The sequence below is a fragment of the Paenibacillus sp. BSR1-1 genome (assembly GCF_030403775.1).
Lineage (GTDB): Bacteria > Bacillota > Bacilli > Bacillales > Cytobacillaceae > Neobacillus.
In genome coordinates this window covers 1-99,082 of sequence record NZ_JAQMWQ010000022.1, presented here as the reverse complement: position 1 = coordinate 99,082, position 99,082 = coordinate 1, and the positions used below count along the sequence as shown (strand labels likewise).

85 protein-coding genes, 2 pseudogenes and 1 riboswitch are annotated in these 99,082 nt (G+C 39.3%); of the genes and pseudogenes, 18 read left to right on the top strand and 69 right to left on the bottom strand.

What is annotated here, in order from left to right; genetic code table 11:
* Window positions 1–363: 363 nt before the first annotated feature.
* The 16 genes and pseudogenes from PH210_RS23475 to PH210_RS23400 form a co-directional block, all read right to left on the bottom strand.
* Window positions 364–1,434, bottom strand: a complete 1,071-nt coding sequence (locus PH210_RS23475) for a tartrate dehydrogenase (RefSeq protein ID WP_289988805.1) — start codon at window positions 1,432–1,434, stop codon at window positions 364–366.
* Window positions 1,435–1,608: 174 nt separating this feature from the next.
* Entirely contained in the window at window positions 1,609–2,268 is a 660-nt protein-coding gene (locus PH210_RS23470; RefSeq protein WP_289988804.1) for a GntR family transcriptional regulator, read from the bottom strand.
* Window positions 2,269–2,793: 525 nt separating this feature from the next.
* Entirely contained in the window at window positions 2,794–3,486 is a 693-nt protein-coding gene (locus PH210_RS23465) for a hypothetical protein (protein WP_289988803.1), read from the bottom strand.
* Window positions 3,487–3,681: 195 nt separating this feature from the next.
* On the bottom strand, window positions 3,682–3,906 hold the full coding sequence (locus PH210_RS23460; protein WP_289988802.1) for a hypothetical protein: 225 nt from the start codon (window positions 3,904–3,906) through the stop codon (window positions 3,682–3,684).
* A 68-nt stretch (window positions 3,907–3,974) separates the two neighbouring features.
* A complete protein-coding gene (locus tag PH210_RS23455) occupies window positions 3,975–6,167 on the bottom strand; it encodes a transglycosylase domain-containing protein (protein ID WP_289988801.1) in 2,193 nt (730 codons plus the stop codon).
* 294 nt (window positions 6,168–6,461) lie between these two features.
* Complete coding sequence (locus PH210_RS23450) at window positions 6,462–6,836, bottom strand: FixH family protein (RefSeq protein ID WP_289988800.1); 375 nt, start codon at window positions 6,834–6,836, stop codon at window positions 6,462–6,464.
* 260 nt (window positions 6,837–7,096) lie between these two features.
* Complete coding sequence (locus PH210_RS23445; RefSeq protein WP_289988799.1) at window positions 7,097–7,255, bottom strand: hypothetical protein; 159 nt, start codon at window positions 7,253–7,255, stop codon at window positions 7,097–7,099.
* Between the two features lie 129 nt (window positions 7,256–7,384).
* Window positions 7,385–7,852, bottom strand: a complete 468-nt coding sequence (locus PH210_RS23440) for a hypothetical protein (protein WP_289988798.1) — start codon at window positions 7,850–7,852, stop codon at window positions 7,385–7,387.
* Between the two features lie 231 nt (window positions 7,853–8,083).
* Entirely contained in the window at window positions 8,084–9,061 is a 978-nt protein-coding gene (locus tag PH210_RS23435; protein ID WP_289988797.1) for a 2-hydroxyacid dehydrogenase, read from the bottom strand.
* Between the two features lie 107 nt (window positions 9,062–9,168).
* Window positions 9,169–10,269, bottom strand: coding sequence for a Ger(x)C family spore germination protein (locus tag PH210_RS23430; protein WP_289988796.1), 1,101 nt, complete (start codon window positions 10,267–10,269; stop codon window positions 9,169–9,171).
* Window positions 10,266–11,366, bottom strand: coding sequence for a GerAB/ArcD/ProY family transporter (locus PH210_RS23425; RefSeq protein ID WP_289988795.1), 1,101 nt, complete (start codon window positions 11,364–11,366; stop codon window positions 10,266–10,268). Before PH210_RS23425 ends, PH210_RS23430 begins: the two co-directional genes overlap by 4 nt.
* 4 nt (window positions 11,367–11,370) lie before the next feature.
* Window positions 11,371–11,787: pseudogene (locus tag PH210_RS23420) on the bottom strand (spore germination protein); the annotation flags it as partial.
* Window positions 11,788–11,822: 35 nt separating this feature from the next.
* Window positions 11,823–12,923, bottom strand: coding sequence for a Ger(x)C family spore germination protein (locus PH210_RS23415; protein WP_289988794.1), 1,101 nt, complete (start codon window positions 12,921–12,923; stop codon window positions 11,823–11,825).
* Entirely contained in the window at window positions 12,920–14,020 is a 1,101-nt protein-coding gene (locus PH210_RS23410; protein WP_289988793.1) for a GerAB/ArcD/ProY family transporter, read from the bottom strand. The genes PH210_RS23415 and PH210_RS23410 overlap by 4 nt, the downstream gene beginning before the upstream one ends.
* A 4-nt stretch (window positions 14,021–14,024) precedes the next feature.
* Window positions 14,025–15,572, bottom strand: coding sequence for a spore germination protein (locus PH210_RS23405; RefSeq protein ID WP_289988792.1), 1,548 nt, complete (start codon window positions 15,570–15,572; stop codon window positions 14,025–14,027).
* Between the two features lie 143 nt (window positions 15,573–15,715).
* Entirely contained in the window at window positions 15,716–16,810 is a 1,095-nt protein-coding gene (locus tag PH210_RS23400; RefSeq protein WP_289988791.1) for a mechanosensitive ion channel family protein, read from the bottom strand.
* A 264-nt stretch (window positions 16,811–17,074) separates the two neighbouring features.
* Between PH210_RS23400 and PH210_RS23395 the strand changes: the two genes are divergently transcribed.
* A complete protein-coding gene (locus PH210_RS23395) occupies window positions 17,075–18,037 on the top strand; it encodes a bile acid:sodium symporter family protein (protein ID WP_289988790.1) in 963 nt (320 codons plus the stop codon).
* 456 nt (window positions 18,038–18,493) lie between these two features.
* On the opposite strand, the gene PH210_RS23390 is transcribed toward PH210_RS23395, so the two are convergent.
* From PH210_RS23390 to PH210_RS23375, 4 genes are all read right to left on the bottom strand, one after another.
* The gene (locus PH210_RS23390) at window positions 18,494–19,231 is read right to left on the bottom strand and encodes a GNAT family N-acetyltransferase (RefSeq protein WP_289988789.1); all 738 of its coding nucleotides are present in this window, start codon (window positions 19,229–19,231) and stop codon (window positions 18,494–18,496) included.
* Window positions 19,232–19,281: 50 nt separating this feature from the next.
* Entirely contained in the window at window positions 19,282–20,067 is a 786-nt protein-coding gene (locus PH210_RS23385) for a cytochrome c oxidase assembly protein (protein WP_289988788.1), read from the bottom strand.
* Window positions 20,060–20,542 (bottom strand): DUF2243 domain-containing protein, encoded by a 483-nt coding sequence (locus tag PH210_RS23380; protein ID WP_289988807.1) that lies wholly within the window; start codon window positions 20,540–20,542, stop codon window positions 20,060–20,062. Before PH210_RS23380 ends, PH210_RS23385 begins: the two co-directional genes overlap by 8 nt.
* A 687-nt stretch (window positions 20,543–21,229) precedes the next feature.
* The gene (locus PH210_RS23375; protein ID WP_289988786.1) at window positions 21,230–21,625 is read right to left on the bottom strand and encodes a hypothetical protein; all 396 of its coding nucleotides are present in this window, start codon (window positions 21,623–21,625) and stop codon (window positions 21,230–21,232) included.
* A gap of 88 nt (window positions 21,626–21,713) precedes the next feature.
* Between PH210_RS23375 and PH210_RS23370 the strand changes: the two genes are divergently transcribed.
* Window positions 21,714–22,463: an SDR family NAD(P)-dependent oxidoreductase gene (locus PH210_RS23370; RefSeq protein WP_289988785.1), complete on the top strand. Its 750-nt coding sequence runs from the start codon at window positions 21,714–21,716 to the stop codon at window positions 22,461–22,463.
* A gap of 106 nt (window positions 22,464–22,569) precedes the next feature.
* Here PH210_RS23370 and PH210_RS23365 read toward each other — a convergent pair whose 3' ends face one another.
* From PH210_RS23365 to PH210_RS23345, 5 genes are all read right to left on the bottom strand, one after another.
* Window positions 22,570–23,991: an alpha/beta hydrolase family protein gene (locus tag PH210_RS23365; protein WP_289988784.1), complete on the bottom strand. Its 1,422-nt coding sequence runs from the start codon at window positions 23,989–23,991 to the stop codon at window positions 22,570–22,572.
* An 806-nt stretch (window positions 23,992–24,797) separates the two neighbouring features.
* Complete coding sequence (locus tag PH210_RS23360) at window positions 24,798–25,238, bottom strand: SRPBCC family protein (RefSeq protein ID WP_289988783.1); 441 nt, start codon at window positions 25,236–25,238, stop codon at window positions 24,798–24,800.
* 338 nt (window positions 25,239–25,576) lie between these two features.
* A complete protein-coding gene (locus PH210_RS23355) occupies window positions 25,577–26,581 on the bottom strand; it encodes a DUF3231 family protein (protein ID WP_289988782.1) in 1,005 nt (334 codons plus the stop codon).
* Window positions 26,582–26,833: 252 nt separating this feature from the next.
* On the bottom strand, window positions 26,834–27,790 hold the full coding sequence (locus tag PH210_RS23350; RefSeq protein WP_289988781.1) for a response regulator: 957 nt from the start codon (window positions 27,788–27,790) through the stop codon (window positions 26,834–26,836).
* Window positions 27,791–27,795: 5 nt separating this feature from the next.
* Window positions 27,796–29,025 (bottom strand): sensor histidine kinase, encoded by a 1,230-nt coding sequence (locus PH210_RS23345; protein ID WP_289988780.1) that lies wholly within the window; start codon window positions 29,023–29,025, stop codon window positions 27,796–27,798.
* 205 nt (window positions 29,026–29,230) lie between these two features.
* Between PH210_RS23345 and PH210_RS23340 the strand changes: the two genes are divergently transcribed.
* Window positions 29,231–30,490, top strand: coding sequence for a cation:dicarboxylate symporter family transporter (locus PH210_RS23340; RefSeq protein WP_289988779.1), 1,260 nt, complete (start codon window positions 29,231–29,233; stop codon window positions 30,488–30,490).
* A gap of 70 nt (window positions 30,491–30,560) precedes the next feature.
* Here PH210_RS23340 and PH210_RS23335 read toward each other — a convergent pair whose 3' ends face one another.
* From PH210_RS23335 to PH210_RS23255, 17 genes are all read right to left on the bottom strand, one after another.
* Window positions 30,561–32,273 (bottom strand): glycerol-3-phosphate dehydrogenase/oxidase, encoded by a 1,713-nt coding sequence (locus tag PH210_RS23335; RefSeq protein WP_289988777.1) that lies wholly within the window; start codon window positions 32,271–32,273, stop codon window positions 30,561–30,563.
* 170 nt (window positions 32,274–32,443) lie between these two features.
* Window positions 32,444–33,934 carry a glycerol kinase GlpK gene (gene glpK / locus PH210_RS23330; protein ID WP_289988776.1) on the bottom strand — a complete coding sequence of 497 codons (1,491 nt, stop codon included), beginning with the start codon at window positions 33,932–33,934 and terminating at the stop codon, window positions 32,444–32,446.
* Between the two features lie 15 nt (window positions 33,935–33,949).
* Window positions 33,950–34,510 carry a glycerol-3-phosphate responsive antiterminator gene (locus tag PH210_RS23325; protein WP_289988775.1) on the bottom strand — a complete coding sequence of 187 codons (561 nt, stop codon included), beginning with the start codon at window positions 34,508–34,510 and terminating at the stop codon, window positions 33,950–33,952.
* Between the two features lie 68 nt (window positions 34,511–34,578).
* Window positions 34,579–35,415, bottom strand: coding sequence for a sugar phosphate isomerase/epimerase family protein (locus PH210_RS23320; RefSeq protein ID WP_289988774.1), 837 nt, complete (start codon window positions 35,413–35,415; stop codon window positions 34,579–34,581).
* Window positions 35,416–35,486: 71 nt separating this feature from the next.
* Window positions 35,487–36,269: a 2-dehydro-3-deoxy-D-gluconate 5-dehydrogenase KduD gene (gene kduD, locus PH210_RS23315; RefSeq protein WP_289988773.1), complete on the bottom strand. Its 783-nt coding sequence runs from the start codon at window positions 36,267–36,269 to the stop codon at window positions 35,487–35,489.
* Window positions 36,270–36,302: 33 nt separating this feature from the next.
* Entirely contained in the window at window positions 36,303–37,133 is an 831-nt protein-coding gene (gene kduI / locus PH210_RS23310; protein ID WP_289988806.1) for a 5-dehydro-4-deoxy-D-glucuronate isomerase, read from the bottom strand.
* Between the two features lie 36 nt (window positions 37,134–37,169).
* Entirely contained in the window at window positions 37,170–38,183 is a 1,014-nt protein-coding gene (locus PH210_RS23305; protein WP_289988772.1) for a sugar kinase, read from the bottom strand.
* Window positions 38,180–38,830 carry a bifunctional 4-hydroxy-2-oxoglutarate aldolase/2-dehydro-3-deoxy-phosphogluconate aldolase gene (locus PH210_RS23300; RefSeq protein WP_289988771.1) on the bottom strand — a complete coding sequence of 217 codons (651 nt, stop codon included), beginning with the start codon at window positions 38,828–38,830 and terminating at the stop codon, window positions 38,180–38,182. Before PH210_RS23300 ends, PH210_RS23305 begins: the two co-directional genes overlap by 4 nt.
* Window positions 38,827–41,253 (bottom strand): glycoside hydrolase family 31 protein, encoded by a 2,427-nt coding sequence (locus PH210_RS23295; RefSeq protein WP_289988770.1) that lies wholly within the window; start codon window positions 41,251–41,253, stop codon window positions 38,827–38,829. The genes PH210_RS23300 and PH210_RS23295 overlap by 4 nt, the downstream gene beginning before the upstream one ends.
* A 253-nt stretch (window positions 41,254–41,506) precedes the next feature.
* On the bottom strand, window positions 41,507–42,325 hold the full coding sequence (locus PH210_RS23290) for a carbohydrate ABC transporter permease (protein WP_483312141.1): 819 nt from the start codon (window positions 42,323–42,325) through the stop codon (window positions 41,507–41,509).
* On the bottom strand, window positions 42,322–43,254 hold the full coding sequence (locus tag PH210_RS23285) for a carbohydrate ABC transporter permease (RefSeq protein WP_289988768.1): 933 nt from the start codon (window positions 43,252–43,254) through the stop codon (window positions 42,322–42,324). Before PH210_RS23285 ends, PH210_RS23290 begins: the two co-directional genes overlap by 4 nt.
* A gap of 78 nt (window positions 43,255–43,332) precedes the next feature.
* On the bottom strand, window positions 43,333–44,619 hold the full coding sequence (locus tag PH210_RS23280) for an ABC transporter substrate-binding protein (RefSeq protein WP_289988766.1): 1,287 nt from the start codon (window positions 44,617–44,619) through the stop codon (window positions 43,333–43,335).
* A 27-nt stretch (window positions 44,620–44,646) separates the two neighbouring features.
* Window positions 44,647–45,735, bottom strand: a complete 1,089-nt coding sequence (gene bglB, locus PH210_RS23275) for a beta-galactosidase BglB (protein WP_289988765.1) — start codon at window positions 45,733–45,735, stop codon at window positions 44,647–44,649.
* Window positions 45,714–48,224 (bottom strand): hypothetical protein, encoded by a 2,511-nt coding sequence (locus tag PH210_RS23270; protein WP_289988764.1) that lies wholly within the window; start codon window positions 48,222–48,224, stop codon window positions 45,714–45,716. Before PH210_RS23270 ends, bglB begins: the two co-directional genes overlap by 22 nt.
* 180 nt (window positions 48,225–48,404) lie before the next feature.
* On the bottom strand, window positions 48,405–49,967 hold the full coding sequence (locus PH210_RS23265; protein WP_289988763.1) for a response regulator: 1,563 nt from the start codon (window positions 49,965–49,967) through the stop codon (window positions 48,405–48,407).
* A complete protein-coding gene (locus PH210_RS23260; RefSeq protein ID WP_289988761.1) occupies window positions 49,960–51,726 on the bottom strand; it encodes a cache domain-containing sensor histidine kinase in 1,767 nt (588 codons plus the stop codon). Before PH210_RS23260 ends, PH210_RS23265 begins: the two co-directional genes overlap by 8 nt.
* Window positions 51,727–51,731: 5 nt before the next feature.
* On the bottom strand, window positions 51,732–52,361 hold the full coding sequence (locus PH210_RS23255) for a YesL family protein (RefSeq protein WP_289988760.1): 630 nt from the start codon (window positions 52,359–52,361) through the stop codon (window positions 51,732–51,734).
* 520 nt (window positions 52,362–52,881) lie between these two features.
* Here PH210_RS23255 and PH210_RS23250 point away from each other — a divergent pair.
* Window positions 52,882–53,574, top strand: coding sequence for an aspartate/glutamate racemase family protein (locus PH210_RS23250; RefSeq protein WP_289988759.1), 693 nt, complete (start codon window positions 52,882–52,884; stop codon window positions 53,572–53,574).
* Between the two features lie 201 nt (window positions 53,575–53,775).
* Here PH210_RS23250 and dgoD read toward each other — a convergent pair whose 3' ends face one another.
* The 7 genes from dgoD to PH210_RS23215 form a co-directional block, all read right to left on the bottom strand.
* Window positions 53,776–54,924, bottom strand: coding sequence for a galactonate dehydratase (dgoD, locus tag PH210_RS23245; protein ID WP_289988758.1), 1,149 nt, complete (start codon window positions 54,922–54,924; stop codon window positions 53,776–53,778).
* A gap of 36 nt (window positions 54,925–54,960) precedes the next feature.
* Complete coding sequence (locus PH210_RS23240; RefSeq protein ID WP_289988756.1) at window positions 54,961–55,983, bottom strand: 2-dehydro-3-deoxygalactonokinase; 1,023 nt, start codon at window positions 55,981–55,983, stop codon at window positions 54,961–54,963.
* 25 nt (window positions 55,984–56,008) lie between these two features.
* On the bottom strand, window positions 56,009–56,653 hold the full coding sequence (locus PH210_RS23235; protein ID WP_289988755.1) for a bifunctional 4-hydroxy-2-oxoglutarate aldolase/2-dehydro-3-deoxy-phosphogluconate aldolase: 645 nt from the start codon (window positions 56,651–56,653) through the stop codon (window positions 56,009–56,011).
* Between the two features lie 62 nt (window positions 56,654–56,715).
* Window positions 56,716–57,540: a carbohydrate ABC transporter permease gene (locus PH210_RS23230; protein ID WP_289988754.1), complete on the bottom strand. Its 825-nt coding sequence runs from the start codon at window positions 57,538–57,540 to the stop codon at window positions 56,716–56,718.
* Window positions 57,537–58,415 (bottom strand): carbohydrate ABC transporter permease, encoded by an 879-nt coding sequence (locus tag PH210_RS23225; RefSeq protein ID WP_289988753.1) that lies wholly within the window; start codon window positions 58,413–58,415, stop codon window positions 57,537–57,539. Before PH210_RS23225 ends, PH210_RS23230 begins: the two co-directional genes overlap by 4 nt.
* Before the next feature lie 122 nt (window positions 58,416–58,537).
* Window positions 58,538–59,860 (bottom strand): ABC transporter substrate-binding protein, encoded by a 1,323-nt coding sequence (locus tag PH210_RS23220; RefSeq protein ID WP_289988752.1) that lies wholly within the window; start codon window positions 59,858–59,860, stop codon window positions 58,538–58,540.
* A gap of 244 nt (window positions 59,861–60,104) precedes the next feature.
* Complete coding sequence (locus PH210_RS23215; protein ID WP_289988751.1) at window positions 60,105–60,857, bottom strand: IclR family transcriptional regulator; 753 nt, start codon at window positions 60,855–60,857, stop codon at window positions 60,105–60,107.
* A gap of 543 nt (window positions 60,858–61,400) precedes the next feature.
* On the opposite strand from PH210_RS23215, the gene PH210_RS23210 reads away from it, so the two are divergent.
* Window positions 61,401–61,892 (top strand): CBO0543 family protein, encoded by a 492-nt coding sequence (locus tag PH210_RS23210; RefSeq protein WP_289988749.1) that lies wholly within the window; start codon window positions 61,401–61,403, stop codon window positions 61,890–61,892.
* Window positions 61,893–62,041: 149 nt separating this feature from the next.
* A complete protein-coding gene (locus tag PH210_RS23205) occupies window positions 62,042–62,554 on the top strand; it encodes a GNAT family N-acetyltransferase (RefSeq protein WP_289988748.1) in 513 nt (170 codons plus the stop codon).
* Window positions 62,555–62,753: 199 nt separating this feature from the next.
* On the opposite strand, the gene PH210_RS23200 is transcribed toward PH210_RS23205, so the two are convergent.
* The 3 genes from PH210_RS23200 to PH210_RS23190 all read right to left on the bottom strand — a co-directional run bounded on the left by PH210_RS23200 (window position 62,754) and on the right by PH210_RS23190 (window position 65,625).
* Entirely contained in the window at window positions 62,754–64,040 is a 1,287-nt protein-coding gene (locus PH210_RS23200) for an MFS transporter (protein WP_289988747.1), read from the bottom strand.
* A gap of 122 nt (window positions 64,041–64,162) precedes the next feature.
* Window positions 64,163–64,819 (bottom strand): bifunctional 2-keto-4-hydroxyglutarate aldolase/2-keto-3-deoxy-6-phosphogluconate aldolase, encoded by a 657-nt coding sequence (locus PH210_RS23195; protein ID WP_289988746.1) that lies wholly within the window; start codon window positions 64,817–64,819, stop codon window positions 64,163–64,165.
* Window positions 64,820–64,833: 14 nt separating this feature from the next.
* Window positions 64,834–65,625 carry an IclR family transcriptional regulator gene (locus PH210_RS23190; RefSeq protein WP_289988744.1) on the bottom strand — a complete coding sequence of 264 codons (792 nt, stop codon included), beginning with the start codon at window positions 65,623–65,625 and terminating at the stop codon, window positions 64,834–64,836.
* A 253-nt stretch (window positions 65,626–65,878) separates the two neighbouring features.
* On the opposite strand from PH210_RS23190, the gene PH210_RS23185 reads away from it, so the two are divergent.
* Together PH210_RS23185 and PH210_RS23180 are read left to right on the top strand one after the other, a co-directional pair.
* Window positions 65,879–66,466 carry a P-loop nucleotide/nucleoside kinase family protein gene (locus PH210_RS23185; protein WP_289988743.1) on the top strand — a complete coding sequence of 196 codons (588 nt, stop codon included), beginning with the start codon at window positions 65,879–65,881 and terminating at the stop codon, window positions 66,464–66,466.
* 523 nt (window positions 66,467–66,989) lie between these two features.
* Window positions 66,990–67,757, top strand: coding sequence for a TSUP family transporter (locus tag PH210_RS23180; protein ID WP_289988742.1), 768 nt, complete (start codon window positions 66,990–66,992; stop codon window positions 67,755–67,757).
* A gap of 43 nt (window positions 67,758–67,800) precedes the next feature.
* Here the strand turns inward: PH210_RS23180 and PH210_RS23175 are convergent, their stop codons facing one another.
* The 4 genes from PH210_RS23175 to PH210_RS23160 form a co-directional block, all read right to left on the bottom strand.
* On the bottom strand, window positions 67,801–68,127 hold the full coding sequence (locus PH210_RS23175; RefSeq protein ID WP_289988741.1) for a hypothetical protein: 327 nt from the start codon (window positions 68,125–68,127) through the stop codon (window positions 67,801–67,803).
* A 181-nt stretch (window positions 68,128–68,308) separates the two neighbouring features.
* A complete protein-coding gene (locus tag PH210_RS23170) occupies window positions 68,309–70,414 on the bottom strand; it encodes a sensor histidine kinase (RefSeq protein ID WP_289988740.1) in 2,106 nt (701 codons plus the stop codon).
* The gene (locus PH210_RS23165) at window positions 70,389–71,075 is read right to left on the bottom strand and encodes a response regulator transcription factor (protein WP_289988739.1); all 687 of its coding nucleotides are present in this window, start codon (window positions 71,073–71,075) and stop codon (window positions 70,389–70,391) included. Before PH210_RS23165 ends, PH210_RS23170 begins: the two co-directional genes overlap by 26 nt.
* Before the next feature lie 199 nt (window positions 71,076–71,274).
* Complete coding sequence (locus PH210_RS23160) at window positions 71,275–72,051, bottom strand: class I SAM-dependent methyltransferase (RefSeq protein WP_289988738.1); 777 nt, start codon at window positions 72,049–72,051, stop codon at window positions 71,275–71,277.
* 302 nt (window positions 72,052–72,353) lie between these two features.
* Between PH210_RS23160 and PH210_RS23155 the strand changes: the two genes are divergently transcribed.
* A complete protein-coding gene (locus PH210_RS23155; protein WP_289988736.1) occupies window positions 72,354–73,823 on the top strand; it encodes a DNA/RNA non-specific endonuclease in 1,470 nt (489 codons plus the stop codon).
* A gap of 188 nt (window positions 73,824–74,011) precedes the next feature.
* Window positions 74,012–74,809 (top strand): HAD family hydrolase, encoded by a 798-nt coding sequence (locus PH210_RS23150; protein ID WP_289988735.1) that lies wholly within the window; start codon window positions 74,012–74,014, stop codon window positions 74,807–74,809.
* A gap of 180 nt (window positions 74,810–74,989) precedes the next feature.
* On the opposite strand, the pseudogene PH210_RS23145 reads toward PH210_RS23150, so the two are convergent.
* Window positions 74,990–75,935 (bottom strand): annotated as a pseudogene (locus tag PH210_RS23145) (aldo/keto reductase family protein).
* Between the two features lie 559 nt (window positions 75,936–76,494).
* Between PH210_RS23145 and PH210_RS23140 the strand changes: the two are divergent.
* The gene (locus tag PH210_RS23140; RefSeq protein ID WP_289988734.1) at window positions 76,495–79,083 is read left to right on the top strand and encodes a penicillin-binding protein 1A; all 2,589 of its coding nucleotides are present in this window, start codon (window positions 76,495–76,497) and stop codon (window positions 79,081–79,083) included.
* Here the strand turns inward: PH210_RS23140 and PH210_RS23135 are convergent.
* From PH210_RS23135 to PH210_RS23125, 3 genes are all read right to left on the bottom strand, one after another.
* Window positions 79,070–79,339, bottom strand: a complete 270-nt coding sequence (locus PH210_RS23135) for a hypothetical protein (protein ID WP_289988733.1) — start codon at window positions 79,337–79,339, stop codon at window positions 79,070–79,072. The two genes, PH210_RS23140 and PH210_RS23135, sit on opposite strands and share 14 nt — an antisense overlap.
* A gap of 348 nt (window positions 79,340–79,687) precedes the next feature.
* On the bottom strand, window positions 79,688–80,254 hold the full coding sequence (locus tag PH210_RS23130; protein WP_289988732.1) for an LOG family protein: 567 nt from the start codon (window positions 80,252–80,254) through the stop codon (window positions 79,688–79,690).
* Between the two features lie 106 nt (window positions 80,255–80,360).
* A complete protein-coding gene (locus PH210_RS23125; protein WP_289988730.1) occupies window positions 80,361–81,260 on the bottom strand; it encodes a DUF6843 domain-containing protein in 900 nt (299 codons plus the stop codon).
* A 149-nt stretch (window positions 81,261–81,409) separates the two neighbouring features.
* On the opposite strand from PH210_RS23125, the gene PH210_RS23120 reads away from it, so the two are divergent.
* The 3 genes from PH210_RS23120 to PH210_RS23110 all read left to right on the top strand — a co-directional run bounded on the left by PH210_RS23120 (window position 81,410) and on the right by PH210_RS23110 (window position 84,236).
* Window positions 81,410–82,189 (top strand): PhzF family phenazine biosynthesis protein, encoded by a 780-nt coding sequence (locus tag PH210_RS23120; protein ID WP_289988729.1) that lies wholly within the window; start codon window positions 81,410–81,412, stop codon window positions 82,187–82,189.
* Window positions 82,190–82,911: 722 nt separating this feature from the next.
* Window positions 82,912–83,172: an aspartyl-phosphate phosphatase Spo0E family protein gene (locus PH210_RS23115; protein WP_289988728.1), complete on the top strand. Its 261-nt coding sequence runs from the start codon at window positions 82,912–82,914 to the stop codon at window positions 83,170–83,172.
* Between the two features lie 66 nt (window positions 83,173–83,238).
* A riboswitch (ZMP/ZTP riboswitch) is annotated at window positions 83,239–83,322 on the top strand.
* 74 nt (window positions 83,323–83,396) lie between these two features.
* Entirely contained in the window at window positions 83,397–84,236 is an 840-nt protein-coding gene (locus PH210_RS23110; protein WP_289988727.1) for a bifunctional 5,10-methylenetetrahydrofolate dehydrogenase/5,10-methenyltetrahydrofolate cyclohydrolase, read from the top strand.
* Between the two features lie 74 nt (window positions 84,237–84,310).
* On the opposite strand, the gene PH210_RS23105 is transcribed toward PH210_RS23110, so the two are convergent.
* Together PH210_RS23105 and PH210_RS23100 are read right to left on the bottom strand one after the other, a co-directional pair.
* Window positions 84,311–84,976: an AraC family transcriptional regulator gene (locus PH210_RS23105; protein ID WP_289988726.1), complete on the bottom strand. Its 666-nt coding sequence runs from the start codon at window positions 84,974–84,976 to the stop codon at window positions 84,311–84,313.
* A 101-nt stretch (window positions 84,977–85,077) separates the two neighbouring features.
* Window positions 85,078–85,920 (bottom strand): helix-turn-helix transcriptional regulator, encoded by an 843-nt coding sequence (locus PH210_RS23100; RefSeq protein WP_289988725.1) that lies wholly within the window; start codon window positions 85,918–85,920, stop codon window positions 85,078–85,080.
* A gap of 120 nt (window positions 85,921–86,040) precedes the next feature.
* Between PH210_RS23100 and fabF the strand changes: the two genes are divergently transcribed.
* Window positions 86,041–87,276 carry a beta-ketoacyl-ACP synthase II gene (fabF, locus tag PH210_RS23095; RefSeq protein ID WP_289988724.1) on the top strand — a complete coding sequence of 412 codons (1,236 nt, stop codon included), beginning with the start codon at window positions 86,041–86,043 and terminating at the stop codon, window positions 87,274–87,276.
* Between the two features lie 81 nt (window positions 87,277–87,357).
* Here the strand turns inward: fabF and lsrF are convergent, their stop codons facing one another.
* The 4 genes from lsrF to PH210_RS23075 all read right to left on the bottom strand — a co-directional run bounded on the left by lsrF (window position 87,358) and on the right by PH210_RS23075 (window position 92,489).
* Window positions 87,358–88,137, bottom strand: a complete 780-nt coding sequence (lsrF, locus tag PH210_RS23090; RefSeq protein ID WP_289988723.1) for a 3-hydroxy-5-phosphonooxypentane-2,4-dione thiolase — start codon at window positions 88,135–88,137, stop codon at window positions 87,358–87,360.
* Between the two features lie 3 nt (window positions 88,138–88,140).
* Window positions 88,141–88,509 carry a cupin domain-containing protein gene (locus PH210_RS23085; RefSeq protein ID WP_289988722.1) on the bottom strand — a complete coding sequence of 123 codons (369 nt, stop codon included), beginning with the start codon at window positions 88,507–88,509 and terminating at the stop codon, window positions 88,141–88,143.
* A gap of 20 nt (window positions 88,510–88,529) precedes the next feature.
* Window positions 88,530–90,092 carry an autoinducer-2 kinase gene (gene lsrK, locus PH210_RS23080; RefSeq protein ID WP_289988721.1) on the bottom strand — a complete coding sequence of 521 codons (1,563 nt, stop codon included), beginning with the start codon at window positions 90,090–90,092 and terminating at the stop codon, window positions 88,530–88,532.
* Window positions 90,093–91,181: 1,089 nt separating this feature from the next.
* Window positions 91,182–92,489: a serine hydrolase domain-containing protein gene (locus tag PH210_RS23075; RefSeq protein WP_289988720.1), complete on the bottom strand. Its 1,308-nt coding sequence runs from the start codon at window positions 92,487–92,489 to the stop codon at window positions 91,182–91,184.
* Window positions 92,490–92,625: 136 nt separating this feature from the next.
* On the opposite strand from PH210_RS23075, the gene PH210_RS23070 reads away from it, so the two are divergent.
* Together PH210_RS23070 and PH210_RS23065 are read left to right on the top strand one after the other, a co-directional pair.
* Entirely contained in the window at window positions 92,626–94,437 is a 1,812-nt protein-coding gene (locus PH210_RS23070) for an AAA family ATPase (RefSeq protein ID WP_289988719.1), read from the top strand.
* Window positions 94,424–95,458 carry an HNH endonuclease gene (locus PH210_RS23065; protein WP_289988718.1) on the top strand — a complete coding sequence of 345 codons (1,035 nt, stop codon included), beginning with the start codon at window positions 94,424–94,426 and terminating at the stop codon, window positions 95,456–95,458. Before PH210_RS23070 ends, PH210_RS23065 begins: the two co-directional genes overlap by 14 nt.
* Before the next feature lie 283 nt (window positions 95,459–95,741).
* On the opposite strand, the gene PH210_RS23060 is transcribed toward PH210_RS23065, so the two are convergent.
* Window positions 95,742–96,665, bottom strand: a complete 924-nt coding sequence (locus PH210_RS23060; protein WP_289988717.1) for a LysR family transcriptional regulator — start codon at window positions 96,663–96,665, stop codon at window positions 95,742–95,744.
* Between the two features lie 149 nt (window positions 96,666–96,814).
* Here PH210_RS23060 and PH210_RS23055 point away from each other — a divergent pair, with 149 nt between their 5' ends.
* The gene (locus PH210_RS23055; RefSeq protein WP_289988716.1) at window positions 96,815–97,327 is read left to right on the top strand and encodes a GNAT family N-acetyltransferase; all 513 of its coding nucleotides are present in this window, start codon (window positions 96,815–96,817) and stop codon (window positions 97,325–97,327) included.
* Between the two features lie 588 nt (window positions 97,328–97,915).
* Here PH210_RS23055 and PH210_RS23050 read toward each other — a convergent pair.
* Both PH210_RS23050 and PH210_RS23045 read right to left on the bottom strand, forming a co-directional pair.
* A complete protein-coding gene (locus tag PH210_RS23050; RefSeq protein WP_289988715.1) occupies window positions 97,916–98,149 on the bottom strand; it encodes a hypothetical protein in 234 nt (77 codons plus the stop codon).
* A gap of 152 nt (window positions 98,150–98,301) precedes the next feature.
* Complete coding sequence (locus tag PH210_RS23045; RefSeq protein ID WP_289988714.1) at window positions 98,302–98,832, bottom strand: hypothetical protein; 531 nt, start codon at window positions 98,830–98,832, stop codon at window positions 98,302–98,304.
* Between the last annotated feature and the right edge of the window lie 250 nt (window positions 98,833–99,082).

The window sequence follows — 99,082 nt, the reverse complement described above, 5'->3', positions numbered from 1 at the left end:
TTGTTTGTTTAGTTTTCAAAGAACAATTTCATCATCGCTCAAAAGCGACTTTATTATCATAACAAGTTATCAACTCGAAGTCAACAACTTTTTATTTTTCTTTCATCGCCTCGCTGACGACTTTTCATATATTACAGGAGATTTTTATATTGGTCAATACTTTTTCTAAAAAAAATTAAAAAATGATATTTTTCCCCTTAATCATCAATAAAGCAAACAATCCTCAGCAGTTGGTGCCATGATCTCCACTAAAAAAACTACCCACTGCCATATAAAACGCAGTGGGTTCAATTAGTGCTTTCTATTATATACTTAAATTTACCCGTTTCTATTTTTTTATCATCCTTTTAACAGGAACATCACTTAAGACACCGAGCATACCTTCTTCAACCGGCTGCAAATGGCTTCGCCAACCTCAACCGTTGAGGACGTGCCGCCGATATCTGGAGTCTTGATTCCCTCATTCGTTACCTCTTCTACTACATCCAAAAGCTTTTGACCCAGCTCACGCTCCCCCAAATGGTCAAGCATCATTTTAGCGGTCCACACCTGCCCGATTGGATTGGCAATGCCCTTGCCATAAATGTCCGGCGCAGAACCATGCACAGGCTCGAACATAGACGGATACTTTCCATTTAAATTAATATTCGCAGCAGGCGCAATTCCGATACTTCCCATGATCGCCCCGCCAATATCAGTTAAAATATCACCGAATAGATTACTGGCCACAATCACATCAAAAATCTGCGGACGGCTCACGAAAAAGGCAGCTAACGCATCAATATGATAGGTTGCTGTTTGAATATCTGTATAATCCGCCTTTACATCATTAAAGACCTCATCCCAAAACGGCATCGAGTGGACAATACCGTTCGACTTCGTCGCGGATGTAACATGGCCCCTTCTTTGTTTAGCCAGCTCAAACGCATAGCGCATCGCACGCTCTGTACCTTTTCTAGTGAAAACAGCATTTTGGATGGCAACCTCATCATACCCGCGGTGAATCCTGCCGCCCACTTCACTATATTCACCCTCACTATTTTCCCTGACGACAATTAAATCAAAGTCATTAGGATTAACGAGCGGCGATTTCAAACCTTTAAAAAATTTAGCCGGACGAATATTGATTGATTGTTCAAATTCTCGGCGAATCTTAATCAAAAGCCCCCATAACGAAACATGATCCGGAACCAGCTGAGGGTTTCCAATCGCCCCTAGAAAAATCGCATTAAAGTTTTTTAAGATATCCAAACCGTCTTCCGGCATCATTTTTCCATGTTCCAGGTAGTAGTCACAGCTCCAAGGAAACTCTTTGTACTCAAATTTTAAACCGCCATGAATGTCAGCCACTGTATCTAAAACCTTTGTGGCAACAGGAACAACTTCCTTGCCAATCCCATCTCCCGGAATGACAGCAATCTCTAGTTTCTTCATAATATACCTACTTCCTTATTGGCATTTTTATAAAAATTTTCTTACTTGGCAATCTCTTGTGTATACAAATCTTGACCGTGTGTTCAGCCAACGACTAGCAGGCCTCTCAGCAAAGTCTGGCAACGGTTTCAATAATTTAATCGGCATGGACGATTCGCAATACTCATTTCTCTTCTATTGTTCAATGATTTGAATCAAATTGGATAGATCCTCTTGAGTATGCTCTTTTAATCTATCAGATGCTTTTTTAGGGTCTCTTTCTTTTATAGCAAGGTAAATGTCCGTATGTCCTTTTAAAATCGTCTTCAACCGGCCATCCCCTTGGATATTCAAGACACGATAATAATAAATGAGGCTGTTCAAATCCTCCACAAGCTTCATTAGTCTTGCATTCCCGCTGTATAGGATAATGAGTTCATGAAAACGGGCATTACACGCTACAATAGTCTCAGTATTACCTTCTTGGATAGCTTCCGCTGTTTGCTCTAATATTTTTCCGAGCTCCTGCAGCTGTTCGTCAGTTCCTCGCTCCGCTGTCAGTTCCACAGCTTTAGACTCCAGAGAAATCCGGCATTCATAAATATCGCGCACATCCTGCAAATTGGGTTTGTAGACGGATATTTGGGACTTTTCGTCCATTACCAGCAATCCTTCAATTATCAACCCCCGAATCGCTTCTCGAACGGGACTCCGGCTGATTTGATATTGTTTAGCAATCTGGGCCTCATAAAGCCGATCCCCAGGTTTGTAAACACCACTAAAGATGCTTTGCTTTATGGACTGCTGAATTTGTTGATAATATGGCAATGGCTTTTGCAATGGACTGTCAAACATTTGTATACCTCTTCTCCATTTTTAGTTACTTTATGGTCAATTCTTAGTCGTTATATTTGTCATTGTGTCGGCTGTCGACAGGATACACCTTTATTATATGTTAAGTTTTTAGACACTTCAAATTATAAATTCATTTCCAAATGACATTTTTAATCTGTGGGCATGCCCAGAAGTTTCGGACTGGGTTTTGTCTATTTTTTTTGTGGTTTTGTCTATTTTTTGGGGTGGTTTGTCTATTTTTTCGAGTCGTTTGTCTATTTTTTTGGGGGGGTTGTCTATTTTTTTCGATGGTTTGTCCATTTAGCCAAAAAGTGGAAAATTCAGATCGCCAGTTTGGATTGCCGAACATATGCTTTGGACAAATTTTATGGTGCATTGGACATTTTTAAGGGCACATTGGACATTTTTTTCAGTGCGTTGGACAATTTCTGGACCACATTGGACAATTTTTCGAACAGTTTGGACATTTAACCAAAAAATGAAAAAAACAAGCGCTCCCATAAAGGAAGCACTTGTCCACAATTTTTAGGATTTACTCAATTCAATTACCGCATATAGCTTCAATGCTTCGTATTCTTCAGGCGTTAACCTGCTCATAACCGTTGATTGAATTTCCGACTTTACTTCAGGAGTTAATCCTCCCTTAGCTTTATCTGCAAAGCCCATTAGTTCGCTCATCGTGAATTTCGTTAATAAAAACTTCATGACTTCATCTCTTGAAGAGAACTTTAATTTCGAACTCGCGGTTGGTTTTTCGGTCTCAGTGGATTTCTTGCTAGTCTTACTTCCTCCCTCGTTACCAGCAGCAGCAGAGCTAGAGGCAGAAGCAACTAGCGGAGTATTCGCCATCGACACCACTGAATACTTATCAAGGATTCGTTGCTTTTTTTCAGAGCCCACTTCATCCTCAATGAATTGCTGAACGGATGGATCTGTTAATAGTGCTTGGATCTCTTGTTTCGGTACTTGATGAGAAATTTCTTTGACCACTTTTTCGGAGGCAAGGTCCATCCCAATTTGATAGCCAAAAAAGCCAATTACAGCAAGTAGAACGACAGGCAGCCCAAGCTTGACTCGTTTCTTCTTCCAAAAAGGCGTGACAGGGAAACGGTGATTGGATCCAACCTTTTTATAATATTGTCCGTCCTCATCCTTATAATAGCGAATTCCAAAAAGCTTCATAGGTGTTCTAGTTTCTTTCATTTTCATCTTCTGCATGACGAGTACCCCTTAAAAAAATTAAATCTGAACCCATTAATTTTCTTGTTATTTACAAAAAAAGTCAACAATAAAATGATGAACTTTTAAAACCGAATTGAATTGTATATAATAAACGTATAATAAAAAAAGAGAAGTGCGCTAACACTTCTCTTTTGCAACCTCTACCGTCAGGGTGGTGGTTGTCATGTTAAGTTATTTACTTTGAGAACCACCCTTTTGCTTGCGACGGCGCGGGGTGGTTTTCTTGTACTCTAAAACGGTTTTCCGAAAGAAATAGGCACAAACTTCACGCAAAATTCCCTTCAGAGCTTCTCGTAAGATTTCAAGAAATATATCCAGTATTATCACCTCCTTCCCTAATGCCGGAAAAGAAGAGGACAACCTGGCCACCCTCACAATATTCAGTTGCAACTCCATTCTAACACTTTCTTTTAAAATAAAACTCTATCAATCTTCGACAAAATCCGAGGAGGACAGCACGGGAATCAATCGCCGTGTTTATGTTTCCCGTTGCCCTTCCCTTTCTCTTTCTCTTTCTCTTGCTGTTTCCATTCCTTCTGTTGATTTTTCATTTCCTCTTTTTGCTTTTTCTCTTCATCCTTCTCTGGCTTTTCCTCTTTCTTAGGAATGATTGGAACTTCCGCAGAACTTACACCATTGATATACAATTCATTATTCGCTCGGTAAACACTGCTCGGCTGTTTAAAATTGGATGCGTCCGTACCGAAAGCTTGCATCATCGCTTTAAACATGAGCTGCGAGATTTTCGTCGTAGTGCCGCTCATATAGTTCCCCTCGCCGTTTTGCGCATAACCCGTCCAGACAGCCATGGTGTATTGCGGGGTGTATCCAGCGAACCAGCTGTCATTTGTCGCAGAACTTGGGTATCCATACTTAGCCCTCGTTTTTGCATCAAAATTGGTGGTACCTGTTTTACCGGCAACATCCAGTCCGGGAACATTGGCTGATTTCCCTGTTCCTTCATTAACGACTGAGCGCATCATATCCGTCACCATATAGGCCGTATAGTCATGCATCACTCGTTTTTCTTTTCCCGCAAAACTAACAACTGTCTCATCCGGAAAAACAACTTTTTGGACAAAATGCGGTTTATTGTAAACACCATTATTGCCAAAAGCACTGTAGGCACCTGCCATCTCTAATGGACTTACAGTATTACCACCAATCGAATAGGATTCATAAACTTGGTTATTTTTAAAAGTAATGCCGAGATTTTCTGCAAAGCTCTTTGACTTATCCATCCCAACCGCTCTCATGGTCAGCAGCGCTGGGATATTGTAAGAGTTTGCTAATGCCGAACGTATGGTCAGCACACCATGATACCCGTGATCCCAGTTGGAAATAGACTGGCCGGTTTCATAGGTCGTCGGCTGGTCATCAATCAAATGGGCAGTCGACCACTTTAAGTTTTCAATCGCCGGGCCGTAATCAAAAATTGGCTTAAAGGAAGACCCAGGCTGACGGTTGATATCAACAGCAAAGTTGTTGCCAAGGAATGACGCTTTATAATCATTCCGCCCGCTGCCAATCGCCCTGATTTCCCCGGTTTTCGTATCTAAAAAAACAAAAGCTCCCTGAAATTTCGCATCCGGATAGGCGATGACTTCATTGGTATTCATCATTTTGTCAGCATAATTCTGTGCTTTTGGATCGAGGGTTGTATAAATCGACAAGCCATCCTCGCTGATGTTGACATCCTTCAGTTTACCCTTTACCTCTTTCACCGCCGCATCCAAAAAGGCTTCATACGGCATGCTTTGCTGCTCGCTTTTAGGTACCAGTCCCTCTGTTACAGGAACTTTTTCTGCATCCTTCATTTGCGCTTCCGTAATATATCCATCTCGAAGCATCGAACTTAGGACAATGTGACGGCGCTTCGTGGCCGATTCTTTGTTTTCTGGTTTAGTCGGATCATAATTATTCGGACTTTGCGGCAGACCAGCTAACATCGCTGCCTGTGCCAGTGTCATTTTTTTCAAATCATTAGCTTCTAGTCCATAATAATTCTTCGCGGCCGCCGCTACTCCATAAGAACGGTTTCCAAGATAAATTTTGTTCAAATACATCATTAAAATGTCGTGCTTGGAGTATTCTTTTTCCAACTGATACGCCAGGTCCCATTCCTGCACTTTTCGCTTCAAAGTTTTCTCTGGAGACAAAAAGGAGTTTTTAATGACCTGCTGGGTAATCGTACTCCCCCCCTGGGATCCGAAATCCCCGGTTACGTTTACGAAAATGGCCTTGGCCGTCCGTTTGAGGTCAATTCCATGATGTTCGTAAAAATGGGAATCCTCCGTAGCAATAAACGCTTGTTCCAGCATTTTGGGCACTTGTTCATATGAAATTTTCGTCCGCTTTTCCTTCCCGTATTCATAAAGGAAGTTTCCGTCCTTATCATAAAACTTCGTGGAAAGCGGATCGACCAGCTTCGAGGCATCTAATTTTGGTGTCCCCTTAACCATTGAAGCGAATGTGATCGCTCCTGCTCCTGTTGAAACAAGGCCCAGCACCAAACAGACAATAATTACTTTTTTCCATAAAGATCCCTTTTTCAACAAGGATCCTCTTTTCGGTGTTTCGTTACTTCTTTGATTATTTTGTTTTGCTTTTTCCGCTTGTTTTCGCTCTTCACGAGATTGATAGTTTTCTTCTGACATTCTTCTTCTCTCCCATGTTTAGTTACTCAAAGTTGATTCATCCAGTATTTGGATGTCATTTTACGTGGAGCTATTTATATACATTCGAAGGGTAGATGATTTTTATGGGTGAGGTTTTAAAAAAATTGGATTGGACATTTTTGAGGAGGGTTTGGACAATTTCGGGGTGGGTTTGGACATTTTTTCGTGGGTATTGGACAATTTCAGGGTGCCTTTGGACATTTTTTTATCCACTTTGGACTTTCAGACAAAAAATGGAAGATAAAAACCATAAATCCCGGCACCCGAATCGGCCTACTGTGCATTCTTATAAACAATGGAAAATCGTTTCTCCCCCGCCCATTTTTCTCCTTTATAATCGATCTTAATGGCTGCCGTATAATCGCCTTCCATCTCAATATTGGCTTTCCCGGCGTAGACTCCATCCCCGATTTCCTGCAGCTTCATGGAAAGATCGCCATGACTCATCCCTTGCATTTTCAATACGGCGCTAACCTTTGCACCTTCAACAGGTTTCCCTTCAAGGTCCAGGATTTTCAATTCAATGGGAGAAGCCTGCCCAGGTGTAAACGATTTTGGCGTAGAGAGCTTTATCTGAAAGTTATTTGAACTGCATCCTGAGATCAAAACCAATACAATACTAAAAACAACGACAATAAATTTGTTCATTACATCACAACCTTTCAGGTCATTATAACACAACACCAGAACGTCCCCTTGGCTTATATTTATCTTAATTTGATTGATTTGGCTTATACAGATAATGTGCTTGTTATGGACAGAAAGGTAAAACTTTTCATTGATGTGTCTGGTATGACAGTCAGAGATCCTCGATATGATGAATCTTTCAAAGGATGAATTTCCATATTTTAATGAAGGCCTATATAAGTTTTTCTAAAAATAGAAAAACGCCATAAAAGGCGCTCAAGTTAATCTTTTTTATCATTATTATCGTCAATCCCATCATTACCCTTGTCCAACCCGGTCATATTATTTACGACTTTGAATATTAAGTCTAGTCCCTGGTCCATTGCATGGATGGATTCCTCTTTTTCTTCTTGCTCCCTATCTTTCTCTTTCCCTTCCATCTTTTGTCACCTCCTAAAAGTAGGATTCGTAGTAGACCAAAAAATATTCAGGTTCCTAATGAATAGCGGAGGTCGAAGGCTTTTTCTAAACAAAAAGAGAAGTGCTCCACCACTTCTCTGTGCAAATATTTAAAAGTTTAACCTTATTGCAGGAATGATTTCAGTGAAAATCTCATAGATGATGCCGCCTAATAGGACAATCGCGGGTATGACGAGAAGGCCGAAAAAAACATAAGCGTATATCCGCCTGATAGGTATGCGATCGACCCAATTTGTTACCAAATGGACCGACATCGCTAAAAGAAGACCCCCCAATAGGAAAAGAAGCGAGAACAAAGTGATTCCTAATGAAGCTTGTGGTCCAAACAATTCATTACCTGGATTGGATAAAAAGAAGGGAATTCCGAAAATACATAGAGTCATCGCTCCATAAATCAACCCTTTACGTGCCCAGCCGTTGGGCAGGTAATGGTGAATAAACGTATAGATGATACTGTTAGCCAAAGTAAAACCGAGACCTAATATGACTAAGAAAAAAGTTCCTTGGAAGGTAAATCCACTGGCCAAGTGAGGGAATACAACCGCGATCATTTTCATTACAAGGCGTAATAATAGACCAGCAAGAATTCCGGTAATAACCGCAGAAAAAAAGCCAATCCCTAGATTCCTTGCGATTCGGGCAAACCGTGTTGAAGGTGAAGCGAATACCGATGTTTTTGCATTGGTCTCACGTTCGATAGGATATTCCCCCTTTTCCTGTTTAACATCATATAAATTATATTAAACGTTAAACAGGAAAATTCCTCCAGTACTTCAAAGGGGCCGTTTTCAGCGCTGGCATACAAAGGGATTGATTAGGTTCGGAGGTATCTCCCCCTGCACTCCCTTGACCAGGTTCTCAGCAGCCAGCTGCGCCATTTTCAATCGAGTTTCATGGGTGGCCGATCCAATATGCGGTAAAGTCACCACATTATCCATCGACAGCAGCGGATGATCCGCTTGAACAGGCTCCTGCTCAAAAACATCGAGTCCTGCCGCCAGGATATCCCGATTTTGCAGTGCCCGAACCATGGCCTCTTCATCTACCGTCGCACCCCGCGAGCCATTCACAAAAATAGCCGATTTCTTCATTAACTTAAATTCCTCTTCACCAATCAGCTTCACGGTCTCCGGAGTCAGCGGGGTCATAAGGCAAACAAAATCCGATTCCCGCAACAATTCCTCGAGGGTGCAATACGTTGCCTGAAAGGTTTGCTCCGCTTCAAGATTACGGGAGCGATTATGATACAAAATTGGCATATCAAATCCAAAATGAGCTCTTTTGGCAATGGCCATTCCGACTCCGCCCATTCCAATGATGCCTAGCTTTTTATGGTGCACATCGACTCCAAACAGATTCTCACCATCTGTTGGTGACCATTTACCTTCCTTCACATACTGATTCAATTCCGGCATTCGTCTGGCGGTGGCCAGCATCAGCCCAAAAATCGTATCTGCAACGGTATCATTTAAAACGCCTGGAGTATTGGTAGCCATGACGCCTCGACTGGTTATGGCAGGAATATCAAAGTTGTCATAGCCAACAGAAACATTACTCACAATTTTTAACTGAGGAGCATGTTCCAAAAACTCTTGATCTACCTTTAAACGGGACCCCAGAATTCCCTTGGCATCCTTTAACTCTTGGTAAAAACTATCATATGTATCTTCATTCAACTCTTCAAAATAAACGACCTCACACGCTTCCCGGATATATTCCAAAACTGTGGAATAGAGTTTCTTATAAACAATAACCTTTGGTTTCATAGGCAGCCTCACTTTCCTCTCTTTCATGATATATCTATTGTAATAGTGTCGACCCCTAATTCACCAATAAAATACCTATCGAAACCAAAAGGATACATTGCCATGTACTACTTGATCGTCCCCATTCCGCTAATTGTTACATGTACCTTGACGTTCACATCAGCTTTCGCAAACGCTTTTCCCCATTGATTCTGGACTTTTATCCACTCTGGGTACTTATAAGCTCTTGCATAGATCCCAAATCCGTAAGGGTCAATCCCCTTAGTTTGCGTTTTTTTTATTAAGCGCTCAAAATCCGTTTGCATTTTCTTTTCCATGCTCTTTTGCAATTTCGCTGCATCGCTCCGTACATTGAATGGAAAAAGCCGTTCTGTAATGGCAACTCTCATTTTTACGTCTGTGTCAAAAATAAAATGATTGTCATACCTTACCCTTGTTTTTACCTTGATTCTTGGTGTACTAAAGCTGATCCAATGATCATGTCCATTCGAATCCAAAGGCACGGAAATGGTAAATGGGAAATCCCCTTTTGTTTTATGCTGCAGGATACGTAATAATTTGTTTTCATTTGGTGTTATGCTTAACTTATATTTGCTCTGTTCATCAAGCAGTGCAGTTCCAGTCAACATGATTTTGTGGTCTTTTTTCAATTCGGTAATGCTTGCTGTTATCCCTTTTTCCGTCGTTTGCTCATGAAATTCTTGAAGAGTCGTTTTTATGGTCACATTTCTTCTGTAGGCTGTATCCACTAAATTGGCTAAATACAAAGGGAGACGCGGCTTGTCTTTGGGTCTAAAAAAAATGACGTCCGAAACAGGACCATCTACAGCGACAACTCTTGTTGTAACCGTATTTTTGGGGTCCCGATAAAAAGGATCGATGTAATCAATCCAATTTTTTTGTTTCAACAGTTTTTTCCCGACTAAGAGTAATTGCGTTTTGCTTCCAGATGTTAAAGCCATTACGGTCGTATCAAATAGCTCCCTGGAATCTCGAATTGAAACAGCCTTCACTTCGACTTTCTCCTCTTTTACCTTTGCTTCTTTGTTAAACACCGGACTTGACATAAACACCAATAAATTGCCATCCTCATCCAAGTCTAATCCTAGTATAAGTGACAATGTGACATCTTCAATATACATTTGATCCGCGCATCCGGTCATCATCATAGCCACAAGCGATAGGCAAAGCAGTGTCTTCCTTTTCAATGGCTTACCCTCCGACGGAACTTTTCATATATCCAGCTATAAACCCATAAAAAGGGCGGGGCAACGAATGCCAATAATAGCCCGCCTTTGACCACCTTCTTCTGCCACCCTTCCGAATCAATCCAAGTTGGATCGAGCCAAAATACCACTCCAATAATGATCAATAATAAAATAATCACGTAATTGCTGTGATCCTGTTTTCCAAGTAATTGACTAGAACAAAACGCAGCAAAGAATACGCAAGGAATCCAGGCTGTGGAAACAACAATCAGATAAACAGCCAGTAAAACCATGTCAAAACGCTCCAAAAAACGAAATTCAATGAGTTTAAGTAAATTCAGGACAGGCTGATTGAATTCAATAATCCCATCAGGGCTAAAATAGGCAAAGCAGACAACCGTTACAAATAAATAAAACAACATCGTTAGGGTATTCGCAATCGTAATTCCGAGTACCGCATGCTGCTTTTTTTGTAAAAAGGGGTACAAGAAGAACGCTACTTCAAATCCTAAAAAGGAAAAAACTGTGGTCGGGACAGCAGATAAAACCGGTCGCCACCCTTCTTTAAGCAAAGGAAGAAAGTGAAGCCAATTTCCATCCTTTAGCGGTATCAAAAAAAACAAAGGAATCCAAATGACCATATAAAAAGATAGTTCCGAGTACCTACCTAAAACACGTAACCCATTGCGGGCTACAAAAAAAGTCGGAATCGAAAATAATAGCAAAATGATATAATCAGGGGTTTTAGGCAGAAACCATGCCTTGATATAGAGACAGGCATTTACAAGAATGGTCCACGCGTAAAATGCAAAGTACACTATGTAAACCGAGATGAGCGCTTTCCCCAGTATTTTTCCGAAAAAACGTATTAGAATTTCGTAAAGGGTGTCCTCAGGGTATTTTGCACCTGTTTTCACTAAAAAAATGCTGGCAGCGACCGAGGATAACCAGCCAATTATGATAGCGATCCAACCGTCGCTTCCAGCTTTTTCAGCAAGTATGCGCGGTAGGGATAGAACCCCGGTACCTACCTGCGTTCCATTAATCAAAAAAATATACTGCATGAGAGTGATTTCATTATAGGCATATTTCTTCATCGTTTCACCTTTTTGTGCGATTTCGCCCTTGTCGAATAGTCGGAATTGCCCCGGTTCCTTTTGGGCGGCTTTTCATTGTCCATAAAGGAAAGCGCAGAAATGCATCCTTCATATCGGCAAATCGGAATGGAGCCAGCGGAGTTCCATAGGGTGTGCCTAATGATTCAAGACTAACCAGGTGGGCAACTATGGTCATCCAGCCTACCACAAGCCCTACAACTCCAAACATGGCGGCGGATAGCATCATTGGAAATCTTAACAGTCTAATGGACGAACTCCTATCATAATTAGGGATGTTATAAGAAGCGATGGCTGTAACGGCAACGACAATGATCATAATGTTGCTGACAATTCCCACAGCAACAGCCGCCTGCCCAATAATAATGCCTCCCACAATACCAATGGTTTCGAAACCAAAGGGACGGTTCTCATTTTATGAAACCGCATTGCCATGTACTACTTAATCGTCCCCATCCCGCCAATAGTTACATGTACCTTGACGTTCACATCAGCCTTCGAAAAGGCTTTTCCCCATTGATTTTGGACTTTTTTCCACTCTGGGTACGTATAAGCTCTTGCATAGATTCCAAATCCGAAAGGGTCAATCCCCGTGGTTTGCGTTTTCTTTATTAAGCGCTCAAAATCCGCTTGCATTTTCTTTTCAATACTCTTTTGCAGTTTCGCTGCATCTCTCCGTACATTGAATGGAAAAAGCCGTTCTGTAATGATAACTCTCATTTTTACGTCTGTGTTAAAAATAAAATGATTGTCATACCTTACCCTTGTTTTCGTCTTGATGCTCGGAGTACTAAAGCTGATCCAATGATCATGTCCATTCGATTCCATAGGGACTGAAATGGTAAATGGGAAATCCCCTTTTGTTTTATGCTGCAGGATACGTAATAATTTGTTTTCATTTGGTGTTATGCTTAACTTATATTTGCTCTGTTCATCAAGCAGTGCAGTTCCAGTCAACATGATTTTGTGGTCTTTTTTCATTTCGGTAATGCTTGCTGTTATCCCTTTTTCCGTCGTTTGCTCATGAAATTCTTGAAGAGTCGTTTTTATGGTCACATTTCTTCTGTAGGCTGTATCGACTAAATTGGCTAAATACAAAGGGAGACGCGGCTTGTCTTTGGGCCTAAAAAAAATGACATCCGAAACAGGACCATCTACGGCGACAACTCTTGTTGTAACCGTATTTTTGGGGTCCCGATAAAAAGGATCGATGTAATCAATCCAATTTTTTCGTTTTAACAGCTTTTTCCCGACTAAGAGTAATTGCGTTTTGCTACCTGATGTTAAAGCCATTACGGTCTGATCAAACAGTTCCCTGGAATCTCGAATTGAAACAGCCTTCACTTCGACTTTCTCCTCTTTTACCTTTGCTTCTTTGTTAAATACCGGACTTGACATATACACCAATAAATGGTCATCCTGATCTAAGTCTAAACCGAGTATAAGTGACAGACTGACATCTTCAACAAACATTTGGTCCGCGCATCCGGTCATCATCATGGCCACAAGCGATAGGCAAAGCAGTGTCTTCCTTTTCAATGGCTTACCCTCCGACGGAACTTTTCATATATCCAGCTATAAACCCATAAGAATGGCGGGGCAACGAATGCCAATCCCAGCCCGCCTTTGACCACCATCTTCTGCCACCCTTCTGAATCATTCCAAGTAGGATCGAGCCAAAATACCATTCCAATTATGATCAATAATAAAATAATCACGTAATTACTGTGATCCTGTTTTCCAAGCAATTGACTAAAGCAAAACGGAGCAAGGTATACGTAAGGAATCCAGGCTGTGGAAACAACAATCAGATATACAGCCAATAAAACCATGTCAAAACGCTCCAAAAAACGAAATTCAATGAGTTTCAGTAAATTCAGTACAGGTTGATTAAATTCAATAATCCCATCGGGGCTAAAGTAAGCATAGCAGACAAACGTCACAAATACATAAAACAATATTGTTAACGTGTTTGCAATCGTAATTCCGAGCACTGCATGCTGCTTTTTTTGTAAAAAGGGGTAAAAGAAGAACGCTACTTCAAACCCCAAAAAGGAAGTAACAGTGGTCGGTACAGCAGATAAAACCGGCCGCCACCCTTCTTTAAGCAAAGGAAGAAAATGGAGCCAATTTCCATCCTTTAGCGGTATCAATAAAAACAAAGGAATCCAAATTACCATATAAAAAGATAGTTCCGAGTACCTGCCTAAAACGCGTAATCCGTTGCGGGCAATAACAAAAGTCGGAATCGAAAATAATAGTAAAACGATATACTCAGGGGTTTTAGGCAGAAACCATGCCTTAATATAGAGACAGGCATTTACAAGAATGGTCCAAGCGGAAAATGCAAAGTACACCATATAAACCGAGATGAGCACTTTCCCCAGTATTTTTCCGAAAAAACGTATTAGAATTTCGTAAAGGGTGTCCTCAGGGTATTTTGCAGCCGCTTTAACTAAAAAAATGCTGGCAGAGACTGAGCACAACCAGCCAATTATGATAGCGATCCAACCATCGGTTCCAGCTTTTTCAGCAAGTATGCGCGGGAGGGATAGAACACCGGTCCCTACCTGCGCTCCATTAATTAAAAAAATATACTGCATGACCGTGATTTCATTAAAGGCATATTTCTTCATCGTTTCACCTTTTAGTGCGATTTCGCCCTTGTCGAATAGTAGGAATAGCTCCAGTGCCTTTGGGGCGGCTTTTCATTGTCCATAAAGGAAAGCGCAAAAACGCATCCTTCATATCAGCAAATCGGAAAGGAGCCAGCGGGGTTCCATAAGGTGTGCCTAATGATTCAAGACTTACAAGGTGGCCAACTATGGTCATCCAGCCTATCACAATCCCTACAACACCAAACATAGCGGCTGCTAACATCATTGGAAATCTTAACAGTCTAATGGCTGAACTCATATCATAATTAGGGATGTTATAAGAAGCGATGGCTGTAACGGCAACGACGATGATCATAATGTTGCTGACAATTCCTACCGCAACAGCAGCCTGGCCAATGATAATGCCCCCCACAATGCCGATGGTCTGACCAATTGGAGTCGGCAGCCTTAAGGCAGCTTCCCTCATCAATTCCAAAATCGTCTCCATAATCACCGCTTCCAGCACAGGCGCGAATGGAACTTGTATCCTTGATTCAGCAATCGAAAGTAAAAGCTCCATCGGGATGACTTCAAAATTATAGGAAATAAACGCCACATAGCTGGCGGGAAAAAATAAGGTAATGATAAAGGCTAAAAAACGGCTTACTCGGATAAAGGTAGAAAGTAACCAACGAGTTCCGTAATCATCCACAGCCTGAAAAAAAGACATAAAATTTGTCGGGGCAATCAATACGCTCGGAGAACGGTCCAAAACTATCACGAATCTTCCCTGCAGAATGTGGGATACTGCTGTATCAGGTCTTTCGGTCAACATAATTTGCGGGAAGGGTGAATAAGGATTATCTTCAATAAATTCGATCAGTTCACCCGTATTAATGATCGCGTCCACGGTAATATTTTGGATCCGTGTTTCCAATTCTCTCAGCACGTCATCAGAAGCGACATCTCTCAAATATAAAAGGGATACCTTTGTTTTTCCTCGTAAACCGATTGTCATTTCTTTCAACATTAATTCGTGGTGGGGAATATACCTGCGAATTAATGCGATATTTTGTGTCCCTGTTTCCACAAACCCTTGATGAGCACCTTTAAGCGATATTTCGTTTTGAGGGTCACTAACTTCTCTTTGCGGCCATCCTTTTGTATCTAATCGATACCCGGTGTTTTGTCCATTTATCAATAAAACGCTATCTCCACCTAGAATGGCACTTTCGACCTGGCCCCACGTTTCGACGACCTCGACATCCCCTATTGTAATGGGCAGTTCCTTATCAAGTTCGAAAGAGCTGCTCATCAATGGCTTCAGAACATGATTTTGAATGGCATCTTTGTTCGTCAATCCAGGCAAATAAACCAATGCGGCATCAGTTTTACTAGCGTTAATTGAAAAGCAACGTATCACTAAATCAGGTGCCTGAGAAAATACCTGTTGGAGTATCTCTGTATTCTGGGATAAATCAGAGTCCAGGACATCATCTGCGCTCATTTTTTTCTGAAGATTAGAATGGGTGCTTACTTGTTTGTGCAGAAATGAGCGCTTGCCTTTTGAGGGCTTCAGAAAATCAAACATCCACTCCGTCCCTTTCTCAATCGTTGTAAGATTTTGTTTTTAGTATGCATTCATATAGGAAAAATATTCTAATCCCATTCAAACAGCTGACAAAAAAGACCTCCGCGTCACCGCAAAAGGTCTGTTTTTCTTTATATTTAATTTCAATCAAAGGAACCCATAGTTTGCAGCAATTCATTGGATTGCGGAGATACATAAATCGTCCGGCTTGGGAAGGCAACTTCTACTCCTTCTTCCTCTAAAATCCCCATGATTTCTAAGTTAATTTCATGCTTGATTTTAACGTGCTCTGCCCATACAGTCGTATTCGTGAAAAAGTAAACCAGAACATCGAGACTGCTTTCATTATAATGATCGAAGGCTGCCATAATCGTATCCGGATGGATCTCATCATGCGTCCGCAGCATTTGATCAATCCGGTAAACCACGCGCTTAATTTGGTCTTTAGTAGTTTGATAGTTAAGTCCCAAGTGGAACGTGATCCGCCTTTTCCCCATCCGGCTCCAATTGGTAATAGCCTCATTCGCAAGTGTTGCGTTTGGAACGGTCACCAATGCCTGACTAAAGGTTCGAATTTTCGTACTTCGGAAATTAATATCTTCGACGATCCCCTCAACGCTGGGAGTCAGAATCCAATCGCCAATGGAAAAAGGCTTTTCTGTAACAATGACAATCCCGCCAATGAGATTCCCTACCGCCTCTTTTGCTGCTAAAGCAAAGGCCAGACCCCCTAGTCCGAGACCAGCGACCAACCCATTAACATCATAATCAAACTCTTGACCGATAATGCTGATACTGATGGCAATCAGGATGACCCGGATGGTCCTTGAAAAAAACGGAATCAGAATGGAATCAATCTTATTGGTTAATTTTTCATTTAAACTGATTAAAATCCCTGAAGTAGGAGAGGTCAAATTAAACAATCCCCAAGTAATTAAAACAATGACCATGGAACGCAAAAGTTTTAAAAATAAGGCATTCTGTTGTTCGATAAACGGAAAATAGTCCATGGCCAGGTACAAACCAAAAATAATGAAAAACCAGCCTAAAGGACGTTCAAAAGCCAAACATATTTGGGTAAAAAAATCCGTTGGCGTCTTCCTCGTCAATTTTAAAATCAACTGAAACACATACTTGGTAAAAATGTTTCGAAAAAGAATAAATAAAAGCACAATCCCTATAGAAATCCCTAAATTTTTTAACACGTCATAGTCGATATGAAATGAACCTAAAGACATTCCTTAAATACCTTCCCTCTTCTCACCGATGTTTTGTTAAAACACCGGCTTTTTAAACCTCTAAATAATAACTTGTTTAAAACGATATTTGAATGCAACAAAAGACTCAAAACGGTGAAGATTTTAAAGAAAGGGCTTCCATCTATCTATTCACACTTCACCGCTTTAAACATTTAACTAAATAGACTAAATTTATTGATTTTTAGAAATATTTAATCTAACATATTAAAATATTAAAAAATTTTTTTTTGTGGAGGGTTTACTTTGGGAGTCATCGAGAAAATCAGCAGCTTTGCCGGGAAAACATTTACGTTATGGGTTTTGATTTTTGCCGTCATTGCTTATTCTTTTCCTGAACACTTTGTGGGACTGGGAGGTTATATTGTTCCTTTACTAGGGATCGTTATGTTCGGAATGGGCCTAACACTTGAATTATCGGATTTTAAAGAAGTATTTAGAAGGCCAAAAGAAGTAGCCCTTGGAGTCATCGGTCACTTTATCATTATGCCGCTGCTTGCCTTTTTACTGGCAGTCGGACTTGATTTACCGAAGGAAGTCGCGGTCGGAGTCATTTTAGTAGGATGCTGCCCAAGCGGTACAGCTTCGAATGTAATGGTGTTCCTGGCAAGAGGAAATGTGGCGCTCGCCGTTGCCATTGCCTCTGTTTCTACGATTCTTGCACCAATCGTTACACCATTGCTCATTCTTCTGTTCGCAAGCAAATGGGTGGATGTCAGCGTGTCATCATTATTCCTTTCGATTGTACAAGTGGTCATTGTGCCATTGGCACTTGGCTTTATCATTAAAAAGTTTTTTGGAAAACAGGCACAGGCTGGAGCAAAAGCAATGCCGCTAGTTTCCGTTATCGCGATTGTGTTAATTGTATCTGCTGTTGTTGCCGGCAGTGCGGCTAAAATTGCCGAAACGGGCCTGCTAATTTTTGGAGTGGTAATCCTTCATAATCTGCTTGGATTCTTAATCGGCTTCTTCTTTGCCCGTATATGCGGAATGGACTTGGCCAAACAAAAGGCTGTTGCCATGGAAGTCGGCATGCAGAATTCCGGATTGGGAGTGGCCATCGCCACTGCACATTTCTCGCCATTAGCGGCAGTACCAAGCGCCATTTTCAGCGTTTGGCATAATATTTCTGGTTCCCTTCTCGCTAATATTTTTAGCCGGATGAAGGACAAACGTCAACCAGATCAAAAGCATGACATGGCAGTGTAGATAAAGAGAATCTTTTAAAACCATTCTGTTAAAACAGGGTGGTTTTTTCTTTGCCGGGCATTAGTAGGGCCACTCCCCTAGTTACCGTTGAAGCGAAATTTTCCTCCACTCGGGCATTAGGAGCCTTTCCTAATTACTGTTGTAGCGAATTTTTCTTCCTCATGGGAATTAAGAGCCCTCCCTATTTACCGTTGGACCGCATTTTTCCTCCGCTCGGGCATTAGGAGCCTTTCCTAATTACTGTTGTAGCGAATTTTCCTTCCTCATGGGAATTAGGAGCGCTCCATAATTACCGTTGGATCGAATTTTTCTCCCGCTCGGGCATTAGGAGCCCTCCATATTTACTTGGAGAATTCGAAACTTCTCTTTATAACCTGTAAAAATATATAAATGGGTAATAGGACGGTTCAGGAGCTGTGAAAAAGTCTCTTTAAAACAAAAATAAAACACAGGATTTCATTCCACCCAGTAACACCCGCGTACCATTTCCTTCATCTCTACATATCCTGCTTTTTTATACATGTTGATGGCGATCGGATTGTTGGCGTATAAATAGCTTACGGTATGAAGGGTTTTATCATTAAACTCCGTGATAAAGTTGATTAATTGGGCTCCGTAGCCTTTCCCTCTTTTATCACTTTTTGTGAAAACATCATTGATTCTTGAAATATCGCCCTGTTTGTACAAAGACGCTATACATACCAAAGCATCAGCCTCATATCCGCCAAAAAGGTAAAAGTCTTTGTTTCCTATAGCCTTCATTAACGATTTATACCCCCACTCGCTCAGCTCCTGACCAAAGTGGCTTAATTCCTGTTCATCTGATAAGTGGAGTCTTCTAATATCTATCGTTCTAGCCCGATCGATTAATTTTTTGTTTTTTTGAACATAGAAACTTAGCTCTTCAATCTGTTTTAAAAACCCGTTCTCTTCTAAAAACAGCCCCACATTATTTTTACTTCTAGTAAACGTATAGACACGCGGAATAATCGCCATCTCCCGATAAAAATCGATTATTTCATTGATGGCCAAATTCCAATCACCATCAAAATCTTCCTTAATATATGCATGATTACTATCATAAGATAATGGATTATCTTGGTCATAAAAGATTCGGCCATAAGGCTTTTCTACAACCTTTGCCTGCAATTCCGCAAAATGATTCTCAAATTGGATGATTTTATCGATTAACAATTTTTTATCCTCCCACACTTCAATGACAGCAACTCCATGATAACCGCCTTTCAGGTTGAAAGCCAAGGGCCAACTGGCCTTTTAAACCTATACCACTGCAAGCAGAGAATGTAGATTAAAACGATATCAATCACGTCTCCGCCATAATACATGAGCATACTTCCCATTTCTGCTTGTGCTTTTGCTACTCCCAATGGAGGGTGGGCATATATGTATTTTGATAAGATTCCATGATTTGCGAATGAAAAGAACAAAACAATCGTACGGTAAATAAAATTTGTCCTATGTGGGGTTGGGTCAATCGAAATGAAAGCTGCTGTAAACAGATAGCCTGCAAGGAATACATGTACATGTATGAAAAAATAAAGAACAATATTGTGGTGCATCGCAGAATATAAGTCTGTGGTATAAAGGATCCATAATCCTCCCACATTGAATAGAGAAGCGAATATGGGGTCACTAAGGATCCGTATAGGGTAACTCTTTAGAAATTTTGAAAGCTGCCGTGCTCTTTTTACATGGAGATTTCGCATAACAAGCGTCATTGGTGCAGATAGAACAATGAGAAGCGGAGCAGCCATTCCGAGAAGTAAATGTCCTAACATATGTGCTGAAAAATCTATATGAGCCTGTTCGGCTAAGGAGCCAACAACTGTTACAGCTAGACAAAGAATCCCTACTACCCAAAAGATTGTACGGGACAGCGGCCAGCGTTTGTAATGACGATTAGATATAAAACTAGCAAGAATATACACAACAAATACCAGTAAAAACGCTATTAACAGTATAAGCTCGTAAGCAATTCCATTACCATGATAAACATGTTCATTATGCATGACTGTCTTTACCCCTTAGAGGCTTTGAATCCTTTTGTGTCCTTACAATTAAAATGATGCTAATTATGAGCATCACTACGGCAAGTATGTTCCATATTAAGTCGTAGATCATGACATTTTCGACATAGCGAATCTGGTGAATCCTCATCAGCTTGTGCTGGATGGTTCCATCGTATAACTGGAATCCTCCTCCCCCAAGGAGCATGCCGCCTATCCACCTTTTCAACCAAAAGGCATTTCTACGCCGTAAGTCTGCAAGAAGGAATAGACCTCCGATTGTTGCAAACCAACTTAAAGCATGAAATAAACCATCTGAGACCAAACCAATACCCAATGTGCTTTTGTCATAAAAATGATGCCAATGTAAAATTTGATGAAAAACAGTTTCATCAAAAAAAGCAACTAAACCGATTCCGAAAAAAATACCCGACCATAAATTTCGGGCTAAAAATGAAGGATTTGAATTTGCTTTCATAACCAAGATTGTTCCTCCAACCTTTTATCTAATTTATTACAAATATAACCAATACCACTTATCTTTAAGCAATATTGTTTTTTTAGAAACTCTCTGAAGAAAATGAAAAAAATCCCAAAAATAAGTGGAACCGTTCCCATGGTTTTCCTTATCAAAATAGTAAAAAAGTAGTAGACGATAATAACACCATGTTATATGGACTAATCTTGATTGCATTGGGGTTTATTGTTCTGTTATCTAGAATTAGAAGAAAGAGGCAACATTAAACCTCAAACTTAACAAAAACAAAAAAACACCTTCGACATGTACGATAAACGAGTACATAAATCGGAGGTGTTTTTGATTTGATTTCGTTTTTACATGGATTTGACTACAAAAACCGTTCCGCTGCATTAAGGGCTCTTGCTAATTACAATAGAAGCGAATATTTCCTTTATACGAGTATTAGGAGCTCTTCCTAATTACCATTGAACCGAGAATTTCTTTCTCACGGGCGTTAGGAGCTCCTCTTAATTACCATAGAACCGAATATTTCCTTCACACTGGCATTAGGAGCTCTTCCTAATTACCATAGAAGCGAGAATTTCCTTCTCACGGGCGTTAGGAGCTCCTCCTAATTACCATAGAACCGAATATTTCCTTCACACTGGCATTAGGAGAAACCAGAAGAACATTCCCTATAGTTACTTAGTTCAATATAAGGACAAGCAAACATGATAAGAATGTGATTCCTGCTAATGGAGTCATGACTATTCTCTCTTTTTTGCTTTTTGAAGCCAAATTTCCCAGTGTATTTAATCCCATGAAGATCGTAATCAAGATGACAAAAAGATTGGTTGGCAAATTGAATTCCACTGATAGAACTTTTGTATGCACTAGAAAAATAAATCCAAAAAAGAGTAATAATAATGCAGATGGAAGACCCATGATTCTCATTTTCTTCGGCAGCACCCCCTGGTATTTACCACCCCAGCTATACTCTGCTAACGGCAGCCCTAAAAAGAGCAAGACTTGAAAGATTGCGATGCCGCTCGAAAACACTGCTACAATAATCGCGGCTATTTGAATAGACCTTTCCTCCAAACATGATCCCTTCTTCCCTACGGCCCAACTATGGCCCACCCTCTTTTTTGTGTTATCTTAAACTTATGTAAAGAAAGGTGGAAAAATAATGGATTTCTCTAATAAAACGATAGTCATCACAGGTGCAGGGAATGGAATCGGTAAAGGAATTTGCCTACAATATGCCGAAAAAGGCGCCAATGTCATCTTGGCTGATGTTGATGATATAGCTGGGGCTAATACAGTAGCGGTGATCAAGGAAAGCGGCGGCGAAGCGATATTCGTCCATACAGATGTAAGAATAGAAGCAGATATTATTCGGTTAATGGAAACAGCAACTCAAACCTATGGCCAGATTGATATTTTAATCAATAATGCAGGTAAAGCATTATTCAAGTCCCCTTATGAAACTTCGATTGAAGAATGGGATGATGTCATCCATACCAATTTGAGAAGTGTTTTCTTGGCATCACGGGAAGCAGCCAAATATATGCGGCATAACCAGGATGGCGGATCGATTGTCAATATTGCCTCCACAAGAGCGATCATGTCAGAACCCAACTCAGAATCTTACGCTGCCACTAAAGGTGGAATCCTTGCCATTACCCATGCCCTCGCTGCCTCCTTCAGTGATGACAGGATTACAGTAAATGCGATTTCCCCTGGCTGGATAGAAACAGGCGATTATTCAAAGTTAAGTAAACTGGATCACGAACAGCATTTTTCAAAGCGTGTAGGCAAACCAGAGGATATTGCACGAGCCTGTCTATATTTAACCGCAAAAGAGAATGACTTTGTAACAGGGATTAACCTTGTAATTGATGGTGGAATGACGCGGAAAATGATTTATGAGGAATAGTTGGAGAGATCAAAAAAAAGAGACACTCAGGTCATTCTATGAGTTGTTCTTATTTAACTTAACCCCAAAAGGACGGCTCAAAAGAACCGTCCCCAAGGATCTCTTTCTATTTTCCAACATGGAAAAGCGGATCATAAGGACGAAGATCGGAAGTAAATTGCATTCCGAAGCGTGGATCAGCTACGACGGCAGGATCTAGGACATTATCGCCATCAGGTTTTTTGCCATTTTCCGCCCAATCTACGAGAGCATCAAAGGCACTAATTTGTTCTTTATTGGTAAATTCACAGTGGCCGATACCTCGAATTGCACGGCTAACGAGTAAGTCGGATTTTCCCTTCTCGGCAACATTTTTTGCATAAATTTGTTCCATTGAGAACGGAACATAAAGATCCCCGAGTGTATGAAGGGAAACGGTAGGAACTTTCAAATCTCCTGTTACTTTAGGAATGGCGGCTAAGCCATTATTGTGGCGGCCATTCGGATCATTGGTGATGCGACGAACACTGTCGTTCAGTGCTTTTTCCTCATCGGACAAAGCTGGATCATTGTCTAACTGATATACAGAGTCGGTATTGTTAATTACATTACCCGTTGCTTCCCCGTATGCTGGGTTTGTTGGGATACGCTGGAGGAGGAAATCATCAAACATCTTTTCGAATGAGTATTCGAATAATGGACGATCTCCACCCGAGAGATTCTCCGTTACCTTTTCCAATTTTTCTCCCAATGGGGTCAAAGAATCAAACACAACTGATTTTGTATCAGGATCTTTGACTAAACCATTTCCTAATTGTTGCCGGAGCTCAGAAAGTGTTTTAGTAAAGTATTGATCATCCGCAGGAAACTGTTGATTTTCCTTACTAATTCCAATTAGCGATTGAGCTACAAGGCTGTAATCTGTAAAAAAGTCAAACAGTTCTGAGTCCCCCATAACACCACACATCGGCAGTGCTCCATCCACATCACCATATTGTTCTGCATACACCCCTGTGACGTGTCCACCCATAGAGTGACCCATAATATAGGTCCGAGTAGGATTACCTACTAAATTCCTAAACAATCCATTCAAAGCATGGGTATCTTTTACACCCGATTCAACATCATAGCCATTCGTACTATAGCTGGAAGCGGCCCATGCATATCCGCGCTCAAGAAGTTCTTTTCGGATGGAAGGTTCAGTAACCGTCAACTCTTGGCCTGTGCCACGATATCCGTGCGCATACAATACAAGCTTCCCGTTCCAGTTCTTTGGAACTTCAATCCAATAGCCCGCACCGTTATGTATGCCTTTCAGTATTTTTGTATTCTCAAAACCTGTTAAATGCTTAATTGAATTCAATTGTGTCTCATTAACAAAGAAGTTCTTTTTGTTTTGACCATTACCAATGAAAAATTCAGGCGGTTTTATATCCAATACAGTAGACTGATCTGTTGGTGTAACCTGGTTTGCGAAAACAGAGGAACTGACGGCAGTAAGAGAAAGAGTCGTTGCTAATAAAGCGGTGATAACATTTTTTCTTTTCATTACGGATCCCCCCTTGGATTTGGATTATTTCGAAAATTGAAATAATATTCAATCCAATTATAGGACAAGCTTTTTTTTGTGTATAATTAAAGCTTTCTACATAATTCTTCATAAAAAAGGGATAACGACCTAAAAATTGGGAATTTTCAAACAGGTTTCATTACAACCATGGGGAAGATTGGAGGAAGATTAAAGCAAATTGCCTAGAAGACACTGCCAGAAAACAGGACTGTAGCCATAGCTTTTTGCAACTATTTTTCGAAAAAAATAGATAGCCCCCAAAAGGCTATCCAGCACTGTCATTATTTCCTTAAACTGAGCATTTCCGAGGAAATTCGATATGTAATTTCCCTAATCAAACGTTTGATTAAATCTTCAAAACGCCTTGATAAATAAACATTTCATTGCCTTTTATCAAAAAAACTTGTCGAAAAAACCAATGGTATTTCCCCAAAGAATGATCACCTTTAGCTAAAGTGTCATATTTCCCATTACTCTGCATTGTTTAATCATGATTTTTAACTTTCAAAGGGAAATGCATTTTAAAAGCGAAAAAGAAAATACAGTCGTGGAAATCAAACTGCCTACTGAAAGGATTTTTCTGCATTGATAGGGAACCATGGGGACGGTTCTTGCGGTTTTTTTGAGCCTCAAGAACCGTCCCCATTGCCTTTCCCTGCAACAAAAAAGGCTGCCGCAGCAACCTACCCCTTATTGAACTTAAGCACCCAGTTTGTTTAATGTTTAAGTACATTAATTAGATTGTTAAAATCTTTGCTTATGAAGCGATTTTCAATCTTTGTCAACTATGAGAATACTGCAATTTTACGTGCGATAGATTCTGTTAAACGAGATGCCACTTTGGGAACAGCCCATTTAATAATTGGTGTTAACACCGCACCCGATAGTCCGCCTGCATGGACTTCCACCCTACAAGTCATTGTTGTTTTACCATTAACATCTTCTGAAGTAAAGTGACCGCTTCCTGTAAAATTATCTGATAAACCTTTTAGCACAAACTTAATATTTGAAGGTTCATTCCATTCGGTAATATCTACCTTCGCTTGTATTGTTTTTTTAATACCTTTCACACTACCTTCAAATGTCCAAATAGATTGCTTGTCATTAATAATTTCATGTTCTTTATAGGCTGGTACTGTCGTTGCCCATTTTTCAAGATCACTAACATAATCCCAAACTGCTTGTACATCTACTGGAATTTCTACTGTATGTGTTCCTGTTGCCATTATGATTCCCACTTTCACTACGTATGAATTGTAAATTTATATTTCTACAAAATATAATTATTACATAAAAGACATAAATTTACATCACTAATTACACAGCTTTCCTTCTTCTAATAATCTTATTATTTGAAGAACTGAAATTTACCCCGATTGTCCGAAAAAAGCTAATGATGATTGTTCAACTAAATTGCCCCTTTAGCGGAACAATAAAAGCAATTGCTCTTATTGAACAATCGCAACCCTACTTCACAATCTTTTTTTACACCTCAATCCCTTAAATGTGTTGTCCATGCAAAAAGACGCCTTCTTATTAAAGAAAAGCGCCCGATTGTTAAAATTCATTGCTGTATCAATTGATCATGATCAACTGCTTGTGGAGGTTCCTCCATCCAGCCGTGTTTAATCATAATATTGGCTCCATCTTCGACATACAGTGCGACTTCTGGAATTATTGATATATATTTAAGTCCTAAATCTTTTCTTGGACTTGCTGCTAATGCCATTCCATAATATCCAATTCCTGTTGCAACCATAGTTGTAACATGAAACATCATTAGTTTATCTGAAAAAACACTTGCGGTTGTATCTAAAACAGTCGAACCTGAACTTATAGGTGCAGGCAGATCCTCTTTGGTTAAAAAATGGCTAAATGTATCTACATATTTTTGGGCAAGTTCTTTCCCTCTTAAAAAATACTGTTTTACATCTTCGTTTTGAGCAGTCTGGCCAAAGCCCGTTACTATTTCTTTACCGATAGCATTTATTAGAGTGTTTAAGTATAAATGAGTGATTTCCAGTGAATTAATAGACCTCTTTTTCCCAAAAAAACCAGTTAAATAAGTTTGTTTTTCTATAAAATCGACCTTATCAGGAATAGGTATATAAGGAGGTTTTACATAAACCCCTTGTTTTAGCATTAAATCACGTGTTCTGTCCCGCAATTCAACCCCTTTATTCAATATACGTTTATGAAAAGTAACAACATCTGGACGTGTCGCAACTGTTAGTCCTGCACTGCCGGCTGTCATTGCAGATACAGCCATTTGACTTAAATAATTTAAGAAAAAAGTATCTGTAAAAAGTCTTGGGGCTTTTGTATTGACATCTTCTTCCGTAAATCCAATAGGTATCGGGAAATTCTCTTTTTGAAACAGTTCCTGCATGATGGAAACATTCTCTTTTGCTGTATCGAGTGTCCATTTAATAATAGGACGTATTTCTTCATCTTCTACTTTTTCTAAGAAATAGCTATTCACACAAACAGCTAATGTATCGCCTATGTATTGAGTCCATAAACCAGACATTTCCGCAGAAGTTAAATTGATATTTGTTTTCTCTTCCACTAAAGCAACCTCCTATTATATACGTCATAGAATAATATCCCCAGAATAGGAAAAAGTATGAATGAACTACCTATACAATACGTCGAATAAAAAAGAGTCTTAGCTAATTACTAGCTAAGACTCTTTTTGTTTATCACTCTTACACCGCTTCATGTAATACATAAGGAACAAGATGTTCAACATTACTTAACATCGTGTATTTTAAATGATGTGGATCTATGATGAGAAAACCAAATGGACGGTTCTCTTGCTTCAAAAAAAGCCGCGAGAACTGTCCCCGTGGTCTCCCCGTCTCATCCTAACCTTCGTCTCCATCAGTAAAGCATGGAAGAATTTTTTGATGTCAATTCGGGTGGATGCGGTTTGGTTTTTCCCTTCGAGTTCGAGCATTTTCATTCGTACTTGGGTATAGTCAAACAATTTGGATGAATAGTACTCAAAGGTAGGGTTGGCAAAATCGGTTAAACCCAGTGAGGCAAGATGCTCGAGAACCTGTTGGAGGGTTCGGCGAATCCTTTGTTCCACAGCTTTACCTTCTTTTCTTACTGCCTCAGGTGTAATGGATGAACCGAGCCGCTTTTTGGCCGCCTGCTCATATAGCTCTTTTAAAGGCGGAATGTCCCGATTTCCTTCCGTGTCCCATTCGTGCAAGATTGGTAAAAGTTCTAAAAGATCCTTTTCCCCGCTCTTACCTACGATTCCAAGTTCAAGAAGGATACTTTTAGCAGCGGAAATAAACGAAGGTTGTTTTTCCTGACGAGTGTTATCAAAAGAAAGATTGTTTCTATTGGGTTTCGTTAAAAAGCTTAATGATTCTTGAATGTTATGAAGTGATTTTTCCAACACCAAGTATTCACTTACTTTCTTAATGACACTTACCACCTCAAGCCGGTTAATCGGCTTTGTAATATAATGGTCGACACCCAAGGAATACGCTTCGCTAATCATATCCTTTGTTTCGACTTGAGAGATCATAATGATTTTTCCATGAAAGGAGGGCGCGATTTCTCTCACCGTCTCAATCCCGTCCCTGACGGGCATGAGCAGATCAATCATGAGGATATCGACATCCAGCATGGCGAGGTGATCAGCATCCACGTCATCCCCGTCCGCTGCCTCCCCGACCACAGAGCCCAATCCTTCTTCTTCAATAATATTAGAGAGCATCCCTCTGATAGTGGCAGTATCATCGATTATAAAAAAATTCACGGTAATCACTCCTTTTTTATTAAATTTTCAACTGGAATTAGAATTTCAAAGGTTGTACCCTTTTCTTTTGAAGACTCAATCAGGTGAATTTTACCGTCGAGATTTTCGATGACATTTTTTGTGTAGGATAAACCGATTCCATTTGAAGCAATTCCGGCTTGATCATATTTCGTTGTAAAGCCTGGTTCAAAAATATACACTTTGTTTTTTTCAGAAATCCCTCTTCCATTATCCTTTATCGTTATTTTGACGAGGTCTTGAATCCTTTCAACTGTTACCACAATCTCCCCCGCCTGATGGATGGCTTCTACAGCATTGGCGAGAAGATTATTGATTAGGGAAAGGAGGATAAAGGTATGGTACTTGGGATGTTCATTGTGAATTATCACCTGAAAATCAATCGTTTTCTCTAGCAACTCACTATAATTATTATTTGAGATGGTTGCAACAGAAATGATTTCCCGAATGTTCATAAAGTCATCTAGCTTTTCTTTGGCCATTAATTTGGACAAACCGGCATATATGCGTTGATTATCTTTTTTAATTTCATGTAATTCCCCTGCGATTTTCAGCATCTCCTGCGCTTGATTTGGAATGTTTAGAGCTTTTAAATCACGATAAATGGAGTAGCAGGCGCTGGTTAACTTCTCCGCATTTTTCGCTGATTTTTCCAATTGAAACATTTCTACATATAAATTTGAGACTAATAGTAAAACCTCTTCGGTCCGCTTCCGTTGCTGCTCTTCAGCCAGCCTTGTTTCACGTACTAAGATCGTATTGAAAAAACCGAGCACAAAGAAACTGCGGATGATCGCAACCCCCACAATAATGAAGAAGCTCGAGTTTGTCATTTTCATATCGGTTGTAAAATGACGAATGGTCATTTCAGTAAAATTACCCATGATTTCAAGCACCATTCCAAGCAGACCAATGAGCAGCGGCCGGTGATACAATTTTTTCACTTTAAAAATATGAAAAAACAGGCCGTACACCATGTAATAAAAAAACACGGGAAAATGGTTAGGGAAATGGAATGAGCCAACTTCAACCTTGTCCAGAATGATCCGAAAACAAACAACGGCACTTCCTGTTAAAAAGCCGGCCAAAACAGGATGGATCTTACGTGACCATAACAATATAAAGAAGAAAACAGTTGTACTCATGCTGAATCTTAAATCAGCACCGCTTATTGGGTAATACTTTAATTCGCCGGTAATGGGCACAGCAATGATCATAAATAAATACGCTAATAATTTATCGCGAATACCATTATCCCCCATCTATAGTTGAAAAATTTTGTTAATTATAAAAATTATTTATTCAACTTTGTAGTTTTTTGTAGTTTATCGTAGGTTGTACGTTAATGTTAATAGTGAAATCGTTTGCATAATACTTTCTACTATAATAGTATCAAAAAACTTATCGATGGGAGAGAAGCGAATGAAAAAAATTAGTTTAGCATGGCAAATTTTTATTGGTTTAGTCCTTGGTATTACAGTGGGAGCCATTTTTTATGGCAATCCACATATAGAGCAATTTTTACAGCCGATTGGAACCATCTTTTTACGATTAATTAAAATGATCGTGGTTCCGATTGTCATTTCCTGCCTTGTTGTGGGTGTAGCCGGTACTGGCGATATGAAATCGTTAGGAAAGCTCGGCGGTAAAACACTTCTTTATTTTGAAATCATTACAACAATTGCGATTGTTGTTGGTTTGTTAGTAGCGAATGTTTTCCACCCAGGTTCAGGTGTGGATCGTTCACAACTTGTTAAATCAGATATCAGTTCCTATGTTACAACGGAAAAAGCAACGGAGTCCCACTCTCATATTGATACTTTTGTAAATATCGTACCGACCAATGTGGTTCAGGCTTTTGCAAATGGAGATATGCTGGCGATTATTTTCTTCTCCGTTATGTTTGGTATTGGTGTTGCAGCAATTGGTGAAAAAGGCAAACCGATTATTGAGTTTTTTAGAGGCACCGCAGATGCCATGTTCTATGTAACCAATCAGATTATGAAGCTTGCTCCATTAGGGGTGTTTGCTTTAATCGGTGTTACGGTTTCAAAATTCGGTTTAGAATCACTTATTCCGCTTGGCAAACTAGTCTTTACCGTTTATGGTGCGATGGCCTTCTTTACGATCGTGGTTCTAGGTATTGTGGCGAAAATCGCAGGCTATAACATTTTCAAATTATTAGCTTATTTGAAAGACGAATTAATTCTCGGCTATTCGACCGCGAGTTCGGAAACCGTTCTTCCTAAAATTATGGAAAAAATGGAGCGGATCGGCTGTCCAAAAGGGATTACATCTTTTGTCATCCCGACTGGTTATTCCTTTAATCTTGATGGCTCTACATTGTATCAAGCGATTGCCGCGTTGTTTATTGCTCAAATGTATGGCATTCATATGAGCATAGGCGCCCAGATCACATTAGTTCTTATTTTAATGATTACCTCTAAAGGGATTGCAGGTGTTCCAGGTGTTTCGATTGTCGTTCTGCTTTCAACGTTAGGAAGTGTTGGTGTTCCTGTAGAGGGCTTGGCGTTTATTCTAGGCGTAGACAGGCTGCTAGACATGGCACGTACATGTGTAAACATTGTTGGTAACTCACTTGCTGCCATTGTTATTTCTAGGTGGGAAGGTTATAAACTCAAAGACCACGACAAAGTACAACACGAAAAACAAGTCGCATAAGACTATTCAAAAAGGCACAACCAGCTGGTTGTGCCTTTTTGTGTTTAAGGCCAAAGAATCGTCCCCCTGATTACGCTGATTCCTCTTTCCAAAACTCCGCGCCACTAGAACCATCCCCCTGGTCTTCGTCAACGGCGGTCGTGGCTTGATGGATAAACATCTCTATTTCAATTTGGTAATTTTCTAATTGATCATTGCTCCAATTTAGTTCATTCGCCATTAATTCTGAAACTTTCTGCTTCCATTGGTTGACCCAATCCATATTAAACAGCAACGCACCGGTTCTTCGAATAAAAAAGTCACTAGGTGTTACGGTCATTTCTTCATGGATGGCATACATGACTTGAGCGTAAACATCCAATGGCAGACCGAAGGTTAAGGCAGACTCATTATATTTATCTACTAACGCGAATAATCTATCAACATTGGAACCGTAAAGCTTAGCAAGTTTTTGAGATTGTTTATTTGTAAGTCCAAATTTTACTCCTTCTTTTGTCTTATCTTCAATGAAAGCAGACAAATTCTTCGAACCACCAACATCTCCACCAGAAATAGGCAAATATTTGGTTTGGCATTTTCCAAAATCGCCAACACCCTCTCGAATGAACTGTTGGTTTAATAAATCAACGACCATCTCAGCCATTTTTCGATAGCCCGTTAATTTCCCTCCGGCGATCGTGATTAAGCCAGACTCGGATTCCCATATTTCATCCTTACGAGAAATTTCTGATGCGGATTTCCCGGATTCATGGATAAGTGGTCTTAACCCCGACCAGCTGGATTCAATATCTTTTTCTGTTATCCTTACTCCTGGAAACATAAAGTTAATCGCCTTGATTACATACTCTTTATCCGCTTTCGTTAAGCGCGGATTGGCCATATCCTCCTTGTAAACCGTATCTGTCGTGCCAACATAGGTTTTGCCATCTCTAGGAATGGCAAATACCATTCGCTTGTCGGGTGTATCAAAGTAAATTGCTTGTTTAAGCGGGAAAACACTTTGGTCAAAGACAAGGTGAATTCCTTTTGTTAATTGAAGATGCTTTCCTTTTTTCGACTGATCCATCTCCCGAACAGAATCAACCCAAGGGCCCGCTGCATTGACTACCTTTTTCGCGAATATTTTATAGGCTTTGTTGGTCAACTGATCCACCACTTCTGCCCCCACCACTTTTCCATTATCGTACAGTAACTTTCCCACTTTTGCGTAGTTTACGGCTAGCGCCCCTTTATCGACGGCTTGTTTAATGACTTCGATTGTCAACCTTGCGTCATCCGTACGGTATTCCACATAATAGCCGCCGCCTTTTAGTCCCTCTTTTCTTAACAGCGGTTCACGTTTCTGTGTTTCAGATGCACTAAGCATACTGCGGCGTTCACTTTTTTTAACATCTGCTAAAAAATCGTACACCTTCAAGCCAATGGAAGTGGAGAACTTGCCGAACGTCCCACCCTCTTGAATGGGTAACAGCATCCACTCAGGCGTCGTGACGTGAGGGCCATTTTCATAGACAACCGCACGCTCTTTCCCCACTTCCGCTACCATTTTCACTTCGAATTGTTTTAAATAGCGCAGGCCGCCATGAACCAGTTTCGTGGACCGGCTTGAGGTACCTGCTGCGAAATCCTGCATTTCAACAAGACCCACTTTCATCCCTCGTGTGGTGGCATCAAGGGCAATGCCACTGCCAGTAATTCCTCCACCTATCACTAAAATATCAAGATTTTCTTTTGACATTGTTGATAGTTGTTCCGATCTTTTTTTACTAGAAAAAGTCCCCATTTCAATCGCTCCTATTTTGAAATTTTTCCCATATAAATAAAAACAAAAAGAGACCAAAACAAACCTATACAAGTGTATTCTTGTATACGCTGTTTGGTCTCTCCTAATCTCCAACCAATATATTAACTTAATTAAAATATACCATATTCTTACTGATGATGCAAAAATTTTTATTTGAATGCCATGGCCGCTTTTACTGCCTTTTGCCAGCCTTCATATAGGGCATTTCGTTGGTTTTCATTCATTTCAGCTTCAAAGGTTCGATCAATTTGCCATTGCGTTGCAATTTCCTCTTTGCTGCTCCAGTAGCCGACTGCTAAACCAGCCAAATACGCTGCACCCAAGGCTGTCGTCTCGTTCACAACCGGCCTTTCCACAGGCACATTTAAGAGATCACTTTGGAATTGCGTTAAGAAATTATTCTTCACCGCTCCCCCATCTACCCTTAGTGCTTTAAGGGAAATGCCGGAATCCTTTTCCATCGCTGCTAACACATCTTTTGTCTGGTATGCCAGTGACTCCAATGTGGCCCGAATGAAATGTTCTTTGGACGTCCCTCTCGTTAAACCAAAGACTGCTCCCCTTACGTCGCTGTCCCAATACGGCGTGCCTAGTCCAACAAAGGCTGGAACAACATAAACCCCTTCTGTTGATTGAACCTTGCTCGCATAACTTTCTGTATCTGCTGCCTCTTTAATCATCCGCATTCCGTCTCGCAGCCATTGAATCGCAGAGCCTGCGACAAAAATACTTCCCTCTAAAGCATAAGTGACTTTACCATCCAACCCCCAGGCGATGGTTGTCAGCAGGGATTGATCAGACTTAATGCCGCTTTCACCCGTATTCATCAGCATAAAACAGCCGGTCCCGTACGTATTTTTAGCCATTCCTTCTTCGAAACACGCCTGGCCGAATAGCGCCGCTTGCTGATCACCAGCTGCTCCGGCAATTGGTACTTCTTTTCCAAAAAAGTGATAATCAATAGTGTTAGCATATATTTCTGAGGAGGGCTTTACTTCTGGAAGCATCGATTCAGGAATGCCCAAAGCTTCCAGCATCTCCTTATCCCATTTTAATTCATGTATATTGTAAAGCAGTGTACGTGACGCATTCGAATAGTCTGTCACATGCGCTTTCCCGCCAGATAATTTCCAAATTAGCCAAGTGTCAATCGTTCCGAATAAAAGTTCTCCTCGTTCCGCCTTTTCCCGAGCACCTTCAACATGATCGAGGATCCATTTTATTTTCGTTCCTGAAAAATAAGCATCGATAAGCAAGCCTGTTTTTTGACGAATTTTCTCTTCAAGGCCAGCTTGTTTTAGCTCCTCACAAATGGAAGCTGTTTGTCTTGATTGCCAAACAATGGCATGGTAAACGGGATTTCCTGTCTGTTTATCCCAAACAACCGTTGTTTCGCGTTGGTTGGCAATCCCAATCCCCGCAATTTGTCCCGCGCTAATGCCGGATTCCGATAAACAAGAAGCAATAACGGATAAGATACTTCCCCAAATCTCATTCGCATCGTGCTCGACCCAGCCAGGTTTTGGAAAATACTGAGTGAATTCCTTTTGGGCTGAATACACGACTTCTCCTTTTTTATTAAAAATAATCGCCCGTGAACTAGTGGTTCCTTGATCAAGTGATAAAATATATTTTTCCATTCGAAATCCCCCGGATTATTTTTCTGAATAGTAATCCCAAAGGTCCACTTTAGAAGTCGTCACAGCAATGGCCCCCGCTTCAATCGCCTCGTTGACATCATGGACCGTCCGGATTAATCCGCCAGCGAACACAGGGATACCTGTCATCTCTTTGATTTCTCGAATCATTCTTGGAATAACCCCTGGCAATACCTCGATAAAGTCTGGCTGTACTTTCTTGATGACTTCACACGTTTTTTCGACTGCATTGGAATCAAGCAAGAATAATCGTTGAATCGCATAGATCCCTTTTTGTTTCGCTTTAGTGATAACGGCCGCTCGAGTAGAAATTAATCCAGCCGGTTTTACTAACTGACATAAAAAATCAGCTGCATGTTCGTCATTCTTTAATCCTTGGATTAAGTCAACGTGAATAAACAGCTTTTTGTTTACCCGATTTGCGGCTTTAACAAAACTTGGGATTTGGGCAATCTGAGAATCTAACACAACCCCATATTCGTACGTACTCTCCAAAAACCGCTCAAGCCCTTTTCCATTTTTTATCGATGGTAATATTGTTTGATGTTGGAAGGTCATAAAATACCTCTTTTCTTATTATCATATCGCTTTGTATGACTAATTAAGGAAAAATATATAATGAGACATTATGCCCGATTATATTTTTCTCTGAGAAAAGAGATACTTCTATCAATATATGGTTCCTTGGTTTCTTCTAGTAATATATTGATAAACGGTTTTTTCTCTTTTATAAATTTGAACACTGGATCGTAATTCAGCATTCCTTCTCCAACGGTTGTTGTCTTTATACTATTATCTTCTATTATAAAATCCTTGGCGTGTAGGATCACGATTCGGTCTCCAAATAGTTCAAATGCTTCTGCGATCACAGCTTCTTGGTTTTGATAGTTCTCGATCGTTAAATAATTTACTGGATCAAAGATAACTTGAAGATTGTTAGAATTGATACTCTCGAGGAGTCTTTTCATCACTCCAGGAGAATATACAGGGTGATTAATTCCACCCTCTATCCCAACTATTACTCCGAATTTCTCTGCCTCTTCCACAAGCTCCCGAACACTTTTTACCACTTCAAGAAACGGTTCTTCTTTAAAATTCTCTTTTGTATAGACAATTTCTGCGTTAACATTTCCCGTTTCGGTTCCAACAATACTACATCCAATATCTCTGGAATAGCGAAGATGCTCCTTGAATCGGTCCAAAGCTTTTCTTCTTTCATTCAAATCTGGATGGATCATATTGATGTAACATCCTAAAACGGCAATTTGAATATCTTCCTGGCGGAACGCTTTTCCGATATGATAGGCCATTCCAGGGCTAAGGCTCCCTAAGCCGGTGTTTATATCGGGAAAAGATTTGTTTAACGCTAACTGAACGGAAGTAAGCCCTTTAGAAGAGATCTCTCTAACTAATTCCTCTAATGGCAAGTTTTCAATATCATGTGCCCTTATACCAATATTCATGATTCAACCACCTCGAATTTGCTAATGATAAAAAAAGTAAGCCGTATCGTGTAGGGCTTACTTTTTCAAATTTATCTTGCCAGCCACCCGCCATCTACAACAAGCGTATGTCCATTCATATAATCAGACGCTTTGCTTGCTAAGAAAACGACGGCACCCATTAAATCGGCAGGTGAAGCCCACCTTGCTGCCGGAATACGTGATAGAATTTCTGCATTTCGTTTTTCATCTTCACGGATAGGAGCCGTATTTTTCGTTGCAACATATCCTGGCGCAATCGCATTTGTTTGAATTCCATATTCAGCTAATTCATTGGCAAATGACTTGGTCAGACCTGCAACGGCATGTTTACTTGCCGTATAGGGAGGGACAAATTTTCCGCCTTGGAAAGACAGCATCGATGCGATATTAATAATTTTCCCACTCTTTTGTTCCATCATCACTTTTGCAGCTTCTTGGCTTAGAAAATAAACAGCATTTAGATTAAGGTCCATCACCGCATCCCAATCCTCTTGTTGATACTCTAGAAGCGGTGCACGGCGAATGGTGCCTGCATTGTTTACAAGAATATCAATTCTACCGAATGCCTTTAGACACCCAGATACGACTTCCTTAATGATTTCTCTATTCGCTAAATCGGCCTGGAAAAATTCTACCCGGCTACCCTCTTTTTCAATAAGTTCCTTCGTTTCATCCCAATTAGTTCCATGGGTGACAACAAATAGATCGGCACCTGCCTTAGCAAGCGCTACCGCATAGGCTTGACCAAGTCCGGTGTTACCACCTGTTACAATCGCAACCTGACCAGCTAATGAGAAAAAATCCAATGTGAATTCGTTCAATTGAATTGTCATATTTAAACCCCCTTCATGTTAAAACTAAATCTACTACCTTAGTTGTTCCATTTTGACATGGTCCATGTCATCATAGGTAATGTTTTCTCCGCACATACCCCAAATAAAGGTATAGTTACTAGTAGCGGTCCCTGTATGTATCGACCAGCTGGGTGAAATTGCAGCTTGTTCGTTTTTCATGACTAAGTGTCTTGTCTCATCCGGTTTCCCCATGAAATGAAAGACGCGAGTATCTGGCTCCATATCAAAGTATAAATAGACTTCCATCCGCCGCTCATGAGTATGACAAGGCATGGTATTCCAAACACTTCCTGGAGATAGCATAGTAAGTCCCATTTGAAGCTGACAGCTTTCACATACATTTGGGTGGACATATTGATAGATTTTCCGTTCATTTAAGGTTCCCGGAGCTCCAGCCTCTAAGGGTTTAATTTCATTAATATCGATCTTTACTGTTGGATAGGTATGATGGGCTGGTGTTGAATTAATATAGAATTTCGCAGGATTCTTTGGATCCTTTGATCGGAATAATACTTCCTTCGTTCCCCTGCCGACATACAGACCATCACGAAGTTGCATGTTATATTCCTCGCCATCCAAAATGACAAGACCGTCTCCGCCAATATTAATAATTCCCAGCTCACGGCGTTCAAGGAAGTAACTGACTCCTAATTCTTTATCAAGCTTAATGGTCAATTCTTCTTCTGCCGGTGTTACTCCACCAAAAATCATGCGATCGGCATGGGTGTATGTTAAATGTACTTTTCCTGGTTCAAAAATGGTTTCAACTAAAAAATTTCCTCTCAATTCATCCGTATTAAATCTTTTAATTTCTTCTGGGTGGTTTGCATAACGCGTTTCCATTTCCATGATCCATGTCCTCCTATAAAGCTTCTATTTTTAACGAACAATTTTACCAGGTTCAGTTTCAGCAAATGCTATAATTTCGTCCTTAGAAAAGGTATTGCAATCCCCATACACTGTATGCTTCAAGACAGACGCTGCCGTAGCAAATGAAATTGCCTGTTGCGGCGGCATTTCTTCGATAATCCCGTATAAAATCCCAGACGCAAAAGCATCCCCGCCGCCCACGCGATCAACAATATCATCAATAGGATAGTATTTTGACTGATACAACGTCCCATTTAAAAATAAATTCCCTTGCAAGGTATTGTACGAGGCAGAAAGAACGTTTCGGAAAGTCGAATATAAGTATTTGATATTCGGATACATTTCTACTATTTTTTCATAGTAATACGTAAGCTGCTGCTCTTTATTTAATGTAGTATCTGCTTTTTGTATGTTTAAGAGATAAAGAGCATCTAATTCCCCGCATGAACAGATATCAACATAGGGCAGAAGCGGGGTAATCGCTTCCGCTGCCTCTTTTTGGCTCCATAGCTTTGAACGATAATTAAAGTCAAAACTTGTTGTGACACCTAGCTCTTTCGCTTTTTTCAATGCCAGCAAAGTCACTTCTTTTAACGAATTAGATAACGCAGGTGTTATTCCTGAAACGTGAAAGAGGTCTGCTCCTTGAAAAATTTCAGTAAAGCTAACCTCATCGACGCTAAGCTGAGAAAAGCTTGAATGCTTCCGGTCGTAAGTGACTTGCGCACCTCTGGCACCCGCCCCTACTTCCAAGTAATAGGTGCCTAAGCGCTCTCCGCCCTTCAACAAGTAGTCAGTATGAACACCAAATGACCGTAAATGTCTTTCCGCCGCCAACCCAAGCGGATTATTCGGCACTTTACTAACAAAGGAAGCTTCATATCCAAAATTGGCCAGTCCAATGGCAACATTGGCTTCTGCACCGCCATAATGCATTGAAAGCTGATTAGATTGAAAAAGTCGTTCTCCATGATTGGTAGATAACCGAAGCAGGATTTCTCCTAAGGTGACTATCTTTTTCATAGGTTATTCCTTCTCGCTTCTTTGACTTTTTCTACATACTGAACGGCAAAATCAGTGATTTTTTCATAGTCTCCCGTTTTAGCAGGTGCAATTAAATTACCGCCAACGCCAACGGCTGCACAACCATTTTGAATCCACTGATGGACATTTTCGAGGCTGACTCCCCCTGTCGGCATCAAATTAACTTGTGGAAGCGGCGCTTTAACCGCTTTTACAAACTCCGGTCCAAAGGCGTTTCCAGGAAACAGCTTGATAATATCTGCACCAGCTTCTAGGGCACACTTCATTTCTGTAATGGTCATACATCCAGGCATATAGGGAATTTGATATAAATTACACAATTTGGCTGTTTCTCCGTCAAAGCAAGGACTTACAACGAACTGAGCGCCTGCCAAAATAGCAATCCTTGCCGTAGTTGCATCAAGAACTGTTCCTGCTCCAATAACAACATCACTATTTCGATACAAGTCAGCCAATTCTTTAATAACCTCTTCAGCACCTTCGACCGTAAAGGTTACCTCAATCCCAAAAATTCCACCCTTTACACAGGCTTCTGATATCTTAATCGCTTCCTCCTTAGAGTCAGCTCTTACAACCGCTACCACTCCACAATCAGTTATCCTGGAAAGAACATTTAATTTGTTCATCGCTGCCTCCAGTTGTCATTATTCGAACCGTCTTGTTGTATTTTCACACGAACCGGAAGTACTGAATTTATTGCTTCCCCATTAACATAAAGGTTCCGTTTTTCCGTTTTTGGCAAATAGATACTAACAGAATCATAAGGAAGTTGATAATTCCCTTCCATAGTTATCTGGATTTCTACACTTTCTTTAGTAGTCTTCATATCTACTAATAGGAATGAAGACTCACCTTTTGTATAGTTTAATGAAATCCCGTCATCTTCATAGAAACGTTCGCTTATATGCTCTTCCCTTAAGGAAGGATATAGACGTATTCCTCTTGCATCCTCCGATTTATTTTTAAACGTGATTTCCCCATCACGAATCGGGAAAGCGGAACCCGCCTGTGCAAAAAGCGGAATGACGTTCAGTGGTGCATTTACGATAATAGTTTGACCACCTTGATACCATTGATCAGAATTCATATCATACCAGCCCTTATCATTTTCTGGCAGATACACACTTCGTTGAGTGGCTCCTTTTTCTACTACACTACAAACCAATAAATTCTCACCGACCATAAAGTCATCATTCTCTTCAAAGGTTTTTGAATCATGTTCAAAATAATAAAAAGTAGGAGTAAGGATTGGTTTATATTCTTGACTGGCTTTATGAAGCAAATGGTAAAAATAAGGGATCCACTTCACACGTTCCTTCATAAAGCTACGTATGATCTCGATCTGTTCCGGATACATCCAGGGAACATTGACGGATTGATCCTCATTCCACGAATGAATGGTGAATCTCGGATGGAAAATGCCATTTTGAATCCACCTGATAAATAATTCTGGTTCTGGTGCTAAACCGCTAAATCCGCCAACATCATGTCCAAAATTATATACACCTGACAAACTCATGCTTAACCCCATCTTGATATTAAATCGCAGTGTTTTCCATTCCGTTAAATTATCTCCTGACCATGTTTGCACATAACGCTGCATGCCAGGCATGCCTGATCTTGAGATTAAATATGGTCTACTATTAGGAGCAAATTCTTTTTGAGCTTCATAAGACGACTTGAGCATTAACAAAGTTTGAATCGGTTTAATATCCTCGACAGGAATGCTCTTGCCAAAACCATTAGCACATGCCTGTTTATTCCAGATTTCAAATTCATTATTATCATTCCAGGTGGAGTCAATTCCAAAGGATAAGAGCTGCTCCTTGACATTTCCCTTCCACCATTGGATAGTCTCCGGATTCGTAAAATCAAGATAGGATCCATCATCATCCCAAAATTGGACTAATTCAGGATCTTGATTATTATCCGCTTTTATAAACATTCCCTTTTCAGCCAGTTCAGGGTATTGCGGATGGTCCTGAAGTAAGCATGGTTTAATATTGGCACAAACATGTAACCCATTCTCATGGAAATGATGGTTCATGGCATGCGGGTCAGGTATTTTATCGTAATTCCAATTAAATACATACCTCTTTCCGCCAATAGTGGTATATCCAGAGGACAACTGAAAGGAATCACAAGGAATATCATATTCCACACAAGAATCAACAAATTTCTTTAATTGTTCTTGTGCATCTGGCGCATCCGTATAAGTCATCGTTGACCCTGAATAACCAAGACTCCATTTTGGAGGGAAAATCGTCTTGCCCGTAAGTTTTGAATATTTTTCAACAACGTTATGAATATGAGGGCCCAAAATGAAATAATAGTCCAAGTCGCCTTTTTCTGCGTAATAATACCTGTAAAAGCCATGATAATTGTCAAGCTCCGCACCTAAATCAAAAATAGAGTCGGAGTAATTATCATAAAACAGTCCATAAGATAGCTTCGTTTTTTGATTATGGGTCAAATAAAAAGGTATATGCTTATAAAGCGGATCGGTAAACTCGGCATCATAACCCATGGCGTCAATGGTCTTCATGATATAACGCTTTCTAGTCTTATTTAGTGTTCCGCTTTTCTCACCTAAACCATAAAAATTATCATCCTTGTATCGCTCAAGATAATGATAGACCCCGTCTCCAAGCTTGTTGTTATAGTTATAACTCTGTGTTTTTCGGTCATTCGCTATTAAAATTTCTTCGCCGTTTATTTTTGCATACCAAGAGATCTTAAAGCCGTCTAATTGAATGACCGCTTTTAAAAGATGTGTTTCAATGATTACTTGCTCACTGCCAACTTGTTTTTGGAACGCTGGTAATGAGAATGGAGTTAAATCAAAACGGTCTCTTCCTTCAAAAGGAATATCTTCCGCATCCGGGGCTATTGCCCAAGTCGTCGATAGAGCTGGTTCAAAATCAGACGACATAAATACTCTGCATAAATCTTCTTCTAAAACCATAAAAATGATTTTCTTATCATTGCATTCAAAGAAAAGTTGATTATTTTCTTCCTTTATAAAGTCAAACTTCCAAGCCAAGCTCATGATTTTCACCTTTTCGCTATTTTTTTAAGGCTCTTTTCGTAAACTTTGTTGCTCTTGGAACTAATTAAGAGTCATTTACAAAGTTTCAAAGTTTCCAGGCAATATTCGCAAATGTTCTTACGAAAAGATGCCACGAAGAATCTTGTTATACAGGTTGATGAACTTATACGTAAAACAACAATCTTTGCGAAAATAACCTTTTTAAAACAGAGATAAACCGCTTGGATTATCTCTGTTAAACTTGATCAATCTATTAATCTTTCATACCAGAAGTAGCCATTCCCTGAATAAACTGCTTTTGGAATATTAAAAACACAATTAAAACTGGGATCATGGTTACGACGGACATCGCCAATAGGCTTCCCCAGTCGACATTAAATTCACCGATGAAATTGGATAAGGCTAATTGGACGGTATATTTCGTTGGATCACTAATAACAATCAACGGCCAAATAAAGTCGTCCCATCTCCACATGAAGGAAAAGATGGCGAGGACAGAAATAATCGGTTTGGCAATCGGAACAATCAGTTTCCAAAAAATCTTCCACTCGCCAGCGCCATCTATTCTAGCCGCTTCAATCAACTCATCAGGTACGGTCAATAAATACTGTCTTATTAGGAATACCCCAGTCGGTGTTGCTGCTGGAGGAATAATAATTCCCCAAAGAGAATTGTACAGACCTAGTTTGCTTATGACCGAAAAAATAGGGGTCATAATAACTTCGAGAGGGATCATTAAGGTTGAGATAAATCCGATTAACAACCAGGTATCCCCTTTAAAACGATACTTGGCAAGCGCATAGCCTGCCATCGTATTAATGATTAACGTTAGGACTGTAGCGGTTACCGTCACAAACGTACTATTGAGAAAATAGGTGCCGAAGTTCCCTTTCTCAAAGGCTGCAATAAAGTTTTCAAAGGTTGGATTGTCCGGAATAAATTTTGGAGGCCAACTATATAATTCGGTAGAATCTTTTATGGAAGAAAGGACTACCCATATGACTGGAAAAATGAAGATACAAACAAGAACAGACAATGCTAAATAGATGAGGATATTAGATTTCTTTTTCAATCGATTGTACCTCCTTTTGTCCATTTAAATTGAATAACCGTAAAGATGGCAATCACCACAAACAGAACAACGGACATCGCACTTGCGTAACCCAATTCCCCTTTTTTGAAACCAAATTCATAAATATATTGAACAAGGTAGGTGGTTTGCTTTGCCGGTCCTCCACCAGTCAAGGCCAAGACGAGCGGATATTGCTTAAAGGATTCAATCAAGAGCAAGATTAACACTAAAAAACTAGTTGGTTTTAATAATGGTAAGGTGATGCTCCTAAACATTCTAAACTTTGAAGCTCCATCCATTTGGGCGGCTTCATAATAGGAGGTAGGGATACTTTGTAACCCAGCCATAAAAATCACCATAAAGAACCCTATTCTTGCCCAAATCGTTCCAACAACAACCGTCATGTTGGCAAATACCGGGTCGGATAACCACTTTATTGGTTTGAAGCCTAATGACTCGATCAAATAATTCAAGACACCGAAGCTATCCCCAAAAATCCATTTCCAGGTCACACCAACAATAATCGCTGAAATCATCGTTGGCCAATAAAATATGGCACGAAAGAAGCCTTTTGCTTTAATTTCCTTGATCAACAACATAGCAATTCCAAGGGAACATATAAATATGAGCGGCACTACCGCAAAAGCATATTTAAATGTATTAGCGAATATTTTCCAATACTCAGAGCTCTGAAACACTTCTTTGTAGTTTTCAATTCCAACGAAGTTCATTTCCGATAATCCATCATAGTCTGTGAAAGAATAATAGAGTCCCACGATGGCAGGAACGACAATGAATGTAAAAAAGATGACGAAATTTGGAAGTACAAAAAAATAGGGAACAATTTGCCGCTTCAGTTTATCTGATCGAAAGGAGGATTTTTTGGCAGTTTTTATCGCCGCATGTTCTTTGATTATTGGTTCCACCATATTCACCTGCCTAAATTATTTATTTAGCTTTTTAATAGTAGTGACCACCCCAAATCTGGGGCAGTCACCAGTGGACTATTATTTAGAATCTGCAATAGCTTCCTTAAGTTTCTCGGCAACTTTGTCCATGGCTTCTTTTGAAGATACCCCGCCGCTAAGAACTTCTACTACTGCATCTCTTATATCAGTAGTAACCTTAGAGATGACCACTTGATTGCCCCAGTCATTTGCTGCAACCTCTGGTGTATTTTCTAATTCATTAGAGAACACTTTAAACATATCTTTACCAAACGCATAATCCAATTCGTTATTATCTTTTCTAGCACTTAGGAATAGTGAGTTTTGGTTGAATTTGGCATTAACCTCTTTTGATGCTAAGTATTTAATAAATGCTGCTGTCTCTTTTTCTACTCCTGTTTTTTGGAAGCCCATGATGTATTTACCGCCTGGTACAGAAGAACGAATTTCTCCTTTTGGAAGGTATGTTACACCCCACTCAAAGTTGTTAATATCTTTGTAGTTACTTAACATCCAGTTTCCAGCTAAGTGAGCAGCTGCTGTTCCAGAACGGAATAAGTTATTAGGATTTTCCCCACCCAACCAAACAGACTCAGGAATGATTCCATCTTTATGAAGCTTTTTAAAATAGTCTAATGCGGCAACACCATTTTTATTATTAATCGCTGGTGCAGAACCATCCTTTGTAAAAATACTTCCGCCAAATTCATAAAGTAAAGTAGAATATCGATGTGGAGTGAAATCTACTAATAATCCGTATTTTGCTCCGCCTTTTTCCTTTACTTGCTTAATTGCGTTTTCAAATTCATCCCATGTCCAAACATCATCTGGTGATTGTGGAACTTCTACTCCTGCTTTTTTAAACAATGTTTTGTTATAAATGATGCCGTTTGCCGTAACATCCATCGGTGTCGCAATAATTTTATCTTTCTTCACATAGTAAGGTTTAATAGAAGGAAGGAATTGAGAGGTGAATTTATCGACTCCTCCAACATATGGTTTAAGGTCCATCGCCTGTTCGGCAAAGATTCCGGTATCAGTGACACGTGCTAACGCAGGTGGTTTTCCTCCAGCGATCATCGTTTTTAATTTTGTTGTGTAATCTTGGTAGGCCACTTCGATTAACTTAACTTCTACGTTTTTATTTTTTGCTTGATAATCTTTAATGATGTCTCTCATGACATCGCCTTCTACCCCATCAGTAAACCAGAGAAAGTCCAATGTAACCTTTTTACCGTCTGATTTGCTGGTACCACTTGATTTTGAGCTATCAGAACAGGCTGCAACACCAATTAATAAAACAGCTGCAAGCAATGACATCGTAAGCATTCTTAGCATTTTTTTCATATAATACATCTCCCCTTTTTCGAATTTTTAATTTTTCACCGTCTCATTAGTAACAAACTCTATTGATTCGACCAATAATAGGATGGCTAAGGCTTGACCATAGGTCATCGGACTAATCGGGATGTTTTTATAAAATTCGTCATCTAGTCCAACCGGCGTCCCATATGATACTTTTTGAACCACACCATGTTCATCGATTACATCCATCACTGCTTCTAAAGCCTTTAACCCAATTGGTAAATACTCCTTATCAAGGTACCCTTTTCTAACACCTTTGATGATTCCATAACCAAAAGCAGCAGTAGCAGAGGTTTCTTCATAGGAACTTGGATCGTCTAAAACGGTATGCCATAAACCACTATCAGCTTGTAGTTTTGACAATGCCTTCACTTGACTGTGCCATGTAGCTAATAAATAATCTTTCATACTTTTTTCTAATTCAACTATTTCAAAAAACTCTAACAACCCGCATGTATACCAGCCATTTCCTCTTCCCCAGCGGACAGCACCGTAGTTGTGATTCTCATTAAAATCCCAACCGTGATAAAATAACCCTGTTTCTTTGTCATATAAATATTTAATATGAATGAGGAACTGGTTTTTCGCTTCCTCGATATATTCTGGCCGTTTAAAATAAGTACCAGCTTTAGCAAGGAATAACACGGTCATAAATAAGGTATCAATTAATATCTGACCATCATTCGGGTCACCTGTAATCATATGCTGCAAGGCTCCGTCACCGGTACGAATCATCTCTTCTATGATCCAAGTACTCCATTCATCACATACAGCAATATACTTGGAATCATTGGTTTCCTCTGCCAGATGGATGAGAGTAAGCAGCGGTGCCATCGTATTGACATTTTTTTCAGGGAGGCCTTCCGCAATTCTTTGATCAAACCAATCTAATAAAAACTGAAGGGTCTCTTGGTCATTGGTTAATTTATAGTATTTATACAGGCCATAAATCCCGACACCTTGCGGCCATTCCCACAGATTAATGTCTATCAAACCAATCGGAAATTCTTCGACAAACCCATCATCATTTTTCAATGATTTCAGTGCATTCTTTACAAGATGAACCTTTGATTCGATTAATTTTGAATGAACGACCATTTTTCTAAAACTCCTTCTGTTTGCTGATCTGAATTTAATTGAATAACACCATTCACTGTAAATGGCCCCTTCCAAGAGCTTTGAGCTTTACCGTGAATAGGATCATGAAAAATGAATTCTTCTCCAATGTGTTTCAGTTCTGCATTCTTAATACTAGTGATAAATTGGGAGAAGGAAGCAAACTGTTGAACATGGCTATTTCGTAAGATCCACTTATTTTCTCTACCAATCGATATCAGTTCCCGTTTTTTGTTCTGGCCCTCCGTCTGTAAGATCAATCCATTTTTTGCATAAAGCGCAATATAGGAATCTCTTATTTTTCCAAAGCACCAATTTCCGGTGATTTCCACTTGCTCGAAAGCGGTGAGTGGAAAATAGGCGTGAGTATAATCAATTTCACTTTCCGGATCAATCCTATAGTGGATAAAAGCGATATCATGATATTGATCGACCTTTGGCAATTGACCATTTCCAGCCCAAAAGCTTGGCCGGCCTGTCCCTAGTTCCGTCTCTTCTCCAGGATGATTTATCCATACAATCGCTTCTGGACTAAGCGTAGAATGGACGACGTGCTCCGAGTAACCGCTTCCACCAGGCCGGTACTCGACGGCACTTGATAGTAATCCGAACCTGTTTTTATAAGTATAAAGATCGACAAAGCCCTTTGTTCCCTGATGATGCTTAAACACAACATTCTCATCCGCGCTTAAACCAATTAAGGACCGATAATCAGGTGGTTCATATTCTGACATAGATAATGCTGCTGCGGCAAAGGTTGAATTATTTAAATTTCCTTTACCATAGGCGATCCAAAGTAAGGAAGTAGTCGCATTATTATAATTTCCCTTTAATTCTTTTTCGTAAATACGACCGTGTGAACAAGATAAATAGCCATTATGACAATTTAACGCCATTAAGCGAAAGGTTGTATCCAGTGCTTGCTCGGCTGCACTTTTCAATTCCAGGTCATTGACCAAATCATATACTTGCAAGAATCCCATCACGTTTATCGGAATATACGCACTTGAATTCCACTCTGCCAAGCCTTCATCATTAAATTTTTCAAACCATTTTTTCAGCCTGACTTTTGCCCGTTCAACATGGACAGAACCAAGGATGTTCGCGTTAGGGAATATTTCATCCGGAAATAATTGTCCTGCTAAATATTCACAAGTGTGGAATAGCAAGGCATGATTCTCGCTAAAGAACCACATGACATCATCCCCAGGTTCATCGAACCAATAGCGATAATTGAGAATCGTCTGCTTACATTCCTCCCATAAGCTCTCTTCAAATAATCCCGTATCATGAAAATCTGCCCAAAAACGGAACAGTTGGTTAAAATAAAAGTCACTGCAATCAAACCTGGCATTAATCACTTGCAGCGTATCCCTAACAATCAATTCAACTAACTCTAAATCATCGCCTGCTTTAGCTAATAAATAAGCTCGATGGATATCCTTTTTTCCATATTTGGCGATAAAGGACGAAGCCTGTTGCTTTCTTATATGAAGATAATCTGATACATCTTGTGGTACTAGGTTTTCCGGATATAGTTGAAGAAACATATTTTTTTGGAGCACAACGGTTTGGTATCGGATGTTGATGGATAATAGCACATTGCCCATTCCAAGTTCTTCAACTTCACCAAGTATTACTTTTTCGCAGTTTGGCTGAACAATCCTGTTCAGCTCTTTCTTTTCGCCCCACCACTCTGTTTTAAACTCACATTCCAATTGGACTTGCCCCGCTAGTGGGTTTTCAAAATAAAGGCTAACTTCACCAGACGTGAGGACATCGCTAGGAAAGTAGGCATTTTTTAATGCTTCTTCTAACAAATGAATGTCTTCGGAGGACGTATCACCAATTGGAAGCACCATTTCTAAATCTTCAGTCCCAAGGTAATCCACCCTAAAGTAAAACAGTGTATCCCGCTCTGCCAGATCCTCGGAAAGAACTAAAAATTCATTATCTCCTTCACGAAGCAAAACCTCAAATCCAATATTCTTTTCTTCATTTCTTGTATAAGGGGAAAATTGTAATACTTTTTCACCATTTACCCAAAGGTTCACACTTCCGCATGTAAAAAGTTTAAAAGTGGCTTTTTGGGCTTTATTTGAACGAATGTTGGTTATGGCCCATGATTGTAGATGGGTGGGTTGCTGCCAAAATCCTGACTGTTCAATTTTTTTGTTCTTCCATGGAAAATAGAGCTGCCATGTCTTTGTTGACGATTGGTAGGATAACGATCTTCCAGGGGAAACCTCTGATATGTCAATTCTTTGCTTTTCAACCTTCAATTCAGCTTCGATGAATTCTTTTCGATTAGGATTTTCAAATACAGCAAACCCCTCAGTAAGCCAGCGATTCAAATCCCCTGTAAAATCCATTGTGATCTTTTTAAAAGATTTTTCTTCTTCAAAAGTCCCTGCGACCAACCAATGATTAATAGGCTTATGTTGATTTAATGGATAGATTATCTGATTCATATATTCCCCTCCCCCTGTTTGATAACGTTTGCATTATTCTTAATTTTTATTTTATTAGATAACCAAAGGAGAGAATGGTTGAAATATTTGTATTAGTTGTTGAAAATTTTGATATTTACTTTTTCGACCGAAAAAAGAAAAACCCCGATGGAAATTCCATCATGGGTTTCTGTCATTGAATCATGGGAGTTTCTTATAGTCTGAGGGTGTGGTTCTCATAATTTTTTTAAAGACTTGACCAAAATATCTCGCATCTAAAAACCCTACTCTTTTTGCCACTTCGTTGGTCTTTAAATCCGTAGTCATTAATAGCTTTTGGGCAATCAGCATCCTTTTTTCTGTAATAAAATTACTTAGATTTTCACCTGTCTCCTTTTTAAAGGAGCGACTTAAATAGCTAACGCTTACATTAAGCTGGTCAGCAATAAACTGGGTGCTTAAATCTGGATTGGCATATTCCTTTTCAACCATTCTTTTTGCCAGCTCCACGACGCCTATATTATTTTGATTCATCATTTCATAAAGATGATTTTTTATCGATACACACGTTTGTTTCATGAAATCTTTGAGTTCATCAAAGGTTTGACATTGTTCAAGTTGCTCATAGCCAACAACCATTTTAAATGTCCGATCCCATTTTGCCACTACCAACCCAAGTTTGATTAATAACTCTAAACAATGGTTTAATACTAACCGCTTATCATACGTATACTTAATCTCCTTGAAGATGGTCTCTAATTCATGAAGAATTTCCTCCTGTGTCCATTCTTCAAACATTTCGATAAACCTAGCTGATTTTGTTGAGAAATCATAATTCGTCATTCCATCGTTGATCTCATCATAAAAATGTATTTTTCCACTACCGATAAAAAAGCTCTTCGTTAACGCCTTTAAAGATTGTAAATAAGAGGTATGGATGGAATGGATAGAAGTATAAACGCCGCCAATCCCGATCAGAGCTTTTATTCTATTACCCTCTATAGAATAGTTAAAAATACTATTAGACAAATCTTTTAAATGAGTTTTGATTTCTTTATTATTGTTGCGAAATGGAAAAGCAGGAAAGACAAGGAGCTGCTGATTATGATTCACAAACCGTACTGTAAGGTTTTTGCTTTTACATAATTCCTCAATAGAGGTTCGTAGAGCTTCAATAACTTGTTTACTCTGTAAATCACCATATACTTCGATGGTAATAACGGCCCCTTTGCCAAGCGTAATATTAAATTGATCAATTCGTTGGCTTACGTTTTGACTATTCACGATCCCTTTAACGGAGACATCATGTAATAATGATTGCTCGATGATGGGAATGCTCTCCTGTAAGGCAGACTCCAAATATTCATATTTTTTCTCTTGATTTCTTTTTTGTTCAAGAGCCTTTACAGCCTTTTTGATTACATTCATGACCTCGTCAATCACCGTTGGTTTAAGTAAATAATCAAATACACCATATTTTAGTGCCTCTTTGGCAAATGTAAATTCATCGTACCCTGATAAAAGTATGATAATCATATCTTTATAGTTTTGATGAACATAATCAGCCAATTCTAATCCAGTTTGACCAGGCATGACTATATCCGACACTACGATATCTGGTTTCAGCAAATCTATTTGTTCTTTTCCCTCGTATCCATTCGAAGCAATTCCACAAATCATGCAACCTAAACTAGCCCAATCGATTTTTTCAGATAACCCCTTACTGATAAATGGTTCATCGTCAATAATAAGCACTCTATACATTTCTGAATCCCTCCCTTTGAACAGGTAAAATCAGCTCAAATAAGGTTCCAACATTGATATTACTTTCAATCTTTAGCCCATTTTCTTCCCCAAACAATAACCTGATCCGGTTCTGAACATTTAAAACACCATTTCCAGTCCCTTGCTTTTCATCAAGTTGAACATAGCTTCCTTCGGAAAGGGCGTGGATGGTATGTTCATCCATACCTACTCCATTATCGATTACTTGTATGTGTAATTTGTTACCTTTTATATTTCCATTGATAAATAAATACCCGTGGTCTATCTTCTTTTCAAGACCATGAATCATAGCATTTTCAACGATTGGCTGCAAAATAAGCTTTGGCACCAAACAATCGTTAGCCTCTGGAGCTATATTGATCGAAAAATGAATTTTGTCTTGAAACCTAATTTTTTGAATCGTCATATAATCTTCAATATAATTCATTTCTTCTTCAAGCCGGATAAACTCTTGATTATTTTTAATACTCGTTTTTAGCAGCCTGCTTAAAGAAACCGTCATTTTACTGACTTCATCCGTTTTTCCAAACTGTGCCATCCAATTAATCGCATCCAATGTATTATAAAGAAAATGGGGATTAATCTGGGCTCGAAGCGCTCTCAGCTGAGCGTCCTTTTCATTTATATCCTTTTGGTAGATATCTGAAATTAAAGTGTTAATTTTATTCATCATTCGATTAAAGCTTTCTCCAACTCTACCAAGCTCATCGACACGGTCGATTTCTACCTGTGCATTGAAGTTATCTTTTTCAACTTCATCCATCACCAAACTTAATTTATTTAATGGTTTGACAAAATAATTTGTACTTATCCAAATAAAGATATTACCGATTATGATGGCCAGTATTCCAATTAAAAAGACAGACTTTCCAATAAGCGCAGGGCCTTCTGAAATCTCATCCAAGCTTACTAAAGAAATAATTTTCCACCCTGTTAAATTAGATTTGAACGTGCTCACAAGCATTTTCCCGTATTTCGGTATTTCAATAAATGAATCTTCATCAGTTGATATATTTTTTGAATTAGACAGCCACGATGTGACTCTTTTCAGTTCTTCATCATTCGAATTCGATAAAACCACATTATTTTGACGGTCTAGGATGATGAGATGCCTTTCTTCAGTTGGATCAAATTTCTGAATTCGTTCCTGCAAATAGGACTTATCCATCGACATGGTTAAATAGCCGATTTTTTTCATTTTATAAGAGTTGATATCATAGATCACCCGGTTAGCTGTAATAACAGACTGCTCTGAGCTCCAAGTAACTTTTCCACTATCATCATACAATTCTGGACGTAATGTTTTAAAAAACGGATAGTCATTGTTATTGACGCTTCTTCTCAAATTCACTCTTAGGCTTTCCATGTCATAAAGATAGATAAGGTCTACTTCATTGAACATCATTGTTTCATCCGTAACATTAGAAGATAAGTATCTATTTAAGAGATTCTTTTCTTTATCATTTTCATATTTGCTTTGTAAGAGACTCTGTACATCATTATTAAATGATACTCCATCCATAACACGATTAAAGGAATCCACCATATTATCGATACTTTTACTAATTTGTGTAACCATTATAGTATTATATCTGACTGCATCCTTAATCTGGATTTGGATGGCGATGGTATAAGTGACAATCGCTGTTAACCCGATAATGAAGGTAATTCCCAGAGCATGTTGGAACAACAATTGATTCTTCAAATGACGAAACTTGGGAAAACGTATAAATCTCATTTGCCCTACACCGTTTCTTCGGTTGAATATTTATTTTTTATTTTAAAAAACGTGCTTCTTGATACCCACATCATCATGATACTTGTCAGGCTGCCCCCAAAGAAGACGAGGACAGGCGTGAAAGTGGAAAATAGGAAATAAAGCAGGATGCTACCTAATAAAATTCCTATTGTACTAAGCGGTCGATATACTCCTAATAAGCAGGCAAATTTAATAGTTTGGAATAAATTAATTTCGTATGTTACAAAAACAGGGAATATATAAATTAATAGAACAAAATATATAATAGATACCAACATTACTAAGGCAGTTAGCACCTTAAACGCAAAACCTTCTAAGCTTGAAAAAAAGCTAAAATCAATATATAAAAAGATTCCTGTTATGGCGACAACAGTCCCCAGCAGATTTGCTTTGACAAAATACTTTTTATACGCAGCCCAGAAATACTTAAAAATTGGGATATCTGTCTCTCCTTTAAGCCACTTTCTTGTGATTTCGAACATAGCAGCTGTTGCTGGAAAAAAACCTAGTAAAATGGCTCCCATTAAAGAGAATACAACCCAAAGAATGTTTAAAATAGTTAGACGCATAACCCATTCACATAGTGTATACAAGCCTTGAAGTAAGCCTTTCATCCATTTGCCCCTTTCTAAAATATCGACTGTTGAATGTTCCATTTATATTAAATATAACAAAATATTAATAAAGCAACCTTAACTTTCTGAACATTAGCAAAAAGTAACATGATGGATTCTAACTGTTCCATAACGTTAAACATTTTCAGCCCCCATTTAGTAACAGTATTTTTCCATATGTATTTCTGTTCGATTGCGCCCCAGATTTATCAGATAACTATCTGATTCACATTTCCCGCTCACTGAAACCGCTTACTAAATAATCAAAACTAAATATTTCCTAAATTTCATGATATCAAATAGTAAAAGGTTGAATTAGTGGAAGATTTTGAATTACCTGTTGAAAATGTTGAACTATTTATTTTTCTAATATGCTGAGGGCGTTTTAATTTTAATTAATACGGCTTTTAATTTCAAAAGACCCAAAAAAAGAATGTCGAATTAATGCGATGCCTAGCCCTGTAAATGATGAACTATACGGTTTATGATTAGATTAATAAAGATAATTGGGGTGAAGTGTATGAAAATGATTGGTCTCATTGGCGGTATGAGCTGGGAATCCTCGGTTGAATATTATCGGATTATTAACGAGGAGGTGAAAAGCAGATTAGGCGGGCTTCATTCAGCAAAGTGTCTGATGTATAGCGTAGATTTTGCCAAAATTGAACGCTGTCAGTCTGAGGGTAACTGGCCAAGAGCGGGAGAAATATTAGCCTCAGCGGCCCTTTCTCTAGAAAAAGCGGGTGCTGACTTTATCGTGATTTGCACCAATACGATGCACAAAGTAGTCGATGCCATCCAAGAAAAGATCATGATCCCTATTCTACATATTGCAGACGCAACAGCCGCTCAAATTAAAAAGAGTGGCATCAGTACTGTGGGTCTGCTCGGAACAAAGTATACAATGGAACAAGATTTCTACAAATCACGTTTAGAAGCAAATGGGATAAATGTGATTGTCCCTAACGATCACGAACGGGAAATGGTAAATAACATTATCTATAATGAGTTATGTTTAGGGAAAGTTCTAGATTCATCCAGAACGGATTATAAAAAAGTAATCAACTCTTTAATGGAAAACGGCGCGGATGGAATGATCCTAGGTTGTACGGAAATTGGTTTATTGATAAAACAAGAGGATTCTAAGGTACCGTTATTTGATACAGCATCGATTCATGCGATTGCTGCGGTGAATAAAGCACTGAAACAATGAATTCCTCTATATAAAAAAGAATGTGCCTTATCAAGTGTCAAACACTTGATTAAGGCACATCCTTGCTGTTTATATATGAATCACAAAGTGTACAAACTGGGAGTTATTGAGAGCAAATCCGCAAGAACCGTCCCCCTGGTCTTGACCACAAAAAAAAGACAGTTCTCATTGTTCAAAAAGCCAAGAGAACCGTCCCCAATGTTACCATTCTGCGATGCTGCCATCTTTGTGACGCCAAACTGGGTTTCTCCAATTGTGGCCCACTTCTGCTTGTTTTCTTACAAATTCTTCATCAACCTCAATTCCTAATCCGGGACCTTGAGGAATCGATACATAACCGTCCTTATATTCAAAAACCGATTTATCCTTTATATAATCCAGCAGGTCACTGCCTTGATTATAATGAATCCCTAAACTTTGTTCTTGAATAAACGCATTATGTGAGGTCGCATCCACTTGAAGACAAGAAGCCAGCGCAATCGGTCCCAATGGACAATGCGGTGCAAGAGCTACATCATAAGCCTCCGCCATCGAGGCAATCTTTTTACATTCCGTAATTCCGCCTGCATGTGACACATCTGGCTGAATAATGTCTACATGCCCATCAGCTAAAACAGATTTGAAGTCCCAGCGGGAGAACATCCGCTCACCCGTCGCAATTGGAATCGAAGTATGCTGGGCAATTTCCTTTAAGGCTTCATTATTCTCGGCCAGCACAGGCTCTTCGATAAACATCGGCCGGAACTGCTCGAGTTCCTTTGCCAGAATCTTAGCCATTGGTTTGTGTACCCTTCCGTGAAAATCAATCCCGATTCCCACATACTGTCCTACGGATTCACGAACTGCGGCAATCCGTTCCAATACCTGATCAATTTTTTCATAAGAATCCACGTACTGAAGCTCTTCCGTTCCATTCATTTTTACAGCCGTAAAGCCAGCATCAACGACACTCTTTGCCGCTTTGCCCACATCGGATGGACGGTCGCCGCCAATCCAAGAATAGACCCTGATTGAATCACGGCACGCACCACCTAACAGCTGATAAACAGGAGCATTAAAATATTTTCCTTTAATGTCCCAAAGCGCTTGATCGATTCCCGAAATGGCACTCATCAGGATCGGACCGCCACGATAAAATCCGGAACGGTATAACATATTCCAATGGTCCTCAATTCGCAAAGGGTCCTTGCCAATTAAGTATTCCATTAATTCTTCCACACAAGCCTTCACCGTGGACGCTCGTCCCTCAATCACCGGTTCACCCCAGCCAACAATCCCTTCATCGGTTTCAATCTTTAAAAATAACCACCTTGGAGGAACTTGGAAAAGCTCATAACTCCGTATTTTCATCCGAAACACTCCCTTAAATTTTTCAGATTACATCTATCAATCAATTAAACTATTTAACTCGCTGCACCTTGATATAATCTCTTCAGCCCCCAAAACGACTGAGTATTCTACCTGTGAATCATCCGCCTCGAAGATTTCCCACTCCTTACTCACAAACCTTAACAAATGGGTGAACACTTTTCGAAGTGGATCCGATCCCCCAACGATGAACCATTTAATCTCATCGATCTCTTCTATGGATTGAAAAAGAGCCTGCAGGTCATTATAGATAACGGCACCAGCGAAATAGTTCGCCCGCTGGTTCGCATCCAGATTAGCAAATAAATGAAACAGGCGGATATGATAAAAAGTTCTTGTTAACCCATATTTCTTCGCCGCTTCAAACCCCAACTCAAGCATTTCCTTGTCGATGCTTTCCACCAGACTTTGTTCCAGTGAACTAGAAAGAATGGTTTCCTTCTGGAGCGCATGAAGGGTTTCCCCGCCTAATGTCGATAAACAATATTGCAAATCCTTCTGATCATCGACAGCAACAAACTTGGTATGAGAACCTGGCAGAACCATCATCCCTTTGCCCGTCACATTAAATTGCTTCATTAATCCAAAGGATTCCACTTCTTCACCGCGCATGACATCAAAATCATTAATACGGGCAAACACATCATTCGGACTAGCATGCTTGACCGAATTTTTCATCCCCGGTATAAAGATACACGGGATATCAAAAAATTCCTTAAGCTTGATAACTTTTGAATACTTCGCAATGTCCTTCATTCCTGCAGGACTAGGGACATGAGGGATTTCATAGATTCCTAGATTGGAGGTAATCATCCCTGATGCAGCCATATACCCAATATCAACGGGTGTTAAGTGATTTTTCGTTAGCAATCTAGCTATTCCCTCACTTAATTGGGCTTTCAGATGATGATTATTCCCTGAAATAGCTGTATCCCTTACGCCAACTTGAACCTTTTCAGAATCAAGAATTTGGCTGGTTTTTCGATCATATAGCCTTAGTCTAGAATTGGTCGTTCCAGAATCAATCAGGATTACCTTCAAATTCAACACCACTTTTCTATTGAATTTATTTTGGTAATTGAACATTTTGAGCAATCTCTACGAACCTGGCTGCCCGTCTTTCAATTTCCGAAAAATCGCCTTGCTTCACTAGCTTTTCATCCACGAGTGAACTGCCAATTCCTAACGCACTTGCTCCTGCCAGTAAATAGTCCGCTGCATTCTCTAACGAAATGCCTCCGACCGCCATTGTTTCTACAAAAGGTAACGGTCCTTTCAAGTCAGTCAAATATTTGGGCCCAAGATGACTGATGGGAAAAATTTTGACCATCTTAGCTCCATATTCATAGGCCGTTAACGCCTCTGTCGGGGTCAACACGCCTGGGATAACCGGTACATTATAGCGGTTGGCTGTTTCAATCGTTTCTTTTTTCAACGTTGGGGTGAGGAGGTAACCTGCACCAGAAAGAATCGCAAGTCTAGCAGACTCTGAATCTAACACGGTCCCTGCACCAATTAGCAATTCCGGATACCTCTCTTTCAGACGTTCAATCCCACTAAGAGCCCCAGGGGTATTCAACGTGATTTCAATTGCACGGATACCGCCCCGATAAAGACTTTTAACGGTATTTTCAAGTCCATCAAGAGATTGACTGCGGATGATTGCGACAATCTTTAATCTTCGTACTTCCTCTAATAGTGAGGCTGTCATTCTACTCATCTCCTAATAGGTTGTTACAGCAGGCAATCTTTTAAAAATCAATCAGTCTGCCATTACCCCTTCACACTTCCGCCTGTTAATCCCGCAATAATATAGCGCTGCGCAAACAAGGCCAATAGCAGTACTGGTGCTGTAATCGTAACGGAAGCTGCCATCAAGCCTCCCCAGTTAATATCCGAATACGAAATGAAATTAAATACCGCAATCGGCAATGTCTTGGTATTATCACCGGCAAGAATTAAAGAGAACATAAAGTTATTCCATGAAAAAATAAACGCTAAAATGGATGAAGTCACAATTCCCGGCCCAGAAATTGGAAGCATCACACGAACAAAGGCAGAAGGGATTGAACAGCCATCCACCCGTGCGGATTCCTCCAGTTCATGCGGAAGCCCTTCAAAAAATGGAATCATCACCCAGATGATAAACGGCATGGTTACAAGCATATGACTAAGAATTAAGGATGTATACGTGTCGATCAAATGTAATTTTGAGAAAATAATAAACCAAGGGATAAGAAAGGAAATACCTGGAACAATTCTCGCCACAAGAATTAACAGCCCTAAACCTTGCTGCTTGTATTTCGCAATGGCGTATGCTGCCGGCAAACCAAGAATCAGTCCAAAAATGGTTGCCCCAATCCCAACGACAAAGCTATTCCAAATAAATTGAAGAAAAGAGTATTCTTTAAAGATGCTGATATAATTATTGAAATTTGCAGTTATCTCAAAAATTTTAGATGTATTCAGGATTTGCACTTGTGTCTTAAACGACGCCAGAACCATCCATAGGAAAGGCAGCAAAAACAAAAACAGGGCAAAGTAGACACCAACATGAGTAAGGGCGGCGCTTAATTTTTTTGGTTTTTTTCCACTCATAGGTTAACCCCCGCTCTTTTGCGCAATAGTATCGTGAAAATGCTGATTGAAAGGACAATAACGAAAAATACCATAAGTAGTGCAGAAGCCTGACCAATTTTAAAATATTGAAAGCCTAAGACGTACCCGTAGATATTGATTGTCTGAGATGAAGTACCTGGTCCACCTTGTGTGGTCGCATAAATAATATCAAAGGTTTTTAACGCATCAATCATTCGAAGTAAAATTGCTGAGTAAAGCGTTGGCTTTAATAATGGAAGTGTAATTTTACTAAACGATTGCCAAGTGTTCGCTCCATCGATCATCGCCGCTTCATACGGATCCTTTGGAAGAGACACAAGTCCAGCCAGTACGATTAAAGCAATCATCGGCGTCCATTCCCAAACATCAATGAAGATTAACGAAGGCATAACGAGGTTCTGTGACGTTAACCATTCTTGGCCCGGCAGACCTAATTTTTGTAAAAAGACGTTCGCAATCCCGATGTTTGGCTCGTAAATAAGAACCCAAATTAAACCTACAGCGACCGGAGTCGCTACCATCGGCAATAGAAATAGTGTTTTTACTATCCCTTTACCAACGATATTTTGGTTCATTAGGATGGCAAGACCCACCCCCAACACCGTTTCAATGGCTACAGACGCAATCGTAAAGTAAAACATCAGTTTCAATGATTTTAGAAAAAGTTCATCATGAAAAAGTACCTTATAATTTTCAAATGCTACCCATAACGGGGGTGTTACGTTCGACATATTCCAATCATGAAAACTAAGCCAAAAGGTATATCCCACAGGCATGACCATCATGAGTGCTACAAAAATCACAGCTGGCATTGTAAAAACCCACTTGATGTTACGATCAATCCAGTTTGTCATTTCTTCTGCTCCTCCTTACCAGTTGATTATTGCTTGTAAAACAAACGGCCTTCGAGAGCCTCCGGTAAATCAAACCCAGATTGCTAACCGAAAGCCGTTAAGAATTAGGTTAAATCAATTTCTTATTTCTCGCTGTCAAGGATCTTCTGGAATTCTCCATCTGCTTTTTCAGCAGCTGCCTTGACGTCTTTTCCTTCAATAGCTGCAAGGATGACATCTCCGATGGTGTCGCGTGCATTTCCTACGTTGATTACAACTGGACGGTCATAAGGTGTACCTGACTTCCCGTTTTCAGCAATCGCTGCTGCTAAATCCTTAGGGAATTTTGCCGTTCCTTCTGGAGAGTTCCAAACAGAAATACGTGCACCAGGGTTTCCTTCAGCTTGAAGCTTCGCAACCATCTCTTTACTTTCTACCCATTTAATAAACTTCCAAGCGGCATCTTTCTTTTCAGAGTTTGCACCTATACCAAGTGCCCAAGAAGTAACAACGTAAGGCTTAGTTCCATTTGGACCAGCTGGGAATGGAGCAAATCCAACCTTGTCAGCTACAGTTGATTTAGAAGCATCTGTTGCATTCGTGAATAAAGAGGAAGCATCTGTGTAGAATGCTGCTTTACCTTGTGTGAATACAGCCATCGCTTCTGGCCAGCTCATATTTAATGTCCCTTTAGGACCGTATTTGTTTAATAGGTTTCCATAGTAGTTAAACGCTTCAATTGCTTCAGGTGCTGTAATAGCAGACTTTCCATCTTTCATGAAGTCTCCGCCAAAGCCATACAAGAAGCTGGAGAACTGAGTAACAGCTGCAGCGCGCTTTCCACGTGCTACAAATCCAGAAACTCCATGAGCCGGATCATTTAATTTCTTCGCCGCCGCTTCAAGCTCTTCAAGGGTTTTTGGAACCTCAATGCCGGCTTTTTCTAAAAGATCCTTACGGTAGTAGAGAACTTCTGTCTCGGTTACAAGTGGTAAACCAAATACCTTTTCTCCATCCTTAACACTTCCAAGGGAAGAAGGAATAAAATCATCTGTGTACCCCTTCTCTTTACCTACATAATCAGTCATATCAGCAAAGTAGCCGCTCTTATGGAACATCTTACCGTCTTGAAGTGGACGGAACATAACCACGTCAATGTTCTTTGAATTAGAGGCAAACTCTACTGCCGTTTTTTGTGTTAGCTGGTCTTCAAAGTAGCTATCAACTTTTACTTTAATACCAGTTTCTTTTTCAAACTCTGGCAATAATGCTTTAATAGATTCTGTCCACGGATGGTTCGCAGCAACTACGCGAATTTCCTCTACCTTTTTCTCCGTCTTGCCTGTTGAGCCAGATCCTGATGATGTATTGGTACCAGAACTACAGCCCACTAATGAAGAACTAATTCCAACCGCTAATGCAAGGTAACCAGCAGCTTTCTTAAAACCTACGAAACTCTTTTTCATAATCTTCCCCCTCTATTAATAGACTAAAAATTACAAAATTTGATAACGTTTTCATTATATGATAGAGATTTTCGAATTACAACAATTTTCAAAAAATTTTTTTCCATAATCAAATGTTTAGTAAACTTTTTTTCAAGTTGCTATAAGTCTAGGAATCTCCAAAACGTAACCGTTTTCATTTTTTACAAAAAATAAACTAAACCGATTTATTATTTCTTCAAAAAAATATCTAACAGTACATGATTTAAATAGGTCTGTATCCGATACTAGTTGATATTTTCCCAGCTGTATCAAGCAGCTTCTCAACGATACTTTCTTTTTGTTTCAACATTCTTTCTTTTGGCCCTGCTACACTGATAGCAGCTTGGATGGTATGGTCTACTCCATATACAGGTGCAGCAAGACAGTACAGTCCTTCTTCATTCTCTTCATCATCAATGGAATAACCTAGTGCAGCAAATACATCAAGCTGCTCCACAAGTGATTCTTTATTGGTGATTGTCTTTTGAGTAATTGGCTCAAGCTTTAACCCATTTAAGATTTCTTCTCTTCTTTCTTGAGGAAGAAAGGTTAAAAAGGCTTTTCCCAAACCAGTGCAGTACAAAGGCTTGCTTTTTCCAGGTTCGGCTGTTGTTCGAATGGACCGATTACTATTGATTTTCACCAGATACGCAAGTTCAGAATGGTGAAGCTCTGCCATAAATACGGTTTCCTGAACCTCTTCCATTAACTGTTTTAGATAAGGAGTACCTTGTGCAGAGATTTCTAAGGAATCCATGGCTACACTGCCAAGCTGGATGAGCTTGGGTCCAAGTTTGTATTTTCTAAATTCATCCGTTGTCAGGTAGCTGTTTTTAAACAATGTTTCGATCAAGCCAGAGGTGCTGCTTTGCGGAAAGGAAAGTGCTTCACTTATTTCCTTTATCGTTAATCCCCCTGGATACTGGGCGAGCAACTCAAAAACTCTCAACACACGTTCCGCTGACTTTACAGACATCCTTTCTCCTCCTTAAATCACATATGTGATGTTAAATCATATATATGATTTACATCTTTAATGTTACTATAGGTCTTTATTCCTTGCAACATCAATTTTTAAAAATTCAGATTAAACCTTTTAAAAGCGTACTATACCACGTGTGCCAGTAGCTATACAAAAAATGGATAGCCCATTTAAGGCTATCCATCACATTGCATCTATTAATCTTAAGAATCTTTTTTTATGCCTCAACCGATCTGTCTGTTGAGCAGAGCTTTATAAAAGAGAAGCAGACATTTGATATTCAAGGTCATTTAGACGCTACAAAAAATATGCCAAACACCCTCGAATAATTCTCTTCGAATTGTTTGGCTTTTATCACGTTCCTGGTTCTTAGCATAACACCGGGAATGGTCCAAAAATGGTGCTGGAATAAAAGGATATTTTTAAATAAATAATACATATTATGTGATTTGTAACTTATATTGAAAGAGTGAATTCTTTGACAGAAAACTATCCAAGTTACGAAAAAATACGAAATTCGATTATAAATTAGGGGAAATGAAGAAGGAATATTGGCTCCATCACGATTTGTTTTCTTTTCAATGGTGGCTGCTTTTACTAATTTTAATCATTCCATGGATTATATGGTGGAGATATGTAGAGAAAAAGAGATTAAAGGAAATTTTGCTTTTTGGCAGTTTATTAATGCTCTTGGTTGGACTATTGGATGATATGGGTGTAAATTCTCATCTTTGGTCATATCCGTATCAATTAACACAATTAATACCACGGTTAATAGCAGTAGATAGTGGGATACTAATTGTTGCTCATATGTTTCTTTTTCAGTACTTTAAGAAATGGAAATCTTTTTTAATCGCCAATGTGATAATGGCAGCCGTCTTTACTTTCTTATGTGAGCCAATCACAGTTTGGTTAGGTATTTATAAATTAGAGCATTGGGAGTATGTTTATTCTTTTCCACTCTATATCATGAAGGCTTGTTCTATAAAATGGCTTGTTGAAAGAATTATGTATATTCAAGGAAAATAACTTGGGATTTTTCGCTAATAAAAGAAGTGGTCTGGCCCTCTAGGGAGCAGACCAATTTATTTGGAAAGGCACAATTCCTCAGACAATGTAAAACCATTGGAACTGTCCCCATATCTTTCTGTGCTAAAATGATAATGAGGTGTATTTGAATGAAAGTAATGGAAACTGATCGATTAATCCTCCGCTGGTTAACACCTGATGATGATGCCTTTATCCTTGAACTTTTGAATGAACCATCTTGGATTCGATTTATCGGAGATAAAGGTGTGAGAACGCTGGAGGATGCTAGAAACTATATTTTAACTGGACCAATGGATATGTACACTCGACAGGGATTTGGTCTTTACTTAACGGAGCTTAAAGACGGAGGAATTCCGATTGGCATTTGCGGCCTGATCAAAAGGGATTCTTTAGAGAATGTTGATATTGGCTTTGCCTTTTTATCGAGATTTCAATCCAAAGGCTATGGATACGAGGCAGCCTCTGCTACATTGGAGTATGGTATTGAAAAATTAGGATTCAATCGAATTGTGGCGATTACCTCTAAGGATAATGACCATTCCTCCAATCTACTAGAGAAAATCGGAATGAAATTTGAGAAACTCGTTATTCTTCCTCCAGACACTGAAGAGCTTAAATTGTTTGTTTTTGATAAGAAATAATAAGGATGCCGCCACTGGAACCGTTACCTTGGTCTCCCGAATGAATTTAAAGTATAATAAAAGAGAAGTGCTAGGAACACTTCTCTCTTCATCCCTACCGCCAAGTAGGGTACTATTATTTCTCTGAGGCCATCCTGTTGCTTGCCACTTCTAGGATGGTTTTCTATTTTTATTGAAGGATTTCAACCTATTACTCATACTATTTCACCGTAATCGGCTTTTTCAAGAAGATACCATAGCTGACAGCTGAAACAACAAGTAATACCGCTCCAACAAGGAAGACATACTCAAACGATCCAGTTGTTTGTACGATTGCACCTGTCACGATTGGTGCAAGTGATGCTCCAACAAAGCCGCCGAAGTTTTGAATCGAACCTAATGAAGCTACCATATTTTTTGGTGCAACGTCAGTCGCAAGCGTCCAAATGACACCAGTTGGTACCGAAGAAGCGAAATAAGCAATGGTTATTAATGTGATTGCACCAGTAACACCTGACACATACGGGATTGGAATGACCGCACATGCGGCAACGATTGCTCCGCAAACAAGCGGGATTTTCCGTGCCTTAATCGGCTGATAGCCTTTGCGGATAAAGTAGTCAGAAATGATACCGCCAAGAGGCACGCCAATGATCCCCATCAAGAACGGAATCGAAGCCACCCAGCCCGTTTTCAAAACCGTCAAACCGCGATCTGCCACCAAGTAACCAGGCAGCCAGGTTAAGAATGTCCACATGGTATAAACAAGTCCAAAATTACCAATAATCATAAACCAAGTAGATTTGTATTTAAATAGTCCGCCCCAGCCAATTTGCTTCTCAGCGGCGTCAACCTTAACTTCTTCTTCATCTTTATTAATTTCAATAAGTTCGAATTTAGTAGGATTACGATACACCGACCACCAAACAGCCATTACGACAAGCCCTGCTGCCCCAATGATCACAAACATGATCTTCCAGGAATAAGCGAGCATGAGCGCCGTTAATAATGGAGGAGCAATCCCGTTCGCGATTTGGGAACCGGTATTGACAATAGCAAGCGGTGTTCCGCGGTCTTTTTTAGAAAACCAAGTATTGATTGCCTTTGTAGCCGATGGGAAAAACGGCGATTCCGAAATACCCAGCAAGACGCGCAGCGTATAAAAAATTGAATAGCTGTTTGTAAAAGCGGCTAACAAGGAAACAATCGACCAAGAACCCATGGCGCCTGTAAGCATTTTCTTCGGACCAATTTTGTCAACCAGCCAGCCTGCCGGAAGATTCGCCAGTGCATACGGCCAAAGGAAAGCGGACAACAAGACCCCCATTTGTAAAGGAGATAAACCAAATTCCTTCGAGATTAAAGGATTTGCGACACTTAAATTAGAACGGTCCAAATAGTTAACGACCGCACCAACTAAAATAATCATGACCATCGCCCAGCGCGTTTTATTGATACTCTTTGCCTGTTGAACATTTTGCATGACTTCTTTCTGCAATTTAGCCATTCGTAAAACTCCCCTCTTTTTTAAAATCGATTAAACTCGTTTTCATATGTAGAAATCCTTGAAGTCATCATGAAAACCTTTGCATTTCTTTTTAAAAAGCAAGAATCCACTCTTGCTCCTTCTTAAGCCAAGGAATACTTTGCTTCAGAAACTGCTTGTAGAAATTCTCTTGCGGCAGCCGAAACCTTTTGATAATCACCATCCTTACGGGCAGCTTTTGAGATAAAGCTTCCCACACCTACAGCGACACAGCCTGCCTGCAGCCACTCATGCACATTCTGCGGGGTAACGCCGCCTGTCGGCACAATTGGCGCTTGCGGAACAGGTGCCATAATGGCGCTTACATATTTGGGAGCTACTACTTCAGCCGGGAATAACTTCACGATGTCTGCACCCGCTTCGAGCGTCTCGATGACTTCCTTTGGAGTAAAAGCCCCGCTGATCGTAACGGCCTGGTAACGGTTTGCTACTTTAATCATCTCCGGATTTAATTGCGGGCTGACTAATAGTTCTGCTCCAGCAAGGATTGCCGCATTTGCTGTTTCCGCATCCAATATCGTACCGGCACCAATTAAGATACCTTGGTCTCTATATTGATTAGCTAGTGTACGAATTACATTTAGGGCATTGGGTACGCTCATTGTAATTTCTAAAACTTTAATTCCGCCTTGAATCGCAGCCTCGGCAACGGCCAAAGCTTCCTCTTCGCTTTCTGAACGGATAATTAAAACTATACCGCTTTCATAAATCTTGTTTAAGTTTTCTAGTTTTCTAGGCAAAACAATATCCTCCCCTATACATTTTGATACAATCGTTTGGCACTGTAGCCAAGCTGGTTTGACAACTTCAGCGCTGTTTCGGAAATTAAATTACTTACCATCTCCTTTCGCTCAGGTGTCATACTGGATAGCATGCTTGCAATACTAATGGCGGCGACCGGCTGATTCGACTGGTCAAAGATAGCAGATCCCATACAATACATTTCTACATTGTCCTCGCGGTCATCAATCGAGTAGCCCCGCTCCCGGATTTCTTTCATATCCTGCAAAATTTCCGGCAAGGTCACTTTTGAAAAGGATGTCTTACTCGGAATTTCACCATCGCCAAAAAGATATTCAATTTTTTCATCTGGCATGGCTGCCAGCAGGGCTTTTCCAACACCAGTCGTATGAAGGTACCGACGTGAACCAAGTTTTGCCGTCGGACGCATGACGGAGAAATTTTCCGCCTTATCAAGGTAAACCACTTTCCCTTTGTCCTCAACGCCCAAGAAAACTGTGCTGCCCGTTTGTTTGTTCAATTCCAGCAGCAGCGGTCTGGCTAATTGTGTAATCTCCATATTCGCTTGATAGGCCATTCCCGTTTCAAAAGCGGCCAATCCTAATCTATATGTTTTTAATCTAGGATCCTCTAACTCTATAAAACCTTTGTAAAGTAATGTCTGCACCAATTCGAAGCCGCTGCTTTTGGGCATGCCCATCTCGGTGCAAATTTCATTTAATGTTAAGGCTGTTCCCGTTTTTGCCAGCAGGACGAGCAGGTCTAACGCACGCTCAGCTGATTTATTGATACGGATTTTTTCCATTTGGTTTGGCTCCTTAGTGCGTTCACATATGCGAACTTGATTCAGTATTACGAATTTATGCCTTAAGTATAGTTATCTCAAAAAATAAATTCAATAGTTTTTTGAAAATTAATTTAATAGAGTTTTTTTAGAAAATAGAGATTGAAATGAGGGAAAAGTTGAGATAATCTAAAAATAGAATTCGATATACGGAATACGGTTCACATATGCGAATTAAAATGTAACCGTTTTTAATACGAGGAGGATTTGATTTATGAAGCCCACTGTCATATTTTTAATAGGTCCTGCATCTTCCGGGAAGTCAACTGTCGGAAAACTGCTCGTTTCTAAATACAATTTTGGCTACTTAGATAAAGACATGATTTGTAATAAATTCACTGGTAAATTACTAGAAACCAATGGGTATTCTCCTTTTGACCGCGACGGCTGCTCTTTTTATACAGATGTGGTCATGGATCTCGAGTATCAAACCTTACTCGACATCGCGAATGACAACCTTCAGTTAGGCAATTCCGTCATTCTGGATGCCCCATTCCTTGGCTATTTTTCAAATAATAATTACATAAATGAATTGATAGAAAAATATAACTGGCATACGATCAACCCAATTGTCCTTAAGGTAACGGTTGATTTCGCCACCCTTAAACAAAGGATGGAAGCCAGAGCTCTTGAAAGAGATACCTGGAAACTGGCCAACTGGGATAAGTATGTTCAAAGCATCCAGGAAAAACAGTGTTTATGGGAAAATATTAAAATGGTATCTTTTGATAATAGCAGCGACACGGTCGATGCCGAAAAACTCTTTCAAATACTGGATTTTAAAAGCGGTATCACTATTTAATGATTCTTGTGGACGGGCCATGGGCATTTGGAGCCCCTCTTAATTACCGTTGAGGCAATTTTTCCTTGATCATGGGCATTTGGAGCCCCTCTTAATTACCGTTGAGGCAATTTTCCTTGATCATGGGCATTTGGAGCCCCTCTTAATTACCGTTGAAGTAATTTTTCCATGATAACGGGGATTTGGAGCCCCTCTTAATTACCGTTGAAGTAATTTTTCCATGATCACGGGGATTTGGAGCCCCTCTTAATTACCGTTGAGGCAATTTTTCCTTGATCATGGGCATTTGGACTCCCTCTTAATTACCGTTGAGGCAATTTTTCCTTGATCACGGGCATTTGGACTCCCTCTTAATTACCGTTGAGGCAATTTTTCCTTGATCATGGGCATTAAAAACTCCTCTTAATAACAAGAGACCTGTTTTCCGACCAAATTTCGGGCACTCTCAATTCACAACATCAAAATGACAATCAGCCAATAATCAGGTACTATACTAGTAGTCACCAAAGGAAAGGCTGATTGTATGCATCTAGACATAGACCCATCGTTATTAATGATTTTGATTTTATTTGGATTTTTAGCTTCATTTATTGATTCGGTTGTAGGGGGCGGCGGGCTAATTGCATTGCCTGCGTTACTATTTACAGGACTGAATCCAGCATCAGCAGTTGCTACGAATAAATTGGCAGGAACGATAGGTTCTTTAACGAGTACCATTATGTTTTATCGTTCTGGTAAACTCGAGATAAAATCAGTGTTGAAATTATTCCCACTTACTTTCATTGGCTCGATGATTGGTGCTTGGACTGTTCATTTAATGAACCCTGAATTGCTTAAGCCATTAATGTTGATCATGCTCGCGGCGGTCACTGTTTATACTATTTTCAAGAAAGATTGGGGCAGCATATCGGCTCCTAAAGAATTGTCCCTCCGCCGCTATATGATGTTTATGCTGGCGATTTTTGCAATTGGTTTCTATGATGGATTTATAGGTCCTGGAACAGGTTCATTCTTAATTTTTTCTTTTTTATTGATCGGATTTGATTTTTTAAAGGCGGCAGGAAACGCGAAGTTTTTAAACTTTGGCAGTAATATTGCTGGATTGCTGATGTTTATGTTTTTAGGACAAGTCCATTACACGTATGGACTCATAATGGGGGTTGCCCAACTTGTTGGGGCGATTATAGGTTCAAAATTTGCGATCAAAAAAGGAAGCGGTTATGTTCGTGCCCTGTTTATTGCCGTAACCTGCTTATTGCTCGCGAAAAATATTTATGATTATATTCATTAACTTCTAAAAGTAAAAGCCGATATGATAATTCATATCGGCTTTATCAATGCATATTATACCATCCATGCCCTGAGGAATCTTTGACCCGAATTTTCCTAACAAAATGGTTATTTATAAAAATCTCTACAGTGTTAGAAAAATTGTCAAGAATCACTCTATTTAAACTCCATATTTTACCTACACCCTGTATACAGTACATATTTTCCATTCCGGGTTTTCTCCCCTCTCTAAGAAAAATTCGAGCAGGCGTAATTCCAGTACCCGGATAATGCCCTATTTCTTGTATTTCATCACATCGTGTGGGCGATTGACCAAGGAGCATTACCGTAATTAAACGGCCTGTTCTAATTGCATCAGCCTCTGTAAGCATAAAATTTTCTCCTCGTATAAATTTAATAAATTCACTTATTATATGTAATCACCCACGGCACGGTACTAAGTTCTACATACAAACCCTCTTAAAAATGCGAAAAGCAGTGTGATTTCGTGTGTGAAATCCACTGCTTTTATGCTTGTTTTATATATGCTTTTTCCTACGTGGGTACTCGAAATTAACTTTCTTCCACAACTTTCGATTGCAAATCTGTCATCTTAGGAAAAGTAATAACCGCCTTAAATAAATCTCCGTCGACATGGATATTAAAATTCCCCTTTTGAACTTCAATCAGGCTTTTCGCAATCGATAAACCAAGCCCGCTGCCTTGGCTGGATCTGGATTCATCGCCGCGCTTAAAACGTTCCATTAATTCGTCTGCTGAAATATTTAACTCATAGGCGGAAATGTTCTTAAAGGAAAGCTGAATTTCACTACCTGCATCCTCGATATCGATATATACCCTGGAACCCCTGAGCGCATATTTAAAGATATTCGATAATAAGTTTTCAATGGACCGCCATAGTAATTTTCCATCCGCGCTAATATACACCTTATCCTTGGGATGATTCAGCTTGAATTGCAAATTCGAGTCTTCTATCTTATCATTCACTTCGCCAAGTCCCTGGGTAACTAAAGACACGATATCAATTTTCTCAAAATCAACAGAAATAGTTCCACTCGTCGCTTTGGCTGCTTCAAACAAATCATCGGTTAATAGTTTAAGTCTTTTCGACTTTTGATCTAAGATATTGATATATTCGGCAGCCTTTGGCGTAACCTCTTCGCTTTTCAGTAAATCCACATAGGTGATAATCGATGTTAATGGTGTTCTTATATCATGAGAAACATTGGTGATTAACTCCGTTTTTAAGCGCTCACTTTTGAGCTCACTGTCCACAGCCTCTTTCAGTCCATCCGTGATGCTGTTGATGTTGGCAGCAAGTGTTTTAAACTCTCCACGGTTTGGCACCTTGATTCGATGATGAAGACTGCCCGCCTTAATTCTCTCCACTCCATCCTGGATGGCTTGAAAACTCTTAACCTTTTTATAGGCAAACCAGGCTGCCAGACCAATCGTAACCGGGAACATAAAAAACGTTAATGCAATCAATACGGGGTAACCAATGACGATTAATACCGTCTTAACCCCGACATTCCCTGTCTCATAGACATTTCTTACAATTTTTATGGCCTTACGAACGATGGCAAAAATCAAGGTATGTTTCAGCAATGTTTTATTTTTAAAATGTTTAACCAGTGAGAGAATCAAACCAAACACGGCTGCTGAGATCGGGATGGTAATAGGAATGGCTATTCTATCAATACTTGTGTGTGCCACATTATCCATTAATGTAATCCAAATGGCGATTAGGCTCATACATAGAAGGATATTGATATCATTGTATAGTTTGTTCACAGGATAAAGATGTACCTGATCATCTTTAAATGACCTTCTTCCCGCGACGAGGATGAGATAGCCAAATGATAGAATGAACCCTAGCAAAAATGCAGCTAAAATATAAAGGTTTTTTGTGACAACGGCTTTATCTTCATTCCATTCCTTTATTTTCTGGTTTAAAAAGTTGTCTGTAAAGGCTATATAAACTACCGTTTTGTCCTGGTCCAATTCCTCAATTGGATCTGCAATCCATTGAAATTGCTCATTCTCTTCGATTACTTTAGGATAAACATCTCTCTTATAACCCTCAAACGCCAAATAGGCAGGATACGTTTTAAACTGGCTTTTTTCTGAATTCGTTGTGTTCGTATAGACGTTTTCACCATCGCTGGCATAATACAATGGATTTTTCTGATCTAAGAGCTCTTGCAATATGGCATGATAATTCCTTAAATCATCCTTTATCAACTTTTCCCGAGCCTGCGCAATCTTGTCGGCGTACTCTTTTTTAAAGGTGGAATAGTTCTCCGCTTCATTTAAATCAGGCCGATAGCTCTTTGAATGAGCCTGAAAATCGGAATATAAATTCTCCTCTTCCACCCTCAAGGTTTCTTCATTAATCGACCCGCCCTTTAAAATATTGTCCTCACTCTTGTACTCTCTGAGAAGGGCAGCGAGATTGTCCACGACCTTTTGATTTACTCTAATAAATGCATGGCTGCGAAAGTAGTCATCTTCCATAACCATGCTGAAGTAACCATCGTTGACAACTTCAACCTGGACAATCGCTTTGATGATACCCGTAAAACAACCGACCGCGATCATAAATACAATGATTTTCGTTGTTAATAAGTGGCTATATTTTTTCAACTTTATATCCAACTCCCCACACCACCTTTAAATATTTTGGCTCCTTCGGATTGATTTCGATTTTCTCTCTTATTTTTCTAATATGAACGGATACGGTATTTTCCGGACTAAACGCGGTTTCATTCCATACCCTTTCATAGATATCCTCAATCGAAAAGACTCTTCCGGCGTTAGCCGTCAGCAATTTCAAAATCTTATATTGCACCGGTGTAAGATGGACCTCCTCCCCATCAACCGAGATGATTTTACTTTCATCATCAATGACCAGTCCCCCCGTCCGAAAAACATTCTTCTTCTTTTCAAGACTTCCCAATGTGGTATATCTCCTCAACTGGGACTTTACCCTTGCAATCAACTCCAGGGGATTAAACGGTTTGGTTATGTAGTCATCTGCCCCTAAATTCAATCCGATAATTTTATCCGAATCCTCCGATTTAGCAGAGAGCATGATTAAAGGGATATTATTTGCTTCTCTAATTTTCATCGTAGCCCTTAACCCATCCATCATGGGCATCATAATATCCATGATAATAAGATGAATCTCATGATCTTTGATGATATCGATCGCTTCCAAACCATTAAATGCCTTAAATATTTGATATCCTTCATTTTCTAAATAAATCCCGATCGCATCGACGATCTCCTTATCATCATCACAAACCAACAAATTCACGGATATTCACTCCCAACTATGGCGGTTACCATTTCTATCACCCTTTAGTATGACTACAAAAAGAATCATATCAAGCAAATCTTATCAAAAACATGATGTAAATCTTAAGATTTTCTTAACGTCTCTTTTTAAAAAAAAGAAAAGAGCCTAAGATTTTAGGCTCTACTTGCGTATTTTGGTTCTTTTTACAACTTTGGAATCACTTCTTTGCCATATATAATCTTACTTCTTGTGGGACAACTATTTTACCTCCGTTACTGTCAATATAATCTGCAGCACTATCAAAAATAGCCTTTTGCTTATCTTTATCGATATCATGAAAGTCGGAGTAAGAATTCATCAACCTTATATATCTTTGTGTAGTATATTCATCATCCCATCTATAAATCTTAGACACTGGATTATTGAATAAATGATGGACTTGTATTTGTGAAATTCTTAGATTATGCAAATCTTCAGCTTCATCTACACTTATATAGTCATCAAGGTCCGGAGCATATTTTCGATATATATTTCTTATTTGATTCAACATTTCAGTTTTGGGCTCAATGATAGATGCCAAATGCCAAAAAACGGCCATTACTCCATTTCTTTTTAACAGGTTGTATGCTTTAGGGTATCCAACTTCGGGCTTTATCCAATGGAAAGCGGTAGCAGAAATTATTAAATCATATGTTTCCTGTTCGCCATTGTAATTCTCAAAGGACGTACATAAAGCATTGAAATTTTGATATGCAGAGTATTTTTCTAATAAATAGTCTACTTGTTTTTCTCCGAGCTCTAATCCTGTAATGGAATATCGATTTTTCACAAAATACTCTGTAGCTTGGCCTGGTCCTGAACCTATTTCAAGTATCTTGGCATCATTCTTTATTTTTGAATAATCGATGATATCCCTAAACAACTCAGTTGGGTAACCTGGCCGAGCTATTGCATAATCAGAGATTATATCATTAAAGACTTTTTTATTTTCCAAATAAATACCGCCTCCTTTGCTAATTTCATTATATATTCCCTATATGAGTTTTACTCTTAAAAAATAGATTGGTCTTCTCTTAAAATCAGTGCAAAAAACTTATCAACATCAAGAGGAGAAATCATGAAGAGGTAGAATTATTTTACAGAAAATTAATATTTTTACAAAAATCCCTGTGCTATTGTAAATTTTAGCAAGGAGGTGCACAACACTAACTGTGATTGAACGAATTAGGCTAAATTAAATATTTTCTATTTTTCTATCAATATCATTTTCCTAAATCAATAGGAGGTTATCTCTTTATGCACGAAAGCGGAATACAAAAAACATCTAAAAAGGGCAAAGGAAATATAATGAAAAAAGCAGCCATTCTTGTTTCTACGTGCCTCGTGTTTGCAGGTGCCATAGCAAATTTAAATATTAAACCTGCACAGGCTGCTGTGGGAACGAATGTGGTAATCAGTGAAGTTTATGGCGGTGGAGGAAATAGTGGCTCATCCTATAAAAATGATTATATTGAACTCTACAATCCTACAAATTCTAGTGTTAGCTTGTCTGGATGGTCTATCCAATATGCCTCTTCAACCGGTACGTTCAATAGCATTACCAATTTATCAGGCAGTATTGGTGCACATCAATACTATTTAATCAAACAGGCTAGCGGCGGCGGCGGAACGGTTGATTTACCGACTGCTAATGCTACAGATACGATTAACTTAAGTGCCACCAGTGGAAAAGTTGCATTGGCAAAAGTCACCACCTCGGTTTCTGGTTCAACTGATTCAAATGTTATCGATTTTGTGGGCTATGGTTCTGCCAATAATTCAGAAACATCTCCAGTAGGTACCTTATCTGCTACTACAAGTGCAGAACGTAAAGACAATAACGGTGGAACCGTTCAGGGGCAAGGTAACGGCTGGGACACAAACAATAATGCAAATGACTTAGTGATTACAAGCAGCTTAGCTCCTCAGAATTCATCTTCACCAGCTGAACCTGCAACACAAACAGGTGTTGATGATGATAATATGGGGCTGGGGAATCCAAGTGGCGCTACTGCTGTTACAACCAATTCCAATAATTATTTAATGACTAAGCCGCAATATACACTATCGTACAACAATAGCAAACACGAGCCTAACTGGGTTAGCTGGCATTTAGGTTCCTCTGATATTGGAAGCACTCCGCGTCAGGATGACTTCCGTGCAGATACCACATTGCCGTCGGGATGGTATCAGGTTACTGCTACTGAATTTTCTGGAAGCGGATTTGACAGAGGGCACATGACTCCATCTGGAGACCGTACATCTTCTGTTGCCAACAATTCAGCTACGTTTTTGATGACCAATATGCTCCCTCAAGCTCCAAATAACAACCAGATTACATGGGAAAATTTAGAGGAATATTCCCGTAAACTTGTTTCAGCTGGAAACGAATTATATATTATTTCCGGAGGTTACGGAAGTGGCGGTACCGGGTCAAATGGATATAAAACGACAGTAGGGAATGGAGTTGTCGTGCCCGCAAAAGTATGGAAGGTAATCGTCGTATTGCCTAAAGGAACTAATGATATTAGCCGTGTATCCACTTCAACAAGAGTAATCGCTGTAATGTTGCCGAATGATCAAACAGCTTCGAGTCAACCTTGGGGCAACTACAGGGTAAGTGTTGACTCGATTGAATCTTTGACTGGCTATAATTTCCTATCATCAATTTCGACAAGCATCCAAGGCAGCATCGAGGCCAATGTTGACAATGGCCCTACGAGCTAAGCCGCATAAATAAATCCAAAAGGCTGTCTAAAAGATCGTTTTTTCAAAATGATTTTTAGGCAGCTTTATTGTTTTTTTGTGGCCGAACCCAGAATAATAAACTTCATTCAAACTATACACTCCGTTTACTAACCATTAATATTCAGATGATATGATTGCCTTAACAACGGAATGAGGGGGCAGAATAAATGAATGTGCGTGCGATATTTATTGATATGGATGGTACACTACTTAAAGCCTCAAACAACATTTCACACAGAAATAAGGAAGCAATTTATAAACTCATGAATCAGGGAGTTAAGGTTTTTCTAGCCACGGGCCGCCACTATGAAGTAACCGCTCCTTACCATAAAGAAATTGGAATACGAACACCTATGATCTGTTTAAATGGTGCTGCTATCCACGATGCAGAGACACGAAGAGTATTGCAAAAGAAAACTGTCCGATTGAACGACGAGCGATTTCATCTTCTGACTGCTGAAAATCCTTGGAATGTTATCATCCATACAGCAGACGGGGTTTATTGCAAGGAAACAAATGAAGAAATCGAGTATTGGACAAAAGTTGGGCAAATTCCGCCACAGTATATTGGAGATTTAAGACAGGCAAATTATCAAGATGTGCTTAAATATAGTGTTCGAACAGGTACGGCTAGTCCGAAAGTTTCCGCTTTGTTTAAAGAGGAAGCAGAAGTCGTCGATTGGAATGACGGGTTTGAGCTGCTTGCTCCTAATGTTTCCAAATGGTCTGCAATAAAAAGCTTACTACCCGAACTTCGAATTAGCCCAAATGAAGTGGTAACCATTGGAGACGGACCCAATGATATTGAGATGCTACGTCATGCCGGTACTGGTGTGGCAATGGGGAACGCTAGCGAAAAGGTTAAAGCAGCAGCCGATTTTGTTACCGGACACCACGAAAATGATGGATTAGCTGAGTTTATTGAACGCTATCTTCTTAAATCATATAAATCATTTGCGATTTAAAAACCACAAGATCTTCCCCCTTCAAAAAAAATAGCCCCCAAGACTGTTCGAAAACAATCCTCGAGGGCATCCAATAATTATATAAAAGGGGGTCTTGAAAAAGCTTGTCTTAATCATAGCTTTTTTTTCTTAATAAAAACTTAACTTTTGACGGAGATTTTTTTATTAAATTTATTAGCTTTATCTTAAAATATCCTCAATTCGAGCGAGGGTTTCAACATTTAACTTTACGCCCGCTGCTTTTACATTTTCTTCTAGTTGTTCAGGACGACTTGCCCCTACAAGCGCACTGGATACATTTGGTTGTCGTAAAATCCACGCTAATGCCAGGGTGGCAAGGGACATATCATTTTCTTTGGCGACCTCTTTTAATAGTTCCACTTTATCGAGATTCTCATCAGTGAGTAATCCAAAAAGGTTACTGTATTTTTCCTGTGATGCACGGCTTCCTGCAGGAGCCTGAGCCCCCTTCAGATATTTACCAGTTAAAATACCTTGGGCAAGAGGGAGACCAAACGACTTGGCCAATGCCATGTTTTTCACTTACTGGGATAACTTCCTTTTCAATATACCGTTGAAGCATGCTGTATTGCGGCTGGTTCACAACAATTCGGTCAAGGAGCTTTTTGTCTGCAAGATGAACCGCTTCTGTAATTTGTTCAGCTGTCCATTCACTAACCCCGATATATAATACCTTCCCTTGGCGAACAAGATCATCCAAGGCCCTTAAAGTTTCATCCAGCGGCGTTTCCTGGTCAAAACGATGGCAATAATAAATGTCCACATAATCTGTGTTCAGGCGCTTTAGGCTCGCATGACATTGTTCCATGACGTGTTTTCTGGATAACCCCCGGTCGTTTGGCCCATCACCCATTGGCCAGAATACCTTTGTGGCTAAAACGTAGGAATCACGCACGTATTTCTTTAGTGCTTTTCCGACTACAATTTCTGCCTCGCCGCGCATATAAACATTGGCAGTGTCAAAAAAGTTTATCCCTAGATCATAAGCCTTATCGATAGAAGCAGCGGCATTTTGTTCCTCTACGTACCCACCATATGTAAGCCAGCTGCCTAAACTTATTTCACTCACTTTTAGTCCTGTTTTTCCTAAACGACGGTATTCCATATTGATCCCTCCCAAAAAATTTCGTGATACAAAATAAAAATACTATATGATTTGGCTTTATGTCCATTATTTGGAATGCCATTAGAAAAAATTCTGCGGGGACTGCTCTCTTTAGAAATGCCTCACCCATTGGTAGTAATATTCTCATATCTAGCCTAGTGGGGATTAGCCCCCTTAAAACCAACTCTTGTTGAATTTTTTACATCTCTGTCATTAGTTCTTAATATATTTTTGCTAGAATATTCAAAAAAAGGAGCGTGGTGTTAATGAAAACTATAAAGTGGTTCATACATCAAATTATTATTAGTTACTACAAAACTAGAATCTCCTACAATGATGAAAACAGTGAAGTTTTAAGGAAAAAGTTTCGATTTCATAAAATTAAGCAATACCTTTTAGAAAATCATTAGGAATTAAAAAGTTTATTAATATAAATTAGGGACTGTTTTAAGTCTCTTTTTTTTGTAATAAAGCATTGAGTTTTTCTAAAAGGGAATCATTAAATATAAAACCAGCAGTAACGTCTCTATGGCATTTTTGAAAGGCAGGAGAAAGGAACATGTCAGAAGAGTATAGTTCTCGGACTGAGCGAAGAAAAAACATACAAGAACAGCAGCAAAGCTCTTCAAAGGAAGAGAACAAGAAGCCCAGAAGAGGATTTTGGAAAAAGTTCTTATATATTTGTCTTACATTAGGAATAGTTTTGTTGCTGGCAGGAGGCGGCGCTTTAGCATGGATTATAAAAGACGCTCCTAAATTTAACGAAACGCTATTAAAAGATCCTTTATCATCAAGGTTTTATGCTAGTGATGGGAAAACCCTCATTGCCGAAATCGGTAAAGAAAAACGGGATGAAATTACGATTAAGCAAATACCTGATGTCTTAAAAAATGCTGTTTTGGCAACAGAGGATGCCCGTTTTTATCAGCATCATGGAATCGATGTGAAACGTACACTCGTTGCCATTTGGACGAATATTACGACTGGTTCCTCTCAGGGTGGCAGTACGATTACACAGCAAGTTGTGAAAAATTCTTTTTTATCAATTGAAAAAACCCCTACAAGAAAGGTGCAGGAATGGTATTTAGCGATTCAATTAGAAAGAAGGTTCTCGAAAGATCAAATTCTGGAAATGTATTTTAACAAAAATTTATATGGTAATGATGTTTATGGTGTCGCAAAGGCGGCTCAAAGATTCTTTGGACTTGATCCAGATGAATTAAATAAATTAACTCTGGAACAAGCTGCACTCCTGGCCGGGATTCCACAAAGTCCAAATAACTATACACCAACGGTTGAAAGTAATCTTGACGCAGCCAAAAAACGCCGAAATATGGTTCTTTATTATATGAACAGGCATGGATATATTTCCAAAGCAGAAATGGAGAAAGCACAAAATACACCAATTGAAGGTACATTAAATATTCAACAACCACCAGCAAATAAATATCAAGCCTTTGTTGATACGGCCATTACAGAGGTACAAGAAAAAACAGGGGCAAATATTTTTGAAGATGGATTGGAAATTTATACAACTATTGATCCTAAAATCCAGCAAGTAACCGAAGATGTTCTTTCAACAAATAATTATATCAACTTTCCGAATAATGGTAATCTCCAAACAGCGATTGTCATTGCAGAGACCCAGACTGGAGCCATTAAGGCGATTGGAGGAGGAAGAAATTATAGCACCGGCAAATTTAACTATGCAACTAAGATTAAACGTCATCCGGGATCTACGATTAAGCCCATTCTTGACTACGGACCAGCCATTGAAAAATTCAAATGGTCTACCGGGCACATAATAAAAGATGAAAAGTATCACTACTCAAATGGAGCCCCGATTCGAAATGCAAGTCATACCTATGCAGGGGATAAATCGATTAGAGATCATCTGAAATGGTCACGTAATATTCCTGCATTAAAAACCTATCAGGAAGTAGGAGCAGACTATGCCACTAATTTTGCCAATAGCCTTGGTTTTCCGATTACAGAAGCCCAAAAAGCAAATGAATCCAATGCTATTGGAGCGATTGATGCAGCCTCTCCTCTTAATATGACGGGAGCGTATACCGCATTTGGGAATGGCGGTTACTATGCAAAACCATTTACTGTTTCCAAAATCATTTATCATGATGGAACGGAAATGAGTTTAGCTTCAAGTAAGAAGAAAGTAATGGAGGATTCTACGGCCTTCCTTATCACAGACATGTTACGTACAGTTGTGGATTCAGGTACAGGAACCATGGCAAATATTCCTCGTCTTGATATAGCCGGAAAAACCGGAACCACCAGCTTCGATCAATCTGCAATAACGAAATATGGCTTACCCAATGATGCGACAAGAGATGCCTGGTTTGTAGGATATACACCGCAGTACACCAGTGCTGTTTGGACAGGCTACACTCAAACTACTTCTAAGGATGACTTTTTAGGAAGCAAAAGCGCCAACTTCTCTAAATTAGCCTTTAAAGCGATTATGTCAAAAGCAGCTACCAGCACGGAAGCATTTACGCAGCCAGCCAGTGTTGGAAAATTAGGCAAGGAATATTATGTAAAAGGCGGAGAAAAGCCGCAGCCACCTAAGACGAATAAACCAACCAATGTTCAAGCAAAATATGATGAAGCTTCAGATAGCATTCAATTATCATGGAATTACGCTTCTGAAACTGGTTCAGAACCAACCTATGATGTTTCATTTACAGTGGATGGAAATACAACAAAATTAACATCTACAAGTAATAGGCAAGCTGCACTTCAAAGCCCGGAAAGAGGAAAATCATATACATTTACGATCGTTGCCATCTCTGATGGGATAAAAAGTGATCCAGCTTCTGTTTCCATAACTGTTGAAGAAAAAGCAGCAGCAGCAGCAGCACCAATCAGTCCAAGCAATTTACAAGCTTACTTCGATAAAAACTCTAATAATATTGTGATTAGCTGGACCAACAATAATGACCTTACTCAAAATGTCCAATTTACCGTTTCATTTACGGTGAAGGGCAATACGTATAGATTGGCGCCTACCTCAGAAACACAAGCAACGTTAAGTGGACCGGAGCCAGGTCAAACGTATATCATTTCGGTAACAGCATCAAATGCTGCGGGTACCAGTGCCCCGGCCGGTACTTCCGTTACAGTTCAGTAGAACACCACGGGGACGGTTTTGGGCTTGCCAGTCTTGGTTTTTTCCTCATGAACTCTATGAAGACAGCTTTCGGCTTTCCGGTCTGTTTTTTGTCCTCATGAACGCTCCATGAGGATAGCTTTCGGTTTTCCGGTTTTGGTTTTGTCCTCATGAATGCCCCATGAGGACAGTTCTCGGTTCTTCCTGATTGAGTTCTGTCCTCATGAACGCTCCATGAGGACAGCTTTCGGTTTTCCGGCCCTGTTTTTGTCCTCATGAACGCTTCCCAAAATCGCCCCTCTGATTTCTTAATATGGAAAATATTAGTCTATGAATAGACGTTGAATATGTAAGCGTTTTATTGTATAATTATACTGGGTTGGATGGTTAATGTGAACATCACCGTATTTAGCGAAGGTGGGGCTAATACGAACAAAAACAAGAGCTTGTTAGCTCTTTTTTTACTGGATTAATTGTTAAGATTTTGGGAAATCCCATTATAATAAACTGACAATCCTTAACAAATCACACTCTCTCAAAACTAATCAAACGTTTGATTAAATATGCGAAAAAGCCTATTACATAGGGAAAATAAAAAAAAGAGAAGTGCACGAACACTTCTCTCCTATTTGAAATTTTTGATCGATGGCGGTACATATTTGGAAAATTGATCAAGCAAACCATCTGGCTGTTCTTCGAATATCACCATAGCACGGAATTTCTCCTGTAAAAATTTCTGATTGATCATATGATCAATCAGACTGATCAGCGGGTCGTAATAGTGATGAATATTTAGGATGCCGCATGGCTTTTGATGCAAGCCGATCTGACCCCAGGTGAACACTTCAAAAAACTCTTCAAGTGTTCCGGCCCCGCCAGGCAGCACAATAAACCCGTCTGCCAGTTCTGCCATTTTTGCTTTTCTCTCATGCATCGTTTCAACCGTATGCAGCTCCGTTAAACCTTTATGAGATATTTCACGTTCTTCCAATACCCTAGGAATAACACCAATTACATGCCCGCCTTCTTGAAGTGCAGCATCCGCCACTGCACCCATCAAACCATTGCTCGAACCGCCATAAACCAACGTGATGTTCCGTTTAGCCAACTCTTTTCCCAATTGAACGGCTCCATTTTTATATGCTTCTGAAGCACCGAAACTTGAACCGCAATAAACCGCTATACGTTTCACTGTTACCTCCTTAGATTTTTTTACTGTCTGCTTTCTCATATTTTTCCCATTTATTAATTCTGCTAATCACCAATAGCCACCAAAGGGACAGTCCTCTTGGCTCAAATTAATTTTCTGCCAATAAATTATTCCTCCAGTAATCATGTACCTCATCCATTTGAGTATGATAAATGTCCTTACCATTTAGAAAAAACTCCTCACTGCAATCGGTCTTTGTGATTTGAAGAGTTGTATATTGAATTTCCTTCTCATTATCAGCTGAAAAAGAACCACTGCTACCATTTGAGATACAATATTGGTCTATTTCCGTTCTTTTTCCCGTTTCGTCTACGTAATAATATTTGTCATTAATGGTACCCCCATCTTCATTCATAGGTGTAGAAGTCAATGTAATACCATATTGTTCTATATCTGTGTCCGCTAAGGCTTCTAAATTCTCTACTTTTACGGGAATGACTGAAAATTTGCCTTCTTTCTTTAAAGGGGGTTCCTTCGAAACATCATAGTAAACCACAATAGAACCCTTATAACCACTAGGAATTAAATAGATTTGATTTGTTTCCTTTTCAGAATTTGTACCCATAGAATGCCATAACCCATATATCCCTAACGAGAACAAACTGATTGTTATGATCCCGTTAATAAAGATCGTTTTTCTATTGACCTTAAATTGTAAACGGTTCTTCCTTTGCAGTTCTTCAAATAAGAAAAAGAGCAAGGAGCAAACCACAGCAAAAATGCCAAGACCGCCAATGACAAAAGTTGTTAAAGTACCGAATAATAGATGTATGAATCCTGCCACCATGAACCTAAATTTCAATAGTTTTCTTGTAAGATAATCTGATAAAAATGATACAGGTATGCCATAAAGAAAGTTCCCCACTCCGGCATAAAACAAAACGACAATACTAAATGCTCCAACTGATCCCTCAATGACTCCAGACAGAAAAAATAATCCACTCAACATCAGGGTTGAGAATAATGCTGATTTTAACTTTCTCGTCATATTTATCTCCTTTATATTTGTAACCAACTCTATTAATCTAAGTATATAATTTCAGGTATTCTTCTACTAGTTATTAAAAAACTTTGCTGTTTGAGTGTTATACTTATCTCAATAGTAAATACCATAGGTACTCACGGAGGGATGAATTCATGAAATATTTTGTAGTTGACGCCTTTGCGGAGAAAATTTTTGAAGGCAATCCTGCAGGAGTTTGTGTGATGAAAGATTGGCTTTCGGATGACTTGATGCAGAAAATTGCCATCGAAAATAACTTATCCGAAACCGCCTTTGCTGTTGGGGAAGGTGCTCATTATCGGCTGCGATGGTTTACTCCAGGAGGAGAAATCAACCTTTGTGGCCATGCTACCCTCGCCACCGCTTTTGTTATTATGAATTATTATGAAAAGGAACTGGCTTCCGTTCAGTTTGATACGATGAGCGGATTGCTAACGGTAAATAGAATCGGTGATTTGTATGAGTTGGATTTTCCCGCTGTTGCATCCAAAGAATATCCAGTAACGGAACTGATTATCGAAGCGTTGGGGGTCACACCGATCGAAGCCTATATCAACAGAGACCTGATATTGGTATTAGAATCGGAAGAAGCCGTGGTCAACGCAAACCCGGACTTTGCAAAATTAGAAAAATTACCGGATGGCCTCGGTGTCTGTATCACCGCTAAAGGAACTGAATTTGACTTTGTTTCGAGAGGATTTTTCCCAAAGTTAAAAATAAATGAGGACCCCGTAACAGGTTCTTTGCACTGCAGCTTACTTCCATATTGGGCAAAAAGACTAGACAAAAAGGAAATGACAGCCAAGCAGGTATCCAAAAGAGGCGGTACACTCTACTGTAAATATGAAGATACCCGAGTGAAGATGGCAGGCAAGACCGCCCTCTATTCGATTGCGGATTTATATCTGGAGTAGGCTAGAAGGACAGTTCTCGGTCTGCCTGACTGGGATTTGTCCTCATGGACACTCCCATGAAGACAGTTTTCGGTTGACCTACCTTTGATTTGTCCTCATGAACACTCTATGAAGACAGTTTTCGGTTGGCCTACCTTTGATTTGTCCTCATGAACACTCTATGAAGACAGTTTCGGTTGGCCTACCTTTGATTTGTCCTCATGAACGCTCCATGAAGACAGTTTTCGGTTTTCCTACCTAGGATTTGTCCTCATGAACGCTCCATGAAGACAGTTTTCGGTTTGCCGGCCTAGGAATTGTCCTCATGAACGCTCCATGAGGACAGTTTTCGGTTTGCCGGCCCTGGAATTGTCTTCATGACGAACGCTCCATGAGAACCGTCCCCGCCATTTTTTGATAAAGTGCTTGAAAAACTTCCTGAGTAAAAAATCCCCAAATAACTTATGATTTATATCACATCGATAAAGCCACAGGAACCACGCAAAAGCCTGACAAATTAGCTTTTTTAACATCTATTAAAATAAACGTCGTGAATTTGTCAAATCTTGATGGAATTTGTTAACTAATGAAAAAGAACACCTTCACTCTTCGTCTATTTTTGTCTCCTTTTATCTTGTTTTATCGAATCTATTCCATATTCGGCAAAGAATGCTATAATTCATCTCAATTAAGATAATTTAATTTACTAAAAGTTTACTGGAATTTACGAGGTGATATCTGCAATGAGACTGGAACACTTTGAAGCGGCAATAAATGAGAAAAGGGCCGAAATGATACATTTAGGAATGACTAAAGGACTTCAAGATGAAGAAACGATCTATTGCAGCCAAGAACTAGACAAACTACTGAACGATTATAATAGGTTATTATCGGATGCTAAACATACTAAATCAATAAATCATTACGTTGACCTTCCCTCTATTTTTATTCAACAACTACATAGGATTTTATCGATTCAATCCAGATATTTTTTTATTAACTGAATACCCAACGTCCACTTGGTCATCTTGACATTTTTCTTTTATGTGTTATCTTTTTGTTATAAATGAAGCAGTCACAGTAACTGACGACATCCGTGGAAAAGACCACAAGGAAGCTGTGATTGGTAATGTCGGGTCGTCTGGGCAGAGATAAGGGTACTATCCTTTTTATAGATAAGGATAGTGTCCTTATCTCTTTTTTATTATCATTCCTGGAGGCGAAAAAAGTGGAGAAAATCATTTTGGATGGAAATGTTGTAGCTCAAAATATAAAGGATCAATTAAAAGGACGAATTGAATCATTACAAAACAATGGGATCACACCATGCCTTGCCACGATTTTAGTTGGTAATAACCCTTCCTCAGAAACATACGTAAGAATGAAGGGGAATGCTTGTAAGAAATTAGGCATAAATTCTATTCGTGTACATTTGCCTGAAGAAACAACGACAATCGAATTGTTAGAAACCATTAGAGAATTAAACGAAGATCCAACCGTACATGGTATCCTTTTACAACATCCAGTTCCAGCGCAGATTGATGAACGAATGGCTTTCGAAGCAATTGATATTCGCAAAGATGTAGATGGTGTTACAAGTGCTGGGTACGGTCAGACTGCACTCGGATTTGGAAATTATCCATCATGTACTCCAGCAGCCATTATGGAAATTATAAAGTATTACAAGATTTCACTCGAAGGTAAACATGCCGTAGTTGTTGGCAGAAGCCCAATTCTAGGTAAGCCTGTTTCCGCGCTGCTTCTTAACGAAAATGCTACGGTTACAACTTGTCATTCAAAAACGGCTAATTTACCTGATATTTTAAAACAAGCAGACATTGTGGTAGCTGCCGTTGGTAAGCCTAAATTTATTCAAGGAAGTTGGCTTAAGGAGGGCTCCGTTGTCCTAGATGCTGGATATAACAAAGGAAATATTGGAGATATAGATTACGAGAGTTGTTACGAGGCTGCTGGTGCCATAACACCTGTGCCAGGCGGTGTAGGCCCTGTTACCATTTCCATGCTGCTGAAACACACTGTTGATTCAGCTGAGAATAACCTGTTTTAAAGGACAAATAGGAAGCTATTCTTGTAAGACTAGCTTCCTATTTCCTTTTCGTTCAAAGTTAGTGAAAAAGAAGGTTATGGATTTGTTTTACGATGAGCCTTAATAATTTCGAAGTATTGTGTATCTCCTAAACCATAATCTCTGAATTTTTCGATTAGGGCAGGCACAAGTTCTTTTTCCGGAACATTTTGGTGCTTTTGAATATACAACAATAGATCACCTTCTTTATTAAGGTAATTCAAATATAGTTCCACCCCCTTCTTTAAGGGCGCCGGATGGATATATGCAGGCAATGTTTTATGTATCAATACTTGTTTGTAAAGTTGATAATATCCATTCGCTTTTAATTCGAAGGAATCCACCGGTTCAAACTTATCTCCGACTATATGAAGATCAATCCTACCTTTATAATTTGTTTGGTCCAACCACGCAAGAATGGTGAGGATATTAATTTGACAAAACATATCGGAATCAAACCATAAGGCAATGTGAGTAAAATCTCCCCTAAAGAGAAGAGCTAATGGTTTAAGCGTGATTTCAGCATATTGTGCCGGCGTTACTTGATGAACCTTTGCACGTATTTCGACGAATTTCTGTGAAAAGAGATTGTCGCACGTGTTTCCATAACACATAGCTTCATTAAAAGGAATCATCCATTCTTGTTCGAGAAAATGTGTCTTTTTAAAATAATTATACATTTCTTGCCCGTTAAGAATATGCAATGTATTTTTTCCAATCATCGATAACACCCCCTGTTACTATTGCCATGCTGCTGAAACACACTGTTGATTCGGCTGAGAAAAATAGGTTTTAAAGAGAACTGTCCCCATGGTCCACCCATTTAATGTTCCATGAGGCGCTTTAACTTCATTTCTGTTTCCGTGTTTTCAACCGGTGTATAGACACTGCATCTTAAATCATTATTTCCTTGAACTTGTAAAGAAGTTAAATTAAAGATCATTTTTCCTGCCTTCGCGTGCCGGAATTCAATTTTCATTTCCGGTGCTGAACTCACTTCACTTTCATTCCACAATTGATGAAACTCCGGATAAGCCTGTTCCATCTCCTGAATAAATTGGTTGTACCATTGATCGGCCACATATTGACCGTAATACGTCCGAAAAATGGCGATGAACCCCTTTACGAAATGGACCCAATTAACGGCTAAACTTCTAAATTCCTTTCTTGAAAATAACAACTGGATGAGATTCCTCTGCTCCATTGGAATCAGTTCAAAATCCAAAAACACATTGGCCGCTGCCTGATTCCATCCTACAATAAAGCATCGCCGATCGGTAATGATGGTGGGACAATATCGAAGCTCTTGTAAAATCCGCTTTAAAGATGGGCTGATGATAATTTCTTCTGTATTGGAGAATGAAGGATTGGCCCCGCCCCCCTCCTCCAAAGCTAAAGCATACAAATACTTTTTTTCATCATTACTTAATTTCAGTGCATCTGATATAGCGTCTAATACGGAAGTAGAAACTTTAATATCCCGGCCCTGTTCTAACCAGGTATACCAGGTAGTGCTGACACCAGCTAATTGAGCCACTTCCTCCCTCCTTAAACCCGGTGTCCTTCTGCGGGTTCCCATTGGCAGTCCCACCATTTGTGGATTAAGCTTCGAACGTTTTGCTTTTAAAAATTCTGAAAGTGCTTCAAGTCTGGTTTCAGGTTTCATTTTCCCTTCCTCTTTTCGTTCGATTTATCATAGTACTAATTATACTATGATAAACAACAACTTGTAATAGGATAAAAATGAGCTACAATGATAGAAAATGAACTGATTGGAGGAATGAAGATGAATAGAGTGGTTATTACAGGAATGGGGCTCATCTCGCCTCTTGGCAACGATGTGCATACGTTTTGGGACTCTTTACTAAAAGGAAAATCCGGTATATCAACGATTGATACGTTAGATGTATCCAATTCCAAAACTAAAATTGGCGGTATAGTGCGTAACTTTAATCCGGAAGAACGGTGGGGTACGAAGGAAGCCAGAGGATTAGACCGTTTTACACAGTTTGCTTTAGCGGCAGCCGAGGAGGCTCTGGAAAACTCGCAACTACAACTAGAAAAATTAGAGCAGGACCGCTTTGGCGTGTATGTGGGATCAGGAATCGGCGGAATCAACACTTTTATTGATAACGTGAACCTCCTAAACGAACGTGGACCGAGAAGAGTAAGTCCTAATCTGGTTCCAATGATGATTTCCAATGCAGCGGCTGCACAAATAAGCATAAAATTTGGGGCACATGGGCCATCGTTATCGCCAGTAACGGCATGTTCAATCGGCAACACCGCAATTGGCGAAGCCTTTAATACCATCCGCTACGGTGATGCAGATGTTATCTTTGCGGGTGGAACGGAAGCAGCCATCACTACTTTATCCTTAGCGAGTTTCGGGAATGCCAAAGCATTATCTACAAGAAATGAGGAGCCGACACTCGCAAGCCGCCCGTTTGATTCCGAACGAGATGGTTTCGTCATGAGTGAAGGAGCTGGAATACTAGTGTTAGAATCTTTAGAACATGCTGTTAAAAGAAATGCACCGATTTTATGCGAAGTCATCGGTTATGGAGCTAGTTCGGATGCCCATCATATGGTCGCTTCACACCCTGAAGGAAAAGGCGCCTATTTAGCGATGAGAAATGCTTTGCGAAAAGCAAACATTTCAACGGATGATGTGGATGTGATCAGTGCTCATGCGACAAGTACACCAGTAGGAGATCGTTCTGAAACCATGGCCATAAAAAGTTTATTCGGAGAACGCGCCTATCAAATACCAGTTACGGCTAATAAATCTATGACTGGCCATATGCTTGGTGCCGCCGGCGGGGTGGAGGCCATTGCTCTAGTTAAAACACTACAGCAAGGGATTGTACCACCAACCATCAATTTAGTTACGGCAGATCCAGAGTGTGATTTGGATTATGTGGCAGAAGGAGCACGAAAGCTTCCGTTATCTATCGGTTTATCTAATTCCTTTGGCTTTGGCGGGCATAATTCAGCCATTGTATTGAAACGATACGAATGAAACTGGGGCATTCCTCCTGAAGCACCAAAGGGACGGTTCTCATGGTTCAAAAAAACCGTGTGAACCGTCCCCTTGGTCCCTTTATGAAATAGATTCATATAAATCTACCGCTTCTTTGACCGTGAATCCTTTATGAACGATGGAATGTATTGCTTGGATCATGGCAAGAGGATGCTTCGATTGCCAAATATTCCTTCCCATATCCACTCCAGCCGCGCCTTGCTCCATCGCATTATAGGTGATTTCAAGTGCTTCACGAATGGTATCAAATTTGGGGCCGCCTGCAATAACAATCGGTACCGGGCACTTACTCGTTACCTGTTCAAAGTCTTTACAGTAATAGGTTTTCACAATATCCGTTCCCATTTCGGCAAGAACTCTTGAGGCCAATGCTAAGAACCTGGCATCCCGTTTCTCCAGCTCTTTTCCGACTGCCGTAATTCCAAGTACCGGTATTCCGTAATCATGAGCATCCGTTACAACATGAGCTAGATTTGTTACGGTTTGAGTTTCATAGTCAGAACCGATAAAAACCGAAACTCCTACACCAACCACATTATGGCGAATGGCTTCTTTGATAGAAGTAACAATTGTTTCATTCGCTAAATCCTTTCCGAGCGTCGTAGGACCGCCAGATACACGAAGAACCATTGGTTTTTCTGTATCATTTGGAATACAGGCAGCCAGTGTACCTCGTGTTAAATAGAGGGAATCGGTATAGGGCAGTAAGTCTCTGACCGTTTCCTCAGGCTTTTCTAAACCCCTTATTGGACCTAAGAAATAGCCATGATCGATAGCAAGCATGACTGCCCTTCTATTGGGCAATATTTTATTTAATCGATTTTGGAATCCCCAGCTCACGATCTACTCACTCCTATCATTGATTTCTGGATTCTTAATGTTTACAACATCTCTTTCCAAAATATGCGGTGATTTAATGAAGAGGGCTTTAAAGGGTTGATCCGTTTGATTGATAAGGTAATGAGCATCACCCGGAAGGCATTGAATCATATCACCGGGTATGACAGGAACTCTAATCCCATTTATATAAAAATCAATCTTCCCTTCGAGGATATAGAAAATCTCTTCGCAAACAGAATGATAATGGTTTTGGAAATCTTGGCCCGGCTTCAATACCACCACACCAACATCAACATTCGGACCTTTAGTTAAATATTTCGGCCCATTATCGCCAAACCGATATTCGAAGTCATCTTCGTGAACTTTCTTCATTCCCTTCACCCACTTTCAAATTAATCAAGACCAGGCGCCTTCCACATATGAGTCGTTAAACCTCGATCCGCAAGCTGAAGCTGTTCTTGATAGACATTTCTCCATTTTTCATAGATTTGTAAGTATTGAACATGGTTTTCCTTGTTAGGGAGATGGGTCCGCTCCCACTTTACAACTTGGTTAACGGCCTGCTCGATATTTTCATAAATTCCTGCCCCGATACCTGCAAATAGCGCTGTACCCAATGCGGCTGCTTCTTTCACTTCAGGGACTTTCACTGGTACTCCAAGAACATCTGCTAGAGTTTGACTCCAAAGCTTTCCTTTCGAGGCTCCGCCTGCAAAAATAACTTCTGTTGGATAATATCCTGTTTCTTCTTCGATAATCTTTAAGTTTCCTAGTGTAAGAAGCGCCGCATTTTCTTGAATGGATTTAAACATTTCCTTTTTGCCCGTTTTCAGAGGATCTAAAGTGAGGTTAATGAACGATGGGGATGCATGGCGCCAAGAGCGATAATTCATCGTATCTGAAAAGATTGGAATAATCCCATTTGCCCCGATTGGTACATTCCTTGCCTTTTCTTCTAAAATTTCATAAGGGTCCCGACCGGTCTCTTTTGCTTCGATTTTTTCCAAATCACAAAATGCATCACGGAACCATCTCATGACAAGACCAGGGAAAAAAGCAATGGTTTCTAGCTGCCACAATTCAGTAACGGCATGGCAATTAACCCTGATACGGCCGCTTTTGTCAATCAAAGGCTGTTCCACATTGACCTCCTGCTGCCAAAATGATCCACCTGATACAACCGCTTGCCCTGCTTTTACCGCCCCTACACCAACAGAGGCCATTTGAGCATCTCCGCCTCCACAGATAACCGGAGTTCCTGCATTCAATCCTGTATCCGCTGCTGCCCCAACCGTCACGTGACCGATGACAGTTCCCGCTTCATTAACCGGCGGGAATACATTATTTTTTAGTCCGCACATTTCTGCTGCAGCACGATTCCAAGTCCTTTTTTTACAATCAAAAATTCCGGTCGTGCAGCCATTTGAAGGATCGACTTGTAGTTTCCCTGACAATTTATACAGAATCCAATCATTAATCATCGTCATGGCAGCGGCTTTGTCATAAATCTCCGGTAAATGATTTTTTATCCACAAAAGCCTGGGCAGTGCCCCTAAGGCAAACATTTGGCCTGATAATCGATAAATCTTGTATTCTAATTCAGGATCTAATGCCTTTAACGCCTTTACCTCATTAGAAGCTCGAGCATCTACATTTGCACAAGCCCAAATCTCCTGACCTGTTTTATCATATAGGATAATTCCTTCCCTCATACTCGTAGCACTTATCGCTTTTATTTGCTTGGCGTCTACTCCTGTTTCCTCTATAACAGTCCTTACACACTGAACGACTAGCTTCCAGTTTGTTTCCCAATCAAAGTCCATAGATCCTGGATACTGTTCATTTGATAAATGGTTCCATTCTATTTGGGAAACCCCGACTTGATTGCCTAAGGGATCAAACAAAACAGCGCGAATACTGCCAGTACCCGCATCAAATGCCAGAATGTACGTCATGGTTTTCTTTCACCTCCATACAGAGTGAGGAAATAGCTGCAGTTCATCTGTATTAAAATAGGAATCTGTAGCTGGAAACGATTTTTTGCTGCGTCTATAACAGAAATATATCCGTAATTTTTGGTAATCAGAACTTTCAGTATGGATTTCCTACCGGGATCCACTAAAACTGGCAAATAAAAAATAGGAACCCCTGAATAGGAATTCCTAAAATCGTCTGGATTACTTCAAAACCCCATTTTTATCCAAAGTGGACCATACTAAAGAAATCTTTATCCGTCCTGTCTGCATGGCTCAACAAAATCCGCCAATATTAAAACTAATCAATCGTTTGATTAAAAATGTAGTAAAGCCTGAGCAAATAAGGATTTATTTATTAAAGGGCAAATTTTTTGTCATTTAATCAAACGTTTAATTAAAAGTGGCACCAGCACGCTTCACTAATGGGTTTTTCTTTCAAATCGCGATAAAAAGATGTCGAAAACTGTATTTTCTATTCCACTCTACTTTCTAATATCGTTTGCAACACAATCTCCCGGCTGCAATTTCTTTGGCTTCATTAACATTTTTACTCCCACCCTTGTATGATTCGATATCCCCACAGTCCGCGGGGACGATTCTCATGGTTCCTAAATTCATGAGGACAGTTTTAGGTTTGCCAGTCTTGGTTTTGTTCTCATGAACGCTCTATGAAGACAGTTTTCAGTTTACCAGTCTTGGTTTTGTCCTCATGAATGCTTGATGAAGACAGTTTTCAGTTTACCAGTCTTGGTTTTGTCCTCATGAATGCTTTATGAAGACAGTTTTCAGTTTACCAGTCTTGATTTTGTCCTCATGAACGCTCTATGAAGACAGTTTTCGACGTTCCTACCTAGAAATTGTCCTCATGAACACTCTATGAAGACAGTTTTCAGTTTACCAGTCTTGATTTTGTCTCATGAATGCTTTATGAAGACAGTTTTCAGTTTACCAGTCTTGATTTTGTCCTCATGAACACTCTATGAAGACAGTTTTCAGCGTTCCTCCCTAGGAATTGTCCTCATGAGCGCTCTATGAGAACCGTCCCCCTTGGTCATCATCCCTGGTCTCTTATTTCTTTAAAAGCACCCTTAACCCCATAAAAGCTGCCCATGTTTCTCCGTTCGAATCAAAATAAAATTGAATCGGCTTTTCTTTTTCTGTGATGACAAGGGTGGCCTCCCCGCTTGCTCTCATCGAAAATTCCTTGCTATTGATCGTTGCTTTTACCGTATAATCCTCGATAAAAATCTGGAGACAATCCCCTTCTTCACTTTGGTACGTCCCAACAAATTTCTTCAGTTGTTCTTCTGAAAGGTCAACGGACAATTCCGTATTCCGCTTCTCCTCCAAAGGTATTCCAATTGCATAATTTACAGCCTCAAGCCAGATGTCTTTTGCAGGAACATCCGAGACATTGGTTAAAACAGCCACGACAAGGTTTTGCTCTGGAATAAAACCAAAGTTAGACGAAACGCCTGGCTGTCCTCCGCTATGCTCTACCAATGTGAATCCGTGGTAATTAGGTGTCACCTCGAGGGCATATCCATAATAAGAACTTCGATTAATTGGATAGGTTGGCTGCCGCATTTTCTCCAATTGTTTCTTCGAAATAAATGGTTTATGATCAAGTATTCCTTGCCCAATATAAAGCTCACCATATTTTAATAAATCGAGAACATTAGAACGAATACCCCCACCAGCTTCATAGTTTCCTAGAATTGGCCAGGATTGCTTTTCAAACCTGTCCCCTTCTGGGTGATAGACATATGGAGTAGATACATCCTCGAATTTATGTAATTCTTCTAGACTGAAGGTCGAGCGATACATCTGTAATGGATATAACACTTCTTCAGTTATAAATCTCCTAAATAAGCGTCCAGTTATCCGCTCTATTATGGCACCTAACAGCAAAAAGGTATCATTACAATAACTAAGGTATTCACCCGGCTTGCCCAAAATAGGGTAAGGGTACTCAGCTAAATAGGTCAGGTGTTCCTGGAACCGATTCAATTCTTCCCTTCTTCTTATCGGCGCAAGTCCAGCAGTATGGGTCAATAAATGATGAATTTTAATTGATTCCATAGAGTCTACGGAGGGGAAATAGAATTCAGGCAAGTATGCAATGACTGGGTCATCAACCGATAGTTTCCCTTCTTCCTCTAACTTCATAATCCCTAAGGCAGTAAAGGATTTCGTTACAGATGCTGTTCCAAAAATCGTATTCGGCGAAACCTGCTCTTTTGTATCCAGATTCTTTACACCAAAGCCATTTTGATAAATGATTTTTCCATTTTGGCTTACGGCAACAGCAGCTCCTAAAATATGTTCTTTTTCCATTCGTTCGTGGAGTTTTTCCTCAAAAAGTGTCCAATTCATCTGTTTGCCCCCCCTATTCTTTTCATAGATTCACCAGGATCGTCTATTATTAGAAACGCCTTAAACTAATAATTCCAATTATGTATATCTTTGTTATAATAATAAGGGATTTTAGAACAAAGGAGACCAAATTTATATGGAACTACTATTTGCATGGATCGATGACTATAAAACGATTCTTAAAAAAACCTCATTAAACTTTAGTAATGAGTTTCTATTTAGTTATAATCATATGAAAAATGAACTAACAATAAATACAAATCCAAATTATATTAAGGACTTCTTTAAAATACCTAACACTAGTGACCCAGATTTGGAATCGTCTTTTATTACAAATTTGACTGCAATTGTAGGCGAGAACGGGGTAGGTAAATCTACCATTCTAAATTTTTTAAAAGAAAGAATAGGGGGTACTCCTTTTGTTCAAGAAAAAAGTGAAGCCGATATTCTAGTAATTAGAACTAAGATAGGAGAGACATATTCCTATTATGTCTATCATGCAGATTTAAAAGAACCTCTTATCACAAATAATACTACCCATACATTCATTCCAAAACCTTACCCATCGAGTAATGATGTTTTATTTTCTCTTGCTCCTATTGTAAAAGAATCAGACTATGGTCTAGTATTCTTTTCTAATGTACTTGACGGTAATGATGAAGTAAATAATGATCACCAAATCAATATTTCTACTAATTATTTAACTAGGAATATGTACCAGAAAACAATCTTTGATTTCAATATTGAGGAAATAAACAGACAAATCAGTTTCATCATTCCTTTTCTTACAGATGAAAAAAATTTAGAATACATCCCTTTCACTCTTCCAACTTTAATAGAATTAAGATGGCACATAAATGAAAATGTATATAAACTAAAACTTTCCGGCGAAGCAGATAGTCTCTCTGCATTTTTTGATTCATCATTTAAATTCTTAGAACAACAGGTATCTGTTAAAAAAAGCAGACCATTTATGTCAATCCTCGCCCATTTGCACATAGAAACAATTAAAAACAAGGAAGAAATCCCTTCGAACATAAATTCAGACTTTAAGTTCACAGAGGAAATTTCAGACTTCCAGGATATTATTGATAATCTTATGATTTTATCTAAAATAATGACAGATAAAATCAACCCATACACGACAGCATTTTTATCGAGTTTTAAATTGCTTACCCTAATAAATGAGAAGAAAATAGAAAAGGACTACCTTGAGTTAGAAACAACTTCTAATGAACTAGCAAATATTTTAGATTTGTATAAAAAGTCAATTGTTAAACATGGTGGCTTTATTAATTTTAAATGGCATAAACTTAGCTCTGGACAAATGAATTTTCTTAATTTCTATTCTAGGGTTCACGATAAAATTGAAGAAATAAACAAGTTGGAGAATCTCATCTTTCTAATTGATGAGGGTGAATTATATCTTCATCCTCAATGGCAAAAAGAATATGTAAGCTATGTGGTGAAATTTTTAACCTATTTTCTAAAAAGAAAACATATTCAAGTTATTATGACATCGAATTCACCTTTCATTGTTTCTGATTTACCACAGTCCAATATAATTTTGTTACGGAAAGATAATGGACTTACTAAAGTGGTTACACACTTGGATAATTATCAACAGACTTTTGCTTCCAACATACACAACCTACTTACTAATTCCTTTTTTATTAAAGATGGTTTAATAAGTTCATTTGCTAAGCAAAAAATCAATGAAGTAATTAGGATACTAACAACGGGCGATAAAGAGGAAATTGAGAGTAGACGTGTAGAAATTATTAAAACGATTCACTTAATTGGGGAACCTCTAATAAAAAATAAGTTATTACAAATGTATAATCAACATAATAACCTTAATGCTTATAGTGAAGTAAGTGATTTAAAAAGATCAATAAAGAATCTTGAAAATCGAATTGGGGCTCTCGAAAAAAATGATAAGAATTAATAGTAATAACTCAATTAACCTTGAAATGCTCGCCCAAGACTATTTTACAAATTACTTCAAAAAAAACTTTATAAATATTTTTGATAATTTACCACAAAAAAGTAGGCTATCAAAGGAAGATAAAGCTTTTTTAAATTTTCTAAAGGATAAAATTGATACCGTAATTATGGGCTCACCAGAAGAGTTGGAGTCAAAAATCATCAAAGAAGTCAATAAGTTATATTCAAATTCCATTCAAAAATTAAAAAGTAAGAAAAGCCCCATAACCAAAGTGGTAAAGAAAATTTTTAACTATGACCATTTCGTAGAAAGAGGAGATCATGAATGGGGAGCGTATAAATTCACAAAGGAACTAGGTGTCTCTGTTTGTCCGTATTGCAATAGAAGCTTTATTACAACCTACTATTCCAAAAATGGAAAAACCCGTCCCACTATTGATCACTATCTAGATAAGGCTTCTTACCCTTATCTAGCATTATCTTTCTATAATTTAATTCCAAGCTGTTACACTTGCAACTCTAGTCTAAAAGGTACTAAAACGTTTACTATTGATAAATTTTTACACCCCCATATAAAAGGTATGGGAGATGATTTTAGGTTTACCGTCAAATTCTTGAATGATTATAATGTGGATTACCTAACATTATTTGATAGAAATATAAATATTTTTGAACTAGACTTTACAAGTCCCACTCTACCAAAAGACGATGAATTTTATATTAAAGCAGAAAGAACTGCCAACAAATTTAAACTTAAAGAATTATATAATGAAGCGCATAAAGACTATGTAGTTGAACAAATAGTAAGAGCTCGTATCTATAATAGGAACTATATAAATTCCTTATTAGAAACATTCCCAACACTTTTTAGCGGCCCTGATGATGCAATAAGACTATTGACTGGTAATTATACTGCCCTTGAAGACCAAGATAAGAGGGTTCTAGCAAAATTAACAAGAGATATAACTAATGAATTTAAAATCTACGATGATGAATCTTTATTTTTTAAAAAAACAATGTAGTGTATTGTTTTTAGCAACAATGGTTGAACTAAATAAAGCCCTTCCAATTTGGAGGGCTTTATTTAGTTCAAAGACCCGCCTTTATTGATTTGGACTTAGGTGGTAGGATATTAAATGGAACACCACATGGTCGTACTAATAGTCTAATTGATGTTAATCTGAACGCAAGTGCCTTCTCCATGACATTTCCTTTGTTTCTATATATGCTACCCTAATGAATGGCTTCTTCTCCTGGCTTTAATACCACGTTTTATTAGTTTACTAATAGGAAAAACCAAGACAATTAAAAAATCTCATTTGGTATAGATTTTTCCAAAGCTGATTTCAAAAAATCAATATATACGAGAACCTCTTCTGGCAAAAACACATCGTTTCGTTTCACCAAGCCAACTTGAATTAGATTGCCTCCTTCCAAGGGAATCGAGATAATATTAGGGTTCATGTAATTATTCACGATACAGCCTGTTCCCAGATTGTAGCTGTCTGTATTTGACAGGAGATTATTCATCGCCCCTCGATCCTTGAGATATACTAGTTTTCCGATATTGTCGACATTCAGGGCTTCTTCGGCAAAATGCAGCAACATGTCGTCCTGCTGGTAGGTCAGATAAGGATAGTCCCTTAACTGCTCCAAGGTAATACACTCAAGATGAGCCAAGGGGTGCTCTTTTCGTAGAAAGACGTGCTGTTTTAATGAAGAAAGGGGCGTAAATGTTAGTAACTTTGAGGTGAAATAACGCTCAAAAAAATGCTTGTTTAAATCGCTTAGAGATAAAATTCCAAGAATACTTTTGTTTGCATACACGTCATCAATTACATCCGTTGTCTTACCCTCTCGAATTGAAAGCTCATATTTCTGCTCAGCAAAATAATCCATTAAATTGGCCACAGCCTCGATAGCGAAACCATAATGTTGAGATGAAATAGAAAACTTGGTTACGTTCATTGCTTTCTCTTTTTTAAAATGATGGACCACAGACTCCATTTGTTCTAAAAGCTTTTTTGCGTAAAATAATAACTCAGTGCCTTCATTTGTGAAGACAACGCCTTTATTCGTTCGATCAAGAATAGTAATGCCTAACTCTGTTTCTAGTTCACGGACCGCTTTGCTGATACTCGGCTGCGTTACGTAGAGTGCAGAAGCAGCTTTACTAATTGAATTATGCTTGGCAATCTCCACTATGTATCGAAATTGTTGGGGCGTCATGTCCTCACCTTCCTTTGTATGATTTTGCTGGATGCTTTGCTATAACTTTATCCTATAGCAAGGGGTTAAAAAGTTCAATTTTACGTTTTGTATGGAACCTTCTACAATAAATGGAGGAAAAGAAATTTAGTATGAGAGGAAGAAAAACCATGATAAGGGAAGCAACTCAAAAAGATTTAGCGGACATCTTAGATATCTATAATGATGCCATTATCAATACTACTGCTGTATACTCCTATAAACCCCAAACCCTTGAAAGCAGACAAATTTGGTATGAACAAAAGATGGCTGAAGGTTATCCAATAATAGTATGCGAACAAGATCATAAAGTGGTTGGATTTGCGACCTTTGGTCCTTTTAGGGCATGGCCCGCTTACAAATATTCCATTGAACATTCTGTTTATGTAAATAAGGAATATAGAAAAAAAGGAATCGCGACTTCTTTAATGAAAGAAATAATCGCGATTGCCAATGACCGAGAGTATATGACTTTAATTGCTGGAATTGATGCAGCGAATGAAAAAAGCATTGCCATGCATAAAAACTTTGGCTTTGTTCATTCAGGTACGATTAAAAAGGCAGGTTTCAAATTCAATCGCTGGCTAGACTTAGCATTTTATCAATTAGAACTTAACGGACCTAAAAGTCCTACGGAAGAATAAAACAAGCCACAGGCACGGTTCTCCTGGTTTCTGATTGGGTTAGTAAAAGCCAGAAGAACCGTCACCCTGGTTCAATATTCTACAAAATCCCCTTCTAACAAAATTAATCAATCATTTGATTAAAAGCGTAATAAAGCCTAATCAATTAAGGATTTTAGTTGATTTAAGGGCAAATTTTTTGTCATTTAATCAATCGATTATTTAAAAGTGGCCTCAGCACGCTCTACTCTTGGATTTTCCCTCTCAAGATGCAATAAAAGATGTCGAGAACTGTATCTCTTTAAAAAGAATAGCTTTTACCAATAGAAATCATCTATTGAAGGAATTGGTCCGCTTTCTATTTCTTTTAGAACCGTAGTGATATCTTCTGACCCGTTAACAGCTACCTTCTCAATGGTCTTATTATGCTGCCTCGGGATAAAACGGCACAAACGTGAGACTTGATCCCGTATGAGTTAGTGTCAACTATATTAATTATTCCTCGCCTTCACATTCCTAAAAGAAACAGGCGTGTCTACTATCTAGAGACACGCCTGTTTCACAGGAAATTTCTTTTCATTATTTTTTGAACGGTTTTATCAGCAAACCTTAATATGGATATTGATAGTGGTGGTGATGATATGGGTAGTAGTGGTGATGATATGGGTAGTAGTGGTGGTGGTGATATGGGTAATAGTGGTGGTGATGATACGGGTAGTAGTGATGGTACTGCGGATAGCCCAAGCCAGGCCCTGGAGCTCCAAATCCAACTCCTGGTGCAAAACCAAATCCTGAGCCTGGTCCACCTACACCAACCCTTGGGTCATAATTAATTGGAATCATCACATTCATCCTCCTCATTTAATTCTACAGTAGAGTTTATGTGTTTTTGGGTAAATGTTCTTGGGTATTTGTCTTGTCTTCTAAGTATTATTTATATCAGCATATGTCAGATAAATAATAATATTTTAGGTCAAATACCCAAGACCATTCTTCTAGGAATGAATATGCTCTAATGAAATATACAATGAGGAGGATAATAGTGATTCCATATTTAAATGAATATTATATTGATTGTCCAACAGATGAAAGGATTTATCCAGGCGTCGGTCTGGGGGGACCAGGCTCAGGTTATGGTTTTTATCCCGGTCTGGGATTTGGTGAACCTGGACTAGGCTTATGGTTTTATCCAGGCATTGGATTAGGTGGACCGGGCTCAGGTTTTGGTTATTTTCCTGGTATCGGATATGGAGCACCTGGCATTCCACACCCATACCCACCATACCCAGTACACCTTCCAGCTCACCCGCAGCCGCCACAAGGAGTACATCTTCCAGCTCACCCGCAGCCGCCACAGGGAGTACATCTTCCAGCTCATCCGCAGCCGCCACAGGGAGTGCATCTTCCAGCTCATCCGCAGCCGCCACAGGGAGTACATCTTCCAGCTCATCCGCAGCCGCCACAGGGAGTACATCTTCCAGCTCATCCGCAGCCGCCACAAGGAGTACATCTCCCAGCGCAACCACAACCACCACACGCAACACTGTATTAATATCCTAAATACTAAAAGACATTTTTTGAACTTAATTATTACTCAATAAAAAGCCTGCTATTTGGACTTAACCCCGTCAAGTAGACAGCTCTAAAAAGACTATGCAGCCATCGTGATCCGATATTCAACTGGCACGATGGTTTAGTCGTTTTTGGAATCTTTTATAATTGTAGTGATACATATATGTATCTATTGCTTGTATTAACTCTTCCTCTGTTTTACAA

Excerpts from the sequence above, each read along its gene's own strand:
- glpK (WP_289988776.1), bottom strand. The coding sequence starts at position 33,934 with ATGGAAAAATATATTTTATCACTTGATCAAGGAACCACTAGTTCACGG.
- PH210_RS23380 (WP_289988807.1), bottom strand. The coding sequence starts at position 20,542 with ATGAAAGCAAATTCAAATCCTTCATTTTTAGCCCGAAATTTATGGTCG.
- PH210_RS23345 (WP_289988780.1), bottom strand. The coding sequence starts at position 29,025 with ATGATCATTGCTGTGCCCATTACCGGCGAATTAAAGTATTACCCAATA.
- PH210_RS23465 (WP_289988803.1), bottom strand. The coding sequence starts at position 3,486 with ATGCAGAAGATGAAAATGAAAGAAACTAGAACACCTATGAAGCTTTTT.
- PH210_RS23440 (WP_289988798.1), bottom strand. The coding sequence starts at position 7,852 with ATGAAAATGATCGCGGTTGTATTCCCTCACTTGGCCAGTGGATTTACC.
- PH210_RS23180 (WP_289988742.1), top strand. The coding sequence starts at position 66,990 with ATGCATCTAGACATAGACCCATCGTTATTAATGATTTTGATTTTATTT.
- PH210_RS23405 (WP_289988792.1), bottom strand. The coding sequence starts at position 15,572 with ATGTTTGATTTTCTGAAGCCCTCAAAAGGCAAGCGCTCATTTCTGCAC.
- PH210_RS23155 (WP_289988736.1), top strand. The coding sequence starts at position 72,354 with ATGCACGAAAGCGGAATACAAAAAACATCTAAAAAGGGCAAAGGAAAT.
- PH210_RS23105 (WP_289988726.1), bottom strand. The coding sequence starts at position 84,976 with ATGATTGGAAAAAATACATTGCATATTCTTAACGGGCAAGAAATGTAT.
- PH210_RS23365 (WP_289988784.1), bottom strand. The coding sequence starts at position 23,991 with ATGAAAAGAAAAAATGTTATCACCGCTTTATTAGCAACGACTCTTTCT.
- PH210_RS23070 (WP_289988719.1), top strand. The coding sequence starts at position 92,626 with ATGGAACTACTATTTGCATGGATCGATGACTATAAAACGATTCTTAAA.
- PH210_RS23325 (WP_289988775.1), bottom strand. The coding sequence starts at position 34,510 with ATGACCTTCCAACATCAAACAATATTACCATCGATAAAAAATGGAAAA.
- PH210_RS23270 (WP_289988764.1), bottom strand. The coding sequence starts at position 48,224 with ATGAATCAGATAATCTATCCATTAAATCAACATAAGCCTATTAATCAT.
- PH210_RS23300 (WP_289988771.1), bottom strand. The coding sequence starts at position 38,830 with ATGAACAAATTAAATGTTCTTTCCAGGATAACTGATTGTGGAGTGGTA.
- PH210_RS23060 (WP_289988717.1), bottom strand. The coding sequence starts at position 96,665 with ATGACGCCCCAACAATTTCGATACATAGTGGAGATTGCCAAGCATAAT.
- PH210_RS23230 (WP_289988754.1), bottom strand. The coding sequence starts at position 57,540 with ATGAGTGGAAAAAAACCAAAAAAATTAAGCGCCGCCCTTACTCATGTT.
- PH210_RS23305 (WP_289988772.1), bottom strand. The coding sequence starts at position 38,183 with ATGAAAAAGATAGTCACCTTAGGAGAAATCCTGCTTCGGTTATCTACC.
- fabF (WP_289988724.1), top strand. The coding sequence starts at position 86,041 with ATGAATAGAGTGGTTATTACAGGAATGGGGCTCATCTCGCCTCTTGGC.
- PH210_RS23255 (WP_289988760.1), bottom strand. The coding sequence starts at position 52,361 with ATGAAAGGCTTACTTCAAGGCTTGTATACACTATGTGAATGGGTTATG.
- PH210_RS23280 (WP_289988766.1), bottom strand. The coding sequence starts at position 44,619 with ATGAAAAAAATGCTAAGAATGCTTACGATGTCATTGCTTGCAGCTGTT.
- PH210_RS23460 (WP_289988802.1), bottom strand. The coding sequence starts at position 3,906 with ATGGAGTTGCAACTGAATATTGTGAGGGTGGCCAGGTTGTCCTCTTCT.
- PH210_RS23295 (WP_289988770.1), bottom strand. The coding sequence starts at position 41,253 with ATGAGCTTGGCTTGGAAGTTTGACTTTATAAAGGAAGAAAATAATCAA.
- PH210_RS23360 (WP_289988783.1), bottom strand. The coding sequence starts at position 25,238 with ATGGCAACAGGAACACATACAGTAGAAATTCCAGTAGATGTACAAGCA.
- PH210_RS23075 (WP_289988720.1), bottom strand. The coding sequence starts at position 92,489 with ATGAATTGGACACTTTTTGAGGAAAAACTCCACGAACGAATGGAAAAA.
- PH210_RS23235 (WP_289988755.1), bottom strand. The coding sequence starts at position 56,653 with ATGACAGCCTCACTATTAGAGGAAGTACGAAGATTAAAGATTGTCGCA.
- PH210_RS23285 (WP_289988768.1), bottom strand. The coding sequence starts at position 43,254 with ATGGTGGAACCAATAATCAAAGAACATGCGGCGATAAAAACTGCCAAA.
- PH210_RS23435 (WP_289988797.1), bottom strand. The coding sequence starts at position 9,061 with ATGAAACCAAAGGTTATTGTTTATAAGAAACTCTATTCCACAGTTTTG.
- PH210_RS23385 (WP_289988788.1), bottom strand. The coding sequence starts at position 20,067 with ATGCATAATGAACATGTTTATCATGGTAATGGAATTGCTTACGAGCTT.
- PH210_RS23410 (WP_289988793.1), bottom strand. The coding sequence starts at position 14,020 with ATGAAGAAATATGCCTTTAATGAAATCACGGTCATGCAGTATATTTTT.
- PH210_RS23135 (WP_289988733.1), bottom strand. The coding sequence starts at position 79,339 with ATGAGGACAAAAACAGGGCCGGAAAACCGAAAGCTGTCCTCATGGAGC.
- PH210_RS23055 (WP_289988716.1), top strand. The coding sequence starts at position 96,815 with ATGATAAGGGAAGCAACTCAAAAAGATTTAGCGGACATCTTAGATATC.
- dgoD (WP_289988758.1), bottom strand. The coding sequence starts at position 54,924 with ATGAAAATACGGAGTTATGAGCTTTTCCAAGTTCCTCCAAGGTGGTTA.
- PH210_RS23190 (WP_289988744.1), bottom strand. The coding sequence starts at position 65,625 with ATGGAAAAAATCCGTATCAATAAATCAGCTGAGCGTGCGTTAGACCTG.
- PH210_RS23210 (WP_289988749.1), top strand. The coding sequence starts at position 61,401 with ATGAAGAAGGAATATTGGCTCCATCACGATTTGTTTTCTTTTCAATGG.
- PH210_RS23455 (WP_289988801.1), bottom strand. The coding sequence starts at position 6,167 with ATGTCAGAAGAAAACTATCAATCTCGTGAAGAGCGAAAACAAGCGGAA.
- PH210_RS23125 (WP_289988730.1), bottom strand. The coding sequence starts at position 81,260 with ATGACGAGAAAGTTAAAATCAGCATTATTCTCAACCCTGATGTTGAGT.
- PH210_RS23260 (WP_289988761.1), bottom strand. The coding sequence starts at position 51,726 with ATGAGATTTATACGTTTTCCCAAGTTTCGTCATTTGAAGAATCAATTG.
- PH210_RS23200 (WP_289988747.1), bottom strand. The coding sequence starts at position 64,040 with ATGGCTAAATTGCAGAAAGAAGTCATGCAAAATGTTCAACAGGCAAAG.
- PH210_RS23450 (WP_289988800.1), bottom strand. The coding sequence starts at position 6,836 with ATGAACAAATTTATTGTCGTTGTTTTTAGTATTGTATTGGTTTTGATC.
- PH210_RS23100 (WP_289988725.1), bottom strand. The coding sequence starts at position 85,920 with ATGAAACCTGAAACCAGACTTGAAGCACTTTCAGAATTTTTAAAAGCA.
- PH210_RS23445 (WP_289988799.1), bottom strand. The coding sequence starts at position 7,255 with ATGGAAGGGAAAGAGAAAGATAGGGAGCAAGAAGAAAAAGAGGAATCC.
- kduI (WP_289988806.1), bottom strand. The coding sequence starts at position 37,133 with ATGGAAACGCGTTATGCAAACCACCCAGAAGAAATTAAAAGATTTAAT.
- bglB (WP_289988765.1), bottom strand. The coding sequence starts at position 45,735 with ATGGTCGTTCATTCAAAATTAATCGAATCAAAGGTTCATCTTGTAAAG.
- PH210_RS23065 (WP_289988718.1), top strand. The coding sequence starts at position 94,424 with ATGATAAGAATTAATAGTAATAACTCAATTAACCTTGAAATGCTCGCC.
- PH210_RS23140 (WP_289988734.1), top strand. The coding sequence starts at position 76,495 with ATGTCAGAAGAGTATAGTTCTCGGACTGAGCGAAGAAAAAACATACAA.
- PH210_RS23185 (WP_289988743.1), top strand. The coding sequence starts at position 65,879 with ATGAAGCCCACTGTCATATTTTTAATAGGTCCTGCATCTTCCGGGAAG.
- PH210_RS23400 (WP_289988791.1), bottom strand. The coding sequence starts at position 16,810 with ATGTCTTTAGGTTCATTTCATATCGACTATGACGTGTTAAAAAATTTA.
- PH210_RS23470 (WP_289988804.1), bottom strand. The coding sequence starts at position 2,268 with ATGTTTGACAGTCCATTGCAAAAGCCATTGCCATATTATCAACAAATT.
- PH210_RS23425 (WP_289988795.1), bottom strand. The coding sequence starts at position 11,366 with ATGAAGAAATATGCCTATAATGAAATCACTCTCATGCAGTATATTTTT.
- PH210_RS23340 (WP_289988779.1), top strand. The coding sequence starts at position 29,231 with ATGAAAAAAATTAGTTTAGCATGGCAAATTTTTATTGGTTTAGTCCTT.
- PH210_RS23335 (WP_289988777.1), bottom strand. The coding sequence starts at position 32,273 with ATGGGGACTTTTTCTAGTAAAAAAAGATCGGAACAACTATCAACAATG.
- PH210_RS23050 (WP_289988715.1), bottom strand. The coding sequence starts at position 98,149 with ATGATTCCAATTAATTATGACCCAAGGGTTGGTGTAGGTGGACCAGGC.
- PH210_RS23120 (WP_289988729.1), top strand. The coding sequence starts at position 81,410 with ATGAAATATTTTGTAGTTGACGCCTTTGCGGAGAAAATTTTTGAAGGC.
- PH210_RS23265 (WP_289988763.1), bottom strand. The coding sequence starts at position 49,967 with ATGTATAGAGTGCTTATTATTGACGATGAACCATTTATCAGTAAGGGG.
- PH210_RS23220 (WP_289988752.1), bottom strand. The coding sequence starts at position 59,860 with ATGAAAAAGAGTTTCGTAGGTTTTAAGAAAGCTGCTGGTTACCTTGCA.
- PH210_RS23370 (WP_289988785.1), top strand. The coding sequence starts at position 21,714 with ATGGATTTCTCTAATAAAACGATAGTCATCACAGGTGCAGGGAATGGA.
- PH210_RS23225 (WP_289988753.1), bottom strand. The coding sequence starts at position 58,415 with ATGACAAACTGGATTGATCGTAACATCAAGTGGGTTTTTACAATGCCA.
- PH210_RS23115 (WP_289988728.1), top strand. The coding sequence starts at position 82,912 with ATGAGACTGGAACACTTTGAAGCGGCAATAAATGAGAAAAGGGCCGAA.
- PH210_RS23175 (WP_289988741.1), bottom strand. The coding sequence starts at position 68,127 with ATGCTTACAGAGGCTGATGCAATTAGAACAGGCCGTTTAATTACGGTA.
- lsrK (WP_289988721.1), bottom strand. The coding sequence starts at position 90,092 with ATGACGTACATTCTGGCATTTGATGCGGGTACTGGCAGTATTCGCGCT.
- PH210_RS23475 (WP_289988805.1), bottom strand. The coding sequence starts at position 1,434 with ATGAAGAAACTAGAGATTGCTGTCATTCCGGGAGATGGGATTGGCAAG.
- PH210_RS23320 (WP_289988774.1), bottom strand. The coding sequence starts at position 35,415 with ATGAATATTGGTATAAGGGCACATGATATTGAAAACTTGCCATTAGAG.
- PH210_RS23215 (WP_289988751.1), bottom strand. The coding sequence starts at position 60,857 with ATGTCTGTAAAGTCAGCGGAACGTGTGTTGAGAGTTTTTGAGTTGCTC.
- PH210_RS23205 (WP_289988748.1), top strand. The coding sequence starts at position 62,042 with ATGAAAGTAATGGAAACTGATCGATTAATCCTCCGCTGGTTAACACCT.
- kduD (WP_289988773.1), bottom strand. The coding sequence starts at position 36,269 with ATGACAATTCAATTGAACGAATTCACATTGGATTTTTTCTCATTAGCT.
- PH210_RS23085 (WP_289988722.1), bottom strand. The coding sequence starts at position 88,509 with ATGAAGAAAGTTCACGAAGATGACTTCGAATATCGGTTTGGCGATAAT.
- PH210_RS23150 (WP_289988735.1), top strand. The coding sequence starts at position 74,012 with ATGAATGTGCGTGCGATATTTATTGATATGGATGGTACACTACTTAAA.
- PH210_RS23250 (WP_289988759.1), top strand. The coding sequence starts at position 52,882 with ATGAAAATGATTGGTCTCATTGGCGGTATGAGCTGGGAATCCTCGGTT.